The organism is Ferrimonas balearica DSM 9799 (assembly GCF_000148645.1).
GTDB classification, from domain to species: Bacteria; Pseudomonadota; Gammaproteobacteria; order Enterobacterales; family Shewanellaceae; genus Ferrimonas; species Ferrimonas balearica.
Genome location: NC_014541.1, coordinates 3,317,670 through 3,431,250 on the forward strand (window position 1 = coordinate 3,317,670; position 113,581 = coordinate 3,431,250).

Below are 113,581 nucleotides of genomic sequence, written 5' to 3' on the forward strand. Positions count from 1 at the left end.
CCGCACCTGTCCTGGTACCAGCTCACCATTGAGCCCAATACCCAGTTCGCTTCCAAGCCGCCGGAACTGCCCGATGACGACACCCAGTGGGCCATCTTCGAGCAGGGCAAAGCGATGCTGGAAGCCGCCGGTTACCGCCAGTACGAGATCTCCGCCTGGGCCCAGCCCGGCTACCAGTGTGAACACAACCTCAACTACTGGCGCTTTGGCGACTACCTGGGCATCGGCTGTGGTGCCCACGGCAAGATCACCCAACCGGACGGAACCCTGCTGCGTACCGTCAAGGTCAAGCATCCCAAGGGTTACCTGGAGCCAGGCCGTGACCCGATGGCCGAGCAGTACAGCGTCGAGCGGGAAGACCAGGCGCTGGAGTACTACATGAACCGGCTGCGACTGATGGAGCCGATGCCCCTGAGCGAGCTGTCAGAGCGCACCCAACTCACGCCGGACGACGTGGCCAAGCCACTGAACTGGGCCCTGCAGCGTGGCCTGATTGAGCGGGATAACCAGCAGATGCAGTTGACCGAGCAGGGTCACCGCTTTCTGAACGAGCTTTTGGCGCAGTTCCTGCCGGATTAACCAAATCATTAAGATCTGCTAACAGTTTCGGTTTTTTAACGGGGCAATGCGCGTGCCAGACTGGCGTCCACATCCGGACGCAAGGAGAGCCACGTGAAACCCCAGTTAACCATTGCCGCCCTGTCGGTGTGTGCCGCCCTCAGCCTGGGCGGTTGCGCCCAGCAGGCCCCCACCACCACCGACAACACCCCCGCCGCCGGTCAGGTTCAGCAATCCGAATCCGCCCGGGCCAACGCCCTGTTTGAGTCCATCTTTATGGACAACGTGATGGCATCCCCCATCAGCCAAACCTACCTTGGTATCAAGCAGGATCAGGACAAGTGGGATGAGTTCAGCGAAGCGGACTATGCCGAGGGACTGGCACGCAACCAGCGCCATCTGGCACAACTGAACGGCATCGACGCCGACCAGCTCGACCCTCAGACCCGGCTGAGCTACCGACTGATGAAACAGCGCCTGGAGCAATCCATCGCGGACCATCAGTGGCGCCACTACAACTACCCGATCAACCAGATGTACGGTTATCAGTCGACCACTGCCTCGTTCCTGATCAACCAGCACCGCATCAACGATGAAACCGATGCCCGTGCCTACATCAGCCGTCTCAATGGCATCGAGCGCCGTTTCGACCAGGTGATTGAACAGCTCAAGCTGCGCGAGGCCAAGGGCATCGTGGCGCCGCGCTTTGTTTTCCCGTACGCCATCAGCGACAGCCAGAACATTCTGTCCGGCGCCCCCTTTGATGACGGCGCAGACAGCACCCTGCTGGCCGACTTTAAAGCCAAGATCGCCCCCCTGCCCCTGACTGATGCAGAGAAAGCCAGCCTTACCGCCGATGCCGAAGCGGCCCTGACCGGTTCTGTAGCCAACGGCTACGGCAAGCTGATCAGCTTCCTTGAGGGCCAGTATGAGCGTGCCCGCGAGGACGCCGGGGCGTGGAAATTCCCCGACGGTGAGCGGTTCTACAACAACGCCCTGGCCCGCACCACCACCACCGATTTCAGTGCCGCCACCATTCACCAGATGGGCGTGGACGACGTTGCCCGTATCCATGATGAGATGCGCGCCATTATGGCGCGGGTGGGCTTTGAGGGAGACCTGCAGGCGTTCTTCGCCTTTATGCGCACCGACAGCCAGTTCTATCTGGACAACGACGACGCAGGCCGCGCCGCTTACCTGGGGCAGGCTGAGCGCTATATCGGTGATATGAATGAGCGACTGGACGAGGTGTTCGGCGTGAAGCCCAAGGCACCACTGGTGGTGAAGAAGGTGGAAGCGTTCCGCGAAAAGTCCGCCGGTAAGGCGTTTTACCAGCAACCCTCTCCGGATGGCAGTCGCCCGGGCTTCTTCTACGCCAACCTCTATGACATGAGCCACATGCCCACCTATCAGCTGGAGGCGCTGGCCTTCCACGAAGGGATCCCGGGCCACCATATGCAGATCGCCATCGCTCAGGAGCTGGAAGGGCTGCCCAAGTTCCGCCGTTTTGGTGGCTACACCGCGTACATCGAAGGCTGGGGCCTTTACTCCGAATACCTGCCCAAAGAGATGGGTTTCTATGAAGACCCCTACAGCGACTTTGGCCGTCTGGCGATGGAGCTGTGGCGCGCCTGCCGCCTGGTGGTGGACACCGGCATTCACGCCAAAGGCTGGACCCGCGAACAAGCGATCGATTACCTCGCCCACAACACCCCGAATCCCCAGGGTGACGTGGTGAAAGCGATTGAGCGTTACATCGTGATGCCGTCCCAGGCCACCGCTTACAAAGTCGGCATGATGCGATTGCTGGAGTTGCGCAGCCAGGCACAGGGCGAGTTGGGTGAACAGTTTGACCTGCGTGGCTTCCACGACGTGGTGCTGGCCAATGGTCCGCTGCCGCTGAATGTGTTGGGTGAGCAGGTGAATCAGTGGGTGGAGTCGGAGAAAGTCCGGTTGTAACTCCCCCGGCAACGGAAAGAAAAAGGAGGCCATAAAGGCCTCCTATTTTTTTATTTTGTTGGGCGTATTTGTTTTTCTGCCGCGGCCCATCGCCAGCTACCACTCCAAAGCTATGCTGCTTTTTGTAGGGTACGGAGGGTGATCCTTGCTTTTAAAAAAGGCCCCGGATCCGACCGGGGCATAAAAGTCCAGATGATGGATCCTAACAATCCGTCAGAGGCATCACGCGAGGTGTAATGCCTCCGATCAAACGTTACTGACTACTCGAACACTCCAGAGGGGTCATTCCAGAGCCTATCCAGTGACGTTTGATGGGGGCCATTCTAGGGAGAATTTTGATGCTGACAAGCGCAAGATGTTGCGCCATCAACATTTTTATAACTCAGAAGGATATCAATCGTGCACCTGAGTGCTCGATTTTTTTCTTAATAATCAATAAACAACATTATTTGGCGCACATTTTATACAGACACTGTTCTCCTGACAGAACAATGATTTCTCTCACTCATGATTATGACGAGAGGATGTCAGCGCCCTATCCCAGGGAGTGGGGTCACGGAAATGCCCCCGTACAAAGTCGATAAACGCCCGCACCTTGGGCGCGAGGTTCTTTCGTCTGGGGTAAACCGCCTGCAGTGCCAGTGGATGAGTCAGCTTCCAGTCCGGCAACAGCTCAATCAGTTCGCCCTTGGCCAGCTCATCCTCCAGCAGGTAGGTGGCCAGATAGACCACACCGAGCCCGCGCTTAGCCGCATCCTTCAGTGCCGGTGCATCGTCCACCCGATAGTTGCCCTTCACCCGGATTTCGCAGGTCTCCTCACCGCGGGCAAACTCCCAGGCGCCGTGCTCATACCACTCGCTTTTGTAGACCAGGCAGTTATGTTCAGCCAGCGCTGCCGGATGATAGGGCACGCCACGTCGGGCCAGGTAATCCGGTGAGGCCACCAGGATAAAGCGACAGTTCATCAGGGGGCGTGCCACCATGCCCAGCGGCAGTTGCTCAGACATGGTCAGCAGAAGGTCGAGTCCTTCCGCCACCACGTCCACTTTGTGATCGAGGAAACTCAGCTCCAGCTCCAGCGCCGGGTGCTGCTCCATAAAGGCGGGGATCAACGGCATCAGGTGCATGGAGCCGAATGCCTGGGTGATACCCACCCGCAGTACCCCGCGGATCTCCTGTTGCAGGGCCTGCACCCCGGCGACCGCCTGGTCCAGATCCTTCAGGATCCCCTCGCCGTGTTCATAGAGCAGTTCACCGCTCTCGGTCAGACTGAGTGAACGGGTGGTGCGCTGAACCAGCTGCACCCCGAGTTGCTGCTCAAGAAAGCTGACATGACTGCTCACCTTGGATTTGGAGATCCCCAGTTTTCGCGCCGCAGCGGAAAACCCCTGGGCCCGTACCACATGGGTAAAGATCACGATAGGTTCGAGCAGTTCGCGCATTCGCGCTCTCCTTACAACAGCTTGTTCTGGACGAAAAAAAAGCGACGATATCGCTATCGTCGCTATTGTAGCGCCTTTGCCCTGAATCAGCGCAACATGGCCAGCTCCGGATCGCCCTGAACCACCAGGTCAAACTCCGCCAGTTGCGGGATCTGGCGCTGCATCTTCTGCTCCAGCAGGTCCAGCTGCTGCCATTCGCTACACATGGCGTTAGCCCGTTGCTCCAGCGCGGTTGCCTGGGCTTCCATCTCGGTTTCGATGCGCTCGCCCATCCGCTCCATGCGGGTGCCAAAATCTTCCATGCGCTGCTCAAAGTCGCCGCTGTCGCCCTCGCTCATCGCCTGTCCCAGCGCCATCAACATGCCGCCCATGGAGGCGGAGATCACCGACTCAATCTCGGTTTCCAGGGTTTGATCCAGCTCATCACTGAAGTTGTCCATGGCGTTGGCAGAGAGGCGAATGCCGCCATTCTCGGTGCGCATGCTGGCGTTCACCTTATCCTGGATCCGCGCCATCACATCGGTGCCCTGGCTGGGGTCGAGGCCGAAGTCAGACAACTCGGTAAATACCGTGTCCAATGCGGTGCCCGCCAGCATCAGGGCATCATTGACCAACTCCACAACCTTGGGCAGCTGACGCTCCATCTCGGCATGATAATCCCGCACCAGAGTGCGCTGGCTGGCGTCCAGATCAACGCTTTTACCCCGTACCCAAAGCTGGTCTCCCTGGATCCGGTAGAGACTCTCTCCGGCGTCGCTAACCTCGAGGGAATCCCGCTCCAGCTCGATGTCATAACTCAGTGACAGCTCACACTCGTCGCCAAAGTTGAATTGGGAGGGTTCCGCGGCCGCGCCAAATCCGAACAGAGCCAAAGCCAGCATCACGCTACGTGCAATCATCATGGTGTCCTTTTCCAGTGTCTTGTCAGTCTAGGCAGTATGCCAAGACCGGGCCAATCCGCTGGCCTCTCCCAAACCTAACACTAAGCAAATGAATTTAAAGCAATAAAAAACGCCACTCCAAAATGGGGTGGCGTTCTTAACCTGAGCCGGTTGGCGAATTTCACTAAAAAATAGAGCGTCCTAGCCGCTTGGCCAGCAGTTCCAGCGCCGCCGTTCCCGCATGGGAGTTACCGCTGTCGTCCAGTTCAGGCGACCAGACACAGAGGCTCATCTCCCCCGGCACCACGGCAATGATGCCGCCGCCAACGCCGGATTTGCCCGGCATCCCCACCCGGTAAGCGAACTCACCGGCCCCATCATAGAGTCCGGAGGTGGCCAGCAGGGCGTTGATCTGGCGGGTCTGACGCTCAGACACCAGTCGCCGTCCCCCCAAAGTCACCCCCTGATTGCAGAGGAAATAGGCGGCTTTGGCCAGATCAGCGCAACTCATGCGGATGGCGCAATGGGAGAAGTAGGTTTGCAGCACCTGATCGACGTCGTTGTGGAAGTTACCAAAGGACTTCATCAGGTAGGCGATCGCCGCATTGCGGGCCGAGTGCTGGTACTCCGACGCCGCCACCACCTTATCGGAGATCAGGTGGGCATTGCCGGAGAGGTCACGCATCAGTTCCAGCAAGCGCTGGCGAGGTGCACTGAGGCGACTCTCCAGCATATCGCTGATCACCAGCGCACCGGCATTGATAAAGGGGTTACGCGGTACCCCCTTTTCAAACTCCAGCTGCACCAGGGAGTTGAAGGGATTGCCTGAAGGCTCCTTCCCTACCCGTTGCCAGAGCTCCTCCTCGCTGTAGAGCATCATCGCCTGCATCAGTGCAAACACCTTGGAGATACTCTGGATGGAGAAGGGTTCGTGCCAGTCACCGGCGCCGATTACCCCACCCTCAGCACTGCAAACGGCGATGCCCAGCTTATCGCTGGGCACCTCTGCAAGAGCGGGAATGTAATCGGCGACCTTGCCCTCGCCGAGCAGCGGCCGGACTTCGTCCAGCACGCTCTCCAGCAGCGCTTTATCCGGCAGCACGCAGGATTAGCCCCACCACAGGTCAAACAGTTCGCTGACCTTCAGCTCGGAAACCGGCTGCTTGGCGAAGAAGGCTTCCACCGCAGCGCGGTGCTCTTCGGTGCACTTACCCAGTTTCTGGGTGCACACCAGGCCTTCCCAGGCTTTGTGGCCTTCGCCGGAGAAGCCCAGTTGGTTCGGCTCAATCACCTCGTCGATAAACTGGTCGACAATGGCGTCGATCTGTTCTTCGCTGACATCGGCGTTGAATACCCAGGCCACATCAAAGCCCAGCTCCTGGAACTCATCGGTACGCAGTTTCTTGCGCAGGCGGGCATTGCGTTTGGCTTGCAGCTTAACGGCCATCAGGCACTCCTTAGTTCACACGACGGTAAATCAGGTCCCAGACGCCGTGACCCAGGCGGTGACCGCGGGCCTCGAACTTGGTCAGGGGACGGAAATCCGGACGGGGCACGAAATTGCCCTCGGTGGCGGTGTTTTCAAAACCCGCCGCCGCGTTCATCTCTTCCACCATGTGCTCGGCATAGTGCTCCCAGTCGGTGGCCATGTGGTACAGGCCGCCCATCTTGAGCTTCTGGCGCACGGAAGCGATGAACTCTTCCTTTACGATACGACGTTTGTGGTGACGCTTTTTGTGCCACGGATCAGGGAAATAGAGTTGCACCCGGTCCAGGCTGGCATCCGGGATGCAATCCGCCAGGATCTCCACCGCATCGTGTTGGTACAGACGCAGGTTGGTGACACCCAGCTCCTCGGCGTACATCAGGCAGGCGCCCACACCCGGGCCATGCACTTCGATGCCGATAAAGTTCTTTTCCGGCTCCGCTTTGGCCATCTCCACCAGGGATTTGCCCATGCCAAAACCGATCTCCAGCACTACCGGCGCTTCACTGCCGAACACTTCGGCCAGATCGATGAGGCCCTGCTCGTGGGTCAGACCCATGGTAGGCCAATACTGCTCCATGGCGCGGGACTGGCCTTTGGTCATACGGCCTTCGCGCTTGACGAAGGAGCGGATCTTGCGCTGGCGCAGCTCCTCGACCGGCTGCGTCGGCTTTTGCTCGTCACTCATCTGGATCTTCTCGCTCTGTGGACCGGACGCTACACTGGGCGCCCCGAAAAACGCGTGATTGTATTTTAGGTTGCTCACTGATGGAAGCGAACACCGGAAGCTTTGCCAAGCGAATGCTGGATTGGTATCAACAGTATGGCCGCAAAGACCTGCCCTGGCAGCAGAACCGCACCCCTTACCGGGTGTGGCTGTCGGAGATTATGCTGCAGCAAACTCAGGTCACCACGGTGATCCCTTACTACCTGAAGTTTACCGAGCGCTTCCCCACCCTCATCGATCTGGCCAACGCCGAAGATGACGAAGTGATGCACCTGTGGACCGGCCTCGGCTACTACGCCCGCGCCCGCAACCTGCTCAAAGCCGCCCGCCAGGTTCGCGACCAGCACAACGGCGAGTTTCCCACCCAGATTGACCAGGTGATGGCGCTGCCCGGTATTGGCCGCTCCACCGCCGGTGCCATTCTCAGCCTCTCCCTGGACCAGCCCCACCCCATCCTCGATGGCAACGTAAAGCGGGTGCTGGCCCGTCACCAGGCCATTGAGGGCTGGCCGGGCAACAAAGCGGTGGAGAACCAGCTGTGGGACCTCACCACCACCCTGACCCCGGCGCAGCAGGTCCAGCCCTATAACCAGGCGATGATGGATCTGGGCGCCAGCCACTGCAGCCGCAGCAAACCCAACTGCCCGGCGTGCCCGGTCAATGACGACTGCCGGGCTTACGCCCAGGGCCGACAAGCCGATTACCCGGGCAAGAAGCCGAAAAAGGAGAAGCCGGTAAAAGCCTGCTTCCTGTTACTGCTGCGCCATCAGGACGAGGTGTATCTGGAGAAGCGCCCCGGTGCCGGCATCTGGGGCGGACTGTGGTGTCCGCCTCAATACAACGACAAGGCCAGCCTCGACCACGCCCTGCTGCCGCTGAAGGCCCAGCAGGCCCCGCAGATGCTGACGCCGTTCCGCCACACCTTCAGCCACTACCACCTGGACATTCAGCCGGTGCTGGTACAGCTGAGCGCACCACTGTCGCAGGTCGCGGAACATCCGGGCCAGTGGTTTGCCCTCGGTGCCGACAACCGCATCGGTCTGGCAGCCCCCACCGAGCGCCTGCTGGCCGAACTGCAAAACCAATACCCACAATGACCGTGCATAGAAGGCACTGGCCACATCTGGTATAACTGCGCTGACACCTAAGTGAGGACTCCGAACCATGGCACGTACCGTATTCTGCCAATACCTGAACAAAGAGGCCGAGGGCCTGGACTTTCAGCTGATCCCCGGTGAGCTGGGCAAGCGGGTGTTTGACAACATCTCCAAGGAAGCCTTCGGTCTGTGGCAGAAGAAGCAGACCATGCTGATCAACGAGCACAAGCTCAACATGATGAACGCCGAGCACCGCAAGATGCTGGAAGAGAACATGGTGAAGTTCCTGTTCGAAGGCGAAGAGATCCACATCGAAGGCTACAAGCCGCCGGAAGCGTAAGCCGCCTCCGCCCCAACGCCCTGCCCCGCAGGGCGTTGTTGTTTTCAGCCCTCAGTAAGCGCCCGCATCGCGCAAGGCACTGTCCAGCGCCTGTGCCATCTGACGATACCCCTCGGCATTGAGGTGGATAGGATCAGACTTGTAGCCGGGTGTCCGCAATAACTCCCCCACCAGTGAATCCACCAGCGGTACGCCATACTGCTCGGCCAGCTCCGGATAAAACGGTGCCGCACTGGAGAACAACCGCTTCTCCGGTACCGCCACCAACATCACCTGCACCCCCTGCCCCTGAGCCGTTTCAATCATCTGCGCCAGATTGTCCCGAATGGCATCCGGCGGGCGGTTACGCAGGATATCGTTGCCCCCCAACAGCAACAGAAGGAGATCCGGTTGTTCGGCCGCCAGCACCTGCGGGAGCCGTTGCAGACCCGCCGGAGTCTGTTCGCCGGACACCCCGGCGTTCACCACGTGCAGGCCACTGAGCTGCGCCAGCACCGTGGGGTAGTCCTCCCCCTGCCCGGCCCCCACCCCACGGGTCAGGCTGTCGCCAAAGGCCACGATGGTGCCATCGGCAGGCAAGGGCGTCAGGCCAGGGCCGCCGCAACCGACCAATCCCCACAGCAGAGCCACCAACAAAAAGCCCGCCCGCATCACACTTTTACGCATCGCTCCCTCCTGTGGTGGCTGAGTTAGCCGTGTTCTCCAACCGCATATTCTCCGGCGTCTCTGCCACCAGCGCCCCGGGTTTGCGCCAACCCGGCCAAAATCGTTCAACAAGAGTACCGGGATTGGGTGGATAATGGCCACCTGCGCATCTTTCAGGCAAACGATAAAAATCGAGTTGACTTAGTCAGGCAAAATCCGTTTAATAGCGCTCCGTCGCCAAGCAAGCGACAACAAGTTGCCTCGTTAGCTCAGTTGGTAGAGCAGCGGATTGAAAATCCGCGTGTCCCTGGTTCGACTCCGGGACGAGGCACCACCTTTTCCCCCTTAGTTCAGTCGGTAGAACGGCGGACTGTTAATCCGTATGTCGCTGGTTCAAGTCCAGCAGGGGGAGCCACTTTCGCCTCGTTAGCTCAGTTGGTAGAGCAGCGGATTGAAAATCCGCGTGTCCCTGGTTCGACTCCGGGACGAGGCACCATACAACGAAGCCCTGACCGCAAGGTCGGGGCTTTTTTGTATCAATCCGCAGCGGATTGGCCTATTCAAAGATCCGCGCGTGTCCCTGCCCCGACTCCGGGACGAGGCACCATCTTAGAGAAAGCCCTGACCGAAAGGTCGGGGCTTTTTCGTTTCCGCGGTTGGCAGAGCAGCGGATTGACTTATTTAAGAATCAGCGCGTGTCCCTGGTTCGACTGTGGATGACATCCCTGTCATCTGCCCCCTTCGGGCCGCCGCAAGCGGCGTCATGTCCGGCATCCTGCCTCCCATGGCCGGGACGAGGCACAATACAACGAAGCCCTGACCGATAGGTCGGGGCTTTTTCGCTTCCGACCACCGCGATATCCAAGCGCTTGGACCGTGTTCTTTTAGCCCACGGCAGAACACTCGAACAAAATTTGGCCAATTGGCCATCTGCACACACCAAGGCTGGCCCTCCTTCCCTGTCTGGTCCGCATAGGCGCCCAACTCCTTGTTATGAAGGTCATTTATTTACGGCCTCTCACACTGGAAGCCGTTGTCCCTCGGGCTTTTGAGCCACGCCGACTGCACAACACATGTATCACTTTGTCACACCCATAAATTTAACTCTTGACCAAACTTTCGTTATCCGTACTTTTATCGTGGTTACTGAAATGCTGCTCAATCGAAACCAGAGATGAATTTTATTCGCTTGAGCAAGCCGGGGAGTCAACGTAACTTTCCGGACAACTCGACCGAGCCTTTAGTTGTTACCGAGTCGATAAGATGAAAGAAATAACAACAATAACAATGCTTTACTTTGCCAGCTTGGCATCAGCACAGGGGCAGGAATTCGCTCCATACGATCAGTACCTACCCCACAACACCATCGAGTTAACGGTGTCGTCCGGGGTCGGACAGTTTGGTAATCCTGTCGCCTTCTCCGAACCGCTCCCGCTGCACCTGCTGCCATCCGTGCGCTACTACGGTGAGCGTTTCTATATCGACAACCTCGACGTCGGCTACGCCCTGACGGAACGCCCGGACTGGCAGCTGGATCTTATCGCCCGCCCCAGCCTGGAAGCGCTCTACTATCTCGATCAGGATGGCGCCGCTTTTCTTGCCAATATCTTCTACGGCCTGCGCCCCAACCTGCTGTCGGCCAAAGCGGTGGAAGACATTGAGCGGGACTTCTCCTATCTGGGCGGACTGCGCTACGACTACTATCAGGGCGCCAGCCGGTTTGGCCTGTCGCTGCTCACCGATCTGACCGGCGTCCACCATGGTCAGGAGTGGCGGGCGGAAGCGTCACACCGCTTCAGCGCCACCAGTGGTGACCTTCAGCTGACCTTCGGCCTGCGCCTGCTCAGTGAAAACTACACCGCCTATTACTACGGTCTGCGCAAAGGGGACCTGGGTTCGCCCATTCCGCCGGTCTACATCGGCGCCGATGCCGCACTGAACCCCTATCTTCGCCTCGACTACCACTACCCTCTGCGTGCCAATCTGGCCCTGGTTGCCCACGGCTATGTCGAGCACATTGATGATGAACTGAGTCGCGGCCACCTGATCGCTTCCTCCGCCATCGTCAACTGGTTCGCCGGAATCAGCTGGAGGGTGTTCTGATGCCGTGGCTTTTTGTCCTGATGCTGTTGGCGCTGCCGGTTCAGGCAGACGAATCCGGTTGGCTCAGTGAGTTCCAGTTGCGCCCCTCCGAGTGCCTGATCCCGAAGCTGGCCCCAGGCTGCCAGGTGGTTATCGACTTCTACTGGCAACTGACGCAAGCCACCACCGTGTGCCTCTACCGGGAGGATGAAAAGACGCCCCTGTATTGCAGCGACAATCAGGAGGTGCGGACCCGACACCGTTTTGAGCTGCAACAGAGTACCCGCTTCCACCTTCGCCTGGAGCAGCCGCCCTATCCCAGCGCCGTGCGCCAGTTTGACCTGATGCGCCACCTGCACCATGAGCTGAGACGTCGCCGTAAGCCACCGTGGAGCCTGACATGACCTGCGCCAATATTCTGTTGATTGAAGACGACATCCAACTGGCTCGCTGGACCCAGGAGTACCTGGAGGCCCACGGCCTGAACGTGGAACACCATCGCCATGGCAACCGACTTGAACAGTTGCCACTGGCCACCCATTTCGACCTGGTGCTGTGTGATGTGATGCTGCCGGGACGCAATGGGTTTGAGATCGTAGAGGCCATTCGCCAGCGATTCTCCGGGCCCATCCTGATGCTGACCGCGCGCAATAGCGAGGAAGACCAACTGCGCGGCCTGCACGGTGGTGCCAGCGATTATCTGGTGAAGCCCACCTCTCCCGCTCTGCTGCTGGCGCGGATCCAGGCCCACCTGAGACAGCAGCAGCGCCGTACCGATGACTCGTTGATTCAGGTCGACGGACTCACACTGGACCCCGACGAAAATCGGGCGTGCTATCGGGGCGCAGACCTCAACCTGACGCCCAGTGAGTTCTGTCTGCTGGCACTGTTTGCCGCTCACTACCGGCAGGTGCTGACCCGCGAGTTCCTGTTTACCCACGGCATTGGCCGTGCCTATGACGGTCTGACCCGCACCATCGACGGCCGCATCACCCGGCTCAGAAAGAAGCTGGAAGGCAAGTGCCCACTCACCATTAAAACCATCTGGGGCAAGGGCTACCTGCTGACCCGTAGCGACGAGGCTGGCTCATGATCCCGGGCTTTATCCGCTTCTACCTGCTGCTGGTGCTGCTGGTGGTGGGCGCGGCGCTGATGCTGGATGGCATGGCGATTTGGGATCAGCACAACAGCAAGTTCTGGCTGAACTCCGATGACCTGAAGCGAGCCATCGCCAATCAGACCGAATGTCTGACACAACAGACCTCCTGCCCGCTGTTTGAGCTCCACCCACTGGCGGGCGACAGCATCCAGCTCTCTCCTGAGTTGGCCAATGAGCTCGCGCACGGACAGCCGCTGTTGGTGCAACGCAATGACCAACAGGGGTGGCTGTATCTGCAGGAACAGGGGCAACTGTACAAACTGGGCCCAATTCCACTCAGCGCCGACCAGCATCAGGAGTGGGACGGCCAGGCGATCTGGTTCTACGGCTCCGTATCCCTGCTGTTCCTACTCTGGGTACTGCCACTGTTCCACACCCTGCACCGCCTGAACCGCGCCGCCATGGCGGTCTCCAATGGCAGCCAGCCCCGTGCCCTCAAAGTGCAGCGCCACTCGGTGGTGGCACCGCTGGTCAACTCCTTCAATCAGATGACTCGCTCGCTGACTGAGCTCATGCAACTTCAGAGGGAGCTGTCAGCCACGGTATGCCACGAGATCCGCACCCCACTGGCGCGCCTGCGTTTCGCCAGCGAGATGGTGGAACAAACCCCCGCCCCCATTCTGCGCCAGCGCCTTCAGGGCATCACCGATGAGATAGACCTGTTACTCGATGAGTACCTGGTTTACGCCGCATGTGAACAACGTCGGCCGCAGCTGGATAGCGTCACCCAACCGCTCTACCCGTTGTTGGCCAAGGTGCAGTGCCAATACCAGCCGTTGCTCAGCCAGCAGATCCGGCTCGATTGCCCGACGGATCTGCACGCCTGCTTTGACAGTACAACCCTCAGCCGGGCCGTTAATAATCTGGTCAGCAATGCCGCTAAGTTTGCTCACCAGCAGATCGACATCCGGGTCGAACGGCGTGATGGCGAAATCCAGCTGGTTGTGGCCGATGACGGCCCCGGCATTCTCAGTCAGGACAACCTGATGGAACCCTTTGTCCGCGCAGACCAACGCAACAAAGGGTATGGGTTGGGCCTCGCCATAGTGCGGCGGGTCATGGAGTGGCACAAAGGCCGGGTTCATATCGGAAACTGCTCTAAACTGGGTGGCGCGGCCGTCGAGTTGCACTGGCCGACGAAAAATGCAGCAAACGCACCGGGCCGCAGAGGATTCAGTTGACTCCATCAGGCAAAGACCGTTTAATGGCGCCCGCTGCAACGCAGTACTGCCTCGTTAGCTCAGTTGGTAGAGCAGCGGATTGAAAATCCGCGTGTCCCTGGTTCGACTCCGGGACGAGGCACCATCTTAGAGAAAGCCCTGACCGAAAGGTCGGGGCTTTTTCGTTTCTGTATTCGTAGCGTGGGCTTTCAGCCCACGGCACCGCACGCCATTCGAAACCGCCCCGTGGGCTAAAGCCCACGCTACCCTGTCTGGCATCACACTACACCAGTGACCGCCGCCAATTCGTAGCGTGGGCTTTCAGCCCACGGCACCGCGCGCCATTCGAAACCGCCCCGTGGGCTAAAGCCCACGCTACGTTGCCAGTTGCCCCCTCTCTGGCATCCAACTCCAGCAAAACGCCTGCCATCACCGCCTTACCTGGATTTGAGGCACCTCCAGCAGGGTCAGCGGCCGACCCCAATGGGCCAGCAGGGTTTTGATGTCATCCGGTTTAAGCACCCAGGTTTTGGTGTTGTCCATCGGATGGCAGTGCAACCCCTCCCCCTGCCAGATCGCTTCATCGATCCAGAGTGTCACGGCTTGCTCCGGGTCATTCACCAGCGCCAGCAGCGACACCCTTCCGGGTTGAATTCCAAGGTAGCGTTCCAGCCGCTCGGCAGAGGCGAAGCCCAGGCGGGACAACTTCATCTGTCTGGACAGCGCTTTCAGATCCACCTGTTTGTCAGGCGCGGTCACCAGCACAAAGTGGCGTTTGCCGTAGTTGTCCCTCAGGAACAGGTTTTTGGTGCGCTGACCATCCCGGTCCAGTGCCAACCGGTCCGCTTCACTGCAGTCGTGCAGCGGCGGATGCTCATAGGCGTGGTAATCGATGTTGAGGGAAGCCAGCAAGGACTGTAGCGTCATAAGGTTCAAAGCAGAGTGGAGAATGCGCTCACCTTACCCCTGGTGTCCCGTTGTCTCAATGGCAAACGCCCAACTGAGCTGCTAGGTTCTGAGCGGCACCCCATAAGGAGATGGATATGATCACCCTGTACGGATTTCCCAAGTCCCGCTCGCTTCGCATCAGTTGGCTGCTTGAGGAGCTCGGCCTCCCCTGGCAGTACCACCTGGTGAACTTCACCCAACGGGAGCACCGCAGCCCCGAGTACCTGGCCATCAATCCCGCAGGCAAAATCCCGGCGCTTACCAATGGTGATCTGACCCTGACCGAGTCCGGCGCCATTGCGCTCTATCTGGCCAAACGTTACGGCAAAGGGCGCTTCCTCCCTGTTGCCGGCAGCGATGAAGACGCCCTGCACGATTTCTGGCTCTGTTACATCCTGACCGAACTGGAGCAGCCGCTCTGGACCATGGGCAAACACAAGTTCGCCCTGCCGCCGTCACAGCGGGTGGAGGCCGTTCTGGCCACGGCCCAGTGGGAGTTCGCCAAGGCATTAAAAGAGGTTGAGGCGCGCATTCCTGAGCAGGGGTTTCTGCTGGGTGATGAGCCGACGGTTGCCGACATTCTTTTGGCCCACACCCTGAGCTGGGCCGCCGCATTTAAGCAGCCACTGAGCCCGGTCGCCGATGCGTTCAGAGCCCGCCTGACCGACCGCCCCGCCCGGGCCAGGGCACTGGAGAAGGAGAGTGCGGCACTGCCCGCAGACTAATCCCCCATCCTGACCGGAACACGACGGCGCCCCCAGCGACCGGGTTCGGCCTCAAACCGGCCCGGTATCGCTTCGCCACATTGGGCGCACCGCCCCGCCCCCGTGGCATCTGCTGTCACGGCCCACTGGCCCAACTGATACCAGTCCCGTTCAATCACCAACGCCCCGCAGCCCGGACACCAGGTGCTGCCGCCTTTGGGGTCGTGCACATTGCCGGTGTAGACGTAGTGCAGCCCCTCCGCCATGGCGATGGTCCGCGCCCGGGTCAGCGTCGCCGGAGGCGTTGCCGGGCGGTCCAGCATCTTAAAATCCGGGTGAAAGGCGGAGAAGTGCAGGGGCACATCCGGCCCCAGTTCGTCCCGGATCCAGGCCGCCATCTGGTGAAGCTCGCTGTCGGAGTCATTCAGCCCGGGAATCAACAGGGTGGTGATCTCAAACCAAACCTCGGTTTCACGACGCAGGTAGCGCAAGGTGTCCAGCACCGGTTCGAGGTGCCCGCCACAAACCCGCTTATAGAACCCCTCGGTAAACCCTTTTAGGTCCACATTGGCCGCGTCCATACCGGCAAAAAACTCGGCCCGGGGCTCCGGATTGATGTAGCCGGCGGTGACCGCCACACTCTCCAGCCCCCTCTGCCGGCACGCCTCGGCCACATCCAGCGCGTACTCCATAAAGATCACCGGGTCGTTGTAGGTAAAGGCGATGCTGCGGCAGCCCATCCGCTCCGCAGCCTGCGCCAGTTGCAGTGGTGTCGCCTTGCCCGCCAGAGTGTCCATCTCCCGGGACTTGCTGATGTCCCAGTTCTGGCAAAACTGACAGGTCAGGTTGCAGCCCGCGGTGCCAAACGACAGCACCGGCGTCCCCGGCAAAAAGTGGTTCAGCGGCTTTTTCTCTATGGGGTCAACACAGAACCCGGAAGAGCGCCCGTAGCTGGTCATCACGATCTGGCCCCGCTCCGCCTTGCGCACGAAGCAGACCCCGCGATGGCCCTCTCTGACCGTGCACAATCTGGGACACAGGGTGCAGCGCACTCTGCCGTCCTCCAGTGCCTGCCAATACCGGGTGGGAACCGTGCTGCCTGTCATGCCGACGCTCCTCGATGCTCACCCTATAATCATAGTGTCGGGCCTGCCAACGAGCCCGACGGGGAGCATCAGCATGAGGATCCGTCCCGCTGCCGTGGCCGGTTACTTCTATCCCGGGGAGGCCAATGAACTGGCCCGGGAGGTCGATCGGCTGCTGAGCCAACCCAAACCAGCCCTGCCCGCCCCGGCAAGGGGTCTGATCGTGCCCCATGCCGGTTATGTCTACTCCGGCGCCATCGCCGCCAGCGCCTACCTGACCCTGCCGGAACAAAGGTTCCGCCGGGTGATTCTGATGGGGCCGGCCCACACCAAAGCCGTCAGGGGCATCGCCCTGCCGGACTGGACCCACTACCAGACCCCCCTGGGCCGGGTGGCCCTGGATACCGACGCCATCAACAGGTTGGACGGCCAGTATGAGAGTCGTATCGACAACCTGGCCCACGCCCGCGAGCACGCACTGGAGGTGCAGCTGCCCTTTATCCAGGTGCGCCTGTCCGGGTGTCTGTTGCTGCCGATGGTGGTGGGGGCGATCCGTTCCGAAACCCTGGCTGAGTGCCTGACTGCCCTGATGCAGCCGGACGACCTGTTGATCGTCAGTACCGACATGAGCCACTTCCTCACCGAAGCCGAAGCGGAACAGCGTGATCAGGACACCATCGCCCGCATCCTCTGCCTCAGTGACGACCTGCTGGGAGAGGAGGCCTGTGGCGCCTACCCCCTCAACGGTGCACTGTGTTGGGCCAAACGAGCCGGATTGCGGGCCCACCTGGTCGCCCGGGGCAACTCGGCGCAGGTCAGTGGGGATCACGACAGGGTGGTGGGTTATGCCGCTTTCGCCCTCTGCTGAAGAGCAGCGCCGCTGGCTGGCACTGGCACGAGCCAGCATCGCGTCCGACTGGCACCCTCAGCCGTTGCCGCAACTGGAGTTGGGGGACCAGGTCGCGGACCTGTTCGTTAGCCTCCATATCGATGGCGAGCTGCGGGGCTGCATCGGCGCCACCAATAACGACCGCCCGCTGGCACAGAGCATCGCTTACCTGGCCCGTCAGTGCGCCTTTGCCGACCCCCGCTTCCCGCCACTGACCGAAGCGGAGCTGGCACGCTGCCACATCAGCATCAGCGTGCTGGGCCCGAAACGGCCGCTGCCGGCCACCGACAGAACGACACTGGAGGCCGCGCTCTGTCCCGGCGAAGGCTTGCTGCTGAGACAGGACGGGCGACAGGCGATTTTTCTGCCCCAGGTGTGGGAGGGCGTCAGTAGCCCCCGTGAGTTTGTGGATGCCCTGATGCGCAAAGGTGGATGGCAGCACTGGTCGCCCCGAATGCAGGCCCGAAGCTTCGACTGCCTGGTGGTGCAGGAGGGGCTGGAGCCCTGATTACACCCGCAGGTGAAAATAAATGGTCGATTTTCCATCAAACTGCTTGCGATTTACGCCTGACTCCGTATAATGCGCGCCTTCAAGTTCGACCTTCTATCGTACACGCCCGTCGGGCTTGATGAATGGGGGTGACCAGCGCCAGACGACTTCAGTTAATTTTGGGACCGTCTCTGGGCTCTCACCTCTCACTATTTTTGCAGGGCCCTCCCCTGCCCCAATACAGAGCACCTAATGTCTAACAGTGTTGAATTTTCCAGCCTCGGTCTGCCCGAGTCGCTGCTGAGCGCCCTTTCCGCTATGGGCTTCACCTCCCCCACCCCGATTCAGGCTCAAGCCATCCCCTTCATGCTGGATGGTCACGATATCCTGGGTGAAGCCGCGACTGGTACCGGTAAAACCGCTGCCTTCGGTCTGCCTGCTCTGGCTGGTATCGACCCGCGCCAACGTGCCGCACAGATGCTGGTACTGGCCCCGACCCGTGAACTCGCCATCCAGGTAGCAACCGCTCTGGAAGAGTTTGCCGTGAACATGAAAGGCATGCGCGTTACCACCCTGTACGGTGGTCAGCCCTACGGCCCTCAGCTGCGCGACCTCGAGCGTGGCACCCAGGTGGTGGTTGCCACCCCTGGCCGTCTGATGGATCACATCCGTCGCGGTAGCATCGAGCTGGATAGCATTCAGTGCTGTGTATTGGACGAAGCGGACGAGATGCTCAACATGGGCTTCCTCGAAGACATCGAGTGGATCCTGGAGCACCTGCCTGACCAGACCCAGATGGCTCTGTTCTCCGCCACCATGCCGAATCAGATCCGCCGCATTGCCGAGCGTTTCCTGAAAGATCCGAAGCACGTGAAGATCGCTTCTGACCGCACTCAGAAAGCCAACATCGTGCAGAAGGCCTGGAAAGTGTCTGGTCTGAACAAACTGACCGCACTGGAACGTCTGTCCGAAACTCTGGACTACGACGCCATGATCGTTTTCGTACGTACTCGTAACGACACCATGGAACTGGCCAACCACCTGAACAACATGGGCTTCAAGGCCGCCGCTCTGAACGGCGACATGAGCCAGCAGCAGCGTGAGCACACCGTTGCCCAGCTGCACAAAGGTAAGATCAACATCCTGATCGCCACCGACGTGGTTGCCCGTGGTCTCGACGTACCGCGCATCACCCACGTACTGAACTTCGACCTGCCGATGGACTCCGAGTCCTACGTGCACCGTATCGGCCGTACCGGCCGTGCCGGTCGCAGCGGTGAAGCGATCCTGTTCGCCCGTCCGCGTGAACTGCGTCAGCTGCGCTTCTACGAGCGCTCCACTGGCGGCACCATCGAAATGATGGAGATGCCGACTGCAGAAGAGCTGGGCAAACACCGCGTTGCCAAGCTGAGCGTTGAGCTGGCTGAATGCGTTGCCCAGACCGACCTGGCCGAAATGACCGGCATGCTGCAGGAGATGGCTGAGCAGAACGAACTGTCCATGGAGCAACTGGCTGCCGCCCTGCTGTTCCAGCGTCAGCGCAGCAAGCCGCTGAAGCCGAAAGCTGACCCGGCCCCGCGTTTCGAGCGTGGTGAGCGCGGTGAGCGTGGCGAACGTGGTGAGCGCGGTGAGCGTGGTGAGCGTCGTGAGCGCAAGCCGCGTCCGGACATCCAGTGGGACACCTACCGCCTGGAAGTGGGCCGTGAGCACGGTACCCAGGTGAAGGACATCGTTGGCGCCATCGCTAACGAGATCCAGCTGGAGAGCAACTACATCGGTCAGATCCGTCTGCACGATGCGCACTCCCTGGTTCAGCTGCCGGCTGCCATGCCTGCCGACGTGCTGTCCAAGCTGAAGAGCGTCACCGTTCGCAGCCGTCCGCTGGCCGCTGAGCGCACCAACGAAGTGATTGAGCCGCGTCCGCGCCGTGAAGGTGGCCGTGACGACCGCCGTGGCGGTTTCCGTGGCGAAGGCCGTCGTCGTGATGGCGACAACAGCAACTTCCGCGGTCGTCGTGACGGTGAGAACAGCAACTTCCGTGGCCGTCGTGACGGTGACAACAGCAACTTCCGCGGTCGTCGTGACGGTGACAACAGCAACTTCCGTGGCCGCCGCGACGGTGACAGCAACTTCCGCGGTCGTCGTGACGATGATGGCCAGCGCGGTCGTCGTCGTGACAACGACAGCTACGGTAACCGTTGATCGTAAACCGTTAGCGAAAGCGCCGTAATCTGATAAGCTGCCGTGATTTTTTTCACGGCAGCTTTTTTTATGTGGTTTAAACGCCTTCTTCCCCTGCTCCTGCTGCTGGCCAGCCCGGCCAAAGCCGACAGCGAGCAACTCGCCTCCGCCCTGCGCATCGCCCTGCCCGCCGCCGCTGCGGGAACCGCCCTGTGGAAAGAGGACTACGATGGCCTGTGGCAGTTTGGCCTGAGCTTTGCCGCCAGCAGCGCCACCACCCTAGTGCTGAAAAGCGCCGTCGACGCCGACCGCCCCGACGGCAGCGACAACGACAGTTTCCCCAGTGGACACGCCACCAACGCCTTCTCAGCGGCAGCCTATCTGCAGCGTCGCTATGGCTGGCAATATGGGGCACCCGCCTATGCGCTCGCATCCTGGACGGCAGTCAGCCGGGTCAACACCAACGATCACAACTGGGCCGACGTTCTGGCCGGCGCCGCCATCGGCATCGCCTTTAACCAGTGGTTGGTGGACCCGCAGGCTCCGGTTCAATTGGCCCCGGTAGTGCTGGATGATGGCTTGATGATCAGTGGCATAGTGACCTTCTGACAGCCCCAGCAAGATCAATAAATTGACATATTTTTCAAGTCACTAAGTCGTTTCACGCTACACTGTCCGGTAACCAACGCTGGGACCGGCCTGGACATGAACGACTCTGCGCCCGACGCGGCGGCAGGCAAAAAGCCGCCGCCTTTGCGACAGCGGCTGCTGTGGCAGTTGCTGCTACCCATGGTCTTGCTTCTGATCGCCATCATGGGTTTCAACCTCTACATCGAGCAACGTGAATGGCAGAAAGAGATCCGCCAGCACCTTGCTGATGAGGTGATGCTGGTGGCTGAGCGGCTCGATGGGATCCTCACCGGCGTGGTCACCACCGTCACCGGTTCAGTCATTCTCCTTTCCGAAGAAACTGAGCTGAACGAAGCCCAGCTCTACCGCCTGACCCGCTTCCATCTCCAGAACAACCCCTACCTCTACGGCAGCGCCATTGCGCTGGACCCCAGCCATCTTGGCCGCCCCTTCAGCCCCTACTCCTGGCGTGACCGCAGCGGCACCCAAAGCATGGACATCGCCGCCAACGCGTACGATTACAGTGACGGCGGCTGGGCCTGGTGGGAGATCCCCGCCAAGAAGAACACCAGCTACTGGACCCCGGCCTATTTCGATGACAGCGCCGGCAACATCCTGATGACCACCTACAGCGCCCCCTTCTTCTATCAGGGGCGCTTTCAGGGGGTGGTAACCGGAGACCTCGCCCTGCAACGCCTGCATGACCTGCTTGAAGTGGGGATGGAGGAGCTGCTGATTGCGGACCGGGATGGCTTCATGCTGGCCCACGCCAACCCGGAGTTCATCCTCAACCGCAACCTGTCGCAGTTGCTGGACAACGACGCCAATCCCGCCGACCTGCTGGACCGGATGCGCCAGCAGGAGCTCGGCATCGAGCGGATGGTGATGGCCGATGGCGGTGAGTTCGTGGTGGCCTATCAGTGGATTCCCACCACCGACTGGCTGCTGGCCATTGCCCGCCCGGCGGAGACCGTCGACGCCCCCATTCTGGCCAAGATGCGCAACAGCGTCCTCCAGCTGCTGCTGTTCACCCTGCTGTTCGCCCTGATCGCCTGGTGGCTGACCCGGCGCATCGCCCGCCCGCTGGAGCAACTGCGCCATCGGGTCATCGCCCTGCAGCACGGCAGCCGCTCTCTTACCGCCCTCAAGGTGCCCGGCACCGAAGAGATCCAGGCCCTCGATCAGGGGCTGCTGAGCATGGCGGAAGCGCTGAAAGAGCGGGAACTGAGGCTGCAGGATGCCCACGGCAGCCGCCTGGCCAAACTGCTGGAGGGGATGGGCGACACCGCGTTCTACTACGCCATGGACCCGGACGGCAAAGTGCTGCACGCCAGCGACAGCGTCAAGGCGGTGCTGGGTTACAGTCCGGAAGAGTTTGCCCGACGCTACCCGCGCCTGTTTGTCGATGATGAGATCAACGAATCCAGCTGGCGCTATCAGGAGCAGCTGATGCAGGGGCAGGCGGTGCCGCCCCATCCCCTGGCCCTGCGCCATGAAAACGGGGAGGTGCGCCAGTTCAGCGCCTATATGCAGCCGGTCACCGACGTTCAGGGTGACCTGCTCGGCATCGAAGCGCTGCTGACCGACATGACCGAAGAGCTGGAAGCGGGTCGCTGGTATCAATCGGTGCTGGACGCCGCCCCGGATGCGATCCTGCTGGCGGAGCCCGACGGCACCGTGGTCTACCTCAACCAGCAGGCGGAAAGCCTGACCGGTTACCTGCGCGACGAACTGATCGGCCAGAGTGTGGAGGTGCTGGTGCCCCCCGCCAGCCGAAACCATCACCCGCAGCTGCGCGAAGCCTTCCTCAGCGATGCCACCGCCCGTCCTGGCGGCATGGAGCTGGCGCTCTACCGCGCCGACGGCAAGAAGCTGGCGGTGGAGATCAGCCTGAGTGAGCTGCCCGCCTTTGCGGGACAACAACCCCGCATCGCCGCCATCATCCGCGACATCAGTGAACGCCACGCCATGGACCGCAAACTGCGCGAGTCCGAAGAGCGCTTCCGCACCCTGGTGGGCAACATTCCCGGCGTGGTGTACCGCTGCGCCCTGGACAGCCACTGGACCATGGCGTTCATCTCCGACCACATCAAGGACCTCTCCGGCTACCCGGCGTCCGACTTCCTAAACAATGCCAAGCGCAGCTTTGCCAGCCTGATCCATCCTGAAGACGCAACGCGGCTGGCCGAAGTGGTGAAGCTTGGGGTCGAGGCCGGCGACAGCTGGTCACAGGAGTACCGCATCATCAACCGCCGGGGTCAGGTGCGCTGGGTCTACGAAAAGGGCCGCGCCCACTACGACGAAAACGGCAAGCCGATGTGGCTGGATGGCTCCATCCACGACATCACCGAAGCCCGCAGCAACCATCAGCAGATGCTGGCTGCCAAGGCTCAGCTGGAAACCATCACCGAGTCGGTGCCCGGCGTGGTATTCCAGCTGCAGCAGGATGACTCCGAACTAGGGATCCGCTGCAGCTTTGTCAGTGGCGGCATCCGCCAGGCCCTCGGGGTCAGCAAGAGTCGCGTGCTGGAGAACCTCAACAGCGTGCTGGAGTTGGTGCACCCGGAAGACCGCGGTGCGCTGGAAACCACCCTGAAGCGCTCCGCCGACAGTCAGCAGGACTGGTCGCGGGAGGTGCGCTTTGTGATTGGCGGGACGGAGCAGTGGTTCTCCGTCAGTGTGCAGGTCAGTCGCGATGACAGCGGCGCGCTGTGGTGGAACGGCTTCCTGGTCAACATCAGCCAGCGCAAGGCGATGGAGCAGCAGCTGGTCAACTCCGAAGCCCACTTCCGTGCCCTGTTTGATAACGCCGGTATCGCCATCGTCACCCTCAATAAGCTGGGGGTGATCGGCGAGGCCAACGAGCGGTTCCAGCAGTTTGCTGAGCTGGAACCGGAGCAGTTGATTGGCCAGCACATCAGTCAGCTGTTGCCGGCGGAAGACCGCGACAGCTTCAACCAGTCGCTGGCCCCCCTGCTGGCGGGCGAGCAGCGCCACCTGGCGCAGGAGATGCGTTACCGCAAGCCGGACGGCTCTCTGCGCTGGGCCGACATGCGCGCCGTGGTGCTGAAGGATTACCAGGGGGGACTCTCCGCCCTGGTACTGACCATGTCCGACGTCACCGAGCGACGCCAAATCAATGAAGCGCTGCGCCAGGCCAAGGAGGCCGCCGACGCGGCCAGCAAGGCGAAAACCGACTTCCTGGCCAATATGAGCCACGAGATCCGCACCCCGATGAACGCCATCATCGGCATGACCCAGCTCTGCCTGCAGACCGACCTGCCGCCGCGCCAGGCCGACTACCTGCGCAAGATCGATTCCGCCAGCCAATCGCTGCTGGGCATCATCAACGACGTGCTCGATTACTCCAAGATTGAGGCGGGCCGACTGGAGCTGGAGCAGGAGCCCTTCGCTCTGGACGAGCTGCTGGAGCAACTGTCCGACCTGTTTGCCGTCCGGGCCAAAGAGAAAGGGGTCGAGCTGCTGTTTGCGGTAGAACCCGAGGTGCCCGCGCGGCTGAACGGCGACATGCTGCGGCTGGGCCAGATCCTGATCAACCTGCTCAGTAACGCCATCAAGTTCACCGACCACGGCGAGGTCGTGCTGGCGATCCGCCAGCTGGACGGCGCGCCACCGGGCCAGACCCGACTCACCTTCTCGGTGCGCGATACCGGCATCGGCATGAGCCCCGAGCAGCAGGCCCGGCTGTTCCAGTCTTTCTCCCAGGCCGACAGCTCCACCACCCGCAAATATGGCGGTACCGGGCTGGGGCTGGCGATCAGCCAGCGCCTGGTCAGCCTGATGGGAGGACAGATCCAGGTGAACAGCGCCGCAGGCGCGGGCAGCACCTTCCACTTCAGCATCGAGCTGGCCCTGCCGGAACAACCGCCACAACCGGAGCTGTTTGAGCTGGAAGGGCGCCAGGTGTTGCTGGTGGACGACAACGACACCGCGCTGGAGATCCTGGAGCGCAACCTCAGCGCCTTTGGCTTCGACGTGATCCCGGCCCACAGCGCCGAGCAGGCACTCGCCCTGCTGCCGGAACTGTCCGATATGGTGCTGGTGATCACCGACTACGACATGCCCAAGATGAACGGCCTGGAGTTGGCCGAAGCCATGAAGCAGCAGGGCCATAACACCGCCATGGTGTTGATGATCTCCGCCTATGGCGATGAAGCGCTGCAACAGCAGGCGGAGCAGACCGGCATCGGCGCCCTGCTCTCCAAACCCGCCAACCCCTCACGCCTGCTCGACACCATTCTGAGTCTGCTTGACCAGCGCCACGAAACCACCCCGGTGCGTCGCCGCGCCCACTGGCAACTCGATGACACCCAACGTTCCGCCATCGCCAATAAGCGGGTGCTGCTGGTGGAGGACAATCAGGTCAACCAGGAGGTGGCCTGCGAGTTCCTGCGTCAGCTCGGCCTGCGGGTCAGTGTGGCGGAACATGGCGGGGTCGCGCTGGAGAAGCTGAAGAGCGGCGAGTACGATCTGGTGCTGATGGATTGTCAGATGCCGGTGATGGACGGCTACCAGGCCACCCGGGCGATTCGGGACCAGCTGAATATGACGCTGCCGGTGGTGGCCATGACCGCCAATGCCATGCAGGAGGACCGGGAGAAATGCCTGGCCGCCGGGATGAACGAACACATCGCCAAACCCATCGACCTGAGCCAGCTGCACCGGGTGCTCTGGCGTTACCTGGCGCCGGATGCGGAACAGCCCGACGCCAATCCCGCCCCCGGCGCCAACCTGCAACCCTGGCCCCGCAGCCCTCTGCTGGACGTGGATAAGGGACTGGCGCTGGTTCAGGGCAGTGCCAAATTGTATGAGCGCCTGCTGACCCGCTTTGCGGAGTCCCAGGCCACCGCCATGGACACCCTCGCCGCGGCGGTCAGCCAGGGCGACTGGGCCCAGGCCCAGCGTCTGGCCCACAGCCTAAAAGGGTTGGCCGGCAGCCTCGCCAGCCCTCAGCTGGTGCGCTATCTGGCCAAGCTGGAGCGCCAGTTCAGCCAACAGCAGGATGACCCCAAGCTGCGGGTACGGGCCGGCAAAACCCTGGCCGCCATCCTCGACGCCATTAACCAGTGGCACCACACCCCGCCCCCCAGCGATGCCCCTCCCCTGGCGGATGCGGCGCTGATTGAGGCCCTGTCCGAACTGATGCCCCTGCTCGATGCCTACGACGCCAGTGCCGCCGACAAGGTGGAAGCGCTGGCGGAGGGACACAGTGACGCTAACCTGGCTGCGCTGGCTAAACTGATCAAGGGATACCAGTTCGACCAGGCCAAGACATGGCTGGACGCCTGGCTAAAGCACGCAAAGGAGACCCCTGAGCATGACTGACGGCCGAGCCACCATCCTGGTGGTGGACGACATGCCTGAAAACATTGATGTGCTGGTGGGCATTCTCAAAGCGGATTACAAGATCAAGGTGGCACTGAACGGCCCCACCGCGCTGAAGATTGTCCAGGCCAGCCCGCCGGACCTTATCCTGCTCGACATCATGATGCCGGAGATGGATGGTCTGGAGGTGTGCCGACGCCTGAAAGCACAGCCGATGACCTCCCCCATCCCGGTGATATTCGTGACCGCGCTGGGGGAAGTGTCGGACGAAGCCGCCGGACTGGCGGTGGGCGCGGTGGACTACCTGACCAAGCCGGTCAACGCCGCCATCGTTCGGGCCAGGGTCAAAGCCCAGCTCGCCCTGTACAGCCAGGCCCAACACCTGGAAAGCCTGGTACGGGCCCGCACCGAGGAGCTGGAACAAGCGCGTCTGCATGTGGTGCAGTGCCTGGGCCGGGCGGCCGAGTACAAAGACAACGAAACCGGCCTGCACGTCATCCGCATGAGCCACTACGCCGAGAAGCTGGCCCGGGCCGCAGGCCTGCCGGAACACTTCTGCCAGGTGTTGCTGCACGCCGCGCCCATGCACGACATCGGCAAGATCGGCATCCCCGACGGCATTCTGAAGAAAGCGGACCGGCTCGATGAGCAGGAGTGGGGCGTGATGCGCACCCACCCTGAATTGGGCGCGCGCATCCTCGGCGATCTGGAAACCGAGCTGATGCAGATGGCCAGCACCATCGCCCTGACCCACCACGAGCGCTGGGATGGCGAGGGCTACCCACAGGGGCTGAAAGGCGAGGCCATTCCCATTGAGGGCCGCATTGTCGCCATTGCCGACGTGTTCGACGCCCTCACCTCACGCCGCCCCTACAAGGACGCCTGGACCATCGAGGACACCCTCAAGCAGATGATCAGCGACAGCGGCAGCCTGTTCGACCCCACCCTGATGGAACACTTTGTCGGGCTGGAGCCGGAACTCCGCCTCATCGCCGAACGCTATCGGGAGCAGCGATGACGCTTGCCGAAACCCCGCGGCTTGGTTAGCGTAAGCCCCTCAAAACCCAGAGAGAATATTATGTTTAGTCTGCACCCCCGGCTGGACGCCGACACCCTGCTGCTGGGCACCCTGCCCCTGTGCCAGGTGCGCCTGCACCGCGACAGCCGTTACCCCTGGCTGCTGCTGGTGCCGATGCGCGCCGACCTGACCGAGATCCATCACCTGAGTGAGGCCGACCAGCAGCAACTGATGCGCGAGTCCTGCCAGATCGCCAGCCTGATGGAACAGGCCCTGAAGCCGGACAGCATGAACGTGGGCGCACTGGGTAACGTGGTGTCACAACTGCATCTTCATCACGTCGCCCGGTTTGAAGGCGACGACGCCTGGCCCGGCCCCATCTGGGGCGCCCTGCCCAGCAAACCCTATGAGCCGGACGCGCTGGCTGAAGCCGCGCAATTCTGGCGGCAGGCGCTCGCCGCGATGGACGGATTTGTTCCAGCCGCCTGAGGGCCGGAATGAAAAAAGGGCGCCACTGGCGCCCTTTTTTCATGGGAACTCCGCGTTACTTAAAACGCTGCGGGGTCAGGGTGACGTAATGCTCACCACCGCTCACGCTGATCTCACCATCGCTGATGGTGATGGCCAGATCCATGGTGCGCTCCACCATGGCCGCCAGCGCTTCACCCTCTTCCGCGCCGATAAACCACACGGTCAGGTTGTCGAAGCGGCTGAACTTGCCCTTGTTCTTCTCCCACCACACCGGCACGGCACGGTCGCCGTAGGCCAGCAGCACCACCTGCTGTGCACGGTTGCAGGCTTTGCGGATGCGGGTCTCTTCCGGCATCCCCAGATCAATCCACAACTCAATCTCGTCGCTGTAGGACTTCTGCCACAGCTCCGGCTCATCATCGGCACACAGGCCGCGGGTAAACTCCAGGCGCTCGTTACCGTACATCCCCCAGGCCAGCAGGCGCAGCATCATGCGCAGGTCGGTTTCAGACGGGTGGCGAGCCAGGGTCAGGTTGTTCTCCAGGTAGACATGGCGGTCCATATCGGACAGCTGCACCCGGGCTTTGAATACGGTGGCTTTCAGTGCCATGAACAGGCTCACTTAAGGAAAAATCAGCGGCTGAGGGTAAAGCAGGCCGGGGCAAACAACAAGCACCAGCGTAACCACAACAGAATTCCCGTCCGGACAAGGGGTTCCATTACCCGCCCGCAAACCCGCCGAACAGAAACTGAACAAACGGTGCAGAGTGCATCACGCCAGGGGAACTGGCAGCAGATTCAAGGCTCTATAGGCTCAGCAATTCTGTCGTGCCCCTTGCACTTTGCCTCATTCGCCCCAATAGTAGTCGGGCACACATTTGGGAGAACATCATGAACAAGCTGTTTAAAGTGGGCCTGATCGGCGCCGCGATTGCGCTGGCGGGCTGTCAGGACGACGCCGCCAAGAACCAGACCCCGAACGCGGCTGAAGCCGCTGCCCCTCAGGTTACTCTGACCACCGAGGAGCAGAAAGTGGCTTACGCCATTGGCGTATCCATGGCGCAATACATCGGCGGCAGCCTCGACCAACAGCAGGAACTGGGCGTGAACCTGGACCGCAAACTGGTTCTGGCCGGTGTGACCGATGGCCTGGACAATAACAGTCAACTGACCGACGAGCAGATGCAGGAAGTGCTGATGGCGTTCGAGCAGAAGGTGACCGAGCTGGCCAACGCCAAGCGTGAAGCCGAAATGGCCAAGGTGAAAGAGGAAGGCGCTGCCTGGCTGGCCGAGATGGCCAAGCAGGAAGGCGTGGTCACCACCGATTCCGGCCTGATGTATAAGGTGATCACCGAGGGTGACGGCGCCAAGCCGACCGCCGAAGACACCGTCACCGTTCACTACCGTGGCACCCTGCCCACCGGCGAGGAGTTCGATTCCTCCTACGCCCGTAACGAAACCATCAGCTTCCCGCTGAACGGCGTGATCAAGGGCTGGACCGAAGGTCTGCAGCTGATGCCGGTAGGCTCCAAGTACGAACTGTACATCCCGTCTGAACTGGCGTACGGCGAGCGTGGCGCGGGCCAGATGATCGCCCCGAACACCCCGCTGAAATTCGAAGTGGAACTGTTCGCCATCAACGGCGAGCCGGCCCTCGAAGAGAGCGCTGACAAGTAAGCGCGACGCGAGCATAAAAAAAGGCGCCCTGGGGCGCCTTTTTTGTTTCTGACTTTTGGGTCAACGCAGAACCTGTAGCTTGGGATGGTTCAGCATCGCCAGCACCGGATTGGCGTCCATAATACGCTGGCGCCAGGCGATACCCACCACCAGGCCACTGATAAAGCCGCCGATGTGGGCCCAGTACGCGACCCCTTCCCCCTGCTGCACCACGCCAATCACATTGATCACCAGCCAGATGCCAAAGAACCAGGCGGGACTCAGCTTCTTCTGGAATATCCAGAGCATAAAGGTGAGGCTGGCGTGGCGGAACCACATCAGATACATGCCAAACAGGCCGGCGACCGCACCGCTGGCGCCGAGAATCGGAATGTCGGAGCCGGGATCGGACAACACCTGGGCGACCCCGCCCACCAGGCCGCAAGCCAGGTAGATCGCCAAAAAGCGCCAGCGCCCCAGCACGTCCTCGAGGTTGTCACCCACCACATAGAGGAAATACATATTGCCCAGCAGGTGTGCGACGCTGCCATGAATGAACATGTTGGTCAGCAGGGACCAGAGCTGCTGCCCCGCCATCACCTGATCCGGCCGCAGGGTCAGGTTGTCATAGGTCCACTGCATCCAGTTGGGATACGCCAGCTCCAGACCAAACTGGGCGACATTAATCAGAATCAGGAGATACACCAGCCAGGGCGTAGTGCGCGGCTTGATATTGAACTCCACCGGCATCTTGGAGAGAAACTGGAACACCCAGGTTTTCACACCGGTGTCGCCATTGAGCTCCGCCAGATCCCGCTGCAGCTGAGGTGAATGCACAATCATCTCGCGGCAGTCGTGGTCGACAAACACCCCGAGGCAACTGCGGCAGGCGTTCACTTCCAGGTCATGACCCGGCAACAGCGGTTGTTGGGTCAGCACACGCTCACAGGCGTGGCAATCGCGATGATAGTTACGCAGTCGGGTATACAACTGCTGCTCCATCTGCACATTGTCATCACCGTTGTTGGCGCTGGAGAGCGCGGAGTCCAGCTCCCCCCGCTCAAACCACAGGCCGCCACAGCGGGGACACTCATCCACCTCTTCGCCATGGAAATCGAACACCTCCATGGTTTCGTCCGAACATTGAGGGCACTGCCTCGCCATTGTCACCCTTCCCATCACTGCACACCCGGCCAGGAAAAAGCGACACAATAGCTTGATTGTTAACGAATTGCACCTTTGGCATTGCCGCTCCTCGTGGCAACAGCCGGGCACAAAAAAGGCGCTTCAAAAGCGCCTTCTGGGACGATGCGGGTGCAATGAGCAACCGCCCGTGGTGGCTCACCTCAGACCTCACTGACGCGCCGCCATCGGCGCGTCCTCCTCCGCCTTGCGGATGGTCAGCACCACCCGGCCCACTTCCAGTCCCCACTTGGTCATCACCGCCACATTCAGCAGCTCCGTCTCGCTGACCAACACCATGGTGTCGTCAAAGCTCAACACCCAGCCGCCCTGTTCCTCCGGCAGCTGCAGCTTGTAGCGCCACTTCAGTACCGGACCTACGGCCTGCCCCTCAGCCTGATCCAGCACATCGTCTGCGCTGCCCCGATATTCACCGTTGCCGAGATTGGTCAGGGTCCAGACCCGCTTGCTGACCTCGCCATCGTCCCAGTAGAAGGTTTCGTCCAACACACCGGTGTCACCCTGCCAGGTGCCGGTCATGGTGACGGTAAACCGCCGGGTCACGTCGCCGCTGCGGTCCTGCACCATGCCGGTGGCCACCAGTGGGCCGTTAAAGAACGTTTTGAGTTCAAGCGCCGGGGACTGATTCTGGTACTGGGTCAGGTCGCCGCCGGAGCAGGCGGTCAGCAGCAATATCAGTGCCGCCAGCAGGGTATGCCTCATCGGGATTGTCCTATCAGTGCGTTGCGCAATTTGGGGTAGCGCGAATCCGGGTGCAGCCAGATCGCCAGAAACTGCTCACCAAAGCGGGCCTCGGCAATGCTGCCCAGCGGCTCACCGTTAAAAAAGAACGCGCTTTGCTCCGGCTGCATCACCAGGGTGAGTCGATCGCCGGGGGCGACGTCGGGCCACAGCTGCGCCAGTTTCTGCAACCAGGCCTCGCTGGTTTTGGCGTCATACAGGTCGAGCCGTTTCCACTCCGAGCGGGTGTGGTCAATCAGGTCATCGGCGTCGATGTCGCGCAGGTAGGTCAAATCCAGCGCCAGCGGAGCTTCGATGCCATCATAGACGCCGTTATCGCTGTACAGCCGGGCGTGGTAGATGGGGAACCACAACACCTTCAGTCGTGATTCCCCTACCGGTTTCATCGGTGGTGCCATGGACACCTGGTCCAGCGGCACATTCAGGCTCAGGGAAAGCAGTATCGTGGCCAGCATCGGGCACCTCCGTCATACCACGTTACTGCGCCTTCTCCATCGTCAACTGGACGGTGCTGACGCGGCGGGTCAGGAAGCCCGCTTCGCAGTAACAGAAGTAGTAACGCCACAGACGGATAAAGGGATCATCAAAACCCAGTTGTCGTACCTGCGGCAGGGCCTGCTCGAAGCGTTCCCGCCAGTGGGTAAGGGTGCGGGCATAGTCGAGGCCGATGTCGGTCAGGTCGCGGATCACCATATTGGTCTGCTCAGCCACCAGGCCACTCATCGCCTGCACGCTGGGCAGAAAGCCACCGGGGAAGATGTAGGTCTGGATGAAGTCCGCACCACGACGATAGCTTTCATAGCGCTGGTCGGCGATGGTGATCGCCTGCAACGCCGCCTTGCCACCGGGCTTAAGGCGCTGTTCCAGTGTCTGAAAGAAACCGGGAAGGTAACGCTCGCCCACCGCTTCAATCATCTCCACCGAGACGATCTTGTCGTACTGGCCGGTCAGGTCGCGGTAGTCCAGGCGCAGCAGTTCAATCTGGTCGCTCAGGCCCGCCGCCTCAACCCGCGCTTTGGCCTCCTGGTACTGGGCCTCTGAGATGGTCGTGGTGGTGACGCGGCAGCCATAGGTTTGGGCGGCGTAAATGGCCAGGGCGCCCCAGCCGGTGCCGATCTCCAGCAGATGGTCATCGGCGCTCAGTTCAAGCTGGTCACACAGTCGGGCGATCTTGGTCTGCTGCGCCTGGTCGAGGTCATTGGATTCCCGCCAGATCGCACTGGAGTAGACCATACCGTTGTCCAGAAACAGCTTGTAGAAGTCGTTGGAGAGGTCGTAGTGCGCCTCGATGTTCTTGCGGGCGTTGGCTTTGGAGTTGTGGCGGAGGCGGTGTTTCAGGGTCTGCCACGGCCCGAGTACAAAGCCAAAGCGTCCCTCCAGCTTATCGAGCCAATCGAGGTTGCGGGCAAACAGGGTCAGAAGCGACGTCAGGTCATCGCAATCCACGTCACCATCGCGGTACAGCTCTGCCAAAGCGATGCCGCCGCCAAACAGCAGGGCGCGCCAGGCGCGCTGGTGGTTCACGGTCAGGGTGACCTGCGGCTGGCCCTCACCGAACCGCCACTGCTGACCGGCGTCATTGAGCACCAGGGTGCCGTGTTTCAGGCCGGGCAGAAGCTTCATCAGCAGTGCCCGGCACAGCGCAAAATCCCAACGGGGGGCGGTCGTCACCTGGGTGGTCATCATGGTTCTCCTTGCGTCCGATTGCCCCTCGGATGGGGATAAAACTGGGCGCCCTTCAGCCAGAGCCGGAGCGCTTCATAATAGATGCCGGCGACGGTTTTGATCGTCATCGACGGCGTGCGTCTCCATACGCGCCACAAGCTGGCACGGTTCAACGGTTCGGTGTTAAGACGCAGATCTGCCACAAACTTGGGTCGGCCGGTATCGGCATGCAAGCAGCGGATAAGGATGCCGATGTCGCCATCCCGGATGGCCACTTTCCACTGGTACTGCAGGCCCATGGGCATAAAGGGGGAGACATGGAACACCTTGTCGTTGCCCTCATCCCTATCCAGCGGGATCAGATAATGGTGGCGCTCATTCCAGGGGGTGTTGCTGACCTCAGCCAGCATGTGAGTGAAGCCGTGCTCCCCTTCCAGCAGGTAGAAGTTCACCGGCGAAAAGTAGAGCCCCAGGTTGCGGTACTGGCCCAGCAGCCACACTTTGCCATCCAGTGGGGTCTCGCTCAGTGCATTGATGCGGTGCAGGACCGCTTGCTTGAGATCCCCCTCGCCGAGGTAATCCTGGCGACGGAACCAAAACAGCGGACGACACCATAAGGGGGCCAGCGCCGGCAGCTCATCCAGATCGAGCATCAGCATGTGGATGCCGTAGCTGAAACGATGCTCCGGCGCACTGAACCGATGGTGCAGTACGGTACCGGTAGCCAGCTGAGACCTCATAACTCGACTCCAAAGCGTCGGCAGACATCCAGTGCGCTGCGTACGCCATCCTCATGAAAACCGTTGTACCAGTAGGCCCCACAGAAGTGGGTACGGGCCACGCCACAGATGCGGCTCCGCTCGGCCTTGGCCGCTTCCGCCACCAGATCAAATTGTGGGTGGCTGTAGTGGTAACGGCCACGAATGGTCGCAGGATCGATCGGGGTAACCGGATTGAGGGTGACGCAGTAGGTGGTATCGGTCTGCAGTCCCTGCAGGATGTTCATGTTGTAGGTGACCGCGACAGGGCGGGCATCCCCCACCGCCTCACCCAGTTGGTAGTTCCAGCTGGCCCAGGCTTTTTGGCGGGTCGGCAGGGTACTGACATCGGTGTGCAGAATCACTTCGTTGGGGGCGTAGCGGATGGCCCCCAATACCCCCTGCTCCTCCTCGCTGGCGTCCGCCAGCATGGCCAGGGCCTGATCGGAGTGGCAGGCCAGGATCACCTGATCAAAGTGGCGACGCTGGCCGTGGCTGTCTTCCAGCTCAACGCCATTGTCGTGACGCCACACCCGCTGGATGCCATTTTCCAGCTCAAGCTGAAAACGCCCGGCTTCGATGATCGCCTGAACGTAGCGCCATGAACCGCCCTGCACCGTATACCACTGGGGGCGGTTGGCGATGTCGAGCAATCCGTGGTGGTGGAAAAAACGCAGGAAGAAACGCAGCGGGAAGCCGCGCATGTCGTCCAGACTGCAGGACCAGATGGCGGCGCCCATCGGCAACAGGTAGTGGCTGACCATCCAGCCGGAAAAGCCCTCGCGCTGGAGAAACTCTCCCAAGGTGCAGTCGGGGATGGCTTCCTCCTCCACCAGCTGCTTGCCCAGCTTATTGAAACGCAGGATCTGCCGCACCATCGACCAGAACCGGGGACGGAGCAGGTTGCTGCGCTGGGCCAGCAGGGTATCGAGATTGTGGCCGTTGTACTCCAGGTTGCGGTCCGGGTCCGCCACCGAAAAACTCATTTCGGTGGGGCGGCCAGCCACCCCGAGTGAGGCCAGCAGCTTCTGGAAATTCGGGTAGGTGCGATCGTTGTAAACAATAAACCCGGTATCCACCGCCTGGCCATCCACCTCCACCGTGTGGGTGTGGCCGCCAAGCCAGTCCTCCGGGTCAAACAGGGTCACATCATGGTGCTGCCCCAACAGGTGGGCACAGGTCATGCCCGAGATGCCTCCACCAACGACGGCGATGTTCATTCTTGCTTCTTGAGCCATCGACATATCCTTACTTGTAATCCTTCACCAAGCCAGGAGAGCAGGGTCAGTGGCCAATACAGGCGACGCGGAAACCGAATATTGCGTTTCTTTGCCGCCATGCCTTCCATGATCGCTGCGCTGGCATCCTCTACCGTCATCAAAGCCGGCATCCCAAACGTATTCCGCTGCGTCAGCGGGGTGTCCACAAAGCCCGGTGATACCGCCATCACCCGCACGCCCCGCTCGGCCAGATCGACCTCGAGGGTCCGGGTCAGGTAATGCAGCGCGGCCTTGCTGGCGCCGTAAGCCTGAGCCCGGGTAAACGGCAGCAACCGGGCCAGACTGTCTACCAACACCAGCTCACTGCCCCGGTCCAGCCTGGGCAACAGGGCGCCAAGGCAGTTGGCCGGGCCCATCACATTGGCCTCCATCACCAACCGAAACTGCGCGGTGTCCCACTTTTCCACATCCAGATACTCGCAGGTGCCGGCATTGAGAATGGCGCGGTCCAGCGGGCCATCGCCCAGCGTCTCGGCCAACACCTGAGACAGGGTCGTTTCAGTCTGCTGCTGGTCGGTCACATCAAACTTCGCTGCCACCACCTGGCCGGGGCTCAGGGCCTGCAGCTGCGCCAATGCATCCGGGTTGCGGCCACAGGCGATCACCCGCCAGCCCGCTGACAGGTGATCGATAACCAGTTGGCGTCCAATCCCTGAGGTGGCGCCGGTAATCAACACAGTAATCATTAAGTGTGTGACTTTATTGTGGTTGTGGGAAGTATCGTTACGCCAAGCATAGGCGAAAAGATCACTGAACCTTTTGCCTTTTTGCAGCGTAAACAGGACAACCTCAATGCTGTACAGGATGCCTGCATGCCCATTATTGAAGACCTGCCTCTGTTCCCGCTCACCAGCCACCTGTTCCCCGGTGGCCGCTTGCCGCTGCGGATTTTTGAGCCCCGCTACGTGCGCATGGTGCGGGAGAGCTTTGACCGCGAGCACGCCTTTGCCATGTGCATGCTGGACCCCAAGGGCAACAAGGACGCCAACACCCACATCTGGCCACTGGCCACCCTGGTTAAGGTGGTCGACTTTGATGCGTTGGAAGATGGCATGCTGGGGATCACGGTGGAGGGTATCCAGAAGGTGGAGATCATGACCATCCGCACGGAGCCCGATGAGCTGCGCCTGGGCCGGGTCCGGCCAATGGACAACTGGCAGGCCACGCCGCTGAATGACGCCTTCAGTCCGCTGCAGCAGAAGCTGTCCGAGATCTATCAGGACTACCCCGAACTGGGGCAGCTGTATCAACACCCCCAGTGGCAGGACGCCGCCTGGCTGGCACAACGCTGGCTGGAGGTTGTCCCGCTGGAAGCGGGCCAGAAACAGCGTCTGTGGACCGCGGACCCGGACCAGACACTGCTGCTGTTGAACGACCTGATTCAATCCCAGTGATCCAGTTTCGTCACTCACGCGTTACGACACTGGATATTGCCCACAATGCCGGAGATACTCAGCGTATGGGGATGATCACGGAGTACGGGATCCCAGTGACCAACACGATGGATGAAGCGGACCAGCATCGACTTTGGCTGGGTGCGGTCGCCAAAGACCGCGACAAAAACGCCTTTGCACAGCTGTTTCGCCACTTTGCACCGCGCTTGCTCAGTCACGCGCGACGCCAACTCGGCAATGACGCGCTGGCGCAGGAGATGGTGCAGGAGGCGATGACCAAGGTGTGGCTCAAGGCGCACCTCTACCACCCGGACAAAGGCCGGGTCTCGACCTGGGTGTTTACCGTGGCGCGTAACGTCAGTTACGACATGATGCGCCGTGCACAAGCCCGGCCTGAGCACCCCAGTGCCGAGGATCTCTACCTTGAGCCGGCCATGGATTCAGAGATGGAAGCGGACCAGCTCGACCAACCAGTGTTGCGTCAACAACTGGAGCAGTATTGTCGTCACCTGCCCCCCAAGCAGTTGCAGGTGGTCACCATGATCTACTTTGAGGACCGGTCACATCAGGAAGTGGCCGACGCCCTTGGGGTGCCGCTCGGCACCGTCAAGTCGCGTCTGCGCCTTGCCCTCAACCGGATTCGGGAGCTTTTGGATGAACACCATTAACCACCACCCTGACAAAGCGTGGCTCGACGCTTACGCCGAGGGCCAGCTGTACGGCGGCAAGGCACTGTTGCTGGCCGCCCACCTCGAGTTCTGCCCGGTATGTCGCCATCACGTCGCACAACGGGAGCAGGCCCTGTCCGAACGCTGCTGGCACCATGACAGCAGCCACCAGGAGCAGGACGCCACCGAAGCGATGCTGGCCGACATGCTGTCCAGTCTGCCGGACACCCCGCTGGTCGCCCCGGCGCCTGAAGCGCCGGTTGAGCTTCAGCTTGAGCACCGTCGCTTTGTCCTGCCCCGGGTGCTGGCCCGACAGATGCCGCACCTGGGCAGCTGGAGCCGCCTGCCCGGCGGCCTGCACCAGGCCCGGCTCAATGCGCAGGGGGACGACGATCGGTTCTTCTTTATCCACATGGATCCGAACACCTCGGTGCCCCAGCACACCCACCACGGTGAGGAGCTGACCCTGGTGCTGCACGGCGGCTTCGCCGATGACCGTGGCGAATACAAGATGGGTGACTTTATCCACCTCGACGGCCGCCATGAGCATCAGCCGTTTACCGATGCTGATGAGGATTGCCTGGTGATCAGTGCCCTCGACAAGCCGCTTCAATTCACCTCCGGATTGGCTCGGGTATTGAATCCACTGTCGCAACTTTTCTTTCGCTAAATAACCAACAAAACGCGCCGTCGGGATCCACCCGGCGGCGCGTTTTTTCGTAACTTTCCTACGAATGTAGTTTTTTTAACCAGCCCGAATTTGTATTCATTGCAGCAATTTACCGAGCTGGTAGACTCTGGCCCGTCCAGTTTCGTGATCCATTTCACATTCGAACTCGGCGGCGAATTTATCCGCTTGCTCATGGTTCGCTGCCGTTATATGGCTGTGACAGAGAATCCCCATGAAGGGGATCAATAAAAGAAAATTACTACACGCGAGGAAATGATGAAGAAAGCTCTTGCCGCCACTGCCGCCGCAGTGTCTCTTGCCCTGACCTCCTTCGTTGCCACTGCAGCCGATTTCAAACCGGCCGTGGCGTACGATACTGCTGGTAAGCACGACAAATCCTTCAACCAGGCCGTTTACGAGAATGGCGTTATCGCCTTCAACAAAGACAAAGGCGTGAAGGTATTCGAATACGTGCCGTCCAACGACACTCAGCGCGAGCAGGGCCTGGAGCGTATGGCTCGCCGCGGTTACTCCCCGATCGTGGTTGTGGGCTTCAACTACGCCGCCTCCCTGGAGAAAGTGGCCAAGAAGTACCCGGAAACCGATTTCGTCATCATCGACTCCGTGGTTGACCTGCCGAACGTGAAGTCCCTGGTGTTCGCTGAGCACGAAGGTTCCTTCCTGGTGGGCGCTCTGGCAGCCATGAAGTCCGAAACCCAGAAAGTGGGCTTTATCGGCGGCATGGACATCCCGCTGATCCGTAAGTTTGCCTGCGGTTACGAGCAGGGTGTTAAGCACGTCAGCGGCGACGCTGAAGTGTTCCAGAACATGACCGGCTCCACCCCGGCCGCCTTCGCTGACCCGGTACGTGGTGCTGAGCTGGCCAAGAGCCAATTCTCCCGTGGCGCTGACATCGTATTCGCCGCCGCTGGTGGTACCGGTAACGGCGTTTACCAGGCCGCCAAAGACGAAGGCAAGTTCGCCATCGGCGTTGACTCCAACCAGAACCACCTGCACCCGGGCACCATGCTGACCTCCATGGTTAAGCGTGTTGGTTTCACCACCTACAAGGTGTTTGAAGAGTACCAGGCCGGTAACTTCAGCGCCGGTATCCAGGCCAACGGTCTGGCCGACGGTGGCATCGAGTGGGCTCTGGACGAGTACAACCGCGACCTGATCAGCGCTGAGGACGAAGCGCAACTGAACGCCATCGCCAAGAAGATCATCGCTGGCGAAATCGTCGTTCACGACTACATGGCTGACAACAGCTGCAAATACTAATCCCCTAACGGATTCAGTGACTTAAGAAAAGCCCCCGGATCCCGGGGGCTTTCTATCATGCAATAGCGAGAAACACAGCCATGTCTCAAGCCCGACCCCAGTCGCCGCTTGCGCTGGAACTGCGCGGTATCGAAAAACGGTTCGGCGACGTCCACGCCAACCGGGATATCAATCTGCAAGTCCCTGCCGGCACCATCCACGGCATCATCGGCGAAAACGGCGCCGGTAAATCCACCCTAATGAACATCATCTACGGTTTCTACGAAGCCGATTCCGGTGAGATCCTGGTGGAAGGCCAACGTCAGACCATCACCTCCTCCCGTGAAGCGATCGCCGCCGGCATCGGCATGGTGCACCAGCACTTTATGCTGGTGGACAATTTCACCGTGCTGGAAAACGTCATCCTCGGCGCCGAAGAGGGCGGCCTGCTGGCCGGTTCCCTGCGTAAAGCCCGCAAGGAGCTGACCCGCCTGGCCGAAGAGTACCAGCTCGACGTGCCCCTGGATGCCACCATTGAAGAGCTGCCGGTAGGCCTGCAGCAGCGGGTGGAGATCCTCAAAGCGCTGTACCGCGGCGCCAAGGTTCTGATCCTGGATGAACCGACCGGGGTGCTGACCCCACAGGAAACCGACCACCTGTTCCGCATTCTCGATGCACTGCGTCAGCAGGGCGTCACCATCTTGCTGATCACCCACAAGCTGCGCGAAATCCTCGCCGTCACCGACAACGTCTCGGTGATGCGCCAGGGCGCCATGGTGGGTCACGTTAAGACCGCCGACACCGACAAGGAAGCCCTGGCCGAACTGATGGTGGGCCGCAAGGTTCGACTGAAAGTGGAGAAAGGCCCGGCCAAGCCCGGTGAGGTGCTGATGTCCACCCGCGACCTGACCTACACCGACGATCGCGGCGTCGACATGCTCAAGTCCGTCAACATCGACATCCGTGCCGGTGAAGTGGTGGGCATCGCCGGGGTTTCCGGCAACGGTCAGTCCGAACTGATGGAAGCGCTGGCGGGCATCCTGGTGCCCAGCAAAGGCGAAATCCGCATCGGCAGCCACCACATCACCCCGGAAGCCCCTTCCGACCCGAAATCCGTCCGTGCCATGAAAGTGGGCCACGTACCGGAAGACCGCCTGGCCATGGGTTTGGTCAAGAGCTTCTCCGCCGAAGAGTCCGCCATTCTGGGCTTCCACGAGCAGGCACAATACAACGGTCCGGTGCTGTCCAAGCCCAAGGCGATCGAAGCCAAGTGCCGCGCCCTGATGGAAGAGTGGGACGTGCGCCCGCCCAACCCGAAACTGCGCTCCTCGCTGTTCTCCGGTGGTAACCAGCAGAAGCTGATCATCGCCCGGGAAGTGGACCAGAACCCGGACGTGCTGATGATCGGCCAGCCCACCCGTGGCGTCGACATCGGTGCCATCGAATACATCCACAAACGCATCATCGACATGCGTGACCAGGGCAAAGGCGTGCTGCTGGTGTCGGTGGAACTGGATGAGATCCTGGCCCTGTCCGACCGCATCGTGGTGATGTTCGACGGCAACATCGTGGGCGAAGTTCCCGCCGACAAAGCCAACGAACGCATCCTCGGCATGATGATGGCCAACGTCATTCCTGATGAACTCAAAGCAGGAGAGACCCTGTGAACAACAACAAACTGCCGGCCTGGATCAACGTCCTGCTGTTGCCGCTGCTTAACCTGCTGATGGCTTTCGCGGTCTCCGCCCTGGTGTTTATCGCCGTGGACGTGAACCCGGTTGAAGCCGCCTCCCTGATGATTCAGGGTGCCCTGGGCTACCAGGAAGGCGTGGGTTACACCCTGTACTACGCCACCAACTTCATCTTTACCGGTCTCGCCGTCGCGGTGGCCTTCTCCGCTGGCCTGTTCAACATCGGTGGTGAGGGTCAGGCCTACATCGGTGGCCTGGGCACCGGCCTGATGTGTCTGGCGCTGGATGCCTCCATGCCGTTCTGGGTGATCTTCCCGGTCTCCATGCTGGGTGGCATGCTGTTCGGTGCCCTGTGGGCGCTGATCCCGGCCTACCTGCAGGCCTACCGTGGCAGCCACGTGGTGATCACCACCATCATGTTCAACTTCATCGCCTCCTCACTGATGGTCTACCTGATGGTGAACGTGCTGAAGCCGGACGGTGAGATGTCCGCGGTATCCCGCCTGATTGGTGAGAACGCCCGCCTGCCGATGATGGATGAGATCCTCGGCTGGTTCGGCATCGCCTTCGACCCGAGCCCGCTCAACTTCTCCTTCTTCATCGCCCTGGCTGCCCTGGTGATGGTCTGGCTGCTGCTGTGGCACACCCGCTGGGGTTACGCCATTCGGGCCCTGGGTGCCAACCCCACTGCCGCCAGCTACGGCGGCATCAACCCCAAGCGACTGACCGTGATCGTAATGCTGATTTCCGGTGGCCTGGCGGGTCTGCTGGGGATGAACGAAGTGGCCGGTTACAGCCACCAGCTGCGTCTCGACTTCGTGGCCGGTTACGGCTTTACCGGGATTGCCGTGGCGTTGATTGGCCGTGGCCACCCCATCGGCATCCTGTTCGCTTCCCTGCTGTTTGGCGTGCTGTTCCAGGGCGGTAACGAACTGTCGTTCGAATACCCCAACGTGGACCGCGAAATGGTGGAAGTGGTGCAGGCCCTGGTGGTGCTGTTCTCCGGTGCCCTGTCGCTGATGCTGGTGAAGCCGGTCGAGAAGATCTACCTGGCCATCACCGCCGCTAAAGCGGACAAACTGAAAGCGCAGGAGGCCTAAGTCATGTTTGAGACCATTATCCTGCTGCTGGACGCCACCCTGCGCGTCTCCACTCCGCTGCTGCTGTTGGCCCTGGCGGGTCTGTTCTCCGAGCGCTCCGGCGTGGTGAACATCGCCCTTGAGGGTAAGCTGCTGGCCGCCGCCTTCGCGGCAGCCGCCACCGCGTTTGCCACCGACAGCGTCTGGCTGGGCATGCTCGCCGGCATGGCGACGGGTGTGATGATGAGCCTGATCCACGGCTTCGCCTCCATCACCCACCGGGGCGATCAGATCGTGTCCGGTACCGCCATCAACATGCTGGCCGCGGGCCTGACCATCACCCTGGGCCGCTACTGGTTCGAGATGGGTGGCCAGACACCGGCGCTCTCCGGCAACCAGCGCTTCCAGGCCATCACGCTGCCGCTGGCCGAAATGCTGGAGAACGTGCCCGTCATCGGTGCCCTCTACTCCAAGCTGCTGTCCGGCCACACCCTGCTGGTGTACCTGGCGTTTGCCATGGTGCCCCTGTCCTGGTGGATCCTGCAGCGCACCCGCTTCGGTCTGCGTCTGCGCGCCGTGGGTGAAAACCCGCACTCCGTGGACACCGCCGGCATCTCTGTGACCTGGCTGCGCTACCGCGCCCTGATCATCGCCGGTATCCTGGCGGGCATCGCGGGCGCTTACCTCTCTACCGGTCACGCCGCTGGCTTCGTACCGAACATGAGTGCCGGTAAAGGCTTTATCGCCCTGGCCGCGCTGATCTTCGGTAAGTGGCGTCCGGTGCCGGTAATGCTGGGCTGTCTGCTGTTCGGCTTCCTTGATGCCCTGGCCGTGCGCCTGCAGGGTGTTGAGTTGCCGGTGGTGGGCGAAGTGCCGGTGCAGGCGATTGAGGTGCTGCCTTACGTCCTGACCGTCCTGCTGCTGGCTGGCTTTATCGGCAAAGCCGTTGGCCCGAAAGCGGTTGGCCAGCCCTACGTGAAATCTCGCTAAAGCGCGACACTACACAGTACAACGCCCCCGATTGGGGGCGTTGTTGTTTCTGGCCAATGTCCCGCCCTCCCTGACTGATCAAGATCAAACTCCCTGCGGATCCGACCTCCTGCACCCAGCCTGCTGGCTCAATAGACCTATAGTTTGTAGGTGTATTTAGCCATCCCATCGATGTCATCCACGCGGTTAAGGAGAACATCATGAGCCCAAGCACAAACGCCCCACGTAAAGTTTCCCGACGCGATGTTCTGGGTGGTGCCGCCTCCCTGATTGCCACCAGTGCCATGGGGGCCGGTGTGGCGGGCATGGCCCTTGCCGACGATGGTAAACAACAGGAAGCCCCGCCCCTGCCCTGGCCCTGGGTTGAGATTGACCCGATGGAAGCGGGCACCCGGGCTTACCGTTACTACATGGATAAGGGAGGCTGCGGCTCCGCCAGTTACCTCTCACTGTTGAGCCTGCTGAAGGAGAAGGTCGGCTACCCCTGGACCACCATGCCTGACATGCTGATGATCCACGCCGCCGCCGGGTTTGGCGGACACGGCACCCTGTGTGGTGCCCTGGCGGGGGCTTCAGTCATCATCAATATGGTGACCTACGGAGAAAAGCGGGACAACTACCTGCAAAACAGCGCCATTGTCGATCGCCTGTTCTGGTGGTACGCCGAGCAGGAGTTTCCCACTAAGATGTTCGACCACCTCTCCCCCCTCCCTGACCAGATCCGGGTGAAGGCGATGACGCCCCTGTGCCACTCCTCCGTCTCCAAATGGTCACTGGCGGCGGGAGTCAAAGACCTGCATGACCCGGCCAAACTGGAGCGCTGCGCCAAGGTCGCTGGCGAAGTGGTGTTTATGACGGCTCAGGCACTGAACGAATTCTTTGAGGGCAAGTGGGTCGCCCCCACCTGGAAACCCTCAGAATCCACCCAGCACTGCATCGGCTGCCACGGTCCGGCGACCCCAGGCAAGAAACCGATGAACTGGAACCAGCAGGGCCATATGGATTGTCTGGCCTGCCATGATGACCACACCAAAACGTAGCGACGCTTTGGTGCCATTCGGTTGCCTCTGCTGCCGTCGGTCGAAGCCCGGCCATCCGGAGGCGGCTCAGAAGCGGTTGCGGCGGGCAGGAACAGGCTGAGCAGCGCCGCCAGCCTCACACCTCAGGCCGCAAACACCCGAGGTTTTGCAGACAAAACAACGCCCCCTTTCGGGGGCGTTGTCTCTGCAGCCGAATTGGATCTCCGGCCATGCTGACCCGGTAGTTCAGGCCGCATTAATCAGGCGTTGTCGACGCCGATCACTTCAGCCGCGTCAGGCCAACCAGCGCCAGAATCGCACCGCCCACCATACCGGCCCAGGCTTCAATCGGGGTATCTCCGCTCAGGGCACGGGTCACCTGAGAGCTTGCGGAGTCGTAGATGTTGTAACCCCAGAAAGCCAGAGCCACGCCTGCGACGATAAGCACAATGCCAAGAATCTTATTATTCATTTCCACTCCAATGGTGTTTAACCGATAGGTTTACCGGCCCGGAACTCAAAATGCCGTTAGCTTCAACATGTAATAGGAACTCATTCATGTTGCTGACATTTTTGACACGTTCACAGAGTTTGCCAGCGAGGCGCCCACCCTGTCCATCGGTGGAAAGACGGCGGCGCCCCCCTGGCGCCAATCGGGTCCCCAGCGGCCATCGGGACCATAGAAAACGCCCCGGCCTGGGCGCTTTCTATGTCGAAAGAAACTGGATGTTCACCGGCCCCACAGCCAGCCAATCTGGAAAGTCAGCTGGGGATTATCATAGTCGCCATCGCCAAAGGTAAGGCCGGGCTCAAAGTAGAAGCCGCCAGTGCCGAAGGTGAAGGAGACGCCCCCATAGCGCCAGATTTTGGATTCGCGACTGTTCTCCTCAAGATCGGAATAACCGGCGATCAGGTTCACCGACTGAAAGAAACTGTCCGGGCGCTCGTATACGCTGACCCCCAGCTCCACACCACTGAGCTTATCGCCCCAATAACCTCCGGCAATCTGCAGCGGTACGCCAAGGGCGTCGGATTTGAGTACCAGATTGCCCCCAGCCGGGGTGCCAAGAGCCAGACCAAAAGCGGTGCTGTCTTGCGCCGTGGCTGGTAGGGCAAATGCGGCCAGCAGCAGGCAGCCTGAAGTCAGTGTACGAGTCATGATTCATATCCCTGTTTTTTAAGCACGTCTGCGGCATTCCCTGCCACAGGCCGAACGGATTATCGGCGCGCCTTATCTCAACACAATGACTCGGCTGACTCCATCCGGAACACCACTGGGCAGCGCTTCATTGAGTGAATATGGAAGGGACAAAAGCCATAAAAAACGCCGCCCCATCGGGCGGCGTTTTCTCGCGGTTCAGAGCAACTGAATCACTTGGTGGCCAGGTACGCCATCAGGTCAACCAGCTCGCCCACGGACTGGACGTTGTTCAGGTTGATCAGGTACTTGTTGTTCACCACAAAGGCCGGGATGGAGCCCACCTGGTACAGGCGCTGCTCTTTGTTCCACAGCTCAACCTGCTCGGTGATGGCCGGGGTTTCGGCGATGGCGTCGAACTTAGCCGCGTCCACACCGTTCTCAACGAAGATGGCACGAACGTCAGCCAGGGAGTTGATGCCCTCGCCGTGCTTGTCGCCCGCAGTGTGGTTGTGGTCTTTGCCACCCATCAGGGCGAACATCGGGTCTTTAATCTTGCCCGCTTCACCCATCTCCTGAACGGTAGCGAAGGCGCGGATCACCGCCTGGTAGGTCTGGAAGTCGGCGTCGTTACGAGCGAAGTTAACGTGCTTCTGCTCGAACTTCAGGCCCTGCTCTTGCAGTGCCGGCACGATGGTCGGCAGGAAGCGGGCTTCCATGTTGTAGCAACCGCCACAGTAGAAGGAGAAGAACTCGGTGATGGTCGGTTGCTCAACCTTACCGGCCGGGTTCACCACCTGGTAGTGTACGCCTTCTTTGAAGTGGCTGGTTTGAGCCGCTTTCGGCGCTGCCTGAGCGGCCGCCTGCGGTGCAGCGGTTTCGGCCTTGGCCGGAGCTTCAGGAGCGGATTCGGAACAACCGGCCAGCATCAGGGCCAGGGCAATACCAAGGATCTTTTTCACGATCAGTTTTCTCGTTATGGGCTAGACAAATTGACGCAAGCATAGCCCTTTGAGCCTATCTAAGGTCAAGTACTTATCGGTGTAACGAAGTGAAAGGGTGAAGCGAATCACCGGACAGAAAAAACCGCAACGGTGCAGGGAACCTCGCATTCAGGTTATAGTCGTAGGCCCTTGTTTCGATGGAGTGACCGATGCCTCTGGCATTTGCCCTACTGCTGATGTTTGGCCTGGCCAGCTGTGCCGGAAAACCCCCACCGCCACCGCCACAACACTACTTCACCACCGAGCAGGGTGCCGATGGTGAGTTGCGCTTCACCTTTAACTACATCCAACCGATTGACCCACGCCTGAGTCGTCGCCTGAAACAGGAGCGCTACGCCGAGCCCGATGCCATCCAGGTCACGCTGCCGGGGGATGGCCCGCTGATCGACCAGCACCAACTCTACCTCGATCTGGAAAAAGCGCTGGACCAGCGGCAACTGTGCCTCGACGGCTACCGCATTGACCAGCGCTACTCCACCCGACGCGGGATCAGTTTGCAGGGGCGTTGTCGCTGACCGACACCATCGCGGCCTGCACCTGCTGATGGCCGGCCCGGTTCAGTCGGGCCAGGCCCAGCCACACCAGCGGCAGCAGCATCAGCACCGCCAGTGACGCCACCGGAGCCACCGGCAGCAGGTTCACCAACCCCACCAGCACCGAAGCGCCGGTCATCTGGAACAGGCCCAGCAGCGCGGACGCGGTGCCGGCACGCTCACCGAAGGGCGCCAGCGCCGAACCGCCACACACCGCAAAGACGAAGCAGAAGCCGATGCTGGAGATGAACACCGGGCCCATAAAGGCCGCCGGGTGGCTCAGGTCCGCCAGCAGCAACAGAGCGATGGCCGCCACCAGACAGAGGCCGATGGCCAGGCGCAGGGCAGCGCGCTTGCCGACGCGGGCGACAATGCTCGGGGCCGCAAACGCCGCCGCGATATTGATGGCCGCGTTGGCGCCAAACCACAGGCTGAACGCCATCGGGCTTTGCTTCATCGCCACCATCAGCTGAACCGGGGCCAGGCTGACGTAACCGATGATCACCGCCATCGCCAGCATGATAAAGCCCGCGTGGTACTGGAATACCGGATGACTCAGCACCGGCTGGTAGCGCGCCCAGCTCACCAACGCCCCTTCAGAGCGGGTGTCCGCCGGCCGGGTTTCCGGCAGGCGCCAGGCCACCAGAGCACCGGCCAGCAGGGCGTAAGCCGCCATAAAGTAGAAGGTGGCACGCCAGTCCCACAGGGCCGCCAGCATACCGCCCAGCAGCGGAGCCAGTGCCGGCACCACGCAGATCACGCCGTTGAGGTAGCTGTAGATTGGGCCCGCACGCTCCGGGCCATAGCTGTCACGCACGCCCGACATGGCGGCCACCACCACGGCACAGGCCCCAAAGCCCTGCAGCAGGCGCGCCAGCCACAGCACTTCAATCTGGTTGGCCCAGGCGGCCATCAGCGAACCGGCCAGGTAGAGCGCCACACCACTGAGTGCCAGCGGTCGACGGCCATAGCGGTCAGCCAGCGGGCCGGCCAGCAACTGACCCAGGCCCATGGCCAGAAGAAATACCGCGACGGTTGCCTGCACCTGAGGCAGCGGCGCCGCCAGCGCGTCTGCCATTGCCGGAACCGCCGGCAGAAAGATGTCGATGGCCAGGGGACTGAACGCCACCAGCAACATCAGCAAAACAAAAGGAACAGGACGAGTCATGACACACTTACCAAGGAAAAGAGGGCGCCATTGTAGGCAAGCCAAGTTATGATAAAAAATGATTTGTTGTCAGCAGACACTTTCCAAATTGGAATATATTGAGGGAGCCCGCCGTGGCTATTGAAGCGCTCGATCTGAACCTGCTTCGGCTGATGCTGGTACTGCTGGAGGAGGGCAGCGTCAGCGGCGCCGCCCAGCGCCTGCACCTGAGTCAGTCCGCCGTCAGTAAACAGCTGGCCAAGTTGCGGGAACAGCTGGGCAAACCGCTGGATGACCCACTGTTTGTCCGGGCCGGACAGGGCCTGGCCCCCACTGCCAAAGCCCTGACTCTGGAGCCTAAGCTGCGCCAGTGGCTGCGCCTCTCCTGCGAGTTACTCATCCCGGTGGGGTTTGACCCCAACACCGACCAACGCCAGTTCCGCGCCAGCGTGGTGGAAACCGCCTTCCCCAGCCTGATGCCCCGGGTGCTGACCGACCTGCAGGTGCAGGCACCGGGACTGCGGCTGGATATGGTGCCCGGCTCCGGCGACAAACTGGAACAGCTGGCCCGGGGTCAGCTCGACCTGCTGCTGCTGGCCCGCGATACCGACGAGCGCGCCCGTCCGCCCTGGCACATTCGGGATCTGCCCGCCCTGCCCCAACAAGAGCTCTATACCGACATCAATGTCTGCCTGGTGCGGGAGGACCATCCGGCGCTGGATGGCGGCTGGGATCTGGAGCGGTTTCTGGATCTGCCCCATATCCAGATCTGGGTGGAGGGCACGGAGTTGTGGCTAATGGACCACGTATTGGCGTCGCTGGGACTGAAGCGACCGGTGGCGGTGCAGGTGCCGGACTTTCACAGTGCGGCGTTGATGGCTCAGCACACCGACATGGTGTTTACCTGTGCCAGTGTGTTCGCCCACCAGTTGGCGGCACGCTATGCCCTGGCGGTGTTACCGCTGCCACTGGCGCTGGCGCCCATCAGTTACCGCCTGATGTGGCCGCCGACGCTGGACAGCGATCCAGCCCACCGCTGGCTGCGCGGCTTTATTGCTGAGCGCAGCCAGGGTTTAGGCGCTTGTGGGGCCTAGAGACTGAGACTCAGAGCACCACGGAGCCGATGGCAAAGCCAAAGGCCACGGCCAGGGTGATGGCCACCACGCCGGGCAGCAGGAAGGGGTGGTTAAACACGTACTTGCCGATGCGGGTGGAACCGGTGTCGTCCATCTCCACCGCCGCCAGCAGGGTCGGGTAGGTCGGCAGGACGAACAGCGCGGATACCGCAGCGAAGGAGGCCACGATCACCAGCGGCTCCACACCCATCGCTACCGCCGCCGGCATCAGTGCCACGGTCGCAGCCGCCTGGGAGTACAGCAGCATGGAGGCGAAGAACAGCGCCACCGCCAGCAGCCAGGCGTAGTTACGCACCAGCTCACCGGCCACCTCTTTGATGGTGTCGATATGGGCGGAGACAAAGGTGTCCCCCAGCCAGGCCACGCCCAGCACACAGATACAGGCACTCATGCCCGCCTTGAAGGTGCTGGCACCGAGGATCTGGCCGGTATCCACTTTGCACACCAGGGTGATCACCGCCGCGGCAGAGAGCATCAGGATCATGATCGCCTGGTCACGGGCCATCACCGGGTTCTCAATCAGGCCAACGCTGTCGCTGATGGCGGTGGCGTAGACCACGATGGCAAAGATGCTGAACAGGAAGATCCCCACTGCGCGCTTGGCGCCGGGTTTGATCGCCAGCTCATCCGCCTTGGTGGCGCGCACCAGGCCCTCGGCCAGACGCTGTTGGTATACCGGGTCCTCATCCAGTTCCACGCCTTGGCGGTTGGCCACAAAGGCGGTCAGCAGTACGGCCGCCAGAGAAGCGGGGATGGAAACGGCCAGGATGCTAAGGTAGTCCACGCCCAGTGGGGCGAGAATGCCGGTCAGGGCGACCACGGCGGCGGAGATGGGGGAGGCGGTGATGGCGATTTGCGAGGCTACAACAGCAATGGAGAGCGGACGGGAGGGGCGGATGCCCTGCTCTTTGGCCACTTCGGTGATAACCGGCATGGTGGAGAAGGCGGTGTGGCCGGTGCCGGCCAGAAGGGTCATCCCGTAGGTGACCAGCGGGGCGATGAAGGTGATCTGCTTGGGGTTCTTGCGGATGATGCGCTCGGCAATCTTAACCAGATAATCCATCCCCCCTGCCACCTGCATCGCCGCGATGACCGAGATCACCGACATGATGATCAGAATCACCGAGGTGGGGATATGGCCCGGGGTCAGGCCCAGCATGGCCAGCACCAATACCCCGAGGCCCCCGGCATAGCCGATGCCGATACTGCCGAGACGGCTTCCTAACCAAATCGCCAACAAAACGACACTTAACTCGACAAACAGCATGAACTCTCCAAAGGCAGGGCAAAAAAAAGCGCGCGAATTGTATAGAGTTTGCTGGACCATCTTTGTGACCGGCCTCAAACCCTGCCGATCACAAAATGAGATAACGTCGTTACAGTCGCTCGTTAGAACGCCTCATTAACGGCAAAATAGAAGCCATTTTCGCCATTGCCGAACCCCATATCGAGGCGCAGGTTAACCCGCTGTTTGATCTCAAAGCGGTACCCCACCCCGAGGGTGTGCAACCATTTCTCATCACCCAGTTCGGAGACCCGGTCCGCCAGCGTGCCGGCGCCCACCCAGTACACCATGCCGTGACGACCTCTCAGCGGCTGCCGGTACTCCACCTGGGCCAGGGTCATCTGGCGGTCACGGTAGCGGCCCTGCTCATACCCCCGCAGACGGTTGGCACCGCCTAAGGTGGCCATCTGGTCCCAGGGCACATCGCCGTGATTGAACTCACCGATCCACTGCCAGGCCAGGATCCCGGGGACCACGTCCAGCGTCATGTAATCACTGTAGTTCAGCGTGACCTTCTGGAAGTCGCTGTCGGAGCCGAACGCCTCATCGTAGAACACCACATCGGCCTGCAGCAGGCGGCCTTCCGACGCGTTCAGGATAAAGTCACGGGAGTCGTGCACCAGGTGCAGGCTCGGGCCCGCACTGAAGCTTTTTTCCGGAAACTGGGCGGCCGGGGCTAAGCTCAGCGGCTGCGGTGCATCCGCGTCAATCTCGCGGGCTTTGGTGCCCACCAGGTCAAAACCGGCACCGATATAGGTGCTGGGCAGCACCCGCATCATCGCCTGCGGCTTAAAGCGGTATTCGGTCAGCTCAAAGTTCACCAGGTTGGCGACTTCGCGGCCGTTGTCCATGCCGATGCCGTAGAACACATCCGGCGCGTCCTGCAGCTCAGCATCGATAAACAACCGGTACTTGTCCTCTTTAAGGAAAGTGCGGCTCTCCACCCCAATCCCCAGCGAACCGTTGATGGAGCCAAAGCCGTTGATGGTGATGGAGCTGGGCTGGGACACCGTGTCGTTGCGATCCGGCAGGTACAGGCCGACGGTGGAAACGCCAATGCCCAGGCTCTTCTCCGGGGTGTAAAAGGGCCCCGGCATCACACTCCAGTCGATCCCTTTATCCGGGTCAAAGCCGCCGTCTGCGCCCAACTCCTCCAGCACCCTGGCAAACCATTGCTGGCCGCGCTGGTACAAAGAGGGATCGGTATCCGGGGTGGCTTCACTGGCCCACGAAGGCAGGCTGAGCAGCATCAGCGCGCTCAGCCAGTATGAATTACGCGCCATGATTTAGAACCGACGGGAAACGGACATAAAGCTGGTGCGGCGGGCACCGAAGCCGGATTCAATCAACAGTTCCCAGTCGCGGCTCAGGGCATACTGGGCGCCCACGACGGTGTTCCAGCGGGAGGTGCCCTGTTGGGACACTTCAAACTCGCCGTCCGGTGCCAGCGCACCAATCAGGTCGTTCAGCTCCGGCGGCAGGCCGAGGTCAAGCAGGCTGCCCTGCAGGTACTGGTCCACCTTCTGGTACATGGCACCGGCAAACACACGCAGTTCGCGGCCGCCTTCAAACTCCCAGCGGTAGCCCACACGAGGCGCCGCCACGAAGGTTTTGATGTCACCCTCGATGATGTTCATGGAGGTGTAGGTGTAGTTCATGTCCACCAGCGCAAACCAGTTACCCACGCCACCGGCCAGGGTGGTACCGATGCCGTAGGTGCCGCCCTTCATTTCCAGCGCAAACGGCGCGCCAATGGCGGCGCCCCCCGCTTCGTTGATGGCGCCACACAACAGCTTATTACCAATGCCGCTGACCTGGTCCACATCACAGCTCAGGCCGCGGATGGTGGCCACGCTGTCCCCGGAGGTGTAGCCGAGGATGCCGTACACGTTCATAAACGGGAAGATCCAGACATCACCGCGCAGGGTCAGGTTATAACCATCAAAATCCGCTTCCGGCGCGTTGATGTCGAGGGCCTCCAGCACCGGGTGGCCGGTCAGCTCAATGCTGTTCACGGTCACCGGATTGCTCATGTCCATGTAGGACAAGGACAGGCCATAAGGTTTGGGCAGGGTATAACCGCGGGCTTCCGCCTCGTCGCCCCAGATGGGGAAGAAGGAATCCTGGGCCACCGCGCTGGCGCTGGTCGCCAGGGCGACAAGAGAAAGAAACAGACGGAACATAGTTGGCATTCTCACAAACAAAAAAAAGCGGCCTGCTGAGCCTGGGCTCGCGACCGCGAAATACTCTGGTTTACTTTGCACTAGCCAGACCAAGTCTACTGGATTAAGGCTAGATCAAAACTGAACAATCGTACTTGGCAGTGTGGCTTTATCGGATCTGAACAACAGGGACGTCCGGGGTTTGCGCAACAACCCCGCTGCTCTACAATCCGCAGCCCTAAAAGACTGAGCGCATTATAATTAGCGAACGGCCTAAAGGGTACGTCCAATTTTTGAGCGACATTTCGCTGCCGTTTTCCCGCACCATCAAACAGGGGTCCCGATGCACCACTCCCTCATCATCCTGCTGACCATCGTTTTGCTCGGTGGCTGCGCGACGCCAACCTGGCAGAGCCACCCCGCTCCGGATGAGGCCACCATCAGTCGTGCACTCAATGGCAGCGACCAGCCGGTCGCGATATGGGACCTGCCGCCGGAAAGCCTGCCGGAGTTCCCGGTCCCGCAGAACGTCCGCCCCTGCTGCGCCTTCGGCAACCTGCAGAAGGTCAAGGTCGGGCCGGTGCCCCTGCCCCTGTTCCGGCTCGGCAACACCGTGGCGCCGGATAAAGTCGGCCCCCACCGTTTTGATGGCGGCACCTTTACCTACACCTCCTCCGGCATGAGCGGCAACAATAACCGCGGCAGCGAGAACAACGGGGTGCTCTACACCGCCCGTGGCGGCTTTATCGATCTGGCCCACGTACGCGACACCGCCGACGACACCGTGGCGCTGTTCTTCCAGATCTTCCGCCACCTGGGTCAGGACCACACCATCGACCTGCCCAACGAGATTGGCCAACGCTACGTGCGCCTGCACGCCTTTGATGTCAGCGGCCTCAGCGGCCAGGAGCGTTGGCACCTGGCGGCGGCTCTGGCGGCCCGGCTGGCTTACTTCAAGGCGGAGTCCCACGAGATCGCCCAATGGCACGGCTACGCCAGCTTCGCCAGTTGGCCGGAGACCGTCTCCGCGTTCTCACCGGAAGACCTCTACTCCAACATGCTGGGCGCCAAGCTGACCCTGGCCCTGATCAACGCGCAACTGGTTCTGAACGACCAGCTCTACAACCAGAGCCTGACGGTGTGGCTGGATTCGGCGCTGGCCTGGCTCGGCGAGGTGGACCGCAAAACCAGTAACGCCCTGTTTGATGTGGTGGATGGCCACTGGTGGGACTCGTCCCGGCCCATCCCGGACAAGTTTATGGTGTTGAAGCGCCACTACCAGATGGGGGATCGCCAGTTGCCCTATCTGGTGCCAGAATCCATGGCGTCGGGCCACGAAGCCTGGCCCAGAGTGGCGGCGTTGTACCGCAAACCCAATACCCCGCACACCCTGCACCTGCGCGCCACCCATCAGGGGCTGGAGCTGGATTCACTGGGGGAGTTGGTGATGAAAGTGAGTGACGATTACGCAGCAAGCTTTAGCGACATACCGGCGGAGTTGTGGCAGAACGGCTTTACTCACCGTGAGTTTGGCGCCATCGCCTCGTACGCGGCACAGGCGGATGCCAAGCAGCTGGAAGCGCTCTCCACGCCCTGAACGTCGATAACGGGATGCGGCAGATACAACGACAAGCGATTGTGGCGGGGTTCATCGGTCAATGCCAACGGGGCATCGGTGTGCGCCGCCAACGCGGTCAGCAGCGTCATCAACTGTTGGCCGTCCGGCACCGACTGGTACTGCCAATGGTGCCAACACCCCGTCTCAGAGCACTGCGGCTCCCCCTGGATCAGGCCGGGCCAGCTTAGCTGAGCCACCTCGGCTGAGGTCGTTCCCACCCCGCAGCCCAGCAGCACAAAGACCATCGCCTTCAATGGATTACTCATCCGCAGTCCCTTCGGTTATGACGAGCCACTAAGTGTAGTCAAACCGTGGTAGCGCCCGAACGCGAAATGAGTATAATCCCCGCCACTGTGCGCGGCCCGGGTCAATTTTTGCGCCCCGCTTTGCCCTTCTGGCGGAGCGCTCGTACCCGGAATTCGCCAGGAGGGCGGTTGATAAATCCATCAACCAAACTCGTTGGGGGGGAGGTAAGGCCATACTTACCAAACCATGCTTTTCTGCCTTCAACGGGAGTAAAACATAATGATGTTCTTCGAGGGCTCCGAAAAAAAAGTCGAAGCGGTGCTCAAAACGGGTAACAACTCGCTTCGAGCACTGGGTAAACCTTTCTGGGAAACGATGGTAGCGCAAGCCAATGCCACGATTCTCTCGTCAGTCCATAATGATGACTGCGACGCCTATCTTCTGTCGGAATCCAGCCTTTTTGTCTGGGATGACCGCTTCCTGATGCTGACCTGCGGTACCACTACCCTGGTTCAGGCCGTCACCGAATTCCTCAAGCATTTCAGCCAAAACGAGCTGGCAATGCTGACCTATCAGCGTAAAAACGAGTACCAGTCACACCTGCAGAAAAGCAGTTTTGATGAAGACCTGGCCGCGCTGTCCCAGCTGCTTCCCGGTTGCGCCTGGCGCCTGGGCCACCTGGATGGTCACCACAACTACATTTTCCACAGCGATGCCCCTTACCAGCCGGACGCCAATGACGCCACTGCTGAGCTGCTGATGTACCACATTCAGGGCCCGGCAGCAGAGTACCTGCGCCGCAACGACCAAACCGTTGAAGGGGTGCGCGAGCTGTTTGACTGGCAGGGTATGCTGCCGGACTTCCAGTTTGACGACTTCCTGTTCGAGCCCTTTGGCTACTCCATGAACGGGATCCGCGGCGACCGTTACGTCACCGTGCACGTCACGCCGCAGGAAGACAGTTCCTACGTCAGCTTTGAGTCCAATCTGGACCAGGCCGAGCTGCTGCCGGTATTGAACCAGCTGCTGCGTCGCCTCAATCCACAAAGCTACGACGTCATCAGTTTCAACCTGGATGCTGAGCTGGACCACGATGCCCGTGCCCAGCGCGTGGATCAGGCCTTACAAGACCTGGCCGTGGGTTACCGCATGCGCTTTGCGCATTACCTGGTGCCGCCGAGCCAACCCTTGGCTGCCATTCAGTTGTAACTCCCTCAGGGCTTGCTTCGGCAAGCCCTGCTTGGTTTCAGGGCCGATGTGGCCCCATGGTGTCGCAACCGCACCACAGTTCAATGCCGTCCCGGCCTGCGGATTTCACCCGATACAGCGCCCGGTCCGCCTGCTCCATCATCTCGTTCAGATTCAGCCCCAACGCCACCGGATCCTGCCCCGCCGGAACAAACGCGATGCCGATGCTGACCGTCAGCCGCTGCGAGATGCCGGAGGCCGATATCGGCAGCTGACCAATGCGCTGGGCCACCACTTCGGCCAGGCGTTCCAGCTCATCCCGCTTCGGCTCAGTGATGGCCAGCACAAACTCCTCGCCGCCCCAGCGCGACGCCAACTCGCCACCACGGCGGGTCACCGATTCCAGCACCCGGGCCACCTTGGCCAGCACCTCATCGCCGGTGCCATGACCGAAGTGATCGTTAAACTGCTTAAAGTGGTCGATGTCCACCATCATCAACGCCAGCCCACGCTGGTGCCGACACAGCCGTCGCCACTCCTCATCCAGAAACTCCTCCATCGCACGGCGGTTGGCCAGCCCGGTTAGAGCATCGGTGCGCGCCAGTTGGCTCAGCTGTTCACGCTGCTGCGCCAGCATCCGCATCAGGCTATTGAAGGCGCTGGCCAGCTGGCGAAATTCGGTGATGTTAGCGCCATTGCCCAGAGGCCGAAACTGCTGGTTTCGCTCCATCGCCCGGATCTGCGCCACCCCGCGTTCCATCGGCCTCACCAGCATCTGGCCAATGATCAGATTCACCACCACCAGCATCACCGCCAGTGCCACAAAGGTCAGCCACTCATAGCGGGTGATCGAGTTGGGAGGCCGCGTGGTGTGAGACAGCACCATCACCAAAGTGGGCCGCCCCAGCGCATCGCGCACCAACAACTCGCGCTCCGCCTTAGGCCGCACCAGTTGGTCGGACGCCAGCAGTTCGGGCAGGCTGTCGTCCTCCAGCGTGGCGGGGCGAATGGTGAAGCTCAGGCCACTGGTTTGCGCCAGGCGATCGCGGAAGTCCTCCCCCATACGCCGCACAATCACCAGATAGCCATGGCCGCAATCGTCTCCCATCGCCGAACAGACCGTCGCGGCCGCATAGAGAAACGGCAGCCCTCCCTGCAGCAGCACACCCATACTGGCGCGGGGATGGTGAGGGTCGAGCATCGGCATCAGCTTAGCCCGCTGGAACGGGTCATCAGACAGCAGCATCGGCATGGGGAATTGGGGGTCACGGTCCTGATAACGCAGGGTGAGAGTGGCGTCGTAGAGAAACAGCCCTTGAACGGTGAAGCCCTGTCGCAGCGGCAAGGCGCCATGTTGATGCTGACGTCCGGAGAGGTACGCCATCAGGTGATCGTCGCTGGCCATATCCTGTGCCAACAGCGCCAACGCCTGTTGACGCGCTTCGATCTGAAACATCAGCCCCCGCACTTCCTGCTGCTGGGTTGCCAGCACTTCGTCGTTCACATAAGGCAGGATCACCAGGTTTCGCAACAACAGGTATCCCAGCGCCATCACCAGCACCAGGGCCAGAGAGAACAACAGTGCTAAGCGCTTCAACGGCATAGGCAGACTCCGTATTGCACTCCATTGAGTGTGGCACGGAATCCGGCGTTTGTTTTCTCCGTTTCACTTCGCCCCGTGACGCGGGACCGGGGCGCAGGACCGGGGCGGCTTTCACCTTGGTCACGGGCGGGCGCTCAGCCATCATCCGGGTCAAGCCAGCGTCGTTACTGCGCACCGCACTCCGGGGCCGCCAATGCAAAGGGCTTCATCGCCCGCACGTGCCGACGACGGCCGAGAAACGCCTTGGATTACCACAAATTGACAACCTGAGAACGATGCCGGACAGTGGCCGCAGAGTCATCACAGGACCTCCCCATGCCCACTCTGCTTCAACGCCTTAACGCCGATGGCGCCGCTGCTGCCCTGCCACTGTTGCTGCTCGGCATGCTTGCCGCCTTCGGCACCCTGTTGGTGACGCCGCTGATACCCCAGCACGGACTGGCCGACTTCCGTGCCCAGGAGCTGGTGCGCTTTGGCTGGGAGAACCGTGCGTGGGCCCTGGCCGGCGCGGGGCTGGTGATGCCTATCCTTGCTCTGCTGATGCCGCAACGATGGCTGCTGCAGCTGGGGCTTCTGGGGCTGGCCATAGGCACGGCCCTGAGTGCCGCGAAGTTACTCTGGGGTTTTCCCCTGATGGCGTTATCCAGCGGCGTGCTGCTCAGCGGCACCCTTCTGGCGGTGGTCAATCACTGTGACAAGCGCCCCATGGCGCTGGCGGCACGGGTTGCCCTGTTCTTTGCCGGTTACCAGCTGGGCGCGGGCCTGGCAGAAATGATGGTGGAAACCAGCCCGCTGCCAGCAATGGGGTGCACCATCGCGCTGGCGCTGGGGCTGCTGTGGAGCAGCCGGAGCTGGCCCACTGAGGTCGCGCAGCGGGGGCCCGTCCGCAGCGTGCCGTGGCTCGCCCTGTTGCCCATCGCCGCACTGCTGGCCTACTGGCAGTTGCCCTATCTGGCGTTGCAACCCTGGGCCCCCGAGAACGCCTCGCTGCCGGAAAGCGTCTGGGCCGACACCATGACGGTGTACCTGATGGCCCCGCTGGCCCTGCTGATGGCCGCCCTGTGGTGGCGGGCGCGCTGGGTGTGGCCCCACTTGATCGTGCTGGCTCTGTTGATTGCTGCCACCGTGCTGCTCAGCAACCAGTCCCCTGCCCTGCTGCCGCAGCCACTGGCGCTGCTCACCATGGTCATCAATGCCAGCGGTCTCTGGGTGAAAGCCCTGCTGGTGGGGCTGAGTCTGGCGGTGCTGCCCAAGCCGTGGCGCCCGCTGTGGCTGGTGTTGATCCTGTTCCTGCCTAAGCTGCTGCTGGTGGGCTGGACCCTGACCCTGCAACACGGCCTGCTCTGGCACCACGTCGTAGGGATGCTGATGTTCTGGGACTGATGCGGCCGGGAGGGAACGCTCAGACACAAAAAAGGCGCCTTATCGGCGCCTTTCTTATTACAGCAGTGTCCGGCTGCAATGGAATTACAGACGGTACTCCACCTGGCCGTACACGCTGCGTTCCTGTCCCGGGTAGCTGCCGCCGGAGAAGGTGTCCGCGATGGTGACATACTCCTCGTCCAACAGGTTTTCGAGGCGCAGACGCAGTGCCAGGGATTCGGTCAGCTGGTAGCTGGCTGCCAGGTTCACCAGGAAGTAGGCGTCCAACTTCACGGTGTTGGCGGCATCGCCCCAACGGCTGCCACGGTACACCAGGTTACCGGTCAGATTGAGGGCATCCCAGTCATAGCTGAGGTTCCACTTGGCGTTATGACGGGCACTGGCGGCCAGCTCATTGCCGGTGGTGCGGTCTTCGCTGTCGCGCCAGCCGTAGCTCAGTTGATGGTGCACCGGGCCGGTGTCAAAAGCAGCTTCCGCTTCGATGCCGTCGATCACCGCTTCACCGATGTTCACCGGGCGGTAGGTCAGGCTGTCGAACTGGATCAGGTCTTCCGCGTCCTGACGGTACCAGCCCAATCGCCAGTCGATGCTGGCAACCGCGCCTTCGAGGGCCAGTTCGTAATGCTCGGCGGTTTCCGGACGCAGGTCCAGGTTGCCGGAACCGGGGTAGTACAGGTCGTAGAAGGTGGGCGCGCGGAACGCGGTGCCGACGCTGGCCACCAGCGCCACGGACTCAGTGGCGGCGATGCGGCCTCCCACCTGCCAGGTGGTGTGCTGGCCGTACTGCTCGTTGTCGTCGCTGCGCACCGAAGCTTCAAACTGGTGACCGCCCTCCTCCACCCGCAGCAGCGCGTATGCGCCGGTATTGTCGCGGCTCAGGGTGCCATCGGCGAACGGGGTCGCCACGCCGGTGGCCCAATCCAGATAGGTGGAGTCACCACGCAGTTGCTCGTCACGCCAGTCCAGGCCCGCACCGACGCTGATGGCGTCGGTCAGTTGCACCCGGTTGACCCAGGCCAGGTTGTACTGGCGCAGGTGGGAGAAATCCGGGGAGTCCTTATAGGAGAGGGTGTCGACAAAATCCTGGCTTTCGCTGTCGCTGTATTGGGCCTGCACACTGCTGTGCCAGCGTTCACCCTGGTAGCGGGCTTCCAGCTGATAATCGACGTTTTCGAAACGGTTCTCTTTGCGCTCACGTACGTCCGGAGCCCCCCAAGCCGGGTTGCCCAGGCTGGAGTTGTCGTACTGACTTTCGTTCTGGAACCAGCGGGCGGCGGCGTAGAGGCTCAGCCGCTCGGTCACCGCGCGGTCATAGGCGAGCAGCGCGCTTTTGCCGGTAAAACCGTGTTTGTCACCGTCGTTGACGCCGGGCACGGGGTGGACGTTGTAGCCCTCTTCATCCTCATAAGCGAGCACCGCCTTAAGGGTGCCACCGGCCAGTTGGCTCTGGTGGCGCACGCTGGCTTCCACCTGTTCAAAGCTGCCGGCACCGGCGGTCAGGGTAGTGCCGTCACGGCCATCGCGGGTGATGATGTTGATGACACCGGCCACCGCTTCGGAGCCATACACCGAAGCACGGGCGCCACGAATAAACTCGATGCGCTCAATCTCCGCCACCGGGAAACTATTGATGTTGAGCGGGCCCAGCGCACTGGTGGTGCTGCGCATGCCGTCGATCAGCACCAGGCTCTGGGCGCTGGTGGCGCCGCGCACGGTGACGGTGGCGTTCTGGCCACGGCCGCCATACTGGTTCACATCGACATTGGGCAGGGTACGAAGGATGTCGCTCAGGCTTTTGGCCTGCATCGCCACGATGCTGGCGCGGTCAATCACGGTGACCGGGGCCAGTACCGAATCGACGGATTGGGCCAGGCGGTCGCCGGTCACAATCAGGGTTTCATCGACATCAACGGCGGGGGCAGACCACGCCAGGGGGGCCGCGGCGAACAGCGCCACGGAGAGAGCGGAGTACTTCATTTCAGTTTCCTAGTTCGCGTAGGGTTGATGCAGGCCTGGGAGATCGGGCTTAAGGCGTGGGCCTCATACCGTTGCGCGCCAGCTCCGGATTCTCACCGGATTCATCTCAGGTTCTGCGGGCTTTCCTTTTCCTCGCCGCAAGCGGCGACATCCCTTCAGTAGCTTTTGCTGACGAAGGGGATCTCCTCGAGCTTGAGGTGCTGTTTCAGTCGCACCGTCAGGCAGAAGAAGTAGTTGGTCAGCAGGTTGGCAAGTCGCAGCAGACGGTCATCCACCGTCAAACCCGCTTCCTCACAGCGCACCAGCTGACGAATGCTTTTCTTGGCACCGCTGCGGCACAGGTGCAGTGCCATCACCGCCGGCGAACCGGTGGGCAGCACAAATCCGGTGACCGCACCGAAACCGTTGTGGTGGTCATAGCGGGCCTTGAGCCAGTCCAGATCCGCTTCCTCCACCGCCATGCGCCCGCGCACCGACCCGTTAAGGTGGTACACCAACGCTTGCACCTGGTGCAGCTCCGGCTTCAGTTCCGCCAGCAGGGCTGGCTGCTCGGCCAACTCCTGCTCCAGCAGCGACAGGGCATAGCCCACCGACGAGCAGAGCTCATCGGTCTGGACTTCAAAATCGGTGCTGGGGCCGGTCTCAAAGATAAAGGGGTAGCAAAGCTCCCGCTTATCCTTGCTCAGGCGACGGGGCATCAGTTCTGGGCCAGGGCCGGGAAACGGCGGCTCAGCAGCGCAAAGCCACCAAACAGCAGGGCGCTGAACAGCCAGGTGCTGGCCAGGTCGTTCTGCAGGAACGGCAGACCCATGATCCAGCACTGCACCAGGCCTTCCCAGGTGTGCGGGTAGAAGTTGGTGACGGCCCACATGCCGGTGTTGGTCACAAAGAAGAACTGCAGGCTGCTGGCGACACCGGCCAGAGCGACGGTACCGATGCTGCGCTTATGACGCAGCAACATGCCGATGCCCGCGGTGATCGCCATCGACACGTACACAAACAGCATGGTTTCGTGCAGGCCGATAAACAGGTCGCCAATCAGCATCGCCAGCAGCGGCACCACCAGTGCCATACGCTTGCTGTCGAACATGGCACCGGCAAACAGGCCCATGGCAGCAACCGGGGTGAAGTTAAAGGGATGGGGCAATACCCGATACAGGGCACACAGGGCAATCATGGCCAGAACGGCGATGAGCTTGGTTTTCATCTTTCTCTCCAAGGGGCGGTGTCGCTGGGGTACACTCCAAGGCGCTTAGGATAGCCCGACTGGCCGTTCACTTCCAGAGTTAGACGGCTAGAAATCTCTATGGCTATTCAGTGTTTTATCCGGTTAAGGGCCTGACCCATAAGGAACTGCTATGCCGCACCTGGTGCTGGAGTACAACGAATACCTGATTAACGATGATGCACTGCCCGGCATTCTGACCGAACTGCATAACAGCGCACTGGCCAGTGGCGAGTTCAGCGCCGGCGCGATTAAGGTGCGCGCCCTGCCGGTACGCCAAGCCCTGGTGGGCGGCGAACCGGCGCCCTTTGCCCACCTGACGCTGGCCATTCTACCGGGCCGCAACGACGCCACCAAGGACGCGCTGTCCGAGCGCCTGCTGGAAACCCTGCACTCGGTCTTGCCGCCGGTGGCCGCCGCTTCAGTGGAGATCGCCGAGCTGAACCACTACCGCAAATGGACCGCCGCAGACTGACTGCGCAAAAGCTGACCGTCCCGGGCTTGCCCGGGACGGGGGCTGGGGCAATACTGGCTCCACTGCTGTTACACGGAGTCCCCCCATGGAGATGAATCTCAGCCTCAACGAAACCCGGGTGATCGGTTGCCTGCTTGAAAAGGAAACCACCACCCCGGATCTCTACCCCCTCACCCTCAACGCCCTCAAGGGCGCCTGCAATCAGAAAAGCAACCGCGACCCGGTGCTCTCCCTCTCCGACAAAGAGGTTCTGGATACCCTCGAACAGCTCAAAGCCAAACGCCTGGTGCAGGAAGAAGGCGGCGCCCGCGCCAGCAAATACAAACACCGTTTCTGCAACACCGCGTTCGGTGGCCTGCAACTGAGCGAGCAGGAACGTGGCCTGGTCTGCGTGCTGCTTCTGCGTGGCCCACAAACTCCCGGCGAGCTGCGCTCACGCACCGGTCGCCTGTGCGAGTTTGCCGACGTCAAAGCTACGGAAACCGTACTGCAGAAGATGGCCGAGAAGGGCCTGGTGGTGCAGCTGCCGCGCGAAGCGGGCCGCCGTGAAAGCCGTTACGCCCACCTGTTCAGCGGCGAAGTGGCTGCCGTGACCACCGCCGACGTGGTGGCCGACGAGAAAGCCCGCATTGAAGCACTGGAACACCAGATCAAGGTACTGACCCTGGAGAACGAACGTCTCCGGGCCGAACTCGCCCGGGTTCAGGCGTAAGTCAGTGCGCTAGAGTGAGGTGGCGGTGCCCATGCTGGCGCTGCCGCCCGTATACCGCCCTGCCCCGTGCCAACTGCGCCGTCCGGCGCCGTTTCTTCCGCATCCCCTCGATCACAAAAAGCTGTCCGACCCCGGCAACCACAAAGGTCAACCAGGGCCAGCCCGTCCACAACGCCAACGGCAGGCTGATCACAATCAACCCACCGCCTATCCGATACGCAACCCGAGACATCCTGCGCTCCAAGGCATCGCCCGTCGCACTAACCTATCCAGACTGGTTCACTCTGGTGGCATTGCCAATCCGGCGGGTAAGGAAGTGTGTCGGCGCGCGCAGCGCAATCGGGGTAAGCCACTCGATTCGTGGAGTGAGTTGCCAGCCGGAGCCATCCGGCCGACACACTTGGTTACCGGTGACGGTGTAATAAATCCTGAAACCGAGCCGCCGTGGGCAATCGTGAGGCCTCAGCCCAAACGCGCTTCCAACTGGCGCCACTCCCGCCACAGCAGGGCGCCCGCCACCAGCGACAACGCCACATTGGAGATCGGTAACGCCAACCACACCCCATCGAGCCCGAACCACTGGGGCAGAACCAGCAGGAACGGCAGCTGAATCCCCATATTGGCCAGGGTCACCCCGGTGGCTTTACCACTGGCGCCGAAGGACTGGAAGATCACCCCGACGCAGAAGATAAAGCCATCAAGATAGAGCGCAATCAGGTGCAGGCGCAGACCATGCTCGGTGGCGGCAAACAGATCCGCGTCCGCACTGTTGAAGATGCTGATCACCGGTGCGGAGGCCAGGTTCAGCAGCACCAGCGCCACCACACCACTGCCCACCGCCACCTTCAGCATCAGCCGGATATAGCGCTTCATCAGGCCATACTCGCCCGCGCCATAGTGATAACTGATCAGCGGTTGAGTGCCGGACGCCACCCCTTCAGCAAATAGGAAATACACCGCCATCAGGTAGCTGACGATGGCATACGCCCCCACCACCGTGGCATCGCCATAATGCAGAAACAGGCCATTGTGCAGAGCCACCACCACGCTGTAGTAGCCGTACATCAGCAAACTCGACAACCCGATGGCACAACTGCGCCAGGCGTCGTATGGGCGCAGCTTGAGATCCGCCAGGGTCAGCCGGGTCTGGGCTTTGTCGGAGAAGAAGTGGGCGATGCCCATCAGGGTGACCAGCAGCTGCGCCAACGCCGTGGCGGCGGCCGCGCCAGTCAGGCCCCAGCCAAACTCGGCGATAAACAGCCAGTCCAGCACGATGTTGGTGACCGCACCCGCCACGATCAGCGCAGTAGCACGGTTGGGGGCACCGTCGTTACGCAGCATAAAGGGCATCGCCATGCTGCCCAGCGCCACCGGGGCGGCCAGCATCAGCACGTGCAGGTAGTCCTGCGCCAGCGCCAGCACATTGCCTTCGGCATTCTGTATCGCCAGTCCCGGTTCACCCAGCACCCACAGCAGGCCAGTGGCGGCCAGCGCCATCAGGGCCATCAGCACCAGACCATTACCAAGCTGGGCACGTGCCCGCGCCAGCTTGCCCTCTCCCCGCGACAACGAGCTGAGCGCCCCGGCGCCCACCCCCACCATCATACCCAGGCCATACAGCACCCCGGCGATGGGCCAGGCCACATTAATGGCAGCCAGACCATCGGCCCCGATGTAACGGCCGATAAAGATCCCATCCACCAGCTGATACAGACCACTGACCAGCATCGCCGCCACTGTCGGCAGCACATAACGCCAGAACTGACGGTTCACGTCCTGACGGCTCAGATTTGCGGACATCCGCACCTCATTTAATTAGAAAGGCTAACTATTTGGTCGAAAAAAAACTCAGTCGCGCCCTACCATCCGCGCCAGCAAGGCGGACAACGCCGCCTGTTCGTCCTGGCTCAGGCGCCCCAACCGCTCATCCAGCAGGCGGCTGTACAGCTCGCGATCCTGCGCCAGCATCCCCTCTCCGGCCTCGGTCAGTCGCAGCAGAATGGCGCGGCCATCCTGGTCACTGCGACCACGACTGACCAGCCCTTTACGCTCCAGCCGCTGGCACATGGTGCTGGCGCTGGGTTTGGCCACCCGCATCATCTCGGCCAGATCAGACAGGCGTAGACAGCCTGCCTCTTCCAGCGTTTGCAGGTAGTCGTATTCGGTGTAGCTGAGACTGTGGCCACTCGGGTCGCCCTCTTCCCGCCAGCGGCGGGTGACGTAGCGCTCCAGTGCCATCAGTGACTGATCAATTCGCATGTGGGAAATATTATTAGCCTTACTAACTAAATGCCAGTCCTACCAGTCGAGACCCTGTTGCGCCTTAATGCCCGCCTCAAAGGCGTGCTTGACCGGCGCAATCTCGGAGACGGTATCCGCCAGCTCCAGCAGACGGCGATGGCAGTTGCGACCGGTGATCACCACATGCTGATGTTCCGGCCGTGCCTCGATGGCGGCTACCACGGTGTCCACATCCAGATAGTGCAGGCTGAGCATGTAGGTGAGTTCATCCAGCAGCACCATATCGACAGCCGGGTTGGCCAGGTCCTGCGCCACCGCCGCCCACACCGCTTCGGCGGCGCGGGTGTCGCCCTCCCGGTCCTGGGTGTTCCAGGTAAAACCGGTTTTCATGATGTGAAACGGCACCCCCAGTTTCTCCAGCACATTGCGCTCACCGCAGGGCCACTCCCCCTTGATAAACTGCGCCACCGCGCAGTTAAGGCCGTGGCCCACCGCCCTGAGCACGGTGCCAAAACCGGCGGTGGATTTGCCTTTGCCGTTGCCAGTAAGCACTAGCACCAGGCCGCGCTCCACCTGAGCTTCTGCCACCTTGGCGTCCACCACTTCTTTGAGTCGCTGCTGGCGGGCTTTGTGTTTGTCCTGGTCCCTCTGGCTCATGCGCTACTCCGTGTTTATCTCAATGAAACTTGCACTTGGGGTTGGATATACTGGGGCCTTGACCCTGACTCGTCCAGAGCCGCGATGGATTCCATTATTGATATTCCCTGGTGGCAGTTGGCCGCCTTTGCCACCATCCTGGCGCTGCCTTTGTGGCTGAATCATCACTTCCGGATCGGCCACGGCCGCACCACGCTGGTGGCCTTTGCCCGCATGACCGCCCAGCTTGCGCTGGTGGGCGTCTACCTCAAGTTTGTGTTCAACCACGACAGTCTGCTGCTCAACCTGGCCTGGCTGACGGTGATGATGCTGGTGGGCGCCAGCGCCATCCTCGGAAACAGCAACCTGCGCCATCGCCAGCTGGTACTGCCGGTGCTCGCTGGCATGGTGTTGTCGCTGCTGCCGGTGCTCGGCCTGCTGCTGCTTGGCCTGCTGCAACCGGCGCCCTGGTACAGCGCCCAGTACCTGATCCCGCTGGCGGGGATGCTGCTCGGCAACACCCTCAGTGGCAACGTGGTGGCGTTGCGGAGCTACTTCGGCGCCCTGAAAAACGACTTCAGCCTGTATGAGGGTGCACTGGCCCTGGGCTGTACGCCTCGCTATGCCGCCCGCCCCTTTGTTCAAGAGGCGATTCGCCAGGCACAGGCGCCGCAGCTGGCCAACATCACCGCCACCGGCTTGGTGACGCTGCCCGGCATGATGACCGGCCAGATCCTCGCGGGCACCGACCCCCATGTCGCCATTAAGTATCAGCTGGTGATCATGATTGCCATCTACGTGATGCTGAGCCTGTCGGTCACCATCACCCTGTTGCTGGGCCAGCGCGCCATACTCGCCCCCACCGGAAAGGTGTTGGTCCCCCTGCCCCGGGAGGATTGAGGGACACATTAATGGGCCCTAGCGTGGGCTTACAGCCCACAGGCAAAACCCCATTCCGAGCCGCCGTGGGCAAAATGCCCACGCTACGAATCCTCCCCTACGAGTCCCCATGTTCTCGCCGTAGCGTGGGCTTACAGCCCACGAGCCGAACTCAACGACGAGCACCCGTGGGCAAATTGCCCACGCTACGAATCCTCCCCTACGAGCCCCCATGTTCTCGCCGTAGCGTGGGCTTACAGCCCACGAGCCGAACTCAACGACGAGCGCCCGTGGGCAAATTGCCCAGGTCACGATGGCGGGCCAATCACCGACATAAAAAAAACGCCCCCGGAGAGCCGGGGGCGTTTCGTTTTGGCTCGGCGTGAGCTTAGGCCACGATGTTGAAGATCCAACCACCGCCGATGGCCATCACCAGAATGGTGAACACGAAGGCCAGCAGCAGCGGCCAGCGGAACAGGCGCTTGAGCATGATCAGTTCCGGGATGCTGGCGCCGCCGGAGCCGATGGTCAGAGCCATTACCGCCCCCAGGCTGACGCCCTTGGCCACCAGCGAGCCCACCAACGGCAGCAGCGCCTCCACCCGGATGTACAGCGGGATACCAATCACTGCCGCCACCGGCACGGCCCACGGGTTGTCGGCACCGGCCACCTGGGCAAAGAAGTCACTCGGCACAAAGCCGTGCACCAGCGCGCCAATGGCCATCGCCAACGCCATGTAGGGCAGCATGCTGCGGTACAGGCTCAGCCCCTCTCGACCCGCTTTACGCCAGTCGATCTTGGTCTTGGTTTTCACTTGCGCTTGCGCCGCACTGTCACCACAGCAGCCGCTGGCCGGAGTCGGTTCAGCCGTACCACAACAGCCTTCGGCCACCACTGGCGTCATCCGCTGGAACACCGGGGCCACCGGTTCACTGGCGCAGCAGCTTTGGGCTTTGGCTTCCACTTTCGGCGCGCAGCAGCTCTGTTCAGCCGCATCTGCGGGGACCGCTTTGGCGCTGTCGCAGCAGCTGGTCTGGGCGGCCGGGTCTTCCAGCAACTCCGCTTTGATGTAGCGTTCGAAGCCCAGAGCCTGCAGCAGCATGCCCGCCACAATGGCCACGGTCAGCGCCAGCAGCGCGTAGATCAGGGTGATTTTGGCACCAAATACCGGCAGGAACAGCGCGATCACCAGCGGGTTCAGCAGCGGCGAGGTGATCAGGAAGGTCATGGTCGGGCCAAAACCGGCACGGGCCTTCAACAAACCGATCAGCATCGGAATGGTGGAGCAGCTGCAAAACGGGGTCAGGCCACCGAGGCCCGCCGCCATAAAGTAGCCACGGCCACCACGGCCACCCAGCAGGGCCTGGATCTTCTCCTTGGGCAGCTTCTGGTTGATCACGCCCACCAGCGAGCTGATCACCAGAAACAGAATGGAGATCTCCGCCATCAGGTAGACGAACATGGAGAGTGCGGAGAGCAACTGGTCGCTCATCGACCCGTTATGGGCCAGAAAATCGGGATTCATAATATCCACCTTTCTAAAATATTCGAAATATAGAGCAGAGAAACACCCGCACAGACGCTTCTCTAAAGGTAATCGTTACAGGGTGCAGCACTCGGAAGTCAGAAACGCCATCAACTCATCCAGCGATTCCATACGGGCTTTGCAGTAGAGGGTACGGCCATCACGGATCTGCTCCACCAGACCCGCCGCCACCAGTCGACTGATGTGATGCGAGAGGGTGGAACCGGGAATGTCCAGGTGGGATTGGATCTCCCCCACACTCAACCCCTGACGGTTGCCACGAACCAGCAAACGGAAGATCGCCAGCCGGGTTTCATGCCCCAACTCCGACAAACGCTTTACTGCCAGGTCATCGCCGATCATCTGCTGTTCCTCATTTCACTGTTGCCAACAATTCTATATTTATCGAAATGTCCGTCAAGCGTTTTTCTCACCACCCCAGTCCACTCGCGCATTGTTACTTGTTTGTTATCAGCGTGAGCCGTACCATGTCACAAACTGCGTTCGCTTCCAACTGCCTAATAATGATTAAAAACCTTTCCAGAAGTAGGGAATTATTGGGGCGCTGACAACAACAAAAATGAGGGTTAAAGATGAGGTATCCACTGCTCGCTTCTGCCGTTCTACTGGCACTGACCGGATGCGGATCCGGCTCTGATTCCGACTCCGGCAACACCCCTGACCCAACGCCCCAGCCCACACCCAATACCGCCCCCACCCTCTCGCTCAGCCAATACACCACCGCCGAAGACACCCCCTTTAGCCTGTCCCTGGCGGATCTGGTCAGCGATGTGGATGGCGACAACATTAGCCTCAGCGTCGAAGCCTGCGGCGACCAGCTCAGCTGCCAACTGTCCGGTACCACCCTGACCCTGACCCCCGCCGACGACTATCACGGTGAGCAAAGCGTGCGTTTGAGCGCCAGTGACGGCGAAGCCAGCACCAGCGCCGAACTGACCCTGACGGTGGAAGCGGTGAACGACGCGCCGCTGCTGGCCGTCAGCGACCAACAAGTAGAGGAAGATGGCAGCCTGACCCTCGATTTGGCCAGCTGGATCAGCGATGTGGATGGCGATGCCCTGACGCTTTCGGTGGCCAGCTGCGCCGCCAACATCGACTGCGCGCTGGACAACACCAGCCTGACCCTCACCCCTGCCGCCGACCATTTCGGCGACAGCCACTCCATCGGCCTGACGGTGACTGACGCCGCCAACGCCAGTACCAGCGCCAGCTTTAATCTGACGGTCAGTGGCGTCAATGACGCGCCCCAATGGCAGGCCATCGCAGCTCAGACCCTGCAATATGACCAATCCCTGACCCTCGACCTGACCCGCCATATCGCCGATGCCGACAACGACAGTCTGAGCTTCAGCGTGGTCAGCTGCGATAACCTGCAGTGCCAGTTGAACGGCAGCGAACTGACCCTCAGCGCCCCGGCCGAAGCGGGTGTCACCTATCCGCTCACCCTGCGTGCCACCGACGGCAGCGACGAGGTGGACACCGCGCTGCAGGTGGCGATCACCAAAGTGCCGGTGGATGCCATTGCGGGTGTGCAGTTCTTCCCGCCCTACAACGGCCTGACCGGCGTGGACAACGTCACCCTGTCGCTGCACAGCGAACAGGACCTGACGCAACTGACCATCAACGGCGAAGTCATCACGCTGGAGAACCCGCGCCAGTGGCAGCAAAACTTCCCGCTGCAGATGGGTGACACCCTGTTTACTGTGGTGCTGGAAACCGCCACCGAAACCCTGTCGCTGACAAAAACCGTCCGTTACCAAGGCGATCTCCACCAGGGCAGTGCCGACCTGACCTACCTCGGTGACCGCACCGTATTGGTGGACGACTACCGTGCAGGTGCCCTGGTCGCCTTTGACCTCGACACTCGCGAGACCACCGCCTACCCCAGCGATCGGCTAACCGGCATGAATATCGACTTCCTCGACTGGTATGTCGCGCTGGACTCCGAGCGCTTGCTGGGCAGTGCCTGGGACCAGGATGCCGCTGCCAACAAACTGGTGGAAGTGAACCTCACCGACCTGACCATCACCGAGCGCTACAACCTGAGCAATGTGCCGGTACAGGTCAGCCATCTGACCGCCTCCACCGACGCCAGCCTGGTGTACTTCGTCTTTGACAACTCGCGCCAGGACCCGAACACCGGTGCCTGGTACCCGGTGGAGGAGTTCTACCAATTTGAGGTGGCGACCAACACCCTGACTCTGCTGGCCGACACCGCCCAGGTGGACGACGATGGCCCACTGACCCGGGTACGCGGCATGATCCTCGATGAAACGAATGATCGCCTGCTGATGGTCAATCAAAATTACTCCGACCCGGCAGCACGACTGTTGGCATTGCCGTTATCCGGGCCGGATGAGGGACGACTGGTGGAACTCACCCCCTCCTCCGACCCGGGCTGCCTCGACTTCGCGGCACAGGAGTACTATGAACTTCGTAACGTGCGGGATGGCAAGTGGCTGATGGTGATGCAAAACGATAATTGGGCCAGCTATCAGCTGGATATCAACACCCTCTGCCTGACCGAGCACCACCGGGTGCCGGAATCGCTGCTGCTCAACCGCGAATCCCTGCAGGGCATCGATGTAAACCCGCTGACCGGTGAAATCCTGCTGGGCTTCTATCCCGGCCCCATCGTCTATCAGCCCGAGACCGACAGCTACCGTGGCGCCGAAGCGGCAGGCTTTGCCGGCGAGCCGTGGAACATTCAGGAACCCACCGCGATTCACTACCGCGCAGACACTCATCAAATCGTCTACGGCGATGACCAGTTCCTGATGCAGCTTGACCTGCAAACCGGCGAAGTGACCCAGCTTGCACAGTTGCGCGACAACATTCTCAAGCTGGAGTGGGACGAGGCCAGCCAGCGCTACTACCTCTACGACGAGTACGATGGCTTGCTCGCCTATGACGTAGCGGGTGAACAGCTGGTCACCTTGGTGGAAGAAGCCAGCGGCCAGCACTTCAGCTATCCAGCCCTGGCCAGCGATGGCCAGCTCTACTATGTCGACAGTGACGTGCTGAACCGCATCAACCCGGAGACGCTGGAGATCAACACCGTCTCCCCCCACGATGACGCGGCCGGGTTCAGAAGCATCACCTCCCTGCATCTCGATGAACCCAACAACCGGGCGATCATCAGCGTGAGCAGCGGTGGCGACACCACCTATATCGGCCTCGACCTTGATAGCGGCGTCCGCACCATCCTGTTGCCGGAATCCGACCTGAACGACGGCGACTACAACATCCTAAGCGCTGACGGCTCTCTCATGTGGTACTTCGATTGGGCCAATGATCAGGTCATGTCGCTGAACCTGGACACCCAGGCCATCACCCCGGTCACGCCGGCCAGCACCAACCACTACAAGCTTGGTGACCCCACCGGCCTGTTCCGCCTGAGCGATGACATACTGCTGATGGGCGATGACGACTTTGGCGGCTTCTGGATGATCAACCTGACCACCGACGAAAAGCTGCTGTATCGCTAAGGTCGGTTGAAATCGAAACAAAAAAGGCGCCCCTATGGGCGCCTTTTGTTTGCTGTGGAGCCAAACGTAGCGTGCGCCTGTGGCGCACGAACTGAACGAGACAATGGCAACGTACGCCCCAAAGCGGACAGTCGGCCCAGTTCCGCGAGTGACCGGTTTGTGCCCAAAGACGACGGATGGCCTTGGCCAAAGGGATGACCGCTTTGGGGCGCTTAATGTCATGACTGTACCTCATCGCCATCGTGATCGCTCACATCAAATCACTTCCATTTTCTGGATTGGCGCTGTACCCTGCGCACCCTGTTTCTCCTCGCTTCTGTACCCTGCGTACCCTTCGCACCCTGTGCGCTTGGACTGGTGGCGGTACTCAATCCGCGTAACGAATAAATAAGTACAATCACAAGTGTAGAAAATCAAAGAATGTTTGACAGCGCAATCGCCGCCCAAATGCTTAAGGCAGCAGGCATTACACGCTCTGAATTCGCAGAGCAGATGGGAATCCCCCTGACCACCCTATCCTCATATTTAGCACCGCCATCTGCAGTGAAACATCGTATGCCTCCTCTTGCTTTAGGCGAATCGATGATTGCACGCCTGAAGCAGCATTGTCCGAAACAACCGTCAGACACTCCGGAATTTGATGCTTTTATCGCCGGCCTGACCATTGATGAAAACAGTAAGGCAAACCTGCGCCAGTTTGGAGATGAGTTCTTTTCGCGCCTTGCGCATATAAAAGACAAAAGCGAAAAGGAGCAGATTGTTGGGTTGTTGCTAGGCTACGTCCAGGGCGGTAAGACAACCTATTTTCTCGGCCTGACGGCTCTGGCGCTGGATATGGGTTATCGGATGATTATTATTCAAACCGGTACCAAGCAGAATATCGATTCCCAGGCACGTACTGAACTGCATGACAAGCTGTTCGCCAACCGACAGACGCACAACCTTGCACAGATCGAATGGGATAATCATGCTTCGACGAAAAATAAGCTCGATTCTTTGATTGATCAGCAGGCTGACCCTTTGGTGGCGGACGAACTAAAACCTGCAATCATCATCACCACACTGAAGAACCATCAAAAGATCAAGACGCTTGCTGAAAAGCTGAAGACGGTTGATTTGCTTGATTATTACGATGTGCTGGTCATCGACGACGAAAGCGATCAGGCCGGTTTGAATAACAATGCAAGGAAGGGTGGCGCGCGTTCTAGTACGAATCAGCACATTACAGATCTGCGCGAAGCCTTGCCGAAGCATGTCTACCTGCAGGTTACAGCGACGCCGCAGGCACCGTTGATGCTGGACTTGCTGGACGACTTATCACCTGACATGGCAATGGTACTTAAGCCCGGTCAAGACTACATTGGTGGCTACGAACTGTTTGCCAGCGCCAACCGTGGCAACTACATTCGTACCATCCCAGAAAAAGATCTGGCCACTTATGGTAAGGGCAGCAAGATAGCTCGAGAGGAGCGGTTTCTCGCGAAAACCGTGCCGGTTCCTTCATTGATCAATGCTATGTACCAGTTCTTTCTCGTAGTGGCGAACTGTCATTACCACAAAGCAACGCAAGGCAATCGGTCGATGATGATCCACCCGTGTCGCAAGCAGGCGGTGCATCGCAAACTTAAGCAGTGGGCAGAAAAAATTCAGATAGAGGCGCTCACTCTTCTGCGTTCAGGCGATATCGCGCAGATCAGGGATGGTTTTAAGGAGGCGCATACCGATTTGCAATCGACCATGCCTGACTTGGCTTCACTTGATGAGCTGATCTGCGACAACATTCTCTACATGGCAATCAGGCAGACATTCATTAATGAATGTAACACCCGGGCAGGTGCTAAAACTCCTGAGATCGACTGGAAAGGCAATTTTGCGCATATTTTGGTCGGTGGAGCCGCACTGGAGCGTGGCTATGTGGTCAAAAATTTGGTGATCTCTTACCTGTCACGCGATGCTAAGAACACTAACCTCGATACTATGTCACAGTGGCAGCGGTGTAACGGTTACAAACGCCAGTATGCGGGTGAAATCCGAGTCTATCTGCCTGAGAGTATTCAGGAAGATTACTTCGCGTACGCTGTGTGTGAGCGTGAGATCCACAATGAGATTCAGCTTGCTAATGCGCTCGGTACGGATCTTAAGGAGGTTCATCGTCGACTCGTGCATATCGCCGGAAAGAAGCATACGCGGGATAGCATTATCAGCAAGGCGCGTGCCAAATCCATGACACTAACTAACGCCAACTGTGTCCCTACGTATCCGCTTAATATGGATGTCAGCGTCGAGCATAAATTGGAACGATTTCTTGCTGGTTGTCACTTTGAGGATTATACACCTGACAAAGCTCACGGTATCATGCGCTGCAAGCTGCGTGAATTTTATACTGCAGTTTGTGTGGCTCCCTTATATAAGGACGAACCAAAGTATCGAGATCTTGATATCAGCCTACTCCGTCTGCTCCGTGAGCTTAGTGAGCAGCCTGACCATTTAGATCTGGCACACCTTGAACAAGGCGCAGATTACGAGATGGAGTTGATTATGGTGAACCATAACAACAGCGATACGATTTATAAGCGCTCAGTTGACGAGTCGGGTTTCACCAAGGATCTGATGTCTGGTAACTGGAAAAGCAGTAAGAGATCTCAGTACCACCTGGGTTCACCCGATCGCTTGCGGGTATTGGTGCATAAATTGACTATTGTCAGAAAGGGTCAGGAAAAAGAGAAGGAAGTAGAACTGGCTAAGGACAAGCTGACGCTATCTGTCTTCTTCCCTGAGAATTATCCGCGTCACACCTATTTCGAGTCTGACCTTTAATTGCCTGTATACCAAAATCCAGACCGCCTAGCTAAGTTGCCAGAGCGGTCTGGTTCAGGCTTAGATTAAGGCTCGGTGGTTACGGAGATCTGAATAGCCCCTGTTTCTGTAGTCACCTTCAAGACATACGATGAGCGTCCGCTATAAGCAGCAAACCGAACCCTCATCCCAACAGGTTAGGTGCCAGCTTTGAGCACATACCGGTCATAATGCCCAGGCACTGAATGTCTCTCCCTGGCCGATAGCACCCTCGTATATCTGACTGATGAATGACCGCTCCTGGCGCCATTCCAGCCATTCCCCAGTCAAAAAAAGGCGCCCCTTGGGGCGCCTTTCCATTAACCAGCCAGTTAGAACGCTAAGGTCTACTCCTCCAGCATCTTACGCAGTACCGCATTGTGGGTGGCGTCGTTCGGCGCCTGGCCGTCGTTGGGCATCTCGTCGCTGCCGTGGCAGGCGAGGCAGCTGCCGACCCGGCGGATGTTGTCCAGCTCCTCCTTATTGAAGGGACGAGCGCCTTTGTGGTTGGTGGCTTGCAAGGCATTGCCCTCTTCGTCGACAAAGCGTTCCAGCTCAAACGGCACCGGCGCTTCGCCATCCGGGAAGTTGGCGCTCATATCGTAGACGCCGCTGCCCAGGCCCCACACCTTCGGATTGGTGTGGCACTCTTCGCAGGTACGCGCCTGCTTACTGGTGGTGTGGGCGAACACCGGGTTGTGGGCCAGGCCGCTGGTGCCGTCCACGGTGGTGTAGGTGTGGTTGTTCAGCACCGCATTCTCGCCGTCCATCTGGGTCAGGATCACCTGACAGCCGGGGATAAAGGTGGACACCTTGCCGCGAGAGTTCACCCCAAGGGCGGGCATCTCCCAGCGCACATAGGAGCGGCTCTCCTGCCAGCTGAAGGCGTTGGCTTCGCGGTTGCCTTTGTTGCTGGCCTGGCTCGGATCGTCGCTGCTGCCCAGCAGCCAGTCGCCGCTGGGCTTGCTGATGTCCTGCTTGGCGTGGCAGCCGTAGCACTGCGGCGCCCAGGCGGTGTGACAGGCGTGACACTCCAGCTTCTCCATATGAGCGGGGATCTGCACCATCGCCGCCTTACCCTCGGCAGAGAGTTCGGCACCGGCCAGCTGCGGAACCTCCAGCACCTTACCATCGGCCTTGGTAGTCAGGGTGATGCGGTCGCCGTCCCGCTGCAGGTGATCCATGGGGTTGCCACGGATGGTTTTCAGCGTGGCCGGCGCCTCGTTGGTGCCGTGGCAGGTTTCACAGCGGACCTCCACCGCGTTGTGCTTCTTCTCATAGAGATAGCCGTCACCGTGCATCTCGTCTTTGGTGTGGCAGTCGATGCAGGAGAGGCCCGCGTCGAAGTGCAGGTCGGCCTGCAGGAAGTTGTAGTGCTTGCCGTGCAGTTTGCCCTGCTTATCGCCGCTCTCGGTGAACGGGGTGCCGTAACCGTCAGACTCCATCATCCCCTTGTAACTGGTGCCGGTGCGGGCGCCACGGTTGTGGCAGTGCTGGCACTGGTCGACACCGGGGGTACGGGTCATGCGGTGGAAGCGCGGGCGGTCTTTTTCGCTCTTGTCGATGGCGGCGTCATTGCCCTCATAGGTGCCGGCGTTGGAGTACTCGACGTGGCAGGCGGCACAGCCAGAGGCGCGGTAGTCGCCATCGCGCTGATGGCCGTCGCTCCAGATGTGGCAGCGCAGGCACTGGTTTCGCAGGTAGTCGTCACCGATGGAGTTGGTGGCGGATTCCGGCTTGGTGGGATCGTAACTGGGCAGCTGTTTCAGCTCAGCCACTGTGCCCGGGGGCAGGTCGTCGTGCAGCGCTTTGACGTCGTAGGTGGCGTAAAGGGCATCTTTACCCTGGGCGCCGAAGTCGTAGCGGGTGCCGGAGATCACCCCGGCCATGGTGGCGTGAATGGAGGTGCGGGCCTTGGCCACTTCATCGGCGTGGCAGCTGCCGCAGGTTTCCTCCACCACACGCAGGTCGGTGGGGTTGGCCCACATACCGTTGTGCGCGGTGGTCTGGTCGGTGGCGGTGGGGTTGCCCTGGTGGCAGTCGGTGCAGCTGAGGAAGTCCATTCCGGGAATGTCGGAGAACTGTTCGATGCCCTGGTGGCAGCTCAGGCAGCCTTTGTCAGAGTCCCAATCCGCCTGAACTGGCAGCGCCAGGCCAAACAACAATATCCATATGTGGCGGTATTTCATGATTATCCCTGCGAGGTTGCGGAAGGGAAACGCCCTTCCAATCCCCTACAGGTTCACAGCAACAACTGATTAACACCTTGATCAAGGTCAGTTACTGGCCAAAAGGTAAGCGCCATCCATAACGTCGGCGCAATTCGATGACGGACATCATAAAACGCTACTTTTCCGGCATTTCCGTGAAAGATTTCTCCGGGCTGTCATTTGTTACCACCTTGCTAACCCACTCATCCATCCGCTCAATCAGATAGGGGTAGAAGGGGTTCCATTTCTGACGCAGCAGTTCGTCGGAGGGGATCGCCAGCATCCCCCGTTCGCCCCGCACGGCGCGGCCCCCCAGGTGGATATGGCGCCGCTCCCGGTCGCGGTGTGGGCCCAGCAGGGGGTCGGCTTCCGGGATGGTCAGCGCCACGTGGGAGAGGGAGTGCACTTCACGGGGCCAGGCAATCCCCAGCGGCATCGCCTCGCCACTCTGGATCTCCCGTGCCTGCACCTCCGGTTGCCCCGGCCCGATGTTCTCCACAATGGTGGTTCTGAAGCGGGTCTGGCTGGCATCCAGAAACAGGGTGTAGTCCTCAATGGGGTCCTGAGTCAGCAGGCGGAAATCCAGCCAGGTGCGGTTGATGTCAAACAGCACCAGCTCGTCCTCCGATTTGCCCAAAGTAAGGTACAGGGATTCAAACAGGGCCTGGGTGTCCACCGTCTCATCGATCACTGAGTTGAAGGTCAGGACAGGAGGCATGGTGGCGATCTGCTCCGGCGAAAGCGTGCCAATCAGTGCCTGATTGGCCTGAATCAGTTGATACACCACATCCCCGGCGTTCACCGCAAAAGAGCCGTACTTAAAGGGGTGGTACTCCAGCGCCAGACTCTCCCAGGCCAGTTTCTCCAGCCCCAGCCATTGGCCAATCCGGTTCTGCCACCAGGCCCCCTGAGCGATAGGAGCCAGCCCCATCGCCGGTGAGAGGAACACCATGGCATCGAACTGAGGCGCCTGTCCCTCCGCCAGCCTGGAGAGGGTGTGGTTCAGCCCCAGTGCCGCCCCGGTGGAGAAGCCCACCAACAACAACGGTTTATCCCCCACCTGCTGCGCCAGGTAATCCGATGCCAGCCGGGTGGCCGATTTCAGGTCCTGCCACTCCAGCGTGGTCAGCATGGAGGGCACGGTGCCGTGGCCGGGCAGGCGCAGCCCCACCACGTGAGCGCGGTCGGCAAAGTGTCGGGCCAGCGGGGCCATATAGTAGGGGGAGTCGGACATGCCGTGGATCAGCAGCACCCCGAATTCGGCATCGGGATTGGGCCACTCAAAGCTGCGGTTCCAGTTGCGGGGCCACAGAGCTGGGTCGGACAAGCTGTTGTGGAAATAGCGGTTAAAGGGCTCCAGCGGCAGGCCATCGGTGCGGCGATAGACCCGCTGCTCCAGCTCACTGAACAGCCTCTCCTCCCGCTGCAGGTAGTCGCTGAAGGTGGCGTCACCATTATCGGCGCGGTACTCCTGCTTAAGCACGGTGGTGTGCCACAGCGCCAGGTCCGGCTTGCTGTTGAGCCAGAACACGCCCAGCGCCAACGCGGCCACCACGGTGCCCAGACTGCCGTAGAACACCGCCAGCCCCAGATGTTTACTGACACCAATGACCTTTCTGCGCACCCGCTTCCCCGCCCTGAATCTTCCTGTGAATTCGCAGTTTAGCCTGAGCCGTACTCACCATTAAGGGTTTTTATGGTGGCCGGATCTGACACTGGCGTTTGCCCGGCAGCTCTGTTTAAATAGACGTCTATACGGATAAAAGGCCAAATCGTAGGGCCAGCAGCAAGTAAGGAAGTGGCGGTATGTCAGATCAGCACGCACTCGAACAGCAATTAGCGCAACGTATCCTGATCCTGGATGGCGCCATGGGCACCATGATCCAGGGTTATAAGCTGGACGAGGACGACTACCGTGGTGAACGCTTTGCCGACTGGCCGAGCCCCCTTAAGGGCAATAACGACCTGCTGTCGCTGACCCAGCCCGACATCATCCGCGCCATCCACACCGCCTACCTGGAGGCCGGTGCCGACATCATCGAAACCAACACCTTCAACAGCACCACCATCGCCATGGCAGATTACGACATGCAGTCGCTGTCGAAGGAGATCAATTTCGAGTCGGCCAGACTGGCCCGCGCCGCCGCCGATGACGTGGCGGCCAAAACCGGCATCCCCCGTTATGTGGCCGGGGTGCTGGGGCCGACCAACCGCACCTGTTCCATCTCGCCGGATGTGAACGACCCGGGCTTCCGCAATGTCCACTTTGATGACTTGGTAGCGGCCTACACCGAATCCACCGAGGCGCTGCTGGATGGCGGCGCCGACCTGATTCTGGTGGAGACAGTGTTCGACACCCTCAACGCCAAGGCCGCCCTGTTCGCCATCGACAGCGTGTTTGAGGCCCGGGGCCAGCGCTGGCCGGTGATGATCTCCGGCACCATTACCGACGCCTCCGGCCGCACCCTGACCGGCCAGACCACCGAGGCGTTCTACAACTCCCTGCGCCACATCAAGCCCATCGCCATCGGCCTCAACTGCGCCCTCGGGCCGAAAGAGCTGGTGCCCTACATCAGTGAGCTGAACCGCATCAGCGAGTGCGCGGTTTCCGCCCACCCCAATGCCGGCCTGCCCAACGAGATGGGCGGCTACGATGAAACCCCGGCCCAGATGGCGGCCATCATCGGCCAGTGGGCGGCGGACGGCTGGCTCAATATCGTCGGCGGCTGCTGCGGCACCACCCCGGAGCACATCCGCGCCATCGCCGAGGCGGTGCGCCCCCATGCGCCGCGCACCCCGCCGGCCCACCTGCTCAGCAACGACAACGTCTCCACCCGCCTGTCCGGACTGGAGCCGTGCAACTTCGACGCCGACGCGCTGTTTATCAACGTGGGTGAGCGCACCAACGTCACCGGTTCCGCCCGCTTTCTCCGCCTGATTAAGGAGAACGATTACGAAACCGCGCTCGAGGTGGCCCGCCAGCAGGTGGAGAACGGCGCCCAGATCATCGACATCAATATGGATGAGGGGATGCTGGACGCCGAGGCGGCGATGGTGAAGTTCCTAAATCTGATCGCCTCTGAGCCGGAGATCAGCAAGGTGCCGATCATGATCGACTCCTCCAAGTGGGAGGTGATCGAAGCAGGCCTGAAGTGCATCCAGGGCAAGGGGGTGGTGAACTCCATCTCCCTCAAGGAGGGCGAAGCCGCCTTCCTGCATCAGGCCAAGCTGATCCGCCGCTACGGCGCCGCTGCCGTGGTGATGGCCTTTGATGAAACCGGCCAGGCCGACACCTACCAGCGCAAGGTGGAGATCTGCACCCGCGCCTATCAGGTGCTGACCGAGAAAGCCGGATTCGCGCCGGAAGACATCATCTTCGACCCCAACATCTTCGCCATCGCCACCGGCATCGAAGAGCACGACAACTACGCGGTGGACTTTATCGAGGCGTGCCGCACCATCCGCGACACCCTGCCCCACGCCCGCCTCTCCGGCGGCGTCTCCAACGTGTCGTTCTCGTTCCGGGGCAACAACCCGGTGCGGGAAGCGATCCACGCGGTGTTCCTCTATCACGCCATCCGCAACGGCCTCTCCATGGGCATCGTCAACGCCGGTCAGCTCGCCATCTACGATGACATCCCCAAGCCGCTGTTGGAGCGGGTGGAGGACGTGGTGCTGAACCGCCGCAGCGACGGCACCGAGCGGCTGCTGGAGATCGCCGAAGAGTACCGGGGCGATGGCCAGCAGGCGGAAGACCCCAAGGACGCCGAATGGCGCAGCTGGCCGGTCAACAAGCGGCTGGAGCACGCGCTGGTGAAGGGGATTACCGAATTTATCGACGAGGACACCGAGGCCGCGCGCCAGGCGGCCACCCGCCCGCTGGACGTGATTGAAGGGCCGTTGATGGACGGCATGAACGTGGTGGGTGACCTGTTCGGCGCGGGCAAGATGTTCCTGCCCCAGGTGGTGAAATCCGCCCGGGTGATGAAAAAAGCCGTGGCCTACCTCAACCCCTACATCGAAGCGGAAAAGGTGGAGGGCCAGTCCAACGGCAAGGTGCTGATGGCCACCGTGAAAGGGGATGTGCACGACATCGGCAAAAACATCGTGGCGGTGGTGCTGCAGTGCAACGGCTACGAGGTGATCGACCTCGGCGTGATGGTGCCGGTGGAGAAGATCATCGAGGTGGCCAAGGCGGAGAAGGTCGACGTGATTGGCATGTCCGGCCTGATCACCCCGTCGCTGGATGAGATGATCCACAACGTCAAAGAGTTTAAGAAAGCGGGGCTGACCTGCCCGGCCATCATCGGCGGCGCCACCACCTCCAAGATCCACACCGCGGTGAAGATCTTCGAACACTACGAGCACGGCGCCATCTACGTGCCGGACGCCTCCCGTACCGTACCGGTGGTGGCCAAGCTGATTGGCCCGGAGCGCCACGCCTTTATCGAGCAGCACTACCGCGAGTACGCCGACCTGAAAGCCAAGCGGGAAGCCCAGGGTAACCGCAAAACCCTGATCCCGCTGGAACAGGCCCGCGCCAACCGCAACCAGATCGACTGGGACAACTACACCCCGGCGGTGCCGAAACAACTTGGGGTGCAGGTGTTTAACGACTACCCGCTGACCGACCTGATCGACCGCATCGACTGGACCCCCTTCTTTCGCAGCTGGGGCCTGCACGGCAAATACCCGCAGATCTTCAAAAACCCCACCGTGGGCGCCGAAGCGCAGGAGCTGTACGACAACGCCCAGATCATGCTGAAGCAGATCATTGAGGGCAAGTGGCTGACCGCCGCCGCGGTGATTGGCCTGTTCCCCGCCAACACCTGCGACAACCACGACGACGTTGCCCTCTACACCGATGAAAGCCGGAGTGAGGAGTTACTGCGCCTGCACATGCTGCGCCAGCAGATTGAGCGGGTGGATAACGACAACTTTGCCCTGTCCGATTTTGTGGCACCGAAGGCCAGTGGCAAGGGCGACTATATGGGCGCCTTTGCGGTCACCGCCGGAATCGGCATTGAGGAACACGTCGAGCGCTTTGAGAAGGCCCACGACGACTACCACGCCATCATGATTAAGGCGCTGGCTGACCGCCTGGCGGAAGCCTTTGCCGAGCGGATGCACGAGCGGGTGCGCAAGGAGTTCTGGGGCTACGCCGCCGATGAAAACCTCGATAACGAGGCGCTGATCCGGGAGAAGTACAAGGGCATCCGTCCCGCCCCCGGCTACCCGGCCTGCCCGGACCACACCGAGAAAGGGCTGCTGTGGCAGCTGCTGCAGCCGGAGCAGAACATCGGCCTGAAGATTACCGAGAACTTCGCCATGTACCCCACTGCGGCGGTATCCGGCTGGTACTTCGCCCACCCGGAGTCCCGCTACTTTGGTGTCACCGACATCGACCGGGACCAGGTGGAAGATTACGCCCGGCGCATCGGCCTCAGCGTGGCGGAAACCGAGAAGTGGCTGTCGCCCATCCTCGGCTACAGCGCCTGAGTTCGGGCCTGAGCCTGAACATCAGGCATCAACGCAAAACGGTCTCCGCAGGGAGACCGTTCTTGTTTGGGTTCGGCCACCCCGAAGGCGACATGAGCAAACGACGAGCGCACGTCCCCCTCCGCTTGGTAGCGTGGGTTTCCAACCCACGGAAATGCCGCTTCGGATTGCAGACGGCCTGTGGGCTATGAGCCCACGCGACAAGAACACCCGACAAGAACATGCGATATGCGATTACACGCCGCACTGCGGCTGGCTCACACCGTCAGCAAACCCAAAAAAAACCGGCCATGGGGAGGCCGGTGAAACCGTTTGGGAAGGGCCCAATCGGGAGAGATTCAGGGGGTGGGGCGGGTGTCCTCAATCACCACGCCATCGCGGGGCAGTTCACCGGGGGTCACCCAGCGGGCGCTGACGCCGATGCGCAGCAACGCCCTCGCCTGCTCCTCCACCGCTGCCACCCCGACTGAGGGGGTCAGTTCCGGTTCGCACAGCAGTTCCAGAGTGTCCTGGCCGTCGTGCTGACGCACCACGGCACGCACCCGCGCCAGTCCATCGATGCGACTGCGCAGTTGTTCCAGCTGGCCGGGGTGAACAAACAGCCCCTTCACCTTGGTGGACTGGTCTACCCGGCCCTGCCAGCCGCGGATGCGGGTCTGGGTGCGACCGCAGGGGCTGAGCTCCGCCAGTACCGAGGAGAGGTCGCCGGTGGCGAAGCGGATCAGCGGGTAGTCGCGGTTCAGGCTGGTCACCACCACTTCGCCAATCTCACCGGGTTCCACCGGGGTCCCGGTGCCGGGCCGGACAATCTCCAGCAGCAGGTCTTCATCGACGATAAGCCCCTGGTCGGGCACGGTTTCGTAGGCGATCAGCCCCACATCGGCGGTGGCATAGGCCTGCCGGACGGTGATGCCCGCCGCCTCAAACCGGGCCCGCAGCGCGGCGGGCAGCGCTTCGCCAGTCACCAGTGCCACCGAGAACGACAGGCTCTGGCCGCGCTCTTCGGCCTTGTCCAACAGGATGGCCAGAAACGAGGGGGTGCCGCAGTAGCCCTGGGGTTGCAGCCGGGCGTTAAGCTCCAGTTGCAGGTCGGTCTGGCCGGGGCCGGCCGGCACCACGGTGCAGCCACAGGCCCGGGCGCCGGAGTCGAGAATAAAACCGCCCGGTGACAGGTGGTAGGAGAGACAGTTCTGCACCACCATGCCGGGACGGAACCCGGCGGCGTAGAACGCCCGCCCCATGCGCCACCAGTCACTCTGGCAGCACTCCGGCTCGCAGATGGGGCCGGGGGAGAGAAACAACCGGTCCAGCCGGGCCGGTTCTGCCGCCACGCCCCCCAGCGGGGCCGAGGCGGATTGCAGCTGACCCAGCTCCGACTTGCGCAGCAGCGGCAGCGCCGACAGGGCAGTGCGGGAGTCGAGCCCGGCGCTGTCCACCGCCGCCAGGCTGCGGGCGTAGTGCGGGCTGTGGCGGCGGGCGTAATCCACCAGCGCCTGTACTCCCTCCAGCAGCTGGGTTTCCCGGCGGGCCGGGTCCTGCTGCTCACGGGGCTCAAAGTAATCGTGCATGACGCCCCCTTACAACCAGCGCTTACGGCGCTTGTAGGATTTGAGGTTCTTAAAGCTCTTGCGCTCTTCGTTGCCACCGCCGAGGTAGAACTCCTTCACATCCTCGTTGGCCAGCAGCTCATCGCGGGTGCCGTCCAGCACGATCTTGCCGGACTCCATGATGTAGCCGTAATCCGCCACCTTAAGGGCGTAATTGGCGTTCTGCTCCACCAGCAGCATGGTGATGCCCTGCTCCCGATTGATCTGCTCGATGATGCCAAACACCTCTTTCACCAGCAGCGGCGACAGCCCCATGGAGGGCTCGTCCAGCAGGATCATCTGGGGCCGTGCCATCAGCGCCCGGCCAATGGCCAGCATCTGCTGCTCACCGCCGGACAGGTAGCCCGCCAGCCCGGTGCGCTCCCGCAGGCGCGGGAAGTAATCCAGCACCATCTCGATGTCGGCGGCCACCTCGCTGTCGCGACGGGTGTACGCCCCCAGCTTGAGGTTTTCGATCACCGTCATGTCCTCGACGATGCGGCGCCCCTCCATCACCTGAAACAGGCCATTGCGGACAATCCGCTCCGGTGAGGCGGTGTCGATGCGCTCCCCCACAAAGTGGATGTCGCCCCGGGTGACCTCACCATCTTCCGTTTTCAGCAGGCCGGAAATCGCTTTAAGGGTGGTGGACTTGCCAGCGCCATTGGGCCCCAGCAGCGTGACGATCTGGCCCTTGGGGACATCGATGCTGACCCCGCGCAACACCTGGATTACGTCGTCATACACCACTTCGATGTTGTTGATGGCCAGAAGCGTTTGGGTCTCCTGCGCCAGTGCGGCTGACTGTGTCATTGGCTCTCCTTATCCCATGGCTGGGGCCGGACTGGCCGGCCCCCTGCTGCATCATTTCCGGCTTCAGAAACCGAGCCAGTCGGCGCGGCGTTCGAGGGTCATCTGGCTGACCGGCTCTATCAGGATGTCGCCGCCGTTGTAGTTGCCTTTGTAGATGTTGACCTGGCTGACGCCACGGTGATCATCCGCCGCCCAGGTGGCGGGCAGGCACACCCCTTCCAGTCCGGCCGGCACCCAATCCTTGCGGGCGTACATGCCCGCTTTGATGTTCTCGCCGGTGATGCCGCCGTTGGCCTTGGCCCACTCCATCGCTTCCTTCATGTAGTAGACCGAGCAGACCCCACGGATGTAGTGGTGGGGACGGCGCTGCTCACCGCTGGGGTCGGAAACGCGGGAGACCGCTTTCACCAGGCTCATGCCCGGCGCCGGGTCATCCCAGAACGGGGTCATGGTGGGGAAGATGTAGTCCTTGATGCCATCACCGGCGGCTTCAAACACCTGGCGGTCGCCGCCCCAGATGTTGGCCATGAATTGAATCTCGGTGCCCACGGTATTACAGGACTTCACCAGCGACAGGACCGAGCTGCCCAGATTGCCGATGTAGCCATAGTCGGTACCGGAGCTTTTCAGGCTGAGGCACTGGGCCTTGAAGTCACCGGGTTTCATCGAGATCACCACCGGCGGCATCACCTCAAAGCCCAGCTCTTCGGCGTACTCGGCACAGGCGGCCTTGGGCGCATTGGGGTACGGGTGGTTGGCACCGATGTGGGTGAACTTGGGCTTACCCTCGCCGCCCTTGGCCTTCCAGTCTTCAGCGGCCCACTGCACCAGCCCACGGCAGGTGTCGGAGTAGGAGGCGCCGTAGAAGAAGTTGTAGGGCGCGGGTTTCTTGGTTTTCGGGTTCAGCCCCTGCGGGTCGGTCAGGTGCGCCGAGTAGGAGGCGGAGAACACCGGCAGTTGGTCCTTGGCGGCGAAGGCGATCAGCGCTTCGGTGTCGGCCGTACCCCAACCCTGCATCGCCACCATCTCTTTGCGGGCCACCCACTTTTTGTAGGAGGCGATGGCCTGCGGCACCTTGTAGGCGTAGTCGATGGTTTCAAACTCCAGCCGGGTGCCACTGATGCCCCCGTTCTGGTTGATGTAGGCCATGGCATCCCGCACGCCATCGGCGTACTGCTTGCCGACAAACGCGGTGGGGCCGGACATGTCCGCCAGGTGTCCCACAAATACCGCATCTTCTGCCTGGGCGGGTACGCTCAGCAGAGCGCTGGCCGCAATCATCCATGCTTTTTTCATCGTCATTATCCCTTTGCTGATGGGGCACGGTGGCCCCGGATTGTTCAGGCCGGGATGACGCGCATCCCGGGTGCGGTGCCGCCTCAGTAGGCGAACGGGTAACACTTCCAGTAGTTCTTAATCTGCTGCCAACGGTGCGCCAGTCCCTGCGGTTCGAAGATCAGGAACAGGATGATCACCAGGCCAATCGCCATCTCCTTGAGGTAGGCCAGACCGTCCACCACCTGCGGGATGTTGCCCCACTCGGTCTGCTTCATCAGGCCAACGCCGCCCTCCAGCACCTCCGGCAGCAGCACCATAAAGACGCAGCCCATCAGGGTGCCTTTCACGGAGCCGAGGCCACCGATGATCACCATCGCCAGGAACTGCACCGACATCAGGATGGTGAAGCCCTCAGCGGAGACGTAGCCGAGATAGTGGGCGTACAGCGCGCCACCGATGCCGGCGTAGAAGGAGGAGATGCCAAACGACAGCAGTCGGTATTTGTTGAGCTTGACCCCCATGATCTCGGCGGAGAGGTAGTGGTCACGCACCGCCACAAAGGCCCGGCCATCGCGGCTGCGCATCAGGTTGCTGCCCCACAGGTACATGAACACCAGGGCAAACAGGGCGATAAAGTAGAAGGACTCGTCGGTATCGAAGGCGAAACCGAACAGGCTGACCGGCTCCGCCATCGAGCCGGCACTGCCGCCGGAGAACCACTCTGCGCGGGCAAAAAAGTCCTCAATGATGAACTGCGCCGCCAGGGTGGCGATGGCCAGGTAGAGCCCCTTAATCCGGGCCGCCGGCATGCCGAACATCATCCCCACCCCCATGGTGAGGAAGCCCGCCAGCGGGATACAGAACACCACCGGGATGTTGAACTGTGTGTTCATCCACGCCGAGGCAAAGGCGCCAAAGCCGAAGAAGGCACCGTGGCCCAGCGAGATCTGGCCGGTAAAACCCACCAGGATATTGAGGCCCAGGGCCGCAATGCCGAGGTAGCTGATTTGGATAAACAGGGTCAGGTAGTAGGCATCCAGCACCCAGGGCGCACTGCAGGCCAGGGCGATAAACGCCACCGCCAGGGCCCGGATGGTGCCGGTTTCAAAAATGGTGTTGTCCTGCTTGTAGCTGGTACGGAAATCCCCGCACGGGCGCATCGCCAGGCTCGACATAACGCTCTCCTTATCACTTGTTGTGAATGTCGATCAGATCCGCTCGATATCGCGGGTGCCAAACAAGCCGTAGGGCTTGAACCAGAGGATCAGCAGCAGCACGTAGAACGGGGCGATGTCGTACATGTTGCCGAGGTGGAAGTACTGGCTGTCGAAGAACTCCGCCAGGTTTTCCAGCACACCGATGATGATGCCGCCAACGATGGCGCCAACGATGGAGTCGAGGCCGCCGAGAATCACCGCCGGGAACACCTTGATGCCCATCACCGACAGGGAGTCGGACACGCCGTTGACCATGCCGATCACCACCCCGGCGGTGGCCGACACGGTGGCGGCAATGCCCCAGCTCATGGCGAACACCTGCTTTACTGAGATGCCCAGGCTCTGGGCCACCTGCTGGTTAAAGGCGGTGGCACGCATCGCCAGGCCATGCTTGGAGTGCTTAAAGAAGAGGTAGAAACCCACCATGATAAACAGCGCAATCACGGTGCTGAGCAGATAGGCCAGCTCGATGTTCAGGCCGAAAATCGACACCGACTGGGTCTCAAAGATGGGCGGGTAGTTGGCCGGGGCCACACCGAAGATCCACTTCACCAGTGACTGGAAGAAGATGGAGAGGCCGATGGTCACCATGATCACGGAGATGATCGGTTCACCAATCATCGGCCGCAGCACAATCATCTGCAGCGCCACCCCGAACACCGCCATAAAAGCGAGGCTGAGCAGGAAGCCCACCAGGAAGGGCAGCTCCAGATAGACCAGCAGCGCCCAGCACACCCAGGCTCCCACCAGCAGGAACTCCCCCTGGGCAAAATTCACAATCTGGGTGGACTTGTAGACGAGCACAAAGCACATCCCCACCACCCCGTAGAGCAGGCCCACGATCAGGCCATTGATCACCAGCTGAAGCAGCAGTTCGAAATTCATGACGCTCTCCTTAGCGAGTCGTTGCGGGGGGCATTGGCATCGGATCGCAGGGTCTCCACCGGCAGCTGAGTCTGGATCCGGGACTGGCTGCCATCCTGGAAGCGGATCACGGTGTCGATCTCCACCTGTTCGGCGTCGTCGTAGATCGCCTCGATGATGTCGCCGTACTTGTCAGCAATGACGCCACGGCGCACCTTGCGGGTCCGGGTCAGCTCGCCGTCGTCCGCGTCCAGCTCTTTGTAGAGCAGCACGAACTTGGCGATCTGCTGGGCCGGTGGCAGGGAGGCGTTCACCTTCTCCACCTCTTCCGCCAGCTTGGCGTACACCTCCGGCTGACCGGCGAGGTTGGTGTAGTTGGTAAAGGCCAGGCCCTGACGCTCTGCCCACTTGGAGACGATGGCGTAACGGATGCAGAGAATGGCAGAGAGGTAGGGGCGGTCGTTGCCGAGGATCACCGCTTCACCGATAAAGCTGGAGAACTTCAACTTGTTCTCAATGTACTGGGGCGAGAACTGCACCCCGGCGCTGGTGTGGGCCAGATCCTTGATGCGGTCGATCACCACCAGGTGGCCGGAGTCTTTGAAGTAGCCCGCGTCGCCGGTGTGCATCCAGCCTTCGCGCACATCTTCGGCGTAGGCGGCGTCGTTGCCGAGGTAGCCACAGAACATCCCTTCGGTTTTCGCCACCACTTCCCCCAGCCCTTCGCTGTCGGCATTGATCACCTTCACTTCGGCGTTGTCGAACGGCAGCCCGACACTGTCGTAATCGACGTCGTCAGCCGGGTGGATGACGTAGGCGCCACCCATCTCGGTCTGGCCATACAGCTGGCGCAGCGGTACTCCGATGCACTGGAAGAAGCGGAAGGTGTCCGGCCCCATCGCGGCCCCGCCGGTGGCGGCGGATTTGAGGAAGGAGAAGCCGAGGCGGTCCCGCAGCGCCTTCATCAGCAACCACTCGGCCAGGCGGGATGGCTTGCCTTGCGCCAGCGCCCGTTCGGCGCGCTTCATGGCAAAGTCATACAGCGCCCGCTTGAGCGGGGTGGAATCCATCATCCGGGCCTGCACGTCCGCCAGGATCTGCTCCCACACCCGGGGCGCCAGCAGCACAAAACTGGGCCCGATCTCCCGCAGGTCGGCCATCATGGTCTCCTGCTCCTCAACAAAGTTGATCACCAGGCGGGCAATCAGGGCCTGGCCCACCGCGTAGACCTGCTCCATGATCCAGGGCAGCGGCAGCACCGAGACGTAGTTGTCGCCGGGCTGGCGCGGGTCGGCCCGCAGGTAGGCGGCACAGTGGGACAGGAACTGGCGCCCCTGAAGCAGGGCGATCTTGGGCTTGGAGGTGGTGCCGGAGGTGGTGCAGTAGATCGCCACCTTGTCCGGGTCGGTGGCGTCCACCAGGTTGTCAAACGCGCTGGGTTCGCGGCTGTCCAGATCGCGGCCGAGACGGTAGAGGTCCTCCACGTCCACCAGCCGCTTGTCGTCGTATTTGCGCATGCCACGGGGGTCGCAGTAGACGATGTATTCGACGCCGGAGATCTGGTCCTCCAGCTCCAGCAGCTTGTCGCACTGCTCCTCATCTTCAGCGATCACCACCTTGGTGGCGCTGCTGTTGATCAGGAAGGCCACCTCTTCATGCAGGGAGTCCTGATAGATGCCGATGGAGAAGCCGCCCAGGGTGTGCGCAGCCAGTTCGCCCCACACCCACTCCGGACGGTTGTCCCCCAGCAGGGCGATGGTGTCGTCGCGGCCGATGCCCAGGTGCTTCAGCCCCAGCGCCATCCACTTCACCCGGTCACGGTAGTCAGCCCAGCTGAACTCGTTCCAGATGCCGAACTCCTTCTCGCGCATGGCCACTTCATTGGGCCAGTGCAGGGCATTGTGGCGCAGCAGTTTGGGGAAGGTGTCCAGCGCGCCGGTATCAAACGGCATCCTGGCCACGTCATAAGGTTGCGTCATTTATCCCGCCTCCTGCAGTTGTTCATCCTCAAGGCCGAGGTAGGCCCGTTTGACGTGCTCATCCGCCATCACCACGTCCGGGTCACCGCTGATCAGCTTCTTGCCGAAGTCGAGCACCATCACCTCGTGGGAGATGTCCATCACCACCCCCATGTCGTGCTCAATCATCACCACGGTGATGCCGAACTCCTCGTTGAGGTCGAGGATGTAGCGGGCCATGTCCTCCTTCTCCTCCAGGTTCATCCCCGCCATGGGTTCATCCAGCAGGATCATCTTCGGCTTCAGTGCCATGGCCCGGGCCAGCTCCACCCGCTTGCGCAGGCCGTAGGAGAGGTTGCCCGCCACCGCCTTGCGGACGTGGCTGATCTCGAGGAAATCGATGATCTCCTCCACCTCGCGGCGGTGTGCCAGCTCCTCCTTCTGAGCCGGGGAGAACCAGTACAGCGGGCCGGTCAGCCAGTTGTTTTTCATCAGGTGGTGGCGTCCCACCATGATGTTGTCCAGCACCGACATATGGCCGAACAGGGCCAGGTTCTGGAAGGTGCGGCCCATACCCAGATCGGCCCGGTCATTGGGGCGCAGTCGGGTCACGTCGTGGCCATCAAAGTGGATCGCACCGGCCTGGGGCCGGTAGCGGCCGGAGATGCAGTTGAGCATCGAGGTTTTGCCGGCGCCGTTGGGGCCGATAATGGAAAACACCGCACCCCGCGGCACCTCGAAACTGACATCGGTGAGCGCCTTAACCCCGCCAAAAGCGAGGGAGACGTGCTCAACCTTGAGGATGGAATCGGTCATTTCCTGCTCCTATCAGCGACCGCGCCAGCGCGGCCATTGCGGAAGGGGCGGTGCCGGAGCACCGCCGGTCAATCACAGCGCGTAACGCATGGAGAACTGGCCGTAGTAGGAGTCGGCGTCCGACTCGTTCATGGCGAAGTTGCCCACTTCAAAGCCCACCGACAGGAACTTGTTCAGGTCCTGGAAGACGTTGACGCTCCACTGGTCGTTATCGATGTTGGCTTCGTCGGTCTCGACCCGGCCATAGAGGAAGGTGCTGCGCAGGGTGTCGGTCCAGAAGTGGCGATAAGCGGCGAGGTAGGCGGTGACGTTCTCCACCTCTTCACCTACCAGATCTTGGGCGCCGCCCACACTGATGTAGCGGCCCAGCTCGCCGTAGTGCAGCTGCAGGCGCAGGTCACTTTTGCCGAAGGTGTTGATGCGCGCCGCCAGCGAACCACCAAACGCGGTTTCGCGGTTGCCGCCGTTGGTGTTCAGCTCACGGCCCAGACCCGCCAGAGAGACGTTGCCCCAGTCCCCTTTCAGGGTGTACTTGGCCACCACGTCCGGCAGACGGTCGTTGCTGGTGTCGCCGCCCCAGGACTCAGGGTTCTCGATGGACACCGCAAAGCCGCCGGTGCTGTAGCGGATCTGGCCCTGGCGAATAAACGCCAGCCCCACGGTGGCCCCCGCGAAGTCCGCGGTTTCCGGGATGGCGCTGGTGTTCATGATGGTGGACCAGGTCTGGCCGGCGGTGACGCCCTTGTAACTGATAAAGGCGTGGCGGATGCGGGGGTGGAAGGAGTTGGAGATCACCTCGTTACCGCCGCCACCGAGGAAATCCATCTCGATAAAGCCGGTCACATCGCCGTGGATGTACTTGGTGTTAAAGCGGGTTTCGTTGGCGAAGATGCGGAACTGGCTGGCATCCTCCTCCAGCGGCGTACCGGTGCCAATCCAGAAATCACGGTAAGCCACATCGCCGTCCACATAGCGGGCGTCCATCTTGATGTAACCACCGAAGATCAGCTTGTCGTTGTCGGTAATGTCGATCTCGAAACCGGCCTGGCTGGGTGCGGCCAGCGCCAGGGTGAGTCCGGCGGCCGCCAGGGCCTTGGTGTGGGTTGCAGACATGGTGTGTTCCCTCAGTTGTGTCTGGGGGCCAACATCGGCAAATCCCGCCAACCGGACAATTGGCAAAGCGGCCTAAGTCGCAGGACCTAATCCGGACGGACTAATACCAAGGTATAGGGGTCAAAATGCTGCCCACACCCCGATGGGGTTGGGTACACTGGCAAACCCGAGGGCAGCCGTATCGCCCCAGAATCCGAACAACAGGGATGTTATGTTTGCGAACTGGCTGCTGGTGGGCGTGAGCCTGGGCTATATCGGCCTGCTTTTCCTGATTGCCTACCTGGGTGACCGATACCGCCACCGTCTGGCGGAGCAGGCTCAGCGATTGATCTACGCGCTCTCCCTTGGGGTCTACTGCACCTCCTGGGGCTTTCTCGGCACCGCCGGCCAGGCGGCGGTTGGCGACTTCTCCTACCTGCCGGTTTACCTCGCCCCCATCCTGCTGTTCCTGCTGGCCTGGCCCTTTATTCAGCGGCTGATCCGGGTCAGCCTCCGGCTCAATATCACCTCCATCGCTGACCTGCTGGCCGCGCGCTTCGGCAAGTCGCAGCGGCTGGCGTTACTGGTGACCCTGGTGGCACTGATTGGCACCCTGCCCTACATCGCCCTGCAGCTTAAGGCGATCGTCAACTCCTACCTGATCCTGCGTCAGGACCCGATGCTCAGCCCGTGGCAGCTGGGACTGGTGGTGGCCGGAATCCTGGCGGGCTTTACCATCGTATTTGGGGTGCGCACCATCGACGTGACCGAACGCCATCCAGGGGTGATGGTGGCCATCGCCTTCGAGTCCCTGCTTAAGCTGGTGGCCTATTTGGTGGTGGGCCTGTTTGTCTGCTTTGTGGCGTTTGACTCGCCGGGGGAGATCCTCACGCAAACCCGCGCCGCCGACCCCGCACTGCTGAACCCCACCCCCAGCGCACTGGTGTCGATGGCGGGGCTGACGGTGGTGGTGGTGTTCGCCTTTCTCTGCCTGCCGCGCCAGTTTCAGGTCACCATGGTGGAACTCAAATCGCCGCAGCAGGCCAGCCTGAGTCGCTGGCTGTTTCCCGCCTATGTGGCGGTGTTCGCGCTGTTTGCCGCCCCGCTCGGGCTGGCCGGGAAGCTGCTGTATGGTGACTCGGTGGCCACCGACGCCTACGTGCTGTTTCTGCCCGCCAGCCACGGCCATGACTGGCTCAGCCTGCTGAGCTTTCTGGGGGCCATCTCCGCCGCCAGCGCCATGGTGATCATCTCCACCATGGCGCTCAGCATCATGCTCAGCAACGAAGTGGTGTTCCCTGCCCTGTTCCGCCGCAGCGATCTGGAAAACACCCAGTTTCAACGCTTCCGCACCCAGTTGCTGGGGGTGAGAAAAGCGTTGGTGATGGTGGTGATTGCGCTGGCCTACGGCATGTTCCTTATTGCGCCACCCCATACCCTGGCCTCGCTGGGCGAGGTGGCTTTTGGTGCCATCGCCCAGATCGGCCCGCCGCTGCTGGCCGCCTTCCTCTGGCGCCGCATCACCCTGCCGGGGGTGCTGGTGGGGATCAGCGCCGGCTTCAGCCTGTGGCTGCTGCTGAACCTGCTGCCGCAACTCGGCCTCTACCCTCACCCCTTTGCCGACAGCGCCTTTACCCCCACCACCCTGGCCACCCTGCTGGGGCTGGGGGTGAACGCCCTGCTGATGTGGGCCGTCTCGGTGCTGACCCGCCCCTCGGTGCGGGAGCAGATCCAGATGGCCCATTTCTTTGAACGCCCCACCGGAGAATCCGGACTGGGCGGCCTGCCGCGCCGGGTCAGCGCCAATGAACTGCAGCTGCTGGCCGCGCGTTTTGTCGGTGAAGAGAAAGCCCATCGTGCCTTTGCCGGGTTGCCCGCCAACGATAACGACACCCTGCTGCTCTACACCGAGAAGCTGCTGGCGACAGTGATGGGTTCAGCTTCCGCCCGGTTGGTGCTCTCCTGCGCCCTGCAGGGTCGGCATATCGCGCTGGAGGAGGTGGTGCAGTTGGTGGAGGAGGCGTCGAGCCAGCGCACCGCGCTGAGCCAGGAGGTGCTGCAGAGCGCCATCGAAAACGCCTCGGAGGGGATCTCGGTCACCGACCACAACCAGCGGCTGGTGGCCTGGAACGACCGCTACCTCAAACTGTTCCAGTACCCCAAGGCGCTGATCTACCCCGGCTGTCCGGTGGCGGACCTTATCGCCTACAACCTGGGCCAGACCCTGGATGACGACGCGGAGATCGCCAATCAGGTTGAGCGCCGACTGGCGTTCCTGCGCCAGGGCAGCCGCCACAGTTCAGAGCGGCAGATGCCCGATGGCACAGTGATCCGCATCGAAGGCAACCCGATGCCGGATGGCGGCTTTGTGATGCTGTTTACCGACATCACCGTCTACCGCCAGGCCGAAGCCCTGCTGACGGAGAAGAACCTCGATCTCGAACAGCTGGTGTCGGAGCGCAGTGACAAGCTGGCCAAGGCCAACGCCCAGCTGGCCCGCTCCAACGCCAAACTGGCGGCGGCCCACCAGCAGGCGGAAGCCGCCCACCACCAGAAAAGCCAATACCTGAAAGCGTGCAGCCATGACCTGCTGCAACCGCTGTCGGCGGCGCGGCTGTTCTCCTCCACCCTGCTGGAGGACCCGGAACTGAAGCCGGAGCAGCAGGCTCAAGTCGCCCGCATCGACCGCTCGCTGCAGACCGCCAATGAGCTGCTGATGGACCTCAACGCCATGGCCCGGCTGGAGAGCGGCGCCATTGTGCCCAAACCGGAACCCTTTGCCCTGCAAACCCTGCTGGATGACCTGGCCCAGGAGTTTACTGCCCTGGCCCCCGGCAGTGGGGTGCGCTTCCGCTGCGTCAACAGTGGGGTGTGGGTGCACAGTGACCGCGCCCTGCTGCGCCGTATCCTGCAAAACCTGCTGGCCAACGCCCTGCGGCACGCGCCGGGCAGCACCGTGCTGCTGGGCTGCCGCCGGGGTGCCCAGCTGCATATCGAGGTGATCGACAACGGCCCCGGCATCCCCCGGGAGAAACAGGCCGAGGTGTTCGAAGCCTTTACCCGGCTTAATGACAACGGCCAGGTCGGGCTGGGGCTGGGCCTGAATATCGCCCGCGGGCTCGCTCAGCTACTGGGCCACCCGTTGCAGCTGCAAAGCGAATCGGGACAGGGGTGCCGTTTCCGGCTCAGCCTGCCGAGGGTCAATGCGCCGGTGCAGAGTGCGCCGGTGCAGGCGGACCCCATCACCCTGCAGGGGGTACGGGTGCTGTGCGTCGATAACGACCCGGAAGTGCTGGCTGGGATGGCCGCCCTGCTCAGCCGTTGGCAGTGCGAGGTGATGACCGCCAGTGACCCGGAGGAAGCGGAGCAGTGCTGCCGACGTCATCCGGTCGACATCATGCTGGTGGACTATCAACTCGACCGAGGCGCCGACGGACTGAGCCTGATGGCAGCGCTGCAGCAGGTGGTGGGGCATGCCCTGCCGGGAATTCTGATCAGCGCCACCACCGATGAACAGGTGGTGACTGAGGCGCGGGAGCAGGGGTACGGCTTCCTGCGTAAACTGGTGAAACCCGCAGCACTGCGGGCGATGATGAGTGCGCTGCTGATGCGCGAGTGGAAACAGAACTACGTAGCGGAATCGAGCGAGCGTTCCGGCTGAAGAGATTGCAGGGCGATCACCGCCTGGGTGCGGGTGCGCACACCGAGCTTGAGGAAGATGGCGCTGGCGTGGGCTTTTACCGTGGCTTCGGACAGCCCCAGCCGGGTGGCAATCTGCTTATTCAGCAGCCCCTCGGCAAACAGCATCAAAATGCGGTGCTGACGGGGCGAGAGGGAGGCGATGCGCACCGCCATCTCATCCAGTTCACCGCCTTCGGCACTCTGCGGCCACCACTGGGCCCCATCCAGCACCGCGGCCACGGCATCCAGCATCGCCTCCACTGGCCGGGACTTGGGCACAAACCCCGCCGCCCCGCACTGGCGTGCCTGCGCCACCGTGGCGTCGTCCTCCTGACCGGAGATCACCACCACCGGCAGGGCCGGGTATTGCTCCCGGATCTGCAGCAGGGTCTGAAACCCTTTGGCGCCGGGGATGTGCAGGTCGAGCAGCAACAGGTCCGGCTCCGGCCCGGTCCGCAGCGCCTGATTTAACGGCTCCGCCCCGTCCGCCTCCGCCAACGCGCAATCGGGGTAGTAGCGGCGCAGCAGGTCCGCCAGCGCGGCACGATAGAGCGGGTGGTCATCGGCGATCAGAATGCAGTCTGGCTGGTACATGGCTTCCCTGTCCTCGATGGGCATCCGGCCCGGGGGTGAATCACCGAACCTAAAACAAAAGCGCCAGCGTCTCAATCCCCGCTTGGTCTAAGCCGGGTAGGACACTGGCGCTTTGTGGCGGTCAGGCTTACCAGTAGCGGCGCAGGTCGGCCTGTTGCGGCAGGGCCAGCGGCACCTGCTCAAGACTGCCGTCCGGCAGTGAGCGCACCAGGTGGTTGCGCTCCACTTTCTGCCACAGGGATTTTTGCGCGGTCAGCGGCTCGGAACAGATCATCGCCGCGGCGGTTTCTCCGGCTTTGGCGCGCTTAAGCTTAAAGCCATCCTGATTGCAGATAGTGACACCGTGGGCCATAAACAGCGACGCAGGCTGCACCGAGTGGTCGCTGTTGAAGCGGGTCGCCAGCATGTGCTCACCGTCGGATACGGCGAAGTTGATGAAGGCGTTGGTGTCAGCACCGGCGCGCTGACGCAGCCACATGATCTTCTCGATGGTGTGCAGCAGCGCCTGCTCCATCTGTTGCGGGGTGCACTCGGTCTTAAAACCGAGGGTGTCCATAAACAGGGCAAAGGCGTGCTCGGAGTCGGTGTTGCCCTCGATAAGGCCAAACGCCTCGTCGGACAGCTCCTTCTGCAGGGCCCGCTTAAAGCTGTCAAAGCGGTCCAGTCGGCCGTTATGCATAAACAGGTAGCGACCAAAGCTGAACGGGTGGCAGTTGGCCTGACTGACCGGCATCCCCACCGACGCGTCGCGCACGTGGGCAAAGAAATGGCGGGTCGGCACCTTACCGGCGATCATCGCCAGGTTGCGGTTACTCCAGGCCGGGTCAACGTTCACAAAGGTGGCGGGTTCCGGGTCACCGTGGCCGGTATACCAACCCAGACCAAAGCCATCGGCGTTCAGCGGCTTTTTGCGTTTCTGGGCATTTTTGCTCTGGGCCACCAGGCCATTCTCCGCGTCGTACAACAGCGGATACATCAGGGTTTCGGCACCCCGATAAAGAATAAAACGACACACGGGTTCAGCATCTCCGGGGGACCGCCCCCAAAACGTGGTTCAGGCCCGGCGGCGCCGGGGCGGACAGCTTGCCCGACTCCGCGCTTGCCGGCAAGCGACTTTTTCCGGACGTTTTTCCCCGTGGATCCCCGCCCCAAAATCCGGCTATATTAACCGCTCGTTTATTATTCTAATCACCACAGGAAGTGCCATGAACACACTCAAGGAATGGGTCTTTTTTGACGAGCAACAGGGCGACTACGAGCGCTATCAACCCGCCGAGGAGCGGCGGGTAACGGGCGCACCGGTCAACGAACTCTGGAACCACTATTCCGACCCCAGCAACCAGTTCCATGCCGGGGTGTGGCGCTCAGAGCCGGGGTGTTGGAAGGTCAGCTACAGCGAGCATGAGTTTTGCCAGATTCTGGAGGGGCGCTCCATTGTCCGCGACAACCAGGGCAATGAGCGGGAACTGAAAGCGGGCGACCGTTTTGTGGTACCCGCCGGATTTGAGGGAGAGTGGGAGGTGGTGGAAACCTGCCAGAAGATCTACGTGATCTTCGAACCGGCCACCTAAAGCCCGACAAAGAAGCCAATCACCAGCGCGTTCACGATGTCGATAAAGAAGCCGCACACCAGCGGCACGATGATAAAGGCCTGGTGACTGGCGCCGTACTGCTGGGTCACGGCGGTCATATTGACGATGGCGGTGGCGGTAGACCCCAGGGTGATGCCGCCAAAACCGGCGCTGACCACCACCGCATCGTAGTTTTTCCCCATCAGGCGATACACCAGCAGCAGGGTGAAGCTGATCGACAGGGCGATCTGCGTCCCCATGGCGATGGACAGGTAGCCCAGCAGCCCCTCCAGCTCCCACAGCTTCAGGCCCATCAACGCCATGGTCAGGAACATCCCCAAACAGATGTCGGAGATCAGCGCTAAGCCCTGCTGCCCTTCGTCGGCCCATTGCCGTTCGCGGTTGCGGCTCAGCCAGCGACCCAAATTCCCCACCAGGATGCCGGCGATCAGGCAACTGACAAACATCGGCAGTTTGACGCCCGCTTCCTCCAGAGTTTCATTCAGGCTGTAACCCAGCATCAGGCAGACGTTGAGCCAGAGCCAGGCCCACAACACGCCGTAGTAACTCAGGTGGGTGCGGTGCTCATCATCGTGCTGGATACCGATGTCCAGATCGTTATCGCCGGAGGGCTGGATGCGGTGGCGCTGGATCAGGTAGCGGGCGATGGGGCCGCCAATCACACAGGCGGCGATCAATCCCACGGTGTTGGAGGCGATGCCCAGCTCCATGGCATTGGCGATGCCCAACTCATCGACAAAGGTGGGCGCCCAGGCCAGCGTGGTGCCGACCCCGCCGGTCAGGCTGATGGAGCCGGACAACAATCCGGCTTTCGGGTCCATGCCAAACCCGCCAGCCACCGCCATGCCAAGCAGGTTTTGCAGCACGATAAAGCTGGACGCCAGCAGCAACAGGGTAAACAGCGGCCGGCCTCCCTTTACCAGCGTGGCAATATCGGCGCGCAGGCCGATGCCGGCAAAAAAGTAGAGCAGCAGGGCATCGCGGGCCTCCAGATCAAACTCGATCTGGCGGCCGAACACGTAATAGAGCACGGCCACGGTGGCGGCGCAGACAAAGCCGCCAATCACCGGTTCCGGAATGGAGTACTTGCGCAGCAGCGGCGAACGCTGGGTTATCGATTTGCCGATAAACAGCAGCAGGATGGCGATGGTGAAGGAAACAAAGCCCTCGACGGGCACCTGTATCGGGCCACTTGCTGGCATTGTTCTCCCCCTATCCGTCTGATTCGCTTGCCTCAGTGTAGGTCAGAGCCAGCGTTTCCAGCGCAATAACCACAATTGCAACGCCACCACCGCAAACATACCGAACACCACGGCCCAGAACGCCCAGTGTTCCCCCTCACCCGGAATGCCCCCCACGTTGATGCCCAGCAGCCCGGTCAGAAACCCCAATGGCAGGAAGATGGCGGCGATGATGGAGAGCATATACATCCGCCCGTTCAACTCCTCCGAGGCACGCCCCAGCAGCTCCTCCTGAATCAGCGCGGCCCGCTCGCGCACCTCGTCGATCCCTTCAATATGGCGTGACAGGTGGTCCAGCACTTCGCGCAGCCACAGCTGATGCCGGGCGGGTATCCAGGGCTGGCGCTCACTGGCCAGCCGCGACAGCGCTTCCCGCTGCGGTGACAGGTAGCGGCGCAGGGCGATCACCTGCTGGCGCAGCTGGGTCAGGCTGTTGCGGTCCACCTCGCCCTGTTCCGCCACCAGCGACTCCTCCAGCCCGTCAATGCGCTCCTCAAAGGTGTCGACTATCGCCTCCATCGGCTGCACCAAGGCCTGGGCCAGCGCCACCACACAAGCCATGCTGCCCTTCGGACCAATCCCCTGCTGCACCTTTCCCACAATCTCTGCGGTGGCTTCGAGCGGGCGGCGGCGGGTGGTGATCAGGCGGGATTCGGTCAGGAACAGGCGCAGTGACACCAGATCATCCGGGTCCGATTCCGGGCGGGGATTGACGCCACGCAGGGCCATCAGGAACCCCTCCCCCATTGGACTGCAGCGGGGCCGGCTGTCCTCCGCCAGCAACGCCGCCCGGGCCAGTGGCGGCACGGTTTCATCCTGTTCCAGCCAGGTTTGCACCGCCGCCTCACTGTAATCCAGGTGCAGCCAGAGTACCCCCTGTGCCGGGGTCCACTGCTGCACTTCAGGCCAGGTGAGGGCACGTCCTCCCCCGTTGCCATCCAGCAACAGGGCGTGCAGCAATCCGCTAAGGGTGTCACTCATGATCAAGCTCCAGTTCTGATCTGCCGTTCCAATCTACAGCCTCAGGCGGGGCTGAATAAAGTCGAGAAATACGCGGATCCGCTCCGCTAACACACTGTTTTGATAGAACACCGCGTTGACCCGCTCACGCTCTGCCAGCGGCTCCAGCGCCTCCCCCAGCACCGGCATCAGGCGACCCGCCTCCAGATCTTGCGCCACCATAAAGTGGGACAGGCAGGCGATGCCGTGACCGTCCAGCGCCATCCGGCGCAGCAGTTCGCCGTTACTGACTGCCACCGCAGGCCGGATCGGAGCCGTCCCGGGCAGTGGCCACTGGTTCAGCCGCGAGGGGGGAATAAAGCCCAGCAGGCTGTGCCCATCCAGCGCGTCAACGCTGTCCGGGACGCCCTGACGGGCCAGGTAGTCCGGCGCTGCCACCAGGTGCAGGGCAGACCGCCCCAGCGGGCGCGCATGCAGGGTGGAGTCCGACAGAGTGCCGATGCGGATCGCCACGTCGATGCGCTTCTCCAGCAGGTCGATGATCCCTTCACTGGCGGACAGCTCCAGCCGGATCTCCGGGTAGCGCTGGCGAAACGCCGCCAGGTGCGGCAACAGCTGGTGCTGGATAAACGGGCTGGCCGCGTCCACCCGCAAACGCCCGACCGGGCGCCCCGCCACCTGAGCCACCGCCTCCTCCGCCGCATCCAGCTGGGCCAGTCCGGCCCGCACCGCGTCGGCAAAGGTGGCCCCCTCCTCGGTCAGCTCCAGCCGCCGGGTGGTGCGGTTAAGCAGCGTGGTGCCCAGCTGCTGCTCCAATCGGGTGACGGCACGAGAGATGCGGGCCACCTGCAGATCCAGCGCTTCGGCCGCCGCAGAAAAACTGCCGGCGTCCACCACGGCGAGAAAACACTGAAGGTCATCGGAGCGGGTTTTCATTACGGTTCCAACAAAAGTCTTTTGCTCAATGTAGCATTTTTCACAAAGGTGACCCCGCCCATAATCGCCGCCATCGAAAACCCGTTGAATGAGTGATTCCCATGCCTGTTGCCCTGTTGGCGCTGACCCTGAGCGCCTTTGCCATTGGCACCACCGAGTTTGTGATTGTCGGCCTGATCCCCACCATGGCCGCCGACCTCGGGGTGTCTGTTCCCTCCGCTGGCCTGCTGGTCAGCCTCTATGCCCTGGGCGTTGCCATTGGCGCGCCGGTGCTGACCGCCCTGACCAGCCGCTGGCAGCGCAAAACCGTGTTGCTGTCGGTGATGACCCTGTTTGTACTGGGCAACCTGCTGGCCTGGCAGGCTCCCGGCTACAACGCGCTGGTGATTGCCCGGCTGCTGACCGGTCTGGCCCACGGGGTGTTCTTCTCCATCGGCTCCACCGTGGCCACTGGCCTGGTGAGCAAAGATAAGGAAGCCTCCGCCATCGCCATTATGTTTACCGGCCTGACCGTGGCCCTGGTGACCGGTGTGCCGCTGGGTACCTACATCGGCCAGCTGTTTGGCTGGCAGACCACCTTCCTGGTGGTGTCCGGCCTCGGCCTGGTGGCCCTGATTGGCAGTGCCCTGCTGATCCCCGCCAACCTCAAGCAGCCGCCAGCGGCCAAACTCAGCGACCAGCTCAAGGTGCTGACCCAGCCCCGCCTGCTGCTGGTGTATGCCATCACCGCACTGGGCTACGGCGGCACCTTTATCGCCTTTACCTATCTGGCCCCCATTCTGGAGCAGGTCAGCGGATTCAGTGCCAGCCTGACCGGCGCCATCCTGCTGGTGTACGGCGTGTCCGTGGCCATCGGCAACATCTGGGGCGGCAAGCTGGCTGACCGCAAAGGGCCGGTGGGTGCGTTGACCCTGATCTTCACCGGCCTGGCCGCCGTGCTGCTGGCCCTGAGCCTGACCGCGTACAGCCAGGTGGGCGCAGTGCTGACCGTACTGGTGTGGGGCGCGTTTGCTTTTGGCAATGTCCCGGGGCTGCAGGTGTACGTGGTGCAGCTGGCACAGAAATACAGCCCCAATGCGGTGGACGTGGCCTCCGGGCTGAACATCGCCGCCTTTAACGTGGGCATCGCCCTCGGTGCCTGGGGCGGCGGTCTGGTGGTGGAACACAGTGGCCTGATGGACACCCCGTGGATTGGTGCCCTGGTGGTGCTGCTGGCCCTGGCCCTGACCCGTCTCAGCGGTCGCCTCGACCAGCGCCCCGAACCGGTGGCCTGCGCGGCCTGAGTCCCCTCCCCCCACAGGCGGCAACGTCAACCTGTGGGGGGTTTGGGTAAAGCGGGGTAAAGAGCGAAACTCCACCCCGCTTTCGCACTCATACTGGCACCGTTAATCACACAGGATGTGACCCGATGCCCGCACTCAAAACCGCTGTTATCCCCCTCGTCAGTGTCTCCCTGCTGGCCGCCTGCGCCAGCTCCCCCAGCCCCAACCACCAGTTCTACACCGAGTCCGGCCCGGACGGGCTGCACTTTACCCTGGTGCACTACGCCGACCCGGACACCGAGGCCAAAGCACGCCCGGCGCCCCCTCAGGCCGACAGCGGCCGGGGCAGCCGTCGTGGTGGCGGTGGCAAAGGGGGTGAACGGGAGCGCGGCGGACGGGAACGCGGGACGCCGACCACCAGCGACACCGCCAGCAGCGCGGTGCCACAAGGGGGGATTGATGACCAAACACTGATGGCCCTGCTGGAGCAGGAGCTGGACCAGCACCAACTGTGTCTGGACGGTTACCGCATTCTGGAGCAACGCCCCACCCAGCGCGGTGTACTGCTGCGCGGCCAATGCCCCTGAGTCGGATTGGCCGGGAGACCTTGCCCAATGGCAGCAACCGAAGATTTCGCCATTCGGTTCCGAAAATGGCCAGTCTGATGCCCGGCCTCGGTTACACTGGGGCCATCATTGTCCAGTACGCATCGCCATGGAATCACATCAATACCGCCAGGCCCGGCTGGCCCGGGACCCTCGCTTCGATGGCCGCTTCTTTGTTGCGGTGCGCACCACCGGCATCTATTGCCGGCCCATCTGCCCGGCCACCGCCCCGAAGGAGGACAACGTCCGCTACTTCGACACCGCCCTGGCCGCCAGCCAGGCCGGCTATCGTCCCTGCCTTCGTTGCCGCCCCGACAGTGCGCCCGGTTCCCCCGCCTGGCGCGGCAGTGACACTACCCTGACCCGGGCAATCCGCCTGATCGATGAAGGCGCGCTGGTGGACGGCACCATTCCGGCACTCGCTGCGCGTCTGGGCATCAGCCCCCGTTACCTCAACAAACTGTTCCAGACCCGGCTCGGCACCAGTGCCAAACAGTACGCACTGCACCAGCAACTGATGCTGGCCAAGCAGCTGCTGCACGATACCGCCCTGCCGATGGCGGAGGTGGCGGCCGCCGCCGGTTTTGGCAGTGTGCGCCGCTTTAACGACTGCTTTGCCAGCCAGCTGAAGCTGACGCCGGGCCAGATCCGACGCAGCGCCGCGGGCCAGAGCAGCGACCTGACGCTGTTTCTGAGTTACCGCCCGCCCTACGCCTGGGCCCCACTTCGGGGGTTTCTGGCCCATCGTGCCATTGCGGGACTGGAGTGGCATGGCGACGACTTCTATGGCCGCACGCTGTGGACCGAGGATGGCCAGCTGGCCCACTTCACCGCCCGCCACCAACCGGAGCGTCATGGCTTTGCGGTGACCCTGACCGTGCCGCCGGGGCAGCCCGTGCTGGCGCGGGTGGGGCGCATCCGCCGACTGTTGGATCTGGATGCTGACATCGCCACCATCGACGCCCATCTGGCGTCCATTCCGGGCCTGGCGCCGCTGCTGACACCGGGCCTGCGCCTGCCCGGCATCGCGGATCCTTTTGAAGCCGGCGTGCGGGCGATTCTGGGCCAGCAGGTCAGCGTGGCGGCCGCCCGCAATCTGGTGCAGAAGGTGGTTGACCGGCTGGGGACAAAGCAGGAGGAGCGGCGCGGCTTTCCCACACCGCAGCAACTGGCTGAGGACTCACTGGCGTGGTTGGGGATGCCCGACAGTCGGCGCCAAACCCTGCGCCGCTTCGCCGCCCACGTTGCGCAGCACGGCCAGCAGGAAGATCCGAACCAATGGCTGGCGCTGAAGGGGATTGGCCCCTGGACCGTGGAATATGTGCGGATGCGGGGACTGTCAGAACCGGACCGCTGGCTCGGCACCGATCTCGGCATCAAAAAAGCGTTGGCCCAACAAGGCCTGGAAGCGAACCCGGACGCCGCCGCCCCCTGGCGCAGCTACCTCACTTTTCAACTGTGGAACCGGTTATGACTCAACACTATCAAAGCTGGCTGGATACGCCGGTGGGCCGTCTGGTTATCGACGCCAATGCGCAGGCCATACTGGCGGTCACCTTTACCGAGCCCCAGAGTGCGGCGACAGAGAGCGCGCTGACCCGGCAGGCCAAAGCGCAGTTGCTGGAGTATTTTGCCGGCCAACGCCAGCACTTTGACCTGCCACTGGCGCCGGCGGGCACCCCGTTCCGCCAGAGTGCCTGGCAGGCGCTGTGCACCATCCCCTACGGCCAGACCCGCAGCTACGGCGAGCAGGCCGAGGTGATGGGCAAACCCACCGCCGTGCGGGCCGTGGGGGCCGCCAATGGCGCCAACCCCATCGCCATTGTGATCCCCTGCCATCGGGTGATCGGCAAAAACGGCAGCCTCACCGGCTACGCCGGAGGGCTGGACCGCAAAGCCTGGCTGCTGGCGCTGGAGCGCGGCGAGGTGCGGGCTTAAAGCTTGCCCTGATTGAACTCACGCTGGAACGCCAACACCTTCTGCAGGTAACGGCGCGCTTCCGCCTTGGGGTGGCGATTGGTCAGCGCCCAGTAGACCTGATCCGGTTGCAGGCTGTTGAGGTCGCGCATCGCCCGTTTGCGGTCACGGTCAAAGGTGGCCAGCACCCCGCCGGTGCCGCCGTTGTAGGCGGAGATCATGCTGTAGTGCAACGTCGTGGGGTGGCGGACCTCTTTCAGGTAGCGGGTTTTCAGCAGGTGAAAGTAGGCCGCGCCGGTGTCGATGTTGTTGGCCGGATTGAACAGGTATGACTGGGTGGGGATGTCATTGCGGCCCTTCACCAGTTTGAACACGTCTGCTCCGGCGGTTTTGGGGATCACCTGCATCAGGCCATAAGCCCCGGCGTGGCTGACCGCATAGGGGTTAAAGCTGCTCTCGGTTTTGATGATGGCGTAGATCAGGTCTTCCGGCAGGTTGTAGCGCCGCGCCGCCGCCCGGATCAGCGGGGCATACTGATACTCCCGCTGGGACAGGTGGTTGGCCACCATGTCGATCTCAACGTAGTAGGTTTGTCCCCGGGGGCGCGCTTCCTGACGCAGCTTGTGGTCAATCAGGTAGTCGGCATAGCGGTTGGCGCGCCAGGCCCATTCAATCGGCTGATTGTCCTGATCCACCACCTGCCCGAGCAGGAAGGGTTTGCCCTTCAGCTCCACCCGCTCATCACTGAACATGTGCACGGCGCTGGGGTCGGAGGGCATCAGCAGGGTTTCCACGATCGCCTGATGCAGCTTCTCGCGGGGCTGGTTCTGGGCGATGGTACTGACCCAGATTTTGCCCTCATCGAAGTTGATGTGGGCGCGGGTGCGAAAGCCGTCGATGTACTTGACGTAATCGTGCTTGCTCGCCTCCAGGTAGTCATTCTCACCCCACTGCGCTTTGACCTGACTGGCAAAGTGCTGAATCAGCGCTTCGAAGGCCCGCTCATCCCGCACCATCGGCCGGGTCGCCGCGTTCTCAACCGGCGAAGGTGTGCCGCTGCAGGCGCTCAACAGGGCAAACAGCAGGGTCAAAAACAACAAACGAATGGGCGGCATTGGGGTTTTCAAAGCTGGCAGGCGGTAGTCAGGGTTCAAACGCGATAGCTTAGCGGATTTTTCCGGAAAATCATGCGCCTGTTGTACCGACGGAGGCGGGGGCCCCGCCGATGGGGCCATCACCACGGCTCAGCTCAGCACGGGCGCCCTGGCAGCCCGCCAGCCTAACCAATGGTGGCCTAACTGACGCTGAATTAACCGGTTATCGCCCGCCTGTCGAGGTCAGCTCGTGATCCTGCCTGCAGATCGGGTTGCCGGTTTTGCCCTGTTCCGGGCAAACACGCGACACTCGCGCCATTTCACGCCACCTGAGCCATCACATGCGCCTGCTCACCCTCCTGCCCTTTGTCCTGTTTGCCCCCTCCGCCCTGGCCCAGATGCTGGGTCAACAAAGTGAGGAAACCGGCCCGGCAGTGCAGCCCCATGTGGCGCTGACTCTGGACTACTACGCCGCAGACAATGCGTTGTGGGGGGTCACCATCGCGCCCACCCACTATGACCCCAACTACCCACGCTGGGGCTACTACGCCGGGTTTGCCTGGGGGCCGAGCGAATCCCTGTCCCTGCCGGAACCGGAGCAGGGCAAGGTGAAGCAGTATGCGGGGCGCTTTGGCCTGAGCTATGCGCTGGTGCCGTCACTGCACCTCTATGGCGGAGCCAGCTACTACCTGCGGGAAACCCACCACACCACCGGCATTATGCCGTTGTGCACCGATTGCGGTCCGGTCTGGACCGAAGATAAGGATTACCGGTGGGGTGCCGAGCTCGGCCTGCGCTGGAATCTGGGCCAGCATATGGTGATTGGTGCGGGTTACAACTGGGCCACGGAATCGGCCCTGATCAGCATCGGGTTACGCTGACACCTCATTGGCCTGGCTCAGGGCCAGCAGTTTGCCCTGCTTGGCCTGATACATCTGGCGGTCGGCGGCGTTGATCAGGGCATCGGCATCGCTGCCATCCGCCGGCGAGCTGGCCAGGCCGATGCTGATCCCCTGGTGGATCCGTTCACCACCGGGCAGTGTAATCGCCCGGCCAAACGCCTGCTTGATCCGTCCAGCCAACTGTTCCGCCCGTTCGAAATCGGTCTCCTCCAGCACGATCACAAACTCATCGCCGCCGATGCGGGCCAACAGGTCATGCAGCCGCAGGGACCCCTGCAACCGCTTAGCCACCTCCGCCAGCACCGCATCCCCGGCCTCATGACCGAAGCGGTCATTGACCAGCTTGAAGTCGTCCAGGTCGAGATAGAGCAGGGTTAGGGGCGCACCACTCTCCTGGCTGCGCAGCACCGCATCCCGGCAGTGGCTCTGGAAGTGGCGACGGTTGGCCAGGCCGGTCAGAGGGTCGGTGGACGCCAGCCGCACCCAGTTTTGCTCCACCGCTTTCTGCTCAGTGATGTCATTAACGGTGGCCAGGATCAGCACTTCATCGCTGACGGTGCCGGCCATCACCTGCAGGTGCCACTGGCAGTGCAGCGGCTGCCCGTCGCGGGTGCAATTCAGCTGCTCGGTTTCCAGGCTGTGCCCTTCCTTCGCCAGCCGGCTCAGCATCCGGGTCAGGCGGCGTTGCTGGGGTTCGGCGCACAGCAGTTTGGCCACCGGCTCGTTCATCACCGAATCCGGCTCCCAGCCAAACAACCGGGTGGCGGCCCGGTTCCAGCCCTGAATGCGGCCTTTCGGGTCCAGCACCAACAGTGGGGTCGGGGTGTGATCCAACAGCTGGGTCATCATGGCGCCCTGGCGTTTCAGCTGCAGGTTATAGCGCCACAGGCAGAACAGCAGCAACAATGCCATCGCCAGCAACACCATCACGCTGAGCTGACTGCCCGAGGGCTGAGCCACGGCAGCGTAAGCCATCGGGATAGCCACCACCTGCACCACACCGATCCAGCGGCGGGACATCGTTGCAGGGCGAGTCAGGCGAATCGCCGGACCCCAGGCCATTGGGCGCATGTTCAATTCCTTTGATAACCGGTGGTACCGCCCCCCTGGCGGACCTGCATTGAGTAAAACGGTAACGCTCCGGTTATTGGCTCAGCTTTTTTGATTCCCGGCACTTTGCCGTATGATCACGCCATTCGACCCCTTCAGGAATCGCCAGCGTGGCCAAGAAAAAGTTTTATGTGGTGTGGCAAGGACGTCAGACCGGGATCTTCACCGACTGGCCCAGCACCGAAGCCGCCGTCAGCGGCGTGGCTGGGGCCAAGTACAAGGGTTACGCCAGCGAAGCGGAGGCTCAGGCCGCGCTCAAGATGGGCTATCAAAAAGCCCTGTCCGCCAAACCCGCCGCCAAGCCTGCGGGCAAAGCCAAGGCCGCTGCCAAACCGTCCAGCGCGGCCCTGCCTGACACCGACTGGGTCATCTACGCCGACGGCGCCTGTGATCCCAACCCCGGTCAGGCGGGCACCGGCCTGTCGCTCTACCAGCAGGGTCAGGTCACTGAGCTCTGGTACGGCCTGTACCAGCCGATGGGCACCAACAACACCGCCGAACTGAACGGCCTGCTGGCCGCTCTGAAACTGGCTCAGCGAGGGGTTGATCAGGGGGCCAGCGTGACCGTACTGTGCGACTCCCAGTACGCCATCAACTGCGTCAGCCGCTGGGCCGACAGCTGGAAAGCCCAGGGCTGGACGCGCAAGGGCGACCCAATCAAAAACCTCGAGCTGATCCAACAGGCCTACGCCCTCTGGCAAACCCTCAAGGGGCGCATCACCCTGGCCCACGTGCCGGGCCACGCTGGCATCGAGGGCAACGAGCTGGCCGATCGCATGTCCGTCTACGCGGTGGAGCAGAAGGAAACCGCACTGGTGCGCTACCCGGAACCGCTGGATCTGGCCACCGTACTGGCGATGCGCGCTGGCTAAGGTGCCGCCGCTCCGTGGATCCCGTATAATCAGCACAGCATTTTTCCAAGGTTATCCAAGCATGAGTTTCGCCTCACAGGGGTTCTGCCCCGAGATCGTCCAGGCGCTGGAGCAGTGTGGTTATCAGAAGATGACCCCGATTCAGCAGAAGGCGATCCCCCTGGCCCGTAAAGGCCACGACATCCTGGCCAACGCCCAGACCGGCACCGGCAAGACCGCCGCGTTCGCCCTGCCCATGCTGCAGAGCATGGTGGACAAGCCGCAGCAACGCAGCCGCCGTCACGTCCGCGGGCTGATCCTGGCCCCCACCCGTGAACTGGCGCAGCAGGTGGCGGACAACGTGGCCCAGTACCACCAGTTCCTGCCGTTCACCTCTGCGGTGGCATACGGCGGCGTGAAGATGGCCAGCCAGGCCCGTCAGCTGGAAGCCGGCGTCGACATCCTGGTGGCCACGCCGGGTCGCCTGCAGGAGTTGATGGAGATGAACATGGTCAGTCTCGCCCAGGTGGAATACCTGGTGCTGGACGAAGCTGACCGCATGCTGGATATGGGCTTTATCGGCGATATCCAGCGCATCCGCGACCAGATCAAACTGCCCCACCAGACCATGCTGTTCTCGGCCACCTACCCGCCGAAGATGAAGCAACTGGCGGCAGAGCTGCTGAAAAAGCCCAAGATGGTGTCGGTTGGCGAAGAGAACCGCACCGCCGAAACCGTCGCCCACGTGTTCTACCCGGTCGATGAAGACCGCAAGATCGAGCTGCTGTCGGAGCTGATTGGTCGTAAAAACTGGCAACAGGTGCTGGTGTTTGTGAACTACAAAGAGCACGCCGACGCCATCGCCGAAGAGCTCAACAACGACGGCCTGACCACCGGCGTCTGCCACGGTGATCGCAGCCAGGGCAACCGCCGCCGGGCGTTGAAAGAGTTTAAAGAGGGCAAACTGCGGGTACTGGTGGCCACCGATGTGGCGGCCCGTGGCCTCGATATCCAGGGCCTGCCCCACGTGGTGAACTACGACCTGCCGTTCCTGGCTGAGGACTACGTGCACCGCATCGGCCGTACCGGTCGGGCTGGCCTGCAGGGCCATGCCGTATCGCTGGTGGGCCGGGAAGATGAGCTGACTGCGGTGCAGATTGAACGCCTGATTGGTCAGCGCATCCGCCGTGTGGAACAGCCCGGCTACGAAGCCCGCAACCGCGACGCTTTGGTCGACAAGTTCAACAGCAAGGCCGCCTTCCGCGACCGCAAAGGCCGCACTAACCGCGCCAGCGACCAGTCCGGTGCCGAGCGCCAGCTGCGCCTGCGACAGGCCGTTAAAGCCCGCCTCAAACAGCGATAAGCGCCAACAACTATACTCACTCCCAAGGGACACCAACTTTGGGAGTGTTGTTTATGCGCCAGCCTCTTTGCCAACAGTGCCGGAACCTACTGAGCAACCAGGACGACCAGCCCCACGAACAGCTGCAGGAGTTTGCCCACCATGAGGCGAGCACCGTGGATGGCGGTTTCTCCGAACACGAATTTCGCTGCAACAACTGCGGCCATGTCCTTCGCCATATGAGCGGCATCATCATGGACAGCGGCTGGAGCGAGATCCCGGAGCCTCGTACCTGAGCGCAAAAGCGTTGTTCTGACTGAGCCCCACTGCTACGCTGAAACACCAAAATCTAAACAGGTGTTTGAACATGGAATCGTTTCAGCAAGCCTTCCCTTTTTCTGCGCCGGTGCGCGTAGCCTGGGGCGAAATGGATGCCCTCCAGCACGTCAATAACGCGGTCTACTTCCGCTATTTCGAGACCGCCCGACTGGCCTTCTTCGAGCAACTCAACCTGATGGGCGAGTTGCAGCAGATGGGCATCGCGCCGGTGCTCAGCGACACCCGCGCCCGCTACCGCCGCCCCGTGACCTACCCGGACCAACTCCAGGTGGGCGCCCGCATCACCCACATCGGCGAAGACCGCTTTACCATGGAGTACGGCGTGTTCAGTGCACAGCAACAGGCGCTGACCACCCTTGGGGAAGCGGAGATCGTGATGTTTAACGTGGCCGCCAAGCGCAAGTGCGCCATCCCTGACGTGCTGAAGCAGCAGCTGCAACGCTACGTGACCACGCCCGAATGTGCCTGATCGCGCTGGACTGGCGTCCCGGCACCGCGCAACCGCTGGTGCTGTGGGCCAACCGTGACGAGTTTTTTGCCCGCCCCACTGAGCCCCTGCAACGCTGGAACAACGGCCTCTGGGCAGGGCGTGATGTCCAGGCCGGAGGCACCTGGCTAGGCCTGTCGGAGCGCGGCGCCTTAGCTGCCCTGACTAACGTGCGTGAACCGGGCCAACCGCCCGGCCCGCGCTCCCGGGGGGCATTGATCACTGACTTCTTGCTCAGTGATGCTGACCCGATGGCGTTTTTCGAACACTGGCAGGGCGAGCAGTACAGTGGCGTCAACCTGCTGCTGGTGCGCGGCAACCGGCTGGTGTACGGCTCTAACCGAGGTGCGGGCCGAGGCGCGGGCCCGACGCTGCTGGCACCGGGCCGCTACGGTCTCAGCAATGCGGCGCTGGATACCCCCTGGCCCAAACTGGAGCGCCTGAAAGCGATGCTGGAACCGGAGCTGGCACCCGATGCCGCACTGGCCCGGCTTCGCGATACCCACCGTCCTGACGATCATCAGCTGCCCGACACCGGCATCGGACTGGAGTGGGAGCGCCTGCTCTCGCCCATCTTTATCCGCAGCCCACACTACGGCACCCGCAGCAGCAGTGTGTTGAGGGTGCAAAGCGATGGCCAGTTTGACTGGCTGGAGCAGGGCTACAGCCCGGATGGGCCGCTGGGGTTAACGCAGGTGAGCGGTCAGCTGAGGCAGCCTATTGGACAGGATCCGGCGGTGACTCGCGGGTCGGCTGCTGCAGGATAACGGTATCCGGCATCCCCTCAGGCTGGCAAAACAGCTGCTTAGTGTCCGGGTGTTTCATGCATACCCCACCGGTTTCCAGTCCGGTGGGGCCAATGATGGTGCAGGCGTCGCCGGATTTGAGCTGTTCACAGGCGGCGAGCATTGCCGGGGGCAAGGTACCGGCCTCCGCTTGCTTGGCCTCGTTAGCCAGGGCCGACGGCGCCAGCAGGCACAGACTGAGCAGCAGGGTTCGGTGCAGTGTGATGGCCATAGGGGCTTCTCCCTCAATGAGTTAGGGAAAAGGTAGACCGGTTCTGCGGCCCTCGCCTCCCGACAACAAAAAACGGGGCCATTCGGCCCCGTTTTTCATCACGCTGGTGCGCTTACAGCATGTTCTCTTCGAAAGTTTCCATCGCCACCTTCCACCAGTCGATGGTGTCTTCCAGGTTGTCACGGCTGACACCCCGGTAGAGGTTGACGGTGAACTCGATGTTCGGATCGCCATCGCTGTCCAGGTAGGCTTTGCCGTAACGGGTGGACTCGTTCCAGTCGTTAATGTCAGACATGGAGACGTTGTTGCTGCCCCAGGCCGCGTTAAACTGGATTTCACGGCAGTTACGGCCACTGCTGCAACCGTAGAAGTAAACCACGTAGCGAGTGCCGTTGATGCGGCCGACGATCATCGGGTCGCCTTCACCGTCCACGTCAAGGCTGGCTGAGCCAAAACCACGGGCCAGGTTAACGATTTCGGAAGGGTCAGTGGCATCCACCAGGTCGGCGGAGAGGACGGGAGTGGACGCCAGCAGGGTTGCGGCGGCCAGGGCTCGGATCAGGGTCATGACCGGCTCCTTGGTCAAAGAAAGTTAAAGAAATTGAGTCAACTGCACTCCGTTAGACATTGTGAAACCTGCCCGACCACCATTCAAGCACCTGTTCACATTTTTCTTACGAAGGACCCCCGGAGCGCCCTCAGACGCCCCGGGAGAGCGAGCCTCAGAAGCGCTCTTCAAAGGCGGTCATGGCCACCTTCCACCAGTCGATGGTGTCGTCCAGGTTGGCGCGGGTGACGCCCTTATACAGGTTCACCGTAAACTCCAGCACCGGGTCACCTTCGTGGTCGATGTAGGCCTTACCGTAACGGGTTTCCTCGTTCCAGCGGTTCACCCCTTCCATGTCCATGTCGGTGCCAGCCCAGGCCGCCACAAACTGAACCTCACGACAGGACTGGCCCGCTTCACAGCCGTAGAAGTAGACGACGTACTGGGTGCCATTGATGCGCCCGGTGATCATCGGGTCGCCCTCACTGTCGGTCTCCAGCTCAGCGGAGCCGTAACCTCGCGCCAGTTCAAGAATCGCTTCCGGCGAAGTGCCGTCCACCAGCGCCTGCGCGCCAGTCTCGAGTACCACCGGCTCAGCGTTGGTGTTGGCGGCAGGGCTGGCAGCGGTATCGGCCTCGGTGCTGGCGCAACCGGCCAGGGTCAGGGCTGCGGCCAGGCCAAGAAGGGGGCGGAGTCGTTTCATGGTCATTCCTTGTGACAAGTAAAAAAGCCGCTCCACCATCAACTAACAGGTTGATAGATAAAGCGGTTATCAGGCAATGGATCTTAGTGGATGGTCACCGGCGGCACTGTGATCCCATCGGCACCGATGCCGGTTCGAACCATCAATCGCCGTAAACGGACTGCGCTTCGTCCTCGCTCAGCAGGCGCCACTCGCCCGGCTCCAGCGTTTCATCCAGCTCAATGGCACCGATGGCTTCACGGTGCAGCGCCACCACCTTGTTGCCTAAGGCGGCAAACATCCGCTTCACCTGATGGTACTTGCCCTCTTCGATGGTCAGCAGCACTTCGGTATCGCTGATCCGCACCAGTTCTGCGGGACGGGTCAGCCCCTCTTCGTTGTGCAGTTGCACCCCTTGTGCCAGCTGCTGTTCGGCATCCGCCACCAGCGGTTCTGCCAGCCAGGCGCGGTAGCGCTTGCTGCACTGGCGACGGGGCGAGGTGATCTGGTGGCACCATTGGCCATCTTCACTCAACAGCACCAAGCCGGTGGTGTCGACATCGAGCCGCCCGGCAATGCGCAGGGTTTCGCGCTTGGGCAGCTCAATCAGGTTCAGCACTGATGGGTAGAGCTCATCCACATTGGAGCAGAGAAACTCCGCCGGTTTATGCAGCATAATGTAGCGGGTGGCCACCGGCCCCAGCGGCACCCCTTCCAGCACCACCTGGGTGTCGTCGGTCACTTTGAAACCCGGGTCTTTCACCACTTCGCCATCGCACTGTACTTCCCCTTTGTGGAGCAGTTTTTTGGCCATGGAGCGGGTCAGGTCGGTGCAGCTGCACAGGTATTTATCAAGACGCATGGGATTCGAACCTCGGAAAATTTGCCTCATTATCGGGCTTTTTGTCCTGACTAGCGATGGCTTTCAGCGGGATCTCCGCCTAGACCTATAAGCTCGCAGATCTGTTTAGGACGGAGTCAGCTATGGCCGATGCTGCCAACCCTTTGCGATCCATTCTTTATGCGCTGGCCGCCAACCTCTCCATCGCCATCGCCAAACTGGTGGCGGCGCTGGTGACCCATTCCGGCTCGATGATGGCGGAAGCCATCCATTCGTTCGCTGACACCGGCAACCAGCTGCTGTTGCTGCTGGGGCTGAAAACCGCCAAGCGGCCGCCGTCGCCGGAGCACCCGCTGGGCTATGGCAAAACCATCTACTTCTGGTCCTTTATCGTCGCCATCATGCTGTTCAGCATGGG

Annotated in this window: 103 protein-coding genes and 4 tRNA genes (2 of these 107 only partly in view); 53 read left to right on the forward strand and 54 right to left on the reverse strand. The window is 61.6% G+C overall.

Annotation, left to right across the window (positions count from 1 at the left end):
- Both hemW and FBAL_RS15135 read left to right on the forward strand, forming a co-directional pair.
- Nucleotides 1–579, forward strand: partial view of a radical SAM family heme chaperone HemW gene (gene hemW, locus FBAL_RS15130; protein WP_013346457.1) — the 3' portion only. Its footprint begins 561 nt before the window's first position; only the last 579 of its 1,140 coding nucleotides appear in the window; the start codon falls outside the window, past its left edge; the stop codon is at nt 577–579.
- 93 nt (nt 580–672) lie between these two features.
- Nucleotides 673–2,517, forward strand: coding sequence for a DUF885 domain-containing protein (locus FBAL_RS15135; protein WP_013346458.1), 1,845 nt, complete (start codon nt 673–675; stop codon nt 2,515–2,517).
- A gap of 501 nt (nt 2,518–3,018) precedes the next feature.
- Here the strand turns inward: FBAL_RS15135 and FBAL_RS15140 are convergent.
- The 5 genes from FBAL_RS15140 to trmB all read right to left on the reverse strand — a co-directional run bounded on the left by FBAL_RS15140 (nt 3,019) and on the right by trmB (nt 7,015).
- A complete protein-coding gene (locus FBAL_RS15140) occupies nt 3,019–3,960 on the reverse strand; it encodes a LysR family transcriptional regulator (protein ID WP_013346459.1) in 942 nt (313 codons plus the stop codon).
- A gap of 86 nt (nt 3,961–4,046) precedes the next feature.
- Entirely contained in the window at nt 4,047–4,862 is an 816-nt protein-coding gene (locus FBAL_RS15145; RefSeq protein ID WP_083771233.1) for a YggN family protein, read from the reverse strand.
- A gap of 163 nt (nt 4,863–5,025) precedes the next feature.
- Nucleotides 5,026–5,940 carry a glutaminase B gene (glsB, locus tag FBAL_RS15150; RefSeq protein WP_041251805.1) on the reverse strand — a complete coding sequence of 305 codons (915 nt, stop codon included), beginning with the start codon at nt 5,938–5,940 and terminating at the stop codon, nt 5,026–5,028.
- Nucleotides 5,941–5,949: 9 nt separating this feature from the next.
- Nucleotides 5,950–6,288, reverse strand: a complete 339-nt coding sequence (locus FBAL_RS15155; protein WP_013346462.1) for a YggL family protein — start codon at nt 6,286–6,288, stop codon at nt 5,950–5,952.
- 10 nt (nt 6,289–6,298) lie between these two features.
- A complete protein-coding gene (gene trmB, locus FBAL_RS15160) occupies nt 6,299–7,015 on the reverse strand; it encodes a tRNA (guanosine(46)-N7)-methyltransferase TrmB (RefSeq protein ID WP_013346463.1) in 717 nt (238 codons plus the stop codon).
- An 80-nt stretch (nt 7,016–7,095) separates the two neighbouring features.
- Here trmB and mutY point away from each other — a divergent pair, with 80 nt between their 5' ends.
- Complete coding sequence (gene mutY / locus FBAL_RS15165) at nt 7,096–8,151, forward strand: A/G-specific adenine glycosylase (RefSeq protein ID WP_013346464.1); 1,056 nt, start codon at nt 7,096–7,098, stop codon at nt 8,149–8,151.
- A 67-nt stretch (nt 8,152–8,218) separates the two neighbouring features.
- Nucleotides 8,219–8,491 (forward strand): oxidative damage protection protein, encoded by a 273-nt coding sequence (locus FBAL_RS15170; RefSeq protein ID WP_013346465.1) that lies wholly within the window; start codon nt 8,219–8,221, stop codon nt 8,489–8,491.
- A 51-nt stretch (nt 8,492–8,542) separates the two neighbouring features.
- On the opposite strand, the gene FBAL_RS15175 is transcribed toward FBAL_RS15170, so the two are convergent.
- On the reverse strand, nt 8,543–9,157 hold the full coding sequence (locus FBAL_RS15175) for a GDSL-type esterase/lipase family protein (RefSeq protein ID WP_013346466.1): 615 nt from the start codon (nt 9,155–9,157) through the stop codon (nt 8,543–8,545).
- Nucleotides 9,158–9,394: 237 nt separating this feature from the next.
- Between FBAL_RS15175 and FBAL_RS15180 the strand changes: the two genes are divergently transcribed.
- From FBAL_RS15180 to FBAL_RS15215, 8 genes are all read left to right on the forward strand, one after another.
- Nucleotides 9,395–9,470, forward strand: a tRNA-Phe gene (locus FBAL_RS15180).
- 5 nt (nt 9,471–9,475) lie between these two features.
- A tRNA-Asn gene (locus FBAL_RS15185) sits at nt 9,476–9,551 on the forward strand.
- 5 nt (nt 9,552–9,556) lie between these two features.
- Nucleotides 9,557–9,632, forward strand: a tRNA-Phe gene (locus tag FBAL_RS15190).
- 881 nt (nt 9,633–10,513) lie between these two features.
- A complete protein-coding gene (locus FBAL_RS15195) occupies nt 10,514–11,239 on the forward strand; it encodes a MipA/OmpV family protein (RefSeq protein ID WP_171814279.1) in 726 nt (241 codons plus the stop codon).
- On the forward strand, nt 11,239–11,622 hold the full coding sequence (locus FBAL_RS15200) for a DUF3019 domain-containing protein (protein ID WP_013346468.1): 384 nt from the start codon (nt 11,239–11,241) through the stop codon (nt 11,620–11,622). The genes FBAL_RS15195 and FBAL_RS15200 overlap by 1 nt, the downstream gene beginning before the upstream one ends.
- Nucleotides 11,619–12,311, forward strand: a complete 693-nt coding sequence (locus tag FBAL_RS15205; RefSeq protein WP_013346469.1) for a response regulator transcription factor — start codon at nt 11,619–11,621, stop codon at nt 12,309–12,311. Before FBAL_RS15200 ends, FBAL_RS15205 begins: the two co-directional genes overlap by 4 nt.
- A complete protein-coding gene (locus FBAL_RS15210) occupies nt 12,308–13,558 on the forward strand; it encodes a sensor histidine kinase (protein ID WP_013346470.1) in 1,251 nt (416 codons plus the stop codon). The genes FBAL_RS15205 and FBAL_RS15210 overlap by 4 nt, the downstream gene beginning before the upstream one ends.
- A gap of 48 nt (nt 13,559–13,606) precedes the next feature.
- Nucleotides 13,607–13,682: transfer RNA gene (locus FBAL_RS15215), tRNA-Phe, on the forward strand.
- A gap of 284 nt (nt 13,683–13,966) precedes the next feature.
- On the opposite strand, the gene FBAL_RS15220 is transcribed toward FBAL_RS15215, so the two are convergent.
- Nucleotides 13,967–14,464, reverse strand: coding sequence for a prolyl-tRNA synthetase associated domain-containing protein (locus FBAL_RS15220; RefSeq protein ID WP_013346471.1), 498 nt, complete (start codon nt 14,462–14,464; stop codon nt 13,967–13,969).
- 116 nt (nt 14,465–14,580) lie between these two features.
- Here FBAL_RS15220 and FBAL_RS15225 point away from each other — a divergent pair, with 116 nt between their 5' ends.
- Nucleotides 14,581–15,210 (forward strand): glutathione S-transferase family protein, encoded by a 630-nt coding sequence (locus tag FBAL_RS15225; RefSeq protein WP_013346472.1) that lies wholly within the window; start codon nt 14,581–14,583, stop codon nt 15,208–15,210.
- On the opposite strand, the gene amrS is transcribed toward FBAL_RS15225, so the two are convergent.
- Complete coding sequence (amrS, locus tag FBAL_RS15230) at nt 15,207–16,295, reverse strand: AmmeMemoRadiSam system radical SAM enzyme (protein WP_013346473.1); 1,089 nt, start codon at nt 16,293–16,295, stop codon at nt 15,207–15,209. The genes FBAL_RS15225 and amrS overlap by 4 nt on opposite strands.
- 73 nt (nt 16,296–16,368) lie before the next feature.
- Between amrS and amrB the strand changes: the two genes are divergently transcribed.
- The 7 genes from amrB to FBAL_RS15265 all read left to right on the forward strand — a co-directional run bounded on the left by amrB (nt 16,369) and on the right by FBAL_RS15265 (nt 27,317).
- Nucleotides 16,369–17,142: an AmmeMemoRadiSam system protein B gene (gene amrB, locus FBAL_RS15235; protein WP_013346474.1), complete on the forward strand. Its 774-nt coding sequence runs from the start codon at nt 16,369–16,371 to the stop codon at nt 17,140–17,142.
- On the forward strand, nt 17,120–17,671 hold the full coding sequence (gene amrA / locus FBAL_RS19685) for an AmmeMemoRadiSam system protein A (protein ID WP_013346475.1): 552 nt from the start codon (nt 17,120–17,122) through the stop codon (nt 17,669–17,671). Before amrB ends, amrA begins: the two co-directional genes overlap by 23 nt.
- Before the next feature lie 234 nt (nt 17,672–17,905).
- Nucleotides 17,906–19,855: a DEAD/DEAH box helicase gene (locus FBAL_RS15245; RefSeq protein ID WP_013346476.1), complete on the forward strand. Its 1,950-nt coding sequence runs from the start codon at nt 17,906–17,908 to the stop codon at nt 19,853–19,855.
- Nucleotides 19,856–19,924: 69 nt separating this feature from the next.
- Entirely contained in the window at nt 19,925–20,443 is a 519-nt protein-coding gene (locus FBAL_RS15250) for a phosphatase PAP2 family protein (protein ID WP_013346477.1), read from the forward strand.
- A gap of 96 nt (nt 20,444–20,539) precedes the next feature.
- Complete coding sequence (locus FBAL_RS15255; protein ID WP_013346478.1) at nt 20,540–25,810, forward strand: PAS domain S-box protein; 5,271 nt, start codon at nt 20,540–20,542, stop codon at nt 25,808–25,810.
- Nucleotides 25,803–26,828, forward strand: coding sequence for an HD domain-containing phosphohydrolase (locus FBAL_RS15260; RefSeq protein ID WP_013346479.1), 1,026 nt, complete (start codon nt 25,803–25,805; stop codon nt 26,826–26,828). The genes FBAL_RS15255 and FBAL_RS15260 overlap by 8 nt, the downstream gene beginning before the upstream one ends.
- A 60-nt stretch (nt 26,829–26,888) precedes the next feature.
- Complete coding sequence (locus FBAL_RS15265; protein ID WP_013346480.1) at nt 26,889–27,317, forward strand: HIT domain-containing protein; 429 nt, start codon at nt 26,889–26,891, stop codon at nt 27,315–27,317.
- Between the two features lie 55 nt (nt 27,318–27,372).
- On the opposite strand, the gene FBAL_RS15270 is transcribed toward FBAL_RS15265, so the two are convergent.
- Nucleotides 27,373–27,909: a YaeQ family protein gene (locus FBAL_RS15270; protein WP_013346481.1), complete on the reverse strand. Its 537-nt coding sequence runs from the start codon at nt 27,907–27,909 to the stop codon at nt 27,373–27,375.
- 281 nt (nt 27,910–28,190) lie between these two features.
- Between FBAL_RS15270 and fkpA the strand changes: the two genes are divergently transcribed.
- Nucleotides 28,191–28,976: an FKBP-type peptidyl-prolyl cis-trans isomerase gene (gene fkpA / locus FBAL_RS15275; protein WP_013346482.1), complete on the forward strand. Its 786-nt coding sequence runs from the start codon at nt 28,191–28,193 to the stop codon at nt 28,974–28,976.
- A 60-nt stretch (nt 28,977–29,036) separates the two neighbouring features.
- Here the strand turns inward: fkpA and FBAL_RS15280 are convergent, their stop codons facing one another.
- The 7 genes from FBAL_RS15280 to FBAL_RS15310 all read right to left on the reverse strand — a co-directional run bounded on the left by FBAL_RS15280 (nt 29,037) and on the right by FBAL_RS15310 (nt 35,288).
- Nucleotides 29,037–30,134 (reverse strand): rhomboid family intramembrane serine protease, encoded by a 1,098-nt coding sequence (locus FBAL_RS15280; RefSeq protein WP_342633022.1) that lies wholly within the window; start codon nt 30,132–30,134, stop codon nt 29,037–29,039.
- 174 nt (nt 30,135–30,308) lie between these two features.
- The gene (locus tag FBAL_RS15285; RefSeq protein ID WP_013346484.1) at nt 30,309–30,860 is read right to left on the reverse strand and encodes a DUF3833 domain-containing protein; all 552 of its coding nucleotides are present in this window, start codon (nt 30,858–30,860) and stop codon (nt 30,309–30,311) included.
- Nucleotides 30,857–31,354 carry a chalcone isomerase family protein gene (locus FBAL_RS15290; RefSeq protein ID WP_013346485.1) on the reverse strand — a complete coding sequence of 166 codons (498 nt, stop codon included), beginning with the start codon at nt 31,352–31,354 and terminating at the stop codon, nt 30,857–30,859. Before FBAL_RS15290 ends, FBAL_RS15285 begins: the two co-directional genes overlap by 4 nt.
- Before the next feature lie 22 nt (nt 31,355–31,376).
- Nucleotides 31,377–32,582: an SAM-dependent methyltransferase gene (locus FBAL_RS15295; protein ID WP_013346486.1), complete on the reverse strand. Its 1,206-nt coding sequence runs from the start codon at nt 32,580–32,582 to the stop codon at nt 31,377–31,379.
- Complete coding sequence (locus tag FBAL_RS15300; RefSeq protein ID WP_013346487.1) at nt 32,582–33,304, reverse strand: DUF1365 domain-containing protein; 723 nt, start codon at nt 33,302–33,304, stop codon at nt 32,582–32,584. The genes FBAL_RS15295 and FBAL_RS15300 overlap by 1 nt, the downstream gene beginning before the upstream one ends.
- Complete coding sequence (locus FBAL_RS15305; RefSeq protein WP_148226763.1) at nt 33,301–34,560, reverse strand: NAD(P)/FAD-dependent oxidoreductase; 1,260 nt, start codon at nt 34,558–34,560, stop codon at nt 33,301–33,303. The genes FBAL_RS15300 and FBAL_RS15305 overlap by 4 nt, the downstream gene beginning before the upstream one ends.
- Nucleotides 34,539–35,288, reverse strand: a complete 750-nt coding sequence (locus FBAL_RS15310; RefSeq protein WP_013346489.1) for an SDR family NAD(P)-dependent oxidoreductase — start codon at nt 35,286–35,288, stop codon at nt 34,539–34,541. Before FBAL_RS15310 ends, FBAL_RS15305 begins: the two co-directional genes overlap by 22 nt.
- A gap of 126 nt (nt 35,289–35,414) precedes the next feature.
- Here FBAL_RS15310 and FBAL_RS15315 point away from each other — a divergent pair, with 126 nt between their 5' ends.
- The 8 genes from FBAL_RS15315 to FBAL_RS15350 all read left to right on the forward strand — a co-directional run bounded on the left by FBAL_RS15315 (nt 35,415) and on the right by FBAL_RS15350 (nt 43,394).
- The gene (locus FBAL_RS15315; protein ID WP_013346490.1) at nt 35,415–35,996 is read left to right on the forward strand and encodes an LON peptidase substrate-binding domain-containing protein; all 582 of its coding nucleotides are present in this window, start codon (nt 35,415–35,417) and stop codon (nt 35,994–35,996) included.
- 95 nt (nt 35,997–36,091) lie between these two features.
- A complete protein-coding gene (locus tag FBAL_RS15320) occupies nt 36,092–36,664 on the forward strand; it encodes a sigma-70 family RNA polymerase sigma factor (RefSeq protein ID WP_171814280.1) in 573 nt (190 codons plus the stop codon).
- Complete coding sequence (locus tag FBAL_RS15325) at nt 36,651–37,334, forward strand: ChrR family anti-sigma-E factor (RefSeq protein ID WP_013346492.1); 684 nt, start codon at nt 36,651–36,653, stop codon at nt 37,332–37,334. The genes FBAL_RS15320 and FBAL_RS15325 overlap by 14 nt, the downstream gene beginning before the upstream one ends.
- A gap of 276 nt (nt 37,335–37,610) precedes the next feature.
- The gene (locus FBAL_RS15330; RefSeq protein ID WP_013346493.1) at nt 37,611–38,615 is read left to right on the forward strand and encodes a BMP family lipoprotein; all 1,005 of its coding nucleotides are present in this window, start codon (nt 37,611–37,613) and stop codon (nt 38,613–38,615) included.
- 80 nt (nt 38,616–38,695) lie between these two features.
- On the forward strand, nt 38,696–40,261 hold the full coding sequence (locus FBAL_RS15335) for an ABC transporter ATP-binding protein (RefSeq protein WP_013346494.1): 1,566 nt from the start codon (nt 38,696–38,698) through the stop codon (nt 40,259–40,261).
- On the forward strand, nt 40,258–41,385 hold the full coding sequence (locus tag FBAL_RS15340; protein ID WP_013346495.1) for an ABC transporter permease: 1,128 nt from the start codon (nt 40,258–40,260) through the stop codon (nt 41,383–41,385). The genes FBAL_RS15335 and FBAL_RS15340 overlap by 4 nt, the downstream gene beginning before the upstream one ends.
- A 3-nt stretch (nt 41,386–41,388) precedes the next feature.
- Entirely contained in the window at nt 41,389–42,354 is a 966-nt protein-coding gene (locus tag FBAL_RS15345; RefSeq protein WP_013346496.1) for an ABC transporter permease, read from the forward strand.
- 200 nt (nt 42,355–42,554) lie between these two features.
- A complete protein-coding gene (locus FBAL_RS15350; RefSeq protein ID WP_013346497.1) occupies nt 42,555–43,394 on the forward strand; it encodes a C-GCAxxG-C-C family protein in 840 nt (279 codons plus the stop codon).
- A 259-nt stretch (nt 43,395–43,653) separates the two neighbouring features.
- Here FBAL_RS15350 and FBAL_RS15355 read toward each other — a convergent pair whose 3' ends face one another.
- The 3 genes from FBAL_RS15355 to FBAL_RS15365 all read right to left on the reverse strand — a co-directional run bounded on the left by FBAL_RS15355 (nt 43,654) and on the right by FBAL_RS15365 (nt 45,473).
- Complete coding sequence (locus FBAL_RS15355) at nt 43,654–43,845, reverse strand: DUF3185 family protein (protein WP_013346498.1); 192 nt, start codon at nt 43,843–43,845, stop codon at nt 43,654–43,656.
- Nucleotides 43,846–44,103: 258 nt separating this feature from the next.
- Nucleotides 44,104–44,532 carry a hypothetical protein gene (locus FBAL_RS15360; RefSeq protein ID WP_013346499.1) on the reverse strand — a complete coding sequence of 143 codons (429 nt, stop codon included), beginning with the start codon at nt 44,530–44,532 and terminating at the stop codon, nt 44,104–44,106.
- 212 nt (nt 44,533–44,744) lie between these two features.
- Entirely contained in the window at nt 44,745–45,473 is a 729-nt protein-coding gene (locus FBAL_RS15365; protein ID WP_013346500.1) for a thiol:disulfide interchange protein DsbA/DsbL, read from the reverse strand.
- Nucleotides 45,474–45,664: 191 nt separating this feature from the next.
- Here FBAL_RS15365 and FBAL_RS15370 point away from each other — a divergent pair, with 191 nt between their 5' ends.
- Nucleotides 45,665–46,030, forward strand: a complete 366-nt coding sequence (locus FBAL_RS15370) for a hypothetical protein (protein ID WP_013346501.1) — start codon at nt 45,665–45,667, stop codon at nt 46,028–46,030.
- Here the strand turns inward: FBAL_RS15370 and FBAL_RS15375 are convergent.
- Nucleotides 46,005–47,216 (reverse strand): multidrug effflux MFS transporter, encoded by a 1,212-nt coding sequence (locus FBAL_RS15375; RefSeq protein ID WP_013346502.1) that lies wholly within the window; start codon nt 47,214–47,216, stop codon nt 46,005–46,007. The two genes, FBAL_RS15370 and FBAL_RS15375, sit on opposite strands and share 26 nt — an antisense overlap.
- 113 nt (nt 47,217–47,329) lie before the next feature.
- Here FBAL_RS15375 and FBAL_RS15380 point away from each other — a divergent pair, with 113 nt between their 5' ends.
- A complete protein-coding gene (locus FBAL_RS15380) occupies nt 47,330–48,289 on the forward strand; it encodes a LysR family transcriptional regulator (RefSeq protein ID WP_013346503.1) in 960 nt (319 codons plus the stop codon).
- A gap of 10 nt (nt 48,290–48,299) precedes the next feature.
- On the opposite strand, the gene FBAL_RS15385 is transcribed toward FBAL_RS15380, so the two are convergent.
- The 3 genes from FBAL_RS15385 to FBAL_RS15395 all read right to left on the reverse strand — a co-directional run bounded on the left by FBAL_RS15385 (nt 48,300) and on the right by FBAL_RS15395 (nt 51,799).
- Nucleotides 48,300–49,598, reverse strand: coding sequence for an anaerobic C4-dicarboxylate transporter (locus FBAL_RS15385; protein ID WP_013346504.1), 1,299 nt, complete (start codon nt 49,596–49,598; stop codon nt 48,300–48,302).
- Nucleotides 49,599–49,720: 122 nt separating this feature from the next.
- Nucleotides 49,721–50,899, reverse strand: coding sequence for a BamA/TamA family outer membrane protein (locus FBAL_RS15390; RefSeq protein WP_216086793.1), 1,179 nt, complete (start codon nt 50,897–50,899; stop codon nt 49,721–49,723).
- Nucleotides 50,900–50,902: 3 nt separating this feature from the next.
- Entirely contained in the window at nt 50,903–51,799 is an 897-nt protein-coding gene (locus FBAL_RS15395; RefSeq protein ID WP_013346506.1) for a hypothetical protein, read from the reverse strand.
- A 322-nt stretch (nt 51,800–52,121) separates the two neighbouring features.
- On the opposite strand from FBAL_RS15395, the gene FBAL_RS15400 reads away from it, so the two are divergent.
- The gene (locus FBAL_RS15400) at nt 52,122–53,375 is read left to right on the forward strand and encodes a DUF4056 domain-containing protein (protein ID WP_013346507.1); all 1,254 of its coding nucleotides are present in this window, start codon (nt 52,122–52,124) and stop codon (nt 53,373–53,375) included.
- On the opposite strand, the gene FBAL_RS20315 is transcribed toward FBAL_RS15400, so the two are convergent.
- Complete coding sequence (locus FBAL_RS20315; RefSeq protein ID WP_148226764.1) at nt 53,297–53,662, reverse strand: hypothetical protein; 366 nt, start codon at nt 53,660–53,662, stop codon at nt 53,297–53,299. The genes FBAL_RS15400 and FBAL_RS20315 overlap by 79 nt on opposite strands.
- A gap of 262 nt (nt 53,663–53,924) precedes the next feature.
- Between FBAL_RS20315 and FBAL_RS15405 the strand changes: the two genes are divergently transcribed.
- Nucleotides 53,925–54,851 (forward strand): adenosylmethionine decarboxylase, encoded by a 927-nt coding sequence (locus FBAL_RS15405; RefSeq protein ID WP_041251812.1) that lies wholly within the window; start codon nt 53,925–53,927, stop codon nt 54,849–54,851.
- A 37-nt stretch (nt 54,852–54,888) separates the two neighbouring features.
- Here the strand turns inward: FBAL_RS15405 and FBAL_RS19690 are convergent, their stop codons facing one another.
- Nucleotides 54,889–56,433: a sensor domain-containing diguanylate cyclase gene (locus FBAL_RS19690; RefSeq protein ID WP_013346509.1), complete on the reverse strand. Its 1,545-nt coding sequence runs from the start codon at nt 56,431–56,433 to the stop codon at nt 54,889–54,891.
- Nucleotides 56,434–56,748: 315 nt separating this feature from the next.
- Between FBAL_RS19690 and FBAL_RS15415 the strand changes: the two genes are divergently transcribed.
- Nucleotides 56,749–57,816 carry a hypothetical protein gene (locus FBAL_RS15415; RefSeq protein ID WP_013346510.1) on the forward strand — a complete coding sequence of 356 codons (1,068 nt, stop codon included), beginning with the start codon at nt 56,749–56,751 and terminating at the stop codon, nt 57,814–57,816.
- A gap of 84 nt (nt 57,817–57,900) precedes the next feature.
- On the opposite strand, the gene FBAL_RS15420 is transcribed toward FBAL_RS15415, so the two are convergent.
- The 3 genes from FBAL_RS15420 to FBAL_RS15430 form a co-directional block, all read right to left on the reverse strand.
- Nucleotides 57,901–59,793 (reverse strand): TonB-dependent receptor domain-containing protein, encoded by a 1,893-nt coding sequence (locus FBAL_RS15420; RefSeq protein WP_013346511.1) that lies wholly within the window; start codon nt 59,791–59,793, stop codon nt 57,901–57,903.
- Nucleotides 59,794–59,948: 155 nt separating this feature from the next.
- A complete protein-coding gene (locus tag FBAL_RS15425) occupies nt 59,949–60,491 on the reverse strand; it encodes an ATP--cob(I)alamin adenosyltransferase (RefSeq protein ID WP_013346512.1) in 543 nt (180 codons plus the stop codon).
- Entirely contained in the window at nt 60,491–61,000 is a 510-nt protein-coding gene (locus FBAL_RS15430) for a DUF6580 family putative transport protein (RefSeq protein ID WP_013346513.1), read from the reverse strand. Before FBAL_RS15430 ends, FBAL_RS15425 begins: the two co-directional genes overlap by 1 nt.
- A 151-nt stretch (nt 61,001–61,151) precedes the next feature.
- Here FBAL_RS15430 and FBAL_RS15435 point away from each other — a divergent pair, with 151 nt between their 5' ends.
- Both FBAL_RS15435 and FBAL_RS15440 read left to right on the forward strand, forming a co-directional pair.
- Nucleotides 61,152–61,493 (forward strand): 5-carboxymethyl-2-hydroxymuconate Delta-isomerase, encoded by a 342-nt coding sequence (locus FBAL_RS15435; protein WP_013346514.1) that lies wholly within the window; start codon nt 61,152–61,154, stop codon nt 61,491–61,493.
- Nucleotides 61,494–61,578: 85 nt separating this feature from the next.
- Complete coding sequence (locus FBAL_RS15440) at nt 61,579–62,205, forward strand: YceH family protein (protein WP_013346515.1); 627 nt, start codon at nt 61,579–61,581, stop codon at nt 62,203–62,205.
- Nucleotides 62,206–62,667: 462 nt separating this feature from the next.
- Here FBAL_RS15440 and FBAL_RS15450 read toward each other — a convergent pair whose 3' ends face one another.
- Genes FBAL_RS15450 through cobO form a run of 3 tightly spaced genes read right to left on the reverse strand, consistent with a single transcriptional unit; the run spans nt 62,668 to nt 65,103 of the window.
- Complete coding sequence (locus tag FBAL_RS15450; RefSeq protein ID WP_013346516.1) at nt 62,668–64,005, reverse strand: MATE family efflux transporter; 1,338 nt, start codon at nt 64,003–64,005, stop codon at nt 62,668–62,670.
- Between the two features lie 48 nt (nt 64,006–64,053).
- On the reverse strand, nt 64,054–64,464 hold the full coding sequence (locus tag FBAL_RS15455) for a MarR family winged helix-turn-helix transcriptional regulator (protein WP_013346517.1): 411 nt from the start codon (nt 64,462–64,464) through the stop codon (nt 64,054–64,056).
- A 39-nt stretch (nt 64,465–64,503) separates the two neighbouring features.
- Nucleotides 64,504–65,103: a cob(I)yrinic acid a,c-diamide adenosyltransferase gene (gene cobO / locus FBAL_RS15460; protein WP_013346518.1), complete on the reverse strand. Its 600-nt coding sequence runs from the start codon at nt 65,101–65,103 to the stop codon at nt 64,504–64,506.
- Nucleotides 65,104–65,187: 84 nt separating this feature from the next.
- On the opposite strand from cobO, the gene FBAL_RS15465 reads away from it, so the two are divergent.
- Nucleotides 65,188–65,982, forward strand: a complete 795-nt coding sequence (locus FBAL_RS15465; protein ID WP_013346519.1) for an ABC transporter permease — start codon at nt 65,188–65,190, stop codon at nt 65,980–65,982.
- A gap of 367 nt (nt 65,983–66,349) precedes the next feature.
- Here FBAL_RS15465 and FBAL_RS15470 read toward each other — a convergent pair whose 3' ends face one another.
- Together FBAL_RS15470 and FBAL_RS15475 are read right to left on the reverse strand one after the other, a co-directional pair.
- Nucleotides 66,350–67,486 (reverse strand): permease, encoded by a 1,137-nt coding sequence (locus FBAL_RS15470; protein ID WP_013346520.1) that lies wholly within the window; start codon nt 67,484–67,486, stop codon nt 66,350–66,352.
- 75 nt (nt 67,487–67,561) lie between these two features.
- The gene (locus FBAL_RS15475; protein ID WP_013346521.1) at nt 67,562–67,849 is read right to left on the reverse strand and encodes an ArsR/SmtB family transcription factor; all 288 of its coding nucleotides are present in this window, start codon (nt 67,847–67,849) and stop codon (nt 67,562–67,564) included.
- 230 nt (nt 67,850–68,079) lie between these two features.
- Here FBAL_RS15475 and FBAL_RS15480 point away from each other — a divergent pair, with 230 nt between their 5' ends.
- Complete coding sequence (locus FBAL_RS15480; protein WP_013346522.1) at nt 68,080–70,995, forward strand: tandem-95 repeat protein; 2,916 nt, start codon at nt 68,080–68,082, stop codon at nt 70,993–70,995.
- Between the two features lie 420 nt (nt 70,996–71,415).
- Nucleotides 71,416–73,812: a Z1 domain-containing protein gene (locus FBAL_RS15485; protein ID WP_083771234.1), complete on the forward strand. Its 2,397-nt coding sequence runs from the start codon at nt 71,416–71,418 to the stop codon at nt 73,810–73,812.
- A 365-nt stretch (nt 73,813–74,177) separates the two neighbouring features.
- On the opposite strand, the gene FBAL_RS15490 is transcribed toward FBAL_RS15485, so the two are convergent.
- Together FBAL_RS15490 and FBAL_RS15495 are read right to left on the reverse strand one after the other, a co-directional pair.
- On the reverse strand, nt 74,178–76,019 hold the full coding sequence (locus FBAL_RS15490; RefSeq protein WP_013346524.1) for a multiheme c-type cytochrome: 1,842 nt from the start codon (nt 76,017–76,019) through the stop codon (nt 74,178–74,180).
- Nucleotides 76,020–76,176: 157 nt separating this feature from the next.
- Nucleotides 76,177–77,664, reverse strand: coding sequence for an alpha/beta hydrolase (locus FBAL_RS15495; RefSeq protein WP_013346525.1), 1,488 nt, complete (start codon nt 77,662–77,664; stop codon nt 76,177–76,179).
- Nucleotides 77,665–77,846: 182 nt separating this feature from the next.
- Here FBAL_RS15495 and metH point away from each other — a divergent pair, with 182 nt between their 5' ends.
- Nucleotides 77,847–81,539: a methionine synthase gene (metH, locus tag FBAL_RS15500; RefSeq protein ID WP_013346526.1), complete on the forward strand. Its 3,693-nt coding sequence runs from the start codon at nt 77,847–77,849 to the stop codon at nt 81,537–81,539.
- A 338-nt stretch (nt 81,540–81,877) separates the two neighbouring features.
- Here the strand turns inward: metH and FBAL_RS15505 are convergent, their stop codons facing one another.
- From FBAL_RS15505 to FBAL_RS15540, 8 genes are all read right to left on the reverse strand, one after another.
- The gene (locus FBAL_RS15505) at nt 81,878–83,107 is read right to left on the reverse strand and encodes a phenylacetate--CoA ligase family protein (protein ID WP_013346527.1); all 1,230 of its coding nucleotides are present in this window, start codon (nt 83,105–83,107) and stop codon (nt 81,878–81,880) included.
- Between the two features lie 9 nt (nt 83,108–83,116).
- Nucleotides 83,117–83,938, reverse strand: a complete 822-nt coding sequence (locus tag FBAL_RS15510; protein WP_013346528.1) for an ABC transporter ATP-binding protein — start codon at nt 83,936–83,938, stop codon at nt 83,117–83,119.
- A 63-nt stretch (nt 83,939–84,001) separates the two neighbouring features.
- A complete protein-coding gene (locus tag FBAL_RS15515) occupies nt 84,002–85,234 on the reverse strand; it encodes an ABC transporter substrate-binding protein (RefSeq protein ID WP_013346529.1) in 1,233 nt (410 codons plus the stop codon).
- A gap of 83 nt (nt 85,235–85,317) precedes the next feature.
- Nucleotides 85,318–86,391, reverse strand: coding sequence for a branched-chain amino acid ABC transporter permease (locus FBAL_RS15520; RefSeq protein WP_013346530.1), 1,074 nt, complete (start codon nt 86,389–86,391; stop codon nt 85,318–85,320).
- Nucleotides 86,392–86,424: 33 nt separating this feature from the next.
- A complete protein-coding gene (locus FBAL_RS15525) occupies nt 86,425–87,318 on the reverse strand; it encodes a branched-chain amino acid ABC transporter permease (RefSeq protein ID WP_013346531.1) in 894 nt (297 codons plus the stop codon).
- Entirely contained in the window at nt 87,315–89,276 is a 1,962-nt protein-coding gene (locus FBAL_RS15530) for a long-chain fatty acid--CoA ligase (RefSeq protein WP_013346532.1), read from the reverse strand. Before FBAL_RS15530 ends, FBAL_RS15525 begins: the two co-directional genes overlap by 4 nt.
- Nucleotides 89,277–90,071, reverse strand: coding sequence for an ABC transporter ATP-binding protein (locus FBAL_RS15535; RefSeq protein ID WP_013346533.1), 795 nt, complete (start codon nt 90,069–90,071; stop codon nt 89,277–89,279).
- 72 nt (nt 90,072–90,143) lie between these two features.
- Complete coding sequence (locus FBAL_RS15540; protein WP_013346534.1) at nt 90,144–91,184, reverse strand: DcaP family trimeric outer membrane transporter; 1,041 nt, start codon at nt 91,182–91,184, stop codon at nt 90,144–90,146.
- Between the two features lie 211 nt (nt 91,185–91,395).
- On the opposite strand from FBAL_RS15540, the gene FBAL_RS15545 reads away from it, so the two are divergent.
- Nucleotides 91,396–94,824, forward strand: coding sequence for a hybrid sensor histidine kinase/response regulator (locus FBAL_RS15545; protein ID WP_013346535.1), 3,429 nt, complete (start codon nt 91,396–91,398; stop codon nt 94,822–94,824).
- Here FBAL_RS15545 and FBAL_RS15550 read toward each other — a convergent pair.
- Both FBAL_RS15550 and FBAL_RS15555 read right to left on the reverse strand, forming a co-directional pair.
- On the reverse strand, nt 94,791–95,438 hold the full coding sequence (locus FBAL_RS15550) for a response regulator transcription factor (RefSeq protein WP_013346536.1): 648 nt from the start codon (nt 95,436–95,438) through the stop codon (nt 94,791–94,793). The genes FBAL_RS15545 and FBAL_RS15550 overlap by 34 nt on opposite strands.
- A 127-nt stretch (nt 95,439–95,565) precedes the next feature.
- Nucleotides 95,566–96,453, reverse strand: coding sequence for a class II glutamine amidotransferase (locus FBAL_RS15555; RefSeq protein ID WP_013346537.1), 888 nt, complete (start codon nt 96,451–96,453; stop codon nt 95,566–95,568).
- Between the two features lie 190 nt (nt 96,454–96,643).
- On the opposite strand from FBAL_RS15555, the gene FBAL_RS15560 reads away from it, so the two are divergent.
- Nucleotides 96,644–97,009 carry a cupin domain-containing protein gene (locus FBAL_RS15560; RefSeq protein WP_013346538.1) on the forward strand — a complete coding sequence of 122 codons (366 nt, stop codon included), beginning with the start codon at nt 96,644–96,646 and terminating at the stop codon, nt 97,007–97,009.
- Here FBAL_RS15560 and gltS read toward each other — a convergent pair.
- From gltS to FBAL_RS15575, 3 genes are read right to left on the reverse strand one after another with little or no spacing between them, the layout of a single operon-like run.
- Nucleotides 97,006–98,232 (reverse strand): sodium/glutamate symporter, encoded by a 1,227-nt coding sequence (gltS, locus tag FBAL_RS15565; protein ID WP_013346539.1) that lies wholly within the window; start codon nt 98,230–98,232, stop codon nt 97,006–97,008. The genes FBAL_RS15560 and gltS overlap by 4 nt on opposite strands.
- A 42-nt stretch (nt 98,233–98,274) precedes the next feature.
- Nucleotides 98,275–99,252 (reverse strand): zinc transporter ZntB, encoded by a 978-nt coding sequence (locus tag FBAL_RS15570; protein ID WP_013346540.1) that lies wholly within the window; start codon nt 99,250–99,252, stop codon nt 98,275–98,277.
- A 33-nt stretch (nt 99,253–99,285) separates the two neighbouring features.
- Nucleotides 99,286–100,167 carry a LysR family transcriptional regulator gene (locus FBAL_RS15575; protein ID WP_013346541.1) on the reverse strand — a complete coding sequence of 294 codons (882 nt, stop codon included), beginning with the start codon at nt 100,165–100,167 and terminating at the stop codon, nt 99,286–99,288.
- A gap of 101 nt (nt 100,168–100,268) precedes the next feature.
- Between FBAL_RS15575 and FBAL_RS15580 the strand changes: the two genes are divergently transcribed.
- From FBAL_RS15580 to FBAL_RS15595, 4 genes are all read left to right on the forward strand, one after another.
- On the forward strand, nt 100,269–101,450 hold the full coding sequence (locus tag FBAL_RS15580) for an MFS transporter (RefSeq protein ID WP_013346542.1): 1,182 nt from the start codon (nt 100,269–100,271) through the stop codon (nt 101,448–101,450).
- Between the two features lie 125 nt (nt 101,451–101,575).
- Nucleotides 101,576–102,016, forward strand: a complete 441-nt coding sequence (locus FBAL_RS15585; protein WP_013346543.1) for a hypothetical protein — start codon at nt 101,576–101,578, stop codon at nt 102,014–102,016.
- 127 nt (nt 102,017–102,143) lie between these two features.
- A complete protein-coding gene (locus FBAL_RS15590) occupies nt 102,144–103,508 on the forward strand; it encodes an Ada metal-binding domain-containing protein (protein WP_013346544.1) in 1,365 nt (454 codons plus the stop codon).
- Entirely contained in the window at nt 103,505–103,972 is a 468-nt protein-coding gene (locus tag FBAL_RS15595) for a methylated-DNA--[protein]-cysteine S-methyltransferase (RefSeq protein WP_013346545.1), read from the forward strand. Before FBAL_RS15590 ends, FBAL_RS15595 begins: the two co-directional genes overlap by 4 nt.
- Here FBAL_RS15595 and mltC read toward each other — a convergent pair.
- The gene (gene mltC / locus FBAL_RS15600) at nt 103,969–105,066 is read right to left on the reverse strand and encodes a membrane-bound lytic murein transglycosylase MltC (protein WP_013346546.1); all 1,098 of its coding nucleotides are present in this window, start codon (nt 105,064–105,066) and stop codon (nt 103,969–103,971) included. The genes FBAL_RS15595 and mltC overlap by 4 nt on opposite strands.
- Before the next feature lie 320 nt (nt 105,067–105,386).
- On the opposite strand from mltC, the gene FBAL_RS15605 reads away from it, so the two are divergent.
- On the forward strand, nt 105,387–105,926 hold the full coding sequence (locus FBAL_RS15605) for a hypothetical protein (RefSeq protein ID WP_013346547.1): 540 nt from the start codon (nt 105,387–105,389) through the stop codon (nt 105,924–105,926).
- Here FBAL_RS15605 and FBAL_RS19695 read toward each other — a convergent pair.
- A complete protein-coding gene (locus FBAL_RS19695; RefSeq protein ID WP_013346548.1) occupies nt 105,918–107,018 on the reverse strand; it encodes a GGDEF domain-containing protein in 1,101 nt (366 codons plus the stop codon). The genes FBAL_RS15605 and FBAL_RS19695 overlap by 9 nt on opposite strands.
- Nucleotides 107,019–107,167: 149 nt before the next feature.
- Here FBAL_RS19695 and FBAL_RS15615 point away from each other — a divergent pair, with 149 nt between their 5' ends.
- The 5 genes from FBAL_RS15615 (at nt 107,168) to FBAL_RS15635 (ending at nt 110,843) form a co-directional block, all read left to right on the forward strand.
- Nucleotides 107,168–107,929, forward strand: coding sequence for a ribonuclease H family protein (locus tag FBAL_RS15615; protein ID WP_013346549.1), 762 nt, complete (start codon nt 107,168–107,170; stop codon nt 107,927–107,929).
- A 61-nt stretch (nt 107,930–107,990) separates the two neighbouring features.
- A complete protein-coding gene (locus tag FBAL_RS15620; RefSeq protein WP_013346550.1) occupies nt 107,991–109,271 on the forward strand; it encodes a DEAD/DEAH box helicase in 1,281 nt (426 codons plus the stop codon).
- A 53-nt stretch (nt 109,272–109,324) separates the two neighbouring features.
- Nucleotides 109,325–109,546, forward strand: coding sequence for a hypothetical protein (locus FBAL_RS15625; protein ID WP_013346551.1), 222 nt, complete (start codon nt 109,325–109,327; stop codon nt 109,544–109,546).
- Between the two features lie 71 nt (nt 109,547–109,617).
- On the forward strand, nt 109,618–110,058 hold the full coding sequence (locus FBAL_RS15630) for an acyl-CoA thioesterase (protein WP_013346552.1): 441 nt from the start codon (nt 109,618–109,620) through the stop codon (nt 110,056–110,058).
- Nucleotides 110,049–110,843: an NRDE family protein gene (locus FBAL_RS15635; protein WP_013346553.1), complete on the forward strand. Its 795-nt coding sequence runs from the start codon at nt 110,049–110,051 to the stop codon at nt 110,841–110,843. Before FBAL_RS15630 ends, FBAL_RS15635 begins: the two co-directional genes overlap by 10 nt.
- On the opposite strand, the gene FBAL_RS15640 is transcribed toward FBAL_RS15635, so the two are convergent.
- The 4 genes from FBAL_RS15640 to FBAL_RS15655 form a co-directional block, all read right to left on the reverse strand.
- Nucleotides 110,794–111,093, reverse strand: coding sequence for a hypothetical protein (locus FBAL_RS15640; RefSeq protein ID WP_013346554.1), 300 nt, complete (start codon nt 111,091–111,093; stop codon nt 110,794–110,796). The two genes, FBAL_RS15635 and FBAL_RS15640, sit on opposite strands and share 50 nt — an antisense overlap.
- Nucleotides 111,094–111,205: 112 nt before the next feature.
- Entirely contained in the window at nt 111,206–111,661 is a 456-nt protein-coding gene (locus FBAL_RS15645; RefSeq protein WP_013346555.1) for a YbjN domain-containing protein, read from the reverse strand.
- A 154-nt stretch (nt 111,662–111,815) separates the two neighbouring features.
- Nucleotides 111,816–112,343 carry a YbjN domain-containing protein gene (locus FBAL_RS15650; RefSeq protein WP_013346556.1) on the reverse strand — a complete coding sequence of 176 codons (528 nt, stop codon included), beginning with the start codon at nt 112,341–112,343 and terminating at the stop codon, nt 111,816–111,818.
- A gap of 142 nt (nt 112,344–112,485) precedes the next feature.
- Nucleotides 112,486–113,184 (reverse strand): pseudouridine synthase, encoded by a 699-nt coding sequence (locus FBAL_RS15655; protein WP_013346557.1) that lies wholly within the window; start codon nt 113,182–113,184, stop codon nt 112,486–112,488.
- A gap of 122 nt (nt 113,185–113,306) precedes the next feature.
- On the opposite strand from FBAL_RS15655, the gene FBAL_RS15660 reads away from it, so the two are divergent.
- Nucleotides 113,307–113,581, forward strand: partial view of a cation diffusion facilitator family transporter gene (locus tag FBAL_RS15660; RefSeq protein WP_013346558.1) — the start only. Its footprint extends 634 nt past the window's final position; only the first 275 of its 909 coding nucleotides appear in the window; the start codon lies at nt 113,307–113,309; its stop codon lies beyond the right edge, outside the window.

Excerpts from the sequence above, each read along its gene's own strand:
- FBAL_RS15140 (WP_013346459.1), bottom strand. The coding sequence starts at position 3,960 with ATGCGCGAACTGCTCGAACCTATCGTGATCTTTACCCATGTGGTACGG.
- FBAL_RS15145 (WP_083771233.1), bottom strand. The coding sequence starts at position 4,862 with ATGATGATTGCACGTAGCGTGATGCTGGCTTTGGCTCTGTTCGGATTT.
- FBAL_RS15155 (WP_013346462.1), bottom strand. The coding sequence starts at position 6,288 with ATGGCCGTTAAGCTGCAAGCCAAACGCAATGCCCGCCTGCGCAAGAAA.
- trmB (WP_013346463.1), bottom strand. The coding sequence starts at position 7,015 with ATGAGTGACGAGCAAAAGCCGACGCAGCCGGTCGAGGAGCTGCGCCAG.
- mutY (WP_013346464.1), top strand. The coding sequence starts at position 7,096 with ATGGAAGCGAACACCGGAAGCTTTGCCAAGCGAATGCTGGATTGGTAT.
- FBAL_RS15170 (WP_013346465.1), top strand. The coding sequence starts at position 8,219 with ATGGCACGTACCGTATTCTGCCAATACCTGAACAAAGAGGCCGAGGGC.
- FBAL_RS15175 (WP_013346466.1), bottom strand. The coding sequence starts at position 9,157 with ATGCGTAAAAGTGTGATGCGGGCGGGCTTTTTGTTGGTGGCTCTGCTG.
- FBAL_RS15200 (WP_013346468.1), top strand. The coding sequence starts at position 11,239 with ATGCCGTGGCTTTTTGTCCTGATGCTGTTGGCGCTGCCGGTTCAGGCA.
- FBAL_RS15205 (WP_013346469.1), top strand. The coding sequence starts at position 11,619 with ATGACCTGCGCCAATATTCTGTTGATTGAAGACGACATCCAACTGGCT.
- FBAL_RS15210 (WP_013346470.1), top strand. The coding sequence starts at position 12,308 with ATGATCCCGGGCTTTATCCGCTTCTACCTGCTGCTGGTGCTGCTGGTG.
- FBAL_RS15220 (WP_013346471.1), bottom strand. The coding sequence starts at position 14,464 with ATGACGCTACAGTCCTTGCTGGCTTCCCTCAACATCGATTACCACGCC.
- FBAL_RS15225 (WP_013346472.1), top strand. The coding sequence starts at position 14,581 with ATGATCACCCTGTACGGATTTCCCAAGTCCCGCTCGCTTCGCATCAGT.
- amrS (WP_013346473.1), bottom strand. The coding sequence starts at position 16,295 with ATGACAGGCAGCACGGTTCCCACCCGGTATTGGCAGGCACTGGAGGAC.
- amrB (WP_013346474.1), top strand. The coding sequence starts at position 16,369 with ATGAGGATCCGTCCCGCTGCCGTGGCCGGTTACTTCTATCCCGGGGAG.
- amrA (WP_013346475.1), top strand. The coding sequence starts at position 17,120 with ATGCCGCTTTCGCCCTCTGCTGAAGAGCAGCGCCGCTGGCTGGCACTG.
- FBAL_RS15245 (WP_013346476.1), top strand. The coding sequence starts at position 17,906 with ATGTCTAACAGTGTTGAATTTTCCAGCCTCGGTCTGCCCGAGTCGCTG.
- FBAL_RS15250 (WP_013346477.1), top strand. The coding sequence starts at position 19,925 with ATGTGGTTTAAACGCCTTCTTCCCCTGCTCCTGCTGCTGGCCAGCCCG.
- FBAL_RS15255 (WP_013346478.1), top strand. The coding sequence starts at position 20,540 with ATGAACGACTCTGCGCCCGACGCGGCGGCAGGCAAAAAGCCGCCGCCT.
- FBAL_RS15260 (WP_013346479.1), top strand. The coding sequence starts at position 25,803 with ATGACTGACGGCCGAGCCACCATCCTGGTGGTGGACGACATGCCTGAA.
- FBAL_RS15265 (WP_013346480.1), top strand. The coding sequence starts at position 26,889 with ATGTTTAGTCTGCACCCCCGGCTGGACGCCGACACCCTGCTGCTGGGC.
- FBAL_RS15270 (WP_013346481.1), bottom strand. The coding sequence starts at position 27,909 with ATGGCACTGAAAGCCACCGTATTCAAAGCCCGGGTGCAGCTGTCCGAT.
- fkpA (WP_013346482.1), top strand. The coding sequence starts at position 28,191 with ATGAACAAGCTGTTTAAAGTGGGCCTGATCGGCGCCGCGATTGCGCTG.
- FBAL_RS15280 (WP_342633022.1), bottom strand. The coding sequence starts at position 30,134 with ATGGGAAGGGTGACAATGGCGAGGCAGTGCCCTCAATGTTCGGACGAA.
- FBAL_RS15285 (WP_013346484.1), bottom strand. The coding sequence starts at position 30,860 with ATGAGGCATACCCTGCTGGCGGCACTGATATTGCTGCTGACCGCCTGC.
- FBAL_RS15290 (WP_013346485.1), bottom strand. The coding sequence starts at position 31,354 with ATGCTGGCCACGATACTGCTTTCCCTGAGCCTGAATGTGCCGCTGGAC.
- FBAL_RS15295 (WP_013346486.1), bottom strand. The coding sequence starts at position 32,582 with ATGACCACCCAGGTGACGACCGCCCCCCGTTGGGATTTTGCGCTGTGC.
- FBAL_RS15300 (WP_013346487.1), bottom strand. The coding sequence starts at position 33,304 with ATGAGGTCTCAGCTGGCTACCGGTACCGTACTGCACCATCGGTTCAGT.
- FBAL_RS15305 (WP_148226763.1), bottom strand. The coding sequence starts at position 34,560 with ATGGCTCAAGAAGCAAGAATGAACATCGCCGTCGTTGGTGGAGGCATC.
- FBAL_RS15310 (WP_013346489.1), bottom strand. The coding sequence starts at position 35,288 with ATGATTACTGTGTTGATTACCGGCGCCACCTCAGGGATTGGACGCCAA.
- FBAL_RS15315 (WP_013346490.1), top strand. The coding sequence starts at position 35,415 with ATGCCCATTATTGAAGACCTGCCTCTGTTCCCGCTCACCAGCCACCTG.
- FBAL_RS15325 (WP_013346492.1), top strand. The coding sequence starts at position 36,651 with ATGAACACCATTAACCACCACCCTGACAAAGCGTGGCTCGACGCTTAC.
- FBAL_RS15330 (WP_013346493.1), top strand. The coding sequence starts at position 37,611 with ATGAAGAAAGCTCTTGCCGCCACTGCCGCCGCAGTGTCTCTTGCCCTG.
- FBAL_RS15335 (WP_013346494.1), top strand. The coding sequence starts at position 38,696 with ATGTCTCAAGCCCGACCCCAGTCGCCGCTTGCGCTGGAACTGCGCGGT.
- FBAL_RS15345 (WP_013346496.1), top strand. The coding sequence starts at position 41,389 with ATGTTTGAGACCATTATCCTGCTGCTGGACGCCACCCTGCGCGTCTCC.
- FBAL_RS15350 (WP_013346497.1), top strand. The coding sequence starts at position 42,555 with ATGAGCCCAAGCACAAACGCCCCACGTAAAGTTTCCCGACGCGATGTT.
- FBAL_RS15355 (WP_013346498.1), bottom strand. The coding sequence starts at position 43,845 with ATGAATAATAAGATTCTTGGCATTGTGCTTATCGTCGCAGGCGTGGCT.
- FBAL_RS15360 (WP_013346499.1), bottom strand. The coding sequence starts at position 44,532 with ATGACTCGTACACTGACTTCAGGCTGCCTGCTGCTGGCCGCATTTGCC.
- FBAL_RS15370 (WP_013346501.1), top strand. The coding sequence starts at position 45,665 with ATGCCTCTGGCATTTGCCCTACTGCTGATGTTTGGCCTGGCCAGCTGT.
- FBAL_RS15375 (WP_013346502.1), bottom strand. The coding sequence starts at position 47,216 with ATGACTCGTCCTGTTCCTTTTGTTTTGCTGATGTTGCTGGTGGCGTTC.
- FBAL_RS15385 (WP_013346504.1), bottom strand. The coding sequence starts at position 49,598 with ATGCTGTTTGTCGAGTTAAGTGTCGTTTTGTTGGCGATTTGGTTAGGA.
- FBAL_RS15390 (WP_216086793.1), bottom strand. The coding sequence starts at position 50,899 with ATGGCGCGTAATTCATACTGGCTGAGCGCGCTGATGCTGCTCAGCCTG.
- FBAL_RS15395 (WP_013346506.1), bottom strand. The coding sequence starts at position 51,799 with ATGTTCCGTCTGTTTCTTTCTCTTGTCGCCCTGGCGACCAGCGCCAGC.
- FBAL_RS15400 (WP_013346507.1), top strand. The coding sequence starts at position 52,122 with ATGCACCACTCCCTCATCATCCTGCTGACCATCGTTTTGCTCGGTGGC.
- FBAL_RS20315 (WP_148226764.1), bottom strand. The coding sequence starts at position 53,662 with ATGAGTAATCCATTGAAGGCGATGGTCTTTGTGCTGCTGGGCTGCGGG.
- FBAL_RS15405 (WP_041251812.1), top strand. The coding sequence starts at position 53,925 with ATGTTCTTCGAGGGCTCCGAAAAAAAAGTCGAAGCGGTGCTCAAAACG.
- FBAL_RS19690 (WP_013346509.1), bottom strand. The coding sequence starts at position 56,433 with ATGCCGTTGAAGCGCTTAGCACTGTTGTTCTCTCTGGCCCTGGTGCTG.
- FBAL_RS15415 (WP_013346510.1), top strand. The coding sequence starts at position 56,749 with ATGCCCACTCTGCTTCAACGCCTTAACGCCGATGGCGCCGCTGCTGCC.
- FBAL_RS15420 (WP_013346511.1), bottom strand. The coding sequence starts at position 59,793 with ATGAAGTACTCCGCTCTCTCCGTGGCGCTGTTCGCCGCGGCCCCCCTG.
- FBAL_RS15425 (WP_013346512.1), bottom strand. The coding sequence starts at position 60,491 with ATGCCCCGTCGCCTGAGCAAGGATAAGCGGGAGCTTTGCTACCCCTTT.
- FBAL_RS15430 (WP_013346513.1), bottom strand. The coding sequence starts at position 61,000 with ATGAAAACCAAGCTCATCGCCGTTCTGGCCATGATTGCCCTGTGTGCC.
- FBAL_RS15435 (WP_013346514.1), top strand. The coding sequence starts at position 61,152 with ATGCCGCACCTGGTGCTGGAGTACAACGAATACCTGATTAACGATGAT.
- FBAL_RS15440 (WP_013346515.1), top strand. The coding sequence starts at position 61,579 with ATGGAGATGAATCTCAGCCTCAACGAAACCCGGGTGATCGGTTGCCTG.
- FBAL_RS15450 (WP_013346516.1), bottom strand. The coding sequence starts at position 64,005 with ATGTCCGCAAATCTGAGCCGTCAGGACGTGAACCGTCAGTTCTGGCGT.
- FBAL_RS15455 (WP_013346517.1), bottom strand. The coding sequence starts at position 64,464 with ATGCGAATTGATCAGTCACTGATGGCACTGGAGCGCTACGTCACCCGC.
- cobO (WP_013346518.1), bottom strand. The coding sequence starts at position 65,103 with ATGAGCCAGAGGGACCAGGACAAACACAAAGCCCGCCAGCAGCGACTC.
- FBAL_RS15465 (WP_013346519.1), top strand. The coding sequence starts at position 65,188 with ATGGATTCCATTATTGATATTCCCTGGTGGCAGTTGGCCGCCTTTGCC.
- FBAL_RS15470 (WP_013346520.1), bottom strand. The coding sequence starts at position 67,486 with ATGAATCCCGATTTTCTGGCCCATAACGGGTCGATGAGCGACCAGTTG.
- FBAL_RS15475 (WP_013346521.1), bottom strand. The coding sequence starts at position 67,849 with ATGATCGGCGATGACCTGGCAGTAAAGCGTTTGTCGGAGTTGGGGCAT.
- FBAL_RS15480 (WP_013346522.1), top strand. The coding sequence starts at position 68,080 with ATGAGGTATCCACTGCTCGCTTCTGCCGTTCTACTGGCACTGACCGGA.
- FBAL_RS15485 (WP_083771234.1), top strand. The coding sequence starts at position 71,416 with ATGTTTGACAGCGCAATCGCCGCCCAAATGCTTAAGGCAGCAGGCATT.
- FBAL_RS15490 (WP_013346524.1), bottom strand. The coding sequence starts at position 76,019 with ATGAAATACCGCCACATATGGATATTGTTGTTTGGCCTGGCGCTGCCA.
- metH (WP_013346526.1), top strand. The coding sequence starts at position 77,847 with ATGTCAGATCAGCACGCACTCGAACAGCAATTAGCGCAACGTATCCTG.
- FBAL_RS15505 (WP_013346527.1), bottom strand. The coding sequence starts at position 83,107 with ATGCACGATTACTTTGAGCCCCGTGAGCAGCAGGACCCGGCCCGCCGG.
- FBAL_RS15510 (WP_013346528.1), bottom strand. The coding sequence starts at position 83,938 with ATGACACAGTCAGCCGCACTGGCGCAGGAGACCCAAACGCTTCTGGCC.
- FBAL_RS15515 (WP_013346529.1), bottom strand. The coding sequence starts at position 85,234 with ATGAAAAAAGCATGGATGATTGCGGCCAGCGCTCTGCTGAGCGTACCC.
- FBAL_RS15520 (WP_013346530.1), bottom strand. The coding sequence starts at position 86,391 with ATGTCGAGCCTGGCGATGCGCCCGTGCGGGGATTTCCGTACCAGCTAC.
- FBAL_RS15525 (WP_013346531.1), bottom strand. The coding sequence starts at position 87,318 with ATGAATTTCGAACTGCTGCTTCAGCTGGTGATCAATGGCCTGATCGTG.
- FBAL_RS15530 (WP_013346532.1), bottom strand. The coding sequence starts at position 89,276 with ATGACGCAACCTTATGACGTGGCCAGGATGCCGTTTGATACCGGCGCG.
- FBAL_RS15535 (WP_013346533.1), bottom strand. The coding sequence starts at position 90,071 with ATGACCGATTCCATCCTCAAGGTTGAGCACGTCTCCCTCGCTTTTGGC.
- FBAL_RS15540 (WP_013346534.1), bottom strand. The coding sequence starts at position 91,184 with ATGTCTGCAACCCACACCAAGGCCCTGGCGGCCGCCGGACTCACCCTG.
- FBAL_RS15545 (WP_013346535.1), top strand. The coding sequence starts at position 91,396 with ATGTTTGCGAACTGGCTGCTGGTGGGCGTGAGCCTGGGCTATATCGGC.
- FBAL_RS15550 (WP_013346536.1), bottom strand. The coding sequence starts at position 95,438 with ATGTACCAGCCAGACTGCATTCTGATCGCCGATGACCACCCGCTCTAT.
- FBAL_RS15560 (WP_013346538.1), top strand. The coding sequence starts at position 96,644 with ATGAACACACTCAAGGAATGGGTCTTTTTTGACGAGCAACAGGGCGAC.
- gltS (WP_013346539.1), bottom strand. The coding sequence starts at position 98,232 with ATGCCAGCAAGTGGCCCGATACAGGTGCCCGTCGAGGGCTTTGTTTCC.
- FBAL_RS15570 (WP_013346540.1), bottom strand. The coding sequence starts at position 99,252 with ATGAGTGACACCCTTAGCGGATTGCTGCACGCCCTGTTGCTGGATGGC.
- FBAL_RS15575 (WP_013346541.1), bottom strand. The coding sequence starts at position 100,167 with ATGAAAACCCGCTCCGATGACCTTCAGTGTTTTCTCGCCGTGGTGGAC.
- FBAL_RS15580 (WP_013346542.1), top strand. The coding sequence starts at position 100,269 with ATGCCTGTTGCCCTGTTGGCGCTGACCCTGAGCGCCTTTGCCATTGGC.
- FBAL_RS15585 (WP_013346543.1), top strand. The coding sequence starts at position 101,576 with ATGCCCGCACTCAAAACCGCTGTTATCCCCCTCGTCAGTGTCTCCCTG.
- FBAL_RS15590 (WP_013346544.1), top strand. The coding sequence starts at position 102,144 with ATGGAATCACATCAATACCGCCAGGCCCGGCTGGCCCGGGACCCTCGC.
- FBAL_RS15595 (WP_013346545.1), top strand. The coding sequence starts at position 103,505 with ATGACTCAACACTATCAAAGCTGGCTGGATACGCCGGTGGGCCGTCTG.
- mltC (WP_013346546.1), bottom strand. The coding sequence starts at position 105,066 with ATGCCGCCCATTCGTTTGTTGTTTTTGACCCTGCTGTTTGCCCTGTTG.
- FBAL_RS15605 (WP_013346547.1), top strand. The coding sequence starts at position 105,387 with ATGCGCCTGCTCACCCTCCTGCCCTTTGTCCTGTTTGCCCCCTCCGCC.
- FBAL_RS19695 (WP_013346548.1), bottom strand. The coding sequence starts at position 107,018 with ATGCGCCCAATGGCCTGGGGTCCGGCGATTCGCCTGACTCGCCCTGCA.
- FBAL_RS15620 (WP_013346550.1), top strand. The coding sequence starts at position 107,991 with ATGAGTTTCGCCTCACAGGGGTTCTGCCCCGAGATCGTCCAGGCGCTG.
- FBAL_RS15625 (WP_013346551.1), top strand. The coding sequence starts at position 109,325 with ATGCGCCAGCCTCTTTGCCAACAGTGCCGGAACCTACTGAGCAACCAG.
- FBAL_RS15630 (WP_013346552.1), top strand. The coding sequence starts at position 109,618 with ATGGAATCGTTTCAGCAAGCCTTCCCTTTTTCTGCGCCGGTGCGCGTA.
- FBAL_RS15635 (WP_013346553.1), top strand. The coding sequence starts at position 110,049 with ATGTGCCTGATCGCGCTGGACTGGCGTCCCGGCACCGCGCAACCGCTG.
- FBAL_RS15640 (WP_013346554.1), bottom strand. The coding sequence starts at position 111,093 with ATGGCCATCACACTGCACCGAACCCTGCTGCTCAGTCTGTGCCTGCTG.
- FBAL_RS15645 (WP_013346555.1), bottom strand. The coding sequence starts at position 111,661 with ATGACCCTGATCCGAGCCCTGGCCGCCGCAACCCTGCTGGCGTCCACT.
- FBAL_RS15650 (WP_013346556.1), bottom strand. The coding sequence starts at position 112,343 with ATGAAACGACTCCGCCCCCTTCTTGGCCTGGCCGCAGCCCTGACCCTG.
- FBAL_RS15655 (WP_013346557.1), bottom strand. The coding sequence starts at position 113,184 with ATGCGTCTTGATAAATACCTGTGCAGCTGCACCGACCTGACCCGCTCC.